General features: G+C 37.4%; 98 protein-coding genes, 25 tRNA genes, 3 rRNA genes and 1 riboswitch (2 of these 127 running past the window's edge). Of the genes, 104 read left to right on the forward strand and 22 right to left on the reverse strand.

Annotation, left to right across the window (positions count from 1 at the left end; genetic code table 11):
- Positions 1–981 carry the 3' portion of a PTS transporter subunit EIIC gene (locus tag A5866_RS12850; protein WP_086277085.1) on the forward strand. It extends 393 nt beyond the left edge of the window, so only the last 981 of its 1374 coding nucleotides appear in the window; the start codon falls outside the window, past its left edge; its stop codon occupies positions 979–981.
- Positions 982–1103: 122 nt separating this feature from the next.
- Positions 1104–1841, forward strand: a complete 738-nt coding sequence (locus A5866_RS12855) for a DeoR/GlpR family DNA-binding transcription regulator (RefSeq protein ID WP_086445178.1) — start codon at positions 1104–1106, stop codon at positions 1839–1841.
- A gap of 447 nt (positions 1842–2288) precedes the next feature.
- Here A5866_RS12855 and A5866_RS12860 read toward each other — a convergent pair whose 3' ends face one another.
- Genes A5866_RS12860 through A5866_RS12870 form a run of 3 tightly spaced genes read right to left on the reverse strand, consistent with a single transcriptional unit; the run spans position 2289 to position 4391 of the window.
- Positions 2289–3059 carry an ABC transporter permease gene (locus A5866_RS12860; RefSeq protein WP_086277080.1) on the reverse strand — a complete coding sequence of 257 codons (771 nt, stop codon included), beginning with the start codon at positions 3057–3059 and terminating at the stop codon, positions 2289–2291.
- 60 nt (positions 3060–3119) lie between these two features.
- A complete protein-coding gene (locus tag A5866_RS12865) occupies positions 3120–4064 on the reverse strand; it encodes an ABC transporter ATP-binding protein (RefSeq protein ID WP_086277077.1) in 945 nt (314 codons plus the stop codon).
- Positions 4065–4391: an ArsR/SmtB family transcription factor gene (locus A5866_RS12870; protein WP_086445177.1), complete on the reverse strand. Its 327-nt coding sequence runs from the start codon at positions 4389–4391 to the stop codon at positions 4065–4067.
- A 262-nt stretch (positions 4392–4653) separates the two neighbouring features.
- On the opposite strand from A5866_RS12870, the gene truA reads away from it, so the two are divergent.
- On the forward strand, positions 4654–5391 hold the full coding sequence (truA, locus tag A5866_RS12875) for a tRNA pseudouridine(38-40) synthase TruA (protein WP_086445176.1): 738 nt from the start codon (positions 4654–4656) through the stop codon (positions 5389–5391).
- A 164-nt stretch (positions 5392–5555) separates the two neighbouring features.
- Here the strand turns inward: truA and A5866_RS12880 are convergent, their stop codons facing one another.
- The 4 genes from A5866_RS12880 to A5866_RS12895 all read right to left on the reverse strand — a co-directional run bounded on the left by A5866_RS12880 (position 5556) and on the right by A5866_RS12895 (position 9561).
- Positions 5556–6485 (reverse strand): ROK family protein, encoded by a 930-nt coding sequence (locus tag A5866_RS12880; RefSeq protein WP_254907219.1) that lies wholly within the window; start codon positions 6483–6485, stop codon positions 5556–5558.
- A gap of 41 nt (positions 6486–6526) precedes the next feature.
- Positions 6527–7399, reverse strand: coding sequence for an alpha/beta hydrolase (locus tag A5866_RS12885; RefSeq protein ID WP_086445175.1), 873 nt, complete (start codon positions 7397–7399; stop codon positions 6527–6529).
- A 16-nt stretch (positions 7400–7415) separates the two neighbouring features.
- Entirely contained in the window at positions 7416–8603 is a 1188-nt protein-coding gene (locus tag A5866_RS12890) for an MFS transporter (protein ID WP_086445174.1), read from the reverse strand.
- Between the two features lie 73 nt (positions 8604–8676).
- Positions 8677–9561, reverse strand: a complete 885-nt coding sequence (locus A5866_RS12895; protein ID WP_086445173.1) for an AraC family transcriptional regulator — start codon at positions 9559–9561, stop codon at positions 8677–8679.
- A 519-nt stretch (positions 9562–10080) separates the two neighbouring features.
- Between A5866_RS12895 and A5866_RS12900 the strand changes: the two genes are divergently transcribed.
- From A5866_RS12900 to A5866_RS12945, 10 genes are all read left to right on the forward strand, one after another.
- Positions 10081–10734: a DUF998 domain-containing protein gene (locus A5866_RS12900; RefSeq protein ID WP_086445172.1), complete on the forward strand. Its 654-nt coding sequence runs from the start codon at positions 10081–10083 to the stop codon at positions 10732–10734.
- 370 nt (positions 10735–11104) lie between these two features.
- Positions 11105–11227, forward strand: coding sequence for a hypothetical protein (locus tag A5866_RS12905; protein WP_254907218.1), 123 nt, complete (start codon positions 11105–11107; stop codon positions 11225–11227).
- 54 nt (positions 11228–11281) lie between these two features.
- The gene (locus A5866_RS12910; RefSeq protein ID WP_254907615.1) at positions 11282–12013 is read left to right on the forward strand and encodes a phosphatase PAP2 family protein; all 732 of its coding nucleotides are present in this window, start codon (positions 11282–11284) and stop codon (positions 12011–12013) included.
- A 132-nt stretch (positions 12014–12145) separates the two neighbouring features.
- Entirely contained in the window at positions 12146–13066 is a 921-nt protein-coding gene (locus tag A5866_RS12915; RefSeq protein ID WP_176332596.1) for a DUF4767 domain-containing protein, read from the forward strand.
- A 617-nt stretch (positions 13067–13683) separates the two neighbouring features.
- A complete protein-coding gene (locus tag A5866_RS12920) occupies positions 13684–14604 on the forward strand; it encodes a phosphatase PAP2 family protein (protein ID WP_086445170.1) in 921 nt (306 codons plus the stop codon).
- A gap of 209 nt (positions 14605–14813) precedes the next feature.
- The gene (locus A5866_RS12925; protein WP_086277047.1) at positions 14814–16127 is read left to right on the forward strand and encodes an NCS2 family permease; all 1314 of its coding nucleotides are present in this window, start codon (positions 14814–14816) and stop codon (positions 16125–16127) included.
- Positions 16128–16265: 138 nt separating this feature from the next.
- A complete protein-coding gene (locus A5866_RS12930; protein WP_086445169.1) occupies positions 16266–16634 on the forward strand; it encodes a MarR family winged helix-turn-helix transcriptional regulator in 369 nt (122 codons plus the stop codon).
- A gap of 85 nt (positions 16635–16719) precedes the next feature.
- On the forward strand, positions 16720–17823 hold the full coding sequence (locus A5866_RS12935) for an NADH-dependent flavin oxidoreductase (RefSeq protein WP_086445168.1): 1104 nt from the start codon (positions 16720–16722) through the stop codon (positions 17821–17823).
- A gap of 309 nt (positions 17824–18132) precedes the next feature.
- Complete coding sequence (locus A5866_RS12940) at positions 18133–18408, forward strand: hypothetical protein (RefSeq protein ID WP_086277038.1); 276 nt, start codon at positions 18133–18135, stop codon at positions 18406–18408.
- A gap of 172 nt (positions 18409–18580) precedes the next feature.
- Positions 18581–19048 carry a GNAT family N-acetyltransferase gene (locus A5866_RS12945; protein ID WP_086445167.1) on the forward strand — a complete coding sequence of 156 codons (468 nt, stop codon included), beginning with the start codon at positions 18581–18583 and terminating at the stop codon, positions 19046–19048.
- Positions 19049–19235: 187 nt separating this feature from the next.
- Here the strand turns inward: A5866_RS12945 and A5866_RS12950 are convergent, their stop codons facing one another.
- Complete coding sequence (locus A5866_RS12950) at positions 19236–20261, reverse strand: YdcF family protein (RefSeq protein WP_086445553.1); 1026 nt, start codon at positions 20259–20261, stop codon at positions 19236–19238.
- Positions 20262–20848: 587 nt separating this feature from the next.
- Between A5866_RS12950 and A5866_RS12955 the strand changes: the two genes are divergently transcribed.
- On the forward strand, positions 20849–22045 hold the full coding sequence (locus A5866_RS12955; protein ID WP_086445166.1) for a DUF998 domain-containing protein: 1197 nt from the start codon (positions 20849–20851) through the stop codon (positions 22043–22045).
- 45 nt (positions 22046–22090) lie between these two features.
- Here the strand turns inward: A5866_RS12955 and A5866_RS12960 are convergent, their stop codons facing one another.
- Both A5866_RS12960 and A5866_RS12965 read right to left on the reverse strand, forming a co-directional pair.
- A complete protein-coding gene (locus A5866_RS12960; RefSeq protein WP_086277029.1) occupies positions 22091–22981 on the reverse strand; it encodes a sce7725 family protein in 891 nt (296 codons plus the stop codon).
- On the reverse strand, positions 22981–23652 hold the full coding sequence (locus tag A5866_RS12965) for a hypothetical protein (RefSeq protein WP_086277026.1): 672 nt from the start codon (positions 23650–23652) through the stop codon (positions 22981–22983). The genes A5866_RS12960 and A5866_RS12965 overlap by 1 nt, the downstream gene beginning before the upstream one ends.
- Positions 23653–24015: 363 nt before the next feature.
- On the opposite strand from A5866_RS12965, the gene A5866_RS12970 reads away from it, so the two are divergent.
- The 9 genes from A5866_RS12970 to A5866_RS13010 all read left to right on the forward strand — a co-directional run bounded on the left by A5866_RS12970 (position 24016) and on the right by A5866_RS13010 (position 35216).
- The gene (locus A5866_RS12970; protein WP_086445165.1) at positions 24016–28491 is read left to right on the forward strand and encodes a bacterial Ig-like domain-containing protein; all 4476 of its coding nucleotides are present in this window, start codon (positions 24016–24018) and stop codon (positions 28489–28491) included.
- A 102-nt stretch (positions 28492–28593) separates the two neighbouring features.
- On the forward strand, positions 28594–29199 hold the full coding sequence (locus A5866_RS12975; RefSeq protein ID WP_086277020.1) for a hypothetical protein: 606 nt from the start codon (positions 28594–28596) through the stop codon (positions 29197–29199).
- Positions 29200–30627 (forward strand): helix-turn-helix domain-containing protein, encoded by a 1428-nt coding sequence (locus A5866_RS12980; protein ID WP_086445164.1) that lies wholly within the window; start codon positions 29200–29202, stop codon positions 30625–30627.
- A 783-nt stretch (positions 30628–31410) separates the two neighbouring features.
- Positions 31411–32952 carry an ABC-F family ATP-binding cassette domain-containing protein gene (locus tag A5866_RS12985; protein ID WP_086445163.1) on the forward strand — a complete coding sequence of 514 codons (1542 nt, stop codon included), beginning with the start codon at positions 31411–31413 and terminating at the stop codon, positions 32950–32952.
- Positions 32953–32963: 11 nt separating this feature from the next.
- Positions 32964–33200 (forward strand): FAD-dependent oxidoreductase, encoded by a 237-nt coding sequence (locus tag A5866_RS12990; protein WP_086445162.1) that lies wholly within the window; start codon positions 32964–32966, stop codon positions 33198–33200.
- A gap of 200 nt (positions 33201–33400) precedes the next feature.
- On the forward strand, positions 33401–33547 hold the full coding sequence (locus A5866_RS12995) for a hypothetical protein (protein ID WP_254907614.1): 147 nt from the start codon (positions 33401–33403) through the stop codon (positions 33545–33547).
- A 75-nt stretch (positions 33548–33622) separates the two neighbouring features.
- A complete protein-coding gene (locus A5866_RS13000; RefSeq protein WP_254907613.1) occupies positions 33623–33751 on the forward strand; it encodes a GNAT family N-acetyltransferase in 129 nt (42 codons plus the stop codon).
- Between the two features lie 13 nt (positions 33752–33764).
- Positions 33765–34229 carry a hypothetical protein gene (locus A5866_RS13005; RefSeq protein ID WP_254907612.1) on the forward strand — a complete coding sequence of 155 codons (465 nt, stop codon included), beginning with the start codon at positions 33765–33767 and terminating at the stop codon, positions 34227–34229.
- 177 nt (positions 34230–34406) lie between these two features.
- Complete coding sequence (locus A5866_RS13010; protein ID WP_086445161.1) at positions 34407–35216, forward strand: helix-turn-helix transcriptional regulator; 810 nt, start codon at positions 34407–34409, stop codon at positions 35214–35216.
- Positions 35217–35399: 183 nt separating this feature from the next.
- On the opposite strand, the gene A5866_RS13015 is transcribed toward A5866_RS13010, so the two are convergent.
- Positions 35400–37220, reverse strand: coding sequence for a hypothetical protein (locus tag A5866_RS13015; RefSeq protein WP_254907611.1), 1821 nt, complete (start codon positions 37218–37220; stop codon positions 35400–35402).
- 173 nt (positions 37221–37393) lie between these two features.
- On the opposite strand from A5866_RS13015, the gene A5866_RS13020 reads away from it, so the two are divergent.
- The 4 genes from A5866_RS13020 to A5866_RS13035 all read left to right on the forward strand — a co-directional run bounded on the left by A5866_RS13020 (position 37394) and on the right by A5866_RS13035 (position 39725).
- On the forward strand, positions 37394–37711 hold the full coding sequence (locus tag A5866_RS13020) for a PadR family transcriptional regulator (RefSeq protein ID WP_086445159.1): 318 nt from the start codon (positions 37394–37396) through the stop codon (positions 37709–37711).
- A gap of 66 nt (positions 37712–37777) precedes the next feature.
- Complete coding sequence (locus A5866_RS13025) at positions 37778–38287, forward strand: DUF1700 domain-containing protein (RefSeq protein ID WP_422389675.1); 510 nt, start codon at positions 37778–37780, stop codon at positions 38285–38287.
- The gene (locus A5866_RS13030) at positions 38284–38439 is read left to right on the forward strand and encodes a hypothetical protein (protein ID WP_176271356.1); all 156 of its coding nucleotides are present in this window, start codon (positions 38284–38286) and stop codon (positions 38437–38439) included. The genes A5866_RS13025 and A5866_RS13030 overlap by 4 nt, the downstream gene beginning before the upstream one ends.
- A 206-nt stretch (positions 38440–38645) precedes the next feature.
- Complete coding sequence (locus tag A5866_RS13035; RefSeq protein WP_086445158.1) at positions 38646–39725, forward strand: acyltransferase family protein; 1080 nt, start codon at positions 38646–38648, stop codon at positions 39723–39725.
- Positions 39726–39794: 69 nt separating this feature from the next.
- Here the strand turns inward: A5866_RS13035 and fabI are convergent, their stop codons facing one another.
- Complete coding sequence (gene fabI, locus A5866_RS13040; protein ID WP_086276997.1) at positions 39795–40547, reverse strand: enoyl-ACP reductase FabI; 753 nt, start codon at positions 40545–40547, stop codon at positions 39795–39797.
- A 299-nt stretch (positions 40548–40846) separates the two neighbouring features.
- On the opposite strand from fabI, the gene fabF reads away from it, so the two are divergent.
- From fabF to A5866_RS13075, 7 genes are all read left to right on the forward strand, one after another.
- The gene (gene fabF / locus A5866_RS13045) at positions 40847–42085 is read left to right on the forward strand and encodes a beta-ketoacyl-ACP synthase II (protein ID WP_086445157.1); all 1239 of its coding nucleotides are present in this window, start codon (positions 40847–40849) and stop codon (positions 42083–42085) included.
- A 2-nt stretch (positions 42086–42087) separates the two neighbouring features.
- Positions 42088–42522, forward strand: coding sequence for a 3-hydroxyacyl-ACP dehydratase FabZ (fabZ, locus tag A5866_RS13050; RefSeq protein WP_086276992.1), 435 nt, complete (start codon positions 42088–42090; stop codon positions 42520–42522).
- A gap of 374 nt (positions 42523–42896) precedes the next feature.
- Complete coding sequence (locus A5866_RS13055; RefSeq protein WP_254907609.1) at positions 42897–43100, forward strand: hypothetical protein; 204 nt, start codon at positions 42897–42899, stop codon at positions 43098–43100.
- A gap of 7 nt (positions 43101–43107) precedes the next feature.
- Positions 43108–43287, forward strand: a complete 180-nt coding sequence (locus tag A5866_RS13060) for a cytosine permease (RefSeq protein WP_254907608.1) — start codon at positions 43108–43110, stop codon at positions 43285–43287.
- Positions 43288–43289: 2 nt separating this feature from the next.
- Positions 43290–43577: a hypothetical protein gene (locus A5866_RS13065; protein ID WP_254907607.1), complete on the forward strand. Its 288-nt coding sequence runs from the start codon at positions 43290–43292 to the stop codon at positions 43575–43577.
- Between the two features lie 257 nt (positions 43578–43834).
- On the forward strand, positions 43835–44398 hold the full coding sequence (gene efp / locus A5866_RS13070; protein WP_086276987.1) for an elongation factor P: 564 nt from the start codon (positions 43835–43837) through the stop codon (positions 44396–44398).
- 472 nt (positions 44399–44870) lie between these two features.
- Positions 44871–46034 carry a cation:proton antiporter gene (locus tag A5866_RS13075; protein WP_086445156.1) on the forward strand — a complete coding sequence of 388 codons (1164 nt, stop codon included), beginning with the start codon at positions 44871–44873 and terminating at the stop codon, positions 46032–46034.
- A gap of 58 nt (positions 46035–46092) precedes the next feature.
- Here A5866_RS13075 and A5866_RS13080 read toward each other — a convergent pair whose 3' ends face one another.
- On the reverse strand, positions 46093–47562 hold the full coding sequence (locus A5866_RS13080) for a peptide MFS transporter (RefSeq protein ID WP_086445155.1): 1470 nt from the start codon (positions 47560–47562) through the stop codon (positions 46093–46095).
- Positions 47563–47773: 211 nt separating this feature from the next.
- Here A5866_RS13080 and A5866_RS13085 point away from each other — a divergent pair, with 211 nt between their 5' ends.
- Positions 47774–48154: a YbgA family protein gene (locus A5866_RS13085; RefSeq protein WP_086445154.1), complete on the forward strand. Its 381-nt coding sequence runs from the start codon at positions 47774–47776 to the stop codon at positions 48152–48154.
- A gap of 48 nt (positions 48155–48202) precedes the next feature.
- Here the strand turns inward: A5866_RS13085 and A5866_RS13090 are convergent, their stop codons facing one another.
- Positions 48203–49303 (reverse strand): NAD(P)/FAD-dependent oxidoreductase, encoded by a 1101-nt coding sequence (locus A5866_RS13090; protein WP_086445153.1) that lies wholly within the window; start codon positions 49301–49303, stop codon positions 48203–48205.
- A gap of 234 nt (positions 49304–49537) precedes the next feature.
- Between A5866_RS13090 and A5866_RS13095 the strand changes: the two genes are divergently transcribed.
- The gene (locus A5866_RS13095) at positions 49538–51184 is read left to right on the forward strand and encodes a peptide ABC transporter substrate-binding protein (protein WP_086445152.1); all 1647 of its coding nucleotides are present in this window, start codon (positions 49538–49540) and stop codon (positions 51182–51184) included.
- Between the two features lie 29 nt (positions 51185–51213).
- Positions 51214–52275 (forward strand): C45 family autoproteolytic acyltransferase/hydolase, encoded by a 1062-nt coding sequence (locus tag A5866_RS13100; RefSeq protein ID WP_086445151.1) that lies wholly within the window; start codon positions 51214–51216, stop codon positions 52273–52275.
- Positions 52276–52563: 288 nt separating this feature from the next.
- Here the strand turns inward: A5866_RS13100 and A5866_RS13105 are convergent, their stop codons facing one another.
- The 4 genes from A5866_RS13105 to A5866_RS13120 form a co-directional block, all read right to left on the reverse strand.
- Complete coding sequence (locus A5866_RS13105; protein ID WP_086445150.1) at positions 52564–52710, reverse strand: putative holin-like toxin; 147 nt, start codon at positions 52708–52710, stop codon at positions 52564–52566.
- Positions 52711–52909: 199 nt separating this feature from the next.
- Complete coding sequence (locus tag A5866_RS13110) at positions 52910–55066, reverse strand: DUF4129 domain-containing transglutaminase family protein (protein ID WP_086445149.1); 2157 nt, start codon at positions 55064–55066, stop codon at positions 52910–52912.
- Positions 55056–56132 carry a DUF58 domain-containing protein gene (locus tag A5866_RS13115; protein WP_086445148.1) on the reverse strand — a complete coding sequence of 359 codons (1077 nt, stop codon included), beginning with the start codon at positions 56130–56132 and terminating at the stop codon, positions 55056–55058. Before A5866_RS13115 ends, A5866_RS13110 begins: the two co-directional genes overlap by 11 nt.
- A gap of 2 nt (positions 56133–56134) precedes the next feature.
- Complete coding sequence (locus A5866_RS13120; RefSeq protein WP_086276955.1) at positions 56135–57076, reverse strand: AAA family ATPase; 942 nt, start codon at positions 57074–57076, stop codon at positions 56135–56137.
- 225 nt (positions 57077–57301) lie between these two features.
- Between A5866_RS13120 and A5866_RS13125 the strand changes: the two genes are divergently transcribed.
- Positions 57302–58348: a zinc-binding alcohol dehydrogenase family protein gene (locus A5866_RS13125; protein WP_086276952.1), complete on the forward strand. Its 1047-nt coding sequence runs from the start codon at positions 57302–57304 to the stop codon at positions 58346–58348.
- A gap of 132 nt (positions 58349–58480) precedes the next feature.
- Here A5866_RS13125 and A5866_RS13130 read toward each other — a convergent pair whose 3' ends face one another.
- On the reverse strand, positions 58481–60448 hold the full coding sequence (locus A5866_RS13130; protein ID WP_086445147.1) for a MucBP domain-containing protein: 1968 nt from the start codon (positions 60446–60448) through the stop codon (positions 58481–58483).
- A 305-nt stretch (positions 60449–60753) separates the two neighbouring features.
- Here A5866_RS13130 and queG point away from each other — a divergent pair, with 305 nt between their 5' ends.
- Entirely contained in the window at positions 60754–61899 is a 1146-nt protein-coding gene (gene queG / locus A5866_RS13135; protein WP_086276946.1) for a tRNA epoxyqueuosine(34) reductase QueG, read from the forward strand.
- 84 nt (positions 61900–61983) lie between these two features.
- Here the strand turns inward: queG and A5866_RS13140 are convergent, their stop codons facing one another.
- Positions 61984–62283, reverse strand: coding sequence for a hypothetical protein (locus A5866_RS13140; RefSeq protein ID WP_086276943.1), 300 nt, complete (start codon positions 62281–62283; stop codon positions 61984–61986).
- Between the two features lie 192 nt (positions 62284–62475).
- Here A5866_RS13140 and A5866_RS13145 point away from each other — a divergent pair, with 192 nt between their 5' ends.
- From A5866_RS13145 to A5866_RS13160, 4 genes are all read left to right on the forward strand, one after another.
- Positions 62476–63192 carry an NAD-dependent protein deacylase gene (locus A5866_RS13145; RefSeq protein WP_086276939.1) on the forward strand — a complete coding sequence of 239 codons (717 nt, stop codon included), beginning with the start codon at positions 62476–62478 and terminating at the stop codon, positions 63190–63192.
- A gap of 1 nt (position 63193) precedes the next feature.
- On the forward strand, positions 63194–64036 hold the full coding sequence (locus tag A5866_RS13150; protein ID WP_086276936.1) for a chorismate mutase: 843 nt from the start codon (positions 63194–63196) through the stop codon (positions 64034–64036).
- 20 nt (positions 64037–64056) lie between these two features.
- Positions 64057–64575 (forward strand): transcription repressor NadR, encoded by a 519-nt coding sequence (locus A5866_RS13155; protein ID WP_086445146.1) that lies wholly within the window; start codon positions 64057–64059, stop codon positions 64573–64575.
- Between the two features lie 272 nt (positions 64576–64847).
- The gene (locus A5866_RS13160; RefSeq protein ID WP_176332595.1) at positions 64848–66344 is read left to right on the forward strand and encodes an aldehyde dehydrogenase family protein; all 1497 of its coding nucleotides are present in this window, start codon (positions 64848–64850) and stop codon (positions 66342–66344) included.
- Between the two features lie 43 nt (positions 66345–66387).
- Here the strand turns inward: A5866_RS13160 and A5866_RS13165 are convergent, their stop codons facing one another.
- Entirely contained in the window at positions 66388–67368 is a 981-nt protein-coding gene (locus tag A5866_RS13165; protein WP_025873392.1) for an L-lactate dehydrogenase, read from the reverse strand.
- Positions 67369–67706: 338 nt separating this feature from the next.
- On the opposite strand from A5866_RS13165, the gene pth reads away from it, so the two are divergent.
- The 52 genes from pth (at position 67707) to A5866_RS13425 (ending at position 104201) form a co-directional block, all read left to right on the forward strand.
- A complete protein-coding gene (gene pth, locus A5866_RS13170) occupies positions 67707–68273 on the forward strand; it encodes an aminoacyl-tRNA hydrolase (RefSeq protein ID WP_086276932.1) in 567 nt (188 codons plus the stop codon).
- A 707-nt stretch (positions 68274–68980) separates the two neighbouring features.
- Positions 68981–72514 carry a transcription-repair coupling factor gene (gene mfd, locus A5866_RS13175; RefSeq protein WP_086445145.1) on the forward strand — a complete coding sequence of 1178 codons (3534 nt, stop codon included), beginning with the start codon at positions 68981–68983 and terminating at the stop codon, positions 72512–72514.
- Positions 72515–72917: 403 nt separating this feature from the next.
- On the forward strand, positions 72918–74501 hold the full coding sequence (locus A5866_RS13180) for a putative polysaccharide biosynthesis protein (RefSeq protein ID WP_086276927.1): 1584 nt from the start codon (positions 72918–72920) through the stop codon (positions 74499–74501).
- A gap of 4 nt (positions 74502–74505) precedes the next feature.
- Positions 74506–74781, forward strand: coding sequence for an RNA-binding S4 domain-containing protein (locus A5866_RS13185; RefSeq protein ID WP_086276924.1), 276 nt, complete (start codon positions 74506–74508; stop codon positions 74779–74781).
- Between the two features lie 62 nt (positions 74782–74843).
- A complete protein-coding gene (locus A5866_RS13190) occupies positions 74844–75311 on the forward strand; it encodes an FtsB family cell division protein (RefSeq protein WP_086276921.1) in 468 nt (155 codons plus the stop codon).
- 43 nt (positions 75312–75354) lie between these two features.
- The gene (locus tag A5866_RS13195) at positions 75355–75831 is read left to right on the forward strand and encodes a S1 domain-containing RNA-binding protein (RefSeq protein WP_086445144.1); all 477 of its coding nucleotides are present in this window, start codon (positions 75355–75357) and stop codon (positions 75829–75831) included.
- Between the two features lie 87 nt (positions 75832–75918).
- Positions 75919–77301 (forward strand): tRNA lysidine(34) synthetase TilS, encoded by a 1383-nt coding sequence (gene tilS, locus A5866_RS13200; protein WP_086445143.1) that lies wholly within the window; start codon positions 75919–75921, stop codon positions 77299–77301.
- Between the two features lie 205 nt (positions 77302–77506).
- A complete protein-coding gene (gene hpt / locus A5866_RS13205) occupies positions 77507–78052 on the forward strand; it encodes a hypoxanthine phosphoribosyltransferase (RefSeq protein ID WP_086276915.1) in 546 nt (181 codons plus the stop codon).
- Between the two features lie 97 nt (positions 78053–78149).
- Positions 78150–80312, forward strand: coding sequence for an ATP-dependent zinc metalloprotease FtsH (gene ftsH / locus A5866_RS13210; protein WP_086445142.1), 2163 nt, complete (start codon positions 78150–78152; stop codon positions 80310–80312).
- A 127-nt stretch (positions 80313–80439) separates the two neighbouring features.
- The gene (locus tag A5866_RS13215) at positions 80440–80931 is read left to right on the forward strand and encodes a helix-turn-helix transcriptional regulator (RefSeq protein ID WP_254907606.1); all 492 of its coding nucleotides are present in this window, start codon (positions 80440–80442) and stop codon (positions 80929–80931) included.
- A gap of 178 nt (positions 80932–81109) precedes the next feature.
- Entirely contained in the window at positions 81110–82006 is an 897-nt protein-coding gene (gene hslO / locus A5866_RS13220) for an Hsp33 family molecular chaperone HslO (protein ID WP_086445141.1), read from the forward strand.
- A gap of 12 nt (positions 82007–82018) precedes the next feature.
- Positions 82019–83023 (forward strand): tRNA dihydrouridine synthase DusB, encoded by a 1005-nt coding sequence (dusB, locus tag A5866_RS13225; protein ID WP_086276908.1) that lies wholly within the window; start codon positions 82019–82021, stop codon positions 83021–83023.
- Positions 83024–83117: 94 nt separating this feature from the next.
- Positions 83118–84614: a lysine--tRNA ligase gene (gene lysS, locus A5866_RS13230; RefSeq protein WP_086445140.1), complete on the forward strand. Its 1497-nt coding sequence runs from the start codon at positions 83118–83120 to the stop codon at positions 84612–84614.
- A 717-nt stretch (positions 84615–85331) separates the two neighbouring features.
- Positions 85332–86892, forward strand: a 16S ribosomal RNA gene (locus A5866_RS13235).
- Positions 86893–87178: 286 nt separating this feature from the next.
- Positions 87179–90090 (forward strand): 23S ribosomal RNA (locus A5866_RS13240).
- A 96-nt stretch (positions 90091–90186) separates the two neighbouring features.
- Positions 90187–90302: ribosomal RNA gene (gene rrf, locus A5866_RS13245) — 5S ribosomal RNA — on the forward strand.
- Together the 16S, 23S and 5S rRNA genes with 25 tRNA genes alongside form the textbook arrangement of a ribosomal RNA operon.
- Positions 90303–90316: 14 nt before the next feature.
- Positions 90317–90389, forward strand: a tRNA-Val gene (locus A5866_RS13250).
- 6 nt (positions 90390–90395) lie between these two features.
- Positions 90396–90468, forward strand: a tRNA-Lys gene (locus tag A5866_RS13255).
- A 12-nt stretch (positions 90469–90480) separates the two neighbouring features.
- Positions 90481–90562, forward strand: a tRNA-Leu gene (locus A5866_RS13260).
- 31 nt (positions 90563–90593) lie between these two features.
- Positions 90594–90666, forward strand: a tRNA-Thr gene (locus A5866_RS13265).
- An 8-nt stretch (positions 90667–90674) separates the two neighbouring features.
- Positions 90675–90746 (forward strand) — tRNA-Gly (locus A5866_RS13270).
- 10 nt (positions 90747–90756) lie between these two features.
- Positions 90757–90842 (forward strand) — tRNA-Leu (locus A5866_RS13275).
- Between the two features lie 30 nt (positions 90843–90872).
- Positions 90873–90946, forward strand: a tRNA-Arg gene (locus tag A5866_RS13280).
- Between the two features lie 10 nt (positions 90947–90956).
- A tRNA-Pro gene (locus A5866_RS13285) sits at positions 90957–91030 on the forward strand.
- 10 nt (positions 91031–91040) lie between these two features.
- Positions 91041–91113, forward strand: a tRNA-Ala gene (locus A5866_RS13290).
- A 17-nt stretch (positions 91114–91130) separates the two neighbouring features.
- Positions 91131–91204: transfer RNA gene (locus tag A5866_RS13295), tRNA-Met, on the forward strand.
- A gap of 18 nt (positions 91205–91222) precedes the next feature.
- Positions 91223–91296, forward strand: a tRNA-Ile gene (locus A5866_RS13300).
- A 34-nt stretch (positions 91297–91330) separates the two neighbouring features.
- A tRNA-Ser gene (locus tag A5866_RS13305) sits at positions 91331–91420 on the forward strand.
- A 134-nt stretch (positions 91421–91554) separates the two neighbouring features.
- Positions 91555–91628, forward strand: a tRNA-Met gene (locus A5866_RS13310).
- A 59-nt stretch (positions 91629–91687) separates the two neighbouring features.
- Positions 91688–91761: transfer RNA gene (locus A5866_RS13315), tRNA-Asp, on the forward strand.
- Between the two features lie 12 nt (positions 91762–91773).
- A tRNA-Gly gene (locus A5866_RS13320) sits at positions 91774–91844 on the forward strand.
- 4 nt (positions 91845–91848) lie between these two features.
- Positions 91849–91922, forward strand: a tRNA-Ile gene (locus tag A5866_RS13325).
- A 20-nt stretch (positions 91923–91942) separates the two neighbouring features.
- Positions 91943–92030: transfer RNA gene (locus tag A5866_RS13330), tRNA-Ser, on the forward strand.
- Positions 92031–92039: 9 nt separating this feature from the next.
- Positions 92040–92111, forward strand: a tRNA-Glu gene (locus A5866_RS13335).
- Between the two features lie 21 nt (positions 92112–92132).
- Positions 92133–92222: transfer RNA gene (locus A5866_RS13340), tRNA-Ser, on the forward strand.
- 134 nt (positions 92223–92356) lie between these two features.
- Positions 92357–92430 (forward strand) — tRNA-Met (locus tag A5866_RS13345).
- Between the two features lie 59 nt (positions 92431–92489).
- Positions 92490–92563 (forward strand) — tRNA-Asp (locus A5866_RS13350).
- Between the two features lie 17 nt (positions 92564–92580).
- Positions 92581–92653: transfer RNA gene (locus tag A5866_RS13355), tRNA-Phe, on the forward strand.
- A gap of 17 nt (positions 92654–92670) precedes the next feature.
- A tRNA-Gly gene (locus A5866_RS13360) sits at positions 92671–92741 on the forward strand.
- Between the two features lie 11 nt (positions 92742–92752).
- Positions 92753–92826: transfer RNA gene (locus A5866_RS13365), tRNA-Ile, on the forward strand.
- Positions 92827–92837: 11 nt separating this feature from the next.
- Positions 92838–92909: transfer RNA gene (locus tag A5866_RS13370), tRNA-Glu, on the forward strand.
- 253 nt (positions 92910–93162) lie between these two features.
- The gene (gene licT, locus A5866_RS13375; RefSeq protein ID WP_086445551.1) at positions 93163–94002 is read left to right on the forward strand and encodes a BglG family transcription antiterminator LicT; all 840 of its coding nucleotides are present in this window, start codon (positions 93163–93165) and stop codon (positions 94000–94002) included.
- 154 nt (positions 94003–94156) lie between these two features.
- Positions 94157–96058 (forward strand): beta-glucoside-specific PTS transporter subunit IIABC, encoded by a 1902-nt coding sequence (locus tag A5866_RS13380; RefSeq protein WP_086281734.1) that lies wholly within the window; start codon positions 94157–94159, stop codon positions 96056–96058.
- Positions 96059–96133: 75 nt separating this feature from the next.
- Entirely contained in the window at positions 96134–97567 is a 1434-nt protein-coding gene (locus A5866_RS13385) for a 6-phospho-beta-glucosidase (protein ID WP_086445139.1), read from the forward strand.
- Between the two features lie 15 nt (positions 97568–97582).
- The gene (locus tag A5866_RS13390; protein ID WP_086281736.1) at positions 97583–98404 is read left to right on the forward strand and encodes a histidine phosphatase family protein; all 822 of its coding nucleotides are present in this window, start codon (positions 97583–97585) and stop codon (positions 98402–98404) included.
- A 128-nt stretch (positions 98405–98532) separates the two neighbouring features.
- Positions 98533–99294, forward strand: a complete 762-nt coding sequence (locus A5866_RS13395) for a tyrosine-protein phosphatase (protein ID WP_086281737.1) — start codon at positions 98533–98535, stop codon at positions 99292–99294.
- A gap of 24 nt (positions 99295–99318) precedes the next feature.
- The gene (locus tag A5866_RS13400) at positions 99319–99804 is read left to right on the forward strand and encodes a nucleoside deaminase (protein ID WP_086281738.1); all 486 of its coding nucleotides are present in this window, start codon (positions 99319–99321) and stop codon (positions 99802–99804) included.
- Between the two features lie 169 nt (positions 99805–99973).
- The gene (locus A5866_RS13405; protein ID WP_176271353.1) at positions 99974–100291 is read left to right on the forward strand and encodes a cupin domain-containing protein; all 318 of its coding nucleotides are present in this window, start codon (positions 99974–99976) and stop codon (positions 100289–100291) included.
- Between the two features lie 21 nt (positions 100292–100312).
- Positions 100313–101950, forward strand: a complete 1638-nt coding sequence (locus tag A5866_RS13410; protein ID WP_086445138.1) for a peptide ABC transporter substrate-binding protein — start codon at positions 100313–100315, stop codon at positions 101948–101950.
- A gap of 114 nt (positions 101951–102064) precedes the next feature.
- A complete protein-coding gene (locus A5866_RS13415) occupies positions 102065–102748 on the forward strand; it encodes a DUF1003 domain-containing protein (protein ID WP_086281740.1) in 684 nt (227 codons plus the stop codon).
- A gap of 10 nt (positions 102749–102758) precedes the next feature.
- Positions 102759–103289 carry a GrpB family protein gene (locus A5866_RS13420; protein ID WP_086445137.1) on the forward strand — a complete coding sequence of 177 codons (531 nt, stop codon included), beginning with the start codon at positions 102759–102761 and terminating at the stop codon, positions 103287–103289.
- A 480-nt stretch (positions 103290–103769) separates the two neighbouring features.
- Positions 103770–104201: a hypothetical protein gene (locus A5866_RS13425; protein ID WP_086445136.1), complete on the forward strand. Its 432-nt coding sequence runs from the start codon at positions 103770–103772 to the stop codon at positions 104199–104201.
- A 154-nt stretch (positions 104202–104355) separates the two neighbouring features.
- Here the strand turns inward: A5866_RS13425 and A5866_RS13430 are convergent, their stop codons facing one another.
- Positions 104356–104700, reverse strand: coding sequence for a hypothetical protein (locus A5866_RS13430; protein ID WP_086445135.1), 345 nt, complete (start codon positions 104698–104700; stop codon positions 104356–104358).
- A gap of 306 nt (positions 104701–105006) precedes the next feature.
- Here A5866_RS13430 and A5866_RS13435 point away from each other — a divergent pair, with 306 nt between their 5' ends.
- The 9 genes from A5866_RS13435 to metK form a co-directional block, all read left to right on the forward strand.
- Positions 105007–105735, forward strand: coding sequence for a winged helix-turn-helix domain-containing protein (locus tag A5866_RS13435; protein WP_254907605.1), 729 nt, complete (start codon positions 105007–105009; stop codon positions 105733–105735).
- Between the two features lie 329 nt (positions 105736–106064).
- Positions 106065–109496 carry an isopeptide-forming domain-containing fimbrial protein gene (locus A5866_RS13440; protein ID WP_086445134.1) on the forward strand — a complete coding sequence of 1144 codons (3432 nt, stop codon included), beginning with the start codon at positions 106065–106067 and terminating at the stop codon, positions 109494–109496.
- Between the two features lie 22 nt (positions 109497–109518).
- Positions 109519–109869 carry an LPXTG cell wall anchor domain-containing protein gene (locus A5866_RS13445; protein ID WP_086281746.1) on the forward strand — a complete coding sequence of 117 codons (351 nt, stop codon included), beginning with the start codon at positions 109519–109521 and terminating at the stop codon, positions 109867–109869.
- Positions 109866–110672: a WxL domain-containing protein gene (locus tag A5866_RS13450; RefSeq protein ID WP_086281747.1), complete on the forward strand. Its 807-nt coding sequence runs from the start codon at positions 109866–109868 to the stop codon at positions 110670–110672. Before A5866_RS13445 ends, A5866_RS13450 begins: the two co-directional genes overlap by 4 nt.
- 43 nt (positions 110673–110715) lie before the next feature.
- Positions 110716–111504 (forward strand): WxL domain-containing protein, encoded by a 789-nt coding sequence (locus A5866_RS13455; RefSeq protein ID WP_086281748.1) that lies wholly within the window; start codon positions 110716–110718, stop codon positions 111502–111504.
- 117 nt (positions 111505–111621) lie between these two features.
- Positions 111622–112692 (forward strand): DUF916 and DUF3324 domain-containing protein, encoded by a 1071-nt coding sequence (locus tag A5866_RS13460; protein ID WP_086281749.1) that lies wholly within the window; start codon positions 111622–111624, stop codon positions 112690–112692.
- A 29-nt stretch (positions 112693–112721) separates the two neighbouring features.
- The gene (locus A5866_RS13465; RefSeq protein WP_086281750.1) at positions 112722–113384 is read left to right on the forward strand and encodes a hypothetical protein; all 663 of its coding nucleotides are present in this window, start codon (positions 112722–112724) and stop codon (positions 113382–113384) included.
- 111 nt (positions 113385–113495) lie between these two features.
- Complete coding sequence (gene lepB / locus A5866_RS13470; RefSeq protein ID WP_254907644.1) at positions 113496–114116, forward strand: signal peptidase I; 621 nt, start codon at positions 113496–113498, stop codon at positions 114114–114116.
- 105 nt (positions 114117–114221) lie between these two features.
- A riboswitch (SMK box riboswitch) is annotated at positions 114222–114338 on the forward strand.
- Positions 114336–115343: the 5' portion of a methionine adenosyltransferase gene (metK, locus tag A5866_RS13475; RefSeq protein ID WP_086445133.1), read on the forward strand. The gene runs 180 nt beyond the window's last position; 1008 of the gene's 1188 nt are visible here — the first part of the coding sequence; it begins with the start codon at positions 114336–114338; the stop codon falls past the right edge of the window. (Overlaps the previous riboswitch by 3 nt.)

Genomic DNA, 115343 nt, shown 5'->3' on the forward strand with positions numbered 1-115343 from the left:
GTGCAAACGGGTATTTTATCCGAAGCTAGTGGAACGTATAGTATTTTAAATGTTGCGTCAATGAGTGTCTTTTATTTTTTACCAGTATTGTTAGCGTTTACTTCAGCTAGAAGGTTTGGCGCTAGTCCTTATTTATCTGCATTGATAGGTGCAGCATTACTAAATCCAGAATTTATTGCATTGATGGGAGATACTGGAAATGGTGCTACAACAAGCTTTTTAAAAATCCCTGTTGTTTTAATGAATTATAATTCTACAGTTGTTCCCATTATTCTCTCAATTTGGGCGTTTTCTTATCTGTATAAGTTTTTAGATAAGAAAGTTCCAGAAACACTAAAATTAGTTATTATTCCATTAATCTCTCTAGCAGTCATGATCCCATTGACGGTGATCGTTATTGGTCCAATTGGTGTTTATAGTGGTGAAGCTGTTGCACAAGTTGTTAATTGGTTGATTGAACGCAGCAGTATTTTAACGGGTATCTTGATTGGCGGTGGTTGGAGTGTTCTTGTGAGTTTAGGGATTCACTGGGCCGTTAATCCAATCATGATCAACAATGTTTCAACTTATGGTTTTGATTATATTGTCCCATTTACGTTTGCCTGTAACTTTGCGGTAATTGGGACGACGATCGGTGTCTATTTTAAAGCAAGAAATAACAAGCTCCGTAGTTTTGCTGTCACCGGTTTAGTTACAGTTGCTCTTTCAGCGATTATCGAGCCTACTTTATTCGGTTTATTAGTAAAAAATAAAAAGTTGTTTTTAGCGCAAATCATTGGTGGGGCTGTAGGCGGGGCTTATTTAGGCTTAACCAAAGTAGTAACAAACGCCTTTGTGTTTGGTAGTGTGACAACTTTTCCGGCTTTTGTGACCGATAATGCATCAAATTTTATTCAAGCGATGATTGGATTAGGGATCTCGTTAGCAGTATCAGCTATTTTAGCTTATATGTTTACGGAAAGGGAAGAAATGTTATCTTAAAAACGTCAAAGAACTTCTTTCAAATTCGTTTATTTCGTTACTATTTATCCATATTTATGGTATTTTAAGAATGTATATCCTTCTTGAACTAGTTCGTAATGAAAAAATGAAAGGAGTTTCTTATGATTCCCTATGTACGACAAGAGAAAATTATAGAAATACTAGAAAATAGAGAGCTGATCAAAATCGAAGAACTACAAACCTTAATTCCGGAAGTGTCTATGTCTACTCTTCGACGTGATTTAAAAGAGCTTGAAGGGTTAAATAAGGTCCAAACTTTGTCAGGAGGCGCTGTCAAGATTTGTTCAAGTGTTTCGGAGCTGCCTATGTCAACCAAATCTAGTTTGCAAACAAAAGAAAAACTGTATATAGCTGAATTGGCTGCTCGTGAGGTTGTCACTGGAGAAACGATTTATCTAGATTCTGGTTCCACGTGTACGACATTATTAAGAGAATTACTTAAAAAGAAAATCAAGATCATTACTACAAATACGGATGTTTTTCGATTGACGGGAGAATTTGAAGCAGAGATCACAGTTTTAGGTGGAACTTACGATCCTAAAATTTCGTCATTAAGTGGTCCGTTAGCTGAAGCAAACATTCAAAAATATATCTTTGATAAAGCGTTTCTAGGCGCAAACGGGATTGATTTAAAATTTGGTGTAACGACGCCAAATTTAGTTGAAGCAATCAAAAAAAAAACCGTCATCGATCATGCGAAAAAGTCATTTTTGTTATGTGATAGCTCTAAGTTTCATAAATCATCTGCAGTGAAATCCTTTGATTTGAATGAAGTTATTTTGATTTCGGATAAAGAGGATTCAGAGTTGTGTAAAGCAATGAAGATTATTGCGAAATAAGGGGCGGCACAATAAAGTGTTCGTTCTCTGGAAGAAAACAAGCGGTTGAGACAGAAGTTGCTTCTGTTCCAACCGCTTATTCAGACACTTATTTTTTCACATTTTTCCTACGCAAATTGAAATGCTAGAACGAAACAGGCTATGATATTGAAACCAGTTTCCTCATTATAATCATTTAAGCACGATTAGCGGTAGGGCTTTCGATGTATTTACTTTGAGGTTTTTGTGTTGTAAGGATAATGTAATAGATATTTCTATAAGAAAGTGTAATAATGTCAACGTTATCAGTCGTTTTTTTAGGTGCTGCAGTAGCAATAGTAGGCGGGGGGGTGCTAATAAAAAGCAATCTAAAAAATAAACATTGTATGGGACGCTAGTTAGAAAATTTCTTCTAACTAGCGTCCCATACTCAGGAATGTAATTCAAAACTGCTCATATAAATCATCATCAACTTCTCAATCCGCGCCCTCTATCAATCAAATACCAACAAACTGCATAAAGCACAGAGATAAAGAGAATCAAAATAACTAGAGACAAAATGATCGGGACATCGATCGTGCCGAGGAAACCATACCTAAAACCCGAAATCATATAGACAATCGGATTGACTTTAGAGATGGCTTGCCAAATCGGTGGCAACATTGAGATTGCGTAAAAGACACCACCAAGATAGGTTAATGGTTGCAAAACGAAGGTTGGAACGATAGAGACATCATCAAAGGATTGGGCAAAGATCCCATTTAATAAACCAGCTAATGAGAATAAAATAGCGGTCATAAGAAGGGTAATAATCACAATCGACCAAGAATAAACATGAAGTGGTACAAAGAATAAAGAAATTATGGTTACAAGTGTCCCAACTAGAACACTTCTGCCCAATCCGCCAAAGACAAATCCCCAAATAATAATGTGGGTTGGCACTGGTGCAACGAGTAATTCTTCAATATTTTTCTGGAACTTCTGTGAGAAAAATGAAGAAGAAACATTCGCATAAGAACTGGTGATAACAGACATCATGATTAGACCTGGAACAATAAATTCCATATAAGAAAATCCTTCCATCTGCCCGATCCGCCCACCGATCAGATTTCCGAAAATAACAAAATAGAGTGAAGTGGTAATGACTGGTGGTACTAAGGTTTGCACCCAAATCCGTAGATAACGATTCGTTTCTTTGACTGCAAGGCTTCTTAAAGCGGTGAAATATAACTTAAACATGTTCATTCTCCTTATTCGTATAAAAGTATTGATGCTTATGCCGTATACCATTCCACTAGCTTATACTTGGAAAGTGGAACTGGCATCCATTGGATGTTTTTCTTCTGTAATTTTTAGAAACAGTTCTTCTAATCGGTTGGATTTATTGCGCATGGAAAGCACCTGAATGCCTTGTTTTGTGAGTTGTTCAAACAAACCATTCAATCCTTGATTACGTTCAATCTCCACTTCAAGTGTTTGTTTATCTTCGAAGTTGGACGTATAACCAATAATTTCAGGTTCTTTGTCAAAAGGTGCTAAATCAAAGATAAATGTCTCAAACTGTAATTTTGACAGTAATGTTTTCATGCTCGTATTTTCAATCAGCTGCCCTGATTGAATAATGCCAATATTTCGGCAAAGCATCTCAGCTTCTTCTAAATAATGAGTTGTCAGAATGATCGTTGTGCCGTTTTCATTCAACTCTCTTAGAAAATCCCACATTTCCCGTCTTAGTTCAATATCAACTCCGGCTGTAGGTTCATCTAAAATAAGTAGACGAGGCTCATGCATCAAAGCACGTGCAATCATCAATCTACGCTTCATTCCGCCTGAAAGCATTCTGGCACGAACATTACGTTTTTCCCAGAGATCCGACTGTTTCAGATATTTCTCGCTGCGTTTCAAGGCTTCTTTTTTTGAAACACCATAGTAACCAGCTTGATTGACAACAATTTGCTCGACTGTTTCAAATGGGTTAAAGTTAAACTCTTGAGGAACCAGACCGATTTGTTGTTTAGCCATAACTAAATCAGTGTCCAAATCGTAACCAAAAACCTTTACTTTCCCAGAAGTTTTATTGACAAGGGAAGTGATGATCCCGATGGTTGTTGATTTACCCGCTCCATTTGGTCCTAAAAGAGCGTAAAAGTCACCTTCTTCTACGGCTAAGTCGATCCCTTTAAGAGCTTCAACCCCGCTGCCATAGACTTTTTTTAAATCCGTTATTTCAAGTGCATACGTCATTTAATCATGATCTCCTTTTGTTTCTTTATTGTTTTGGCAAAGACAATCTTCTCCACTATCAGAAAGCAATTGCACCATAGAACGCATAAATTCCTTTACAAAGTCTTCTTTTAAAGTGTAATGATGCCACTGACCTTGTTTGCTGACAGATACAATTCCGGCACTTTCTAAGACCTTCATATGATGAGAAAGTGTGGGTTGCGTAAAATCAAAATGCTTTAATACGTTACAAGCACACATACTACTGTAAGAAAGTAAATCAATTATTTTCATACGTTTTGGATCAGCCATCGCTTTTAGTACCAATGAAATTTTTTCGTAATCCATCTCTATTCCTCCTGAACATAGATAACTGTCTATGTTCAATATAGAGGAACATGAATAGAATGTCAAGCAGTGCTGGTGCTGCGAAATAGGTAGGAAAAGAGAAATAAATCCGAATAATTCTCTTGCTAAAATAAAGTCCGATTCGGTAGAATTTACATTTAAATCGACGCCACTTCATCACACGTAGTAATACTGTTATAATAGAAAAGCAAACGAGTATGGTCAACGAAAAAAATGTATTTAGAGGAGAAAATAAAACAATATGAGAAATATCAGATTAACGATCGAGTATGATGGAACTAGATATCTTGGCTGGCAAAGACTTGGTGACTCAGATAAAACGATTCAAGGGAAAATCGAAAATATCCTAACACAAATGACACGTTCAAAAATTGAAATCATTGGTTCTGGTCGAACGGATGCTGGAACCCATGCCCGAGGACAGATTGCTAATTTCAAAACAGATAGCAAAATGGAACGACCAGAGATGATTGAATTTCTAAATCGTTATCTGCCAAAGGATATTGTTGTCAAAAAGCTTGAAGAAGTGCCTGAACGATTCCATGCTCGGTACAATGCTGAAGGGAAAAAATATAGTTATTATGTCTGGAACGATGCGATTCCGTCTGCGTTTGAACGTAATTATAGTTTTCACTATTCTGAAGAACTTGATGTTGAATTAATGAATGAAGCTTGCCGTAAATTAATTGGAACTCATGACTTTATTGGCTTTTCTTCTCTTAAAAAGACGAAAAAGTCTACGACTCGAACAATCAAAGAACTAGCAATCCAAAAAGAAGGTAAGCTGATTCATTTTACCTTTATTGGGGATGGCTTCTTGCATAAAATGGTTAGAATCCTGATGGGGACAATTTTAGAAATCGGTACTGGAACATTGAAGTTAGAGGTAATTGACGAGGTATTTAAAAATAAAATCAGAAGTGAGGCTGGAATCACAGTACCTGCTCAAGGGCTATTTTTAGATGAGGTTTATTATTGAGCCTGATAGTGATAATTAGAAAGTGAGTTTCGCCAAACTGTTAAATAACCAGAGTTTGGGACAAAAGTTGGTTCACTTTTTGTTAAATACGTTAATCCTGAATAAATGGTGGGGGCAGAAGCAGCTTATTTCTCGGGTCTAAACGCTTCTGTCCCAACCTCTGGTTATTTAGATTTTATGGATTGATTGGTTTCGGAAGAATCAAGTTCAACAAACAACTGATACAAAGCCCCCAATAAATTCGAAGAATTTCGAAAAGCACAGGCTTCTATAACAAGAGGAGGAAATGTTTGTCCCAGCATTGTTTCTTCCTGTCTAACAATAGAATATTGCATCTGAATCATTTCAATCAGACTGTCTTGGGCACTGATGCCACCACCAATCACGATTTTTTCTAAATCTAATAAGACTTGCATATCGATCAGAAGAATGGCAATATCACGACAATAATGTTCAAATAAGGTGGTTAAAGCAAGCGATGAGTGTTCTGTTATTGCCAGAAAAACAGCGTCATGATCGTCTGTTGAAACATCTAGCAGTGCAGTAGCTTCTTTCATAAATTTTACGGCAGACCCATGAAAACCAAAGATTTGAGGTTGTTCAGGATTTGGTGATTGTCGAATCAGAAAGCTTAGTTCACCTGCTTGAAAATGTGGACCTTGGTGTAAATGATTATCTAAAATCAATCCACCGCCAATGCCAGTGCCTAAAACGACTGCTGCACCATTTTCAATTCCTTTTAGATTACCGATCCACCATTCCGCTAATGCTGCTGCCTTACCATCATTGATCACTGCAAAGGGTAAATCAGTAATACTGGCAATCCATTCTTTCATAGAAAAATCATAAAGAAATAGCAAGGCCCCTCCAGTATGGACATACCCTTTAGCTGAATCGATTCTACCCGGACAACTCATAGCGATTCCTTTTATTTGTTCTTTTTGAGCAGTTATTTCAGAAGTAATCACTTCTTTGAATAGCACCAAAGTTTTAGGAGTGGATCGTCGCCAAGTTTGAATAAAATTGCCAGCCCGATCGATCAGCCCAAATTTAATATAAGTTCCACCAACATCAATACTTAAATAATGCATCATTCAACCCTCCGAATTCCCAATAAATTACTTTTGTATCCATCTTAAAGAAAACGGATGAAAAAAGCAATTTCCTCATTATTACACTCTTTGGCAATATCACTTTTTTGATTTAAATGAAAGACATGTCCTAGCTCTGAGCCATCTGAATTTGTATAAAGTTTGTAGGTTGTTTCAACGCCAACGGAGGTTAAATGATCAGCCAATGGTTTGGCAATTTCTTTTAGAAAATCATGGGTAGATGTTGCAACAAAAGCTGGTGGGAAATCAGCTGTGATGTAGCTTTCTACCGGAAACTGACTTTCAAGTGTAGGTGTCATTGTTTCACCAAAGTAAAACGGAAAATCTTGATTAACGGCAGCGTTTTGTCCAATGAAATAGGCACCGCAATTCAAAGCAACTGCTTTAAATTGAACGGCTGCAATCTTAAATGAAAATTTTTGTGCATAAGTTGGATTGCTTGTTAACGTTGCATATTGTTCTGCTAGTTGCCCGCCTGCGCTATCGCCAACTAAGAAAAGGTTATTTAGATCAATATAGTAGTTTTTTCCATGTTCGATCAACCAATTCATTAAGGCGTTGGTATCTTCCAATGGCGCTGGATAGCGATGATCTGGCGCTAAACGATAATTAAAGTTTACGACAGTAAAGCCTTGTGTGGCTAAATACATGGTGTAAAAACGATAAAGTTCTTTGTCTCCATAGAAGAAACCACCACCGTGGATATTGATGATTGTTGGTAAGCAATGATCCGTCCCTTTTGGATAGTAAATATCAAATGTATTTTCAATGCCATATGGACCGTAGGATAAATCCTTGAATGTTTCTAAAGTGTCAGGTTCAGTTAAACCAAAATCACGCTTTTGGTCGGTTTCTTGCATTTGGATACGCATTGTTGGAATATCAATTGCTAGCATAGTTGTTGCCTCCTAATTAATTTTTTAGTAAAGATCGATTTTTTTCTTTTATCAGTAAGCTAGTCCCCATCACTACAGCAAGCGCTAAAAAACCGCCGGATGCTACTAACATACTGAATGCAGGTGAAGAATTTCCAAATAAATTTCCTAAAGTATTTAATAATATTGGTGAGAAAAAAACACCGATGTTGGTTGCGATAATCAAACAAGTATAAGAAATATTAATGGCATTTTTTGGTGCTACTTTTGCAGTCCAAGTATAGATGAAAGGCACCGAGGCACCAAAACCAATCCCGATCAAGAGAACGCCAATAATCAAAATTGGCAAATTACTGGATTTACTGATAATAAAAAACCCAATCGCAGCTAGAAGTAATCCTAGCGGTAAAAGCGTTTGCTTCAGTAGCTTGTGTATTTTCCCATAAAATAGACCAATGGGAATACCAACGAGTGTGCTAAGACCAGCGCTAATTGATACGCTGCTGGTACTGCCGATACCGCTAGAAACAATAAATTCCGGTAGTTTCACAACAGATGTCATAAAGAAGGCAAACAGGAAAAAAATTAGGACAGATAAACCAATCACAGCTAAATTAAAGGTTATTTTTTCTGGAGCTGCGGCTTTTGATGTAGTTGCTGCTTTCTTTTCATCGATCGTCACAAAAAAGCTAAATAATAGTAGTACTGGGATAATAATCAAATAAGCCCAAAATGTTTGGTGCCAGCCTAAAGTGACCAAGTAACTGATTAAAAAAGATAATGCGGCACTACCTAGCGAACCAGCTACAGATTGATAGCCCATCATCGTGGATAATTCGTCTCCTTGATAAAATTCAGCCAGTAAACTTACTGCTAAAGAATTGAATAACCCGATTCCAGCCCCAAACATAAAGCGAGAAGCAAGAATCATTGAATAGTTGTTAATGATTGCTGGTAAAATCCCGCTTACTAAAGCAATACATAAGCCGAGTATCACAGTATTTTTTTTCCAAAAAAAACGAATACAGAGTGGACTGATCAAGAGCGCTAAGATAATGCCAAAGTTTGGTACTGTTAACAGGGTCTCAATTGCTGACTTTGACTGATCAGGAAAATCTGTAAACATTAATGGTAAAGCAGCTGAAATAATGGGTGCTGACATTAACAGAACCGAAACTGAGAGCAGAGACAATTTAAAAAGCCAATGCTGTTTTTGTAACTTCATAGTCGATAACCTACCTTTCTTTTGTTACTTGTATTATAAATGCAAGCGTTTACTTACGAGGGTAGGAAACTGACTATTTTTTTTGATTTTTATGACTTACTTTCAAATTTTGCCGATAGTTCAAAGGGGTCATACCATAACTCTTTTTAAATTTACTGATCAACGATTTATGATTGGCAAAACCACAACTATCGGAAATGGCTTTGATAGAACGAGTTGTGTGGGCGATTTGTTGAAAAGCTGCTTGTAAACGAATCTCTGATACATATTCCATCACTGACATGTCCATATACTTTTTGAATTTCCGAGAAAAATAGCTAGGTGCTAAATGATTTGCTTCTGCTAATTCACTGACAGTAAGAGGACTAGCAAAATACTGCTGAATATAGACTAAAACACTATCGATCCAAGCAAACTCCTCTGTTGTACCAACCGAAAAATCATTTTTGATTTCACGAACACTAGAAAAAGCTTTCGTTAGATGATAAAGAATATCATAAACCAAACTCAAGATTTTTAAACTAGAAAATGCGTCAGGCTGTTCCATTACTTGAAATAAGTGGTAAAAGTATTGCTGCAATTCTTTATAGTGTTGTTGTTGTGATAACGTTCGTTGCTGTTCTGGCGGAATTTCATAAAAACGGTAGCTAAATTCAGGTATATATTCTGTCATAAAGGAATATGGAATCAAAATGGACAGAGCACTATTTTCTTCATCGTCTTTAGTGGAGCCAGAGATAGCATGAACCTCATTAGGATTGATCACCAAAATCGTTCCAGTTGTTGGGGCATAGTGTTGTCCATTGATAATAAACTCATCGATCTTTCCTTTTGCAGTGAAACTTAATTCAAAAGAACGGTGCCAATGCTTAGGGATAGTTGCGTTAGTATTTTTGTGAACGATCACTTTAAATGGCAGTTGGTCTTTAGTAACATCAACGATTTCATGCTGAAACATTTTTACCTCTCAATAAAAAGATTTTAAATGTATAGTAGCATGAATTACTCAATTTAAATAGTAGGATGTGATGGTTATAAAGGATAATGAATAGTTCAATTGCGTGAAAAATTTTCGTTGGTTGCTTATAATTAGAGTATGTAGTCATCTGATAAGATAATGTAATCTGTTATGATTTTACCATGTGTTATCTAGCTGCGTGGGCTAGTCTCTCGGAAAAAAGATAAAATCTGAGTGTGGCAAGGAACGCCGCAAACATAATTTCCTATTTTTCAGTCGAGACTGAATGAGCCCACTACGCCTTTGCTTTGAAACACGGTGAATAGAGTGAACTGATGTTGAAAAGTACAAGGTGAAACGAAGTGGAACGTTGTTACCATGTATTATCTAGCTGCGTGGTCTAGTCTCTCGGAAAAAAGATAAAATCTGAGTGTGGCAAGGAACGCCACAAACATAATTTCCTATTTTTCAGTCGAGACTGAATGAGCCCACTACGCTTTTAGTGTTAGGAGGAATAAAATGAATGTTCTTAAAAAGTATGGCTTCTACTTTCTATTATTAGGCGCAATAAGCGATTTTTTAACGCCTTATATTTTAGGTTTTTTTTACCCAGAAATAAACCAGCTGACCATGGTAATCAGTATTTTTGGTGATATAAATAGTCCTGTCAGGCAAGTTTTTTTAATTTGGTCTGTGGTATCGGGTCTATTGTTTGTTTTAGCATTACCAGCAATATATCATGCTTTTATTCGTACATCGCGAACGTTGGCAATCTTGCTAACGGCTTCGATTGGGGTGTATGGTGTTGGCGATTGTATTTTTACGGGACTTTTTAGTATTAATACTGAACAAGCAACTTGGACTCTTTCTACGTGGATTCATAATATTGGTTCTGGGTTAGGTTATGCAGGATTTTTACTTTTTCCGTTCTTTTTATCTTTACTGTATCGCAAGCAAAAGCAAGTAATGTATAGTAAATTATATTTTAGTTTACTGGGAACTAGCCTTTTTTTCGCAGGTATTTATGGATTAGCCCGAATCCCAACACTAGAACAATTGCCGCTTCTGAATCAAATTGGTTTTTGTCAGCGCATTAGTTTCTTTTTTAATTATTTACCGATTGTCATTTTTGCTATAGAACGAATTAAAAATAGTAAAGCTGTGGATAATTAAAATGAAGCGAGTGAAACAGAAGCGTTTAATCCCGATAAATAGAGGATGAAGCAAAAGTGTTTTTTTACTTTTGTTTTATCCTTTTCTTATTTTAATGAAGCCCTATAGATGAATTATTCTCTTTTTTAAGAAATAACATATAAAATGTATGAAGTTTTCTTTTGTGAAGGGATAAACTATTGCTTGTGGTAAAAAACATTAGGTGAAACGAAGTGGAACGTTGTTACCGTGTGTTATCTAGCTACGCGGGCTAGCCTCTCGGCAAAAAGACAAAAATGGAATGAGGCAAAAAGAACCTCAGTCAATTTTTCCTATTTTCCAGTCGAGGCTGGACGATCCCACTACGCTTTTAATTTTAGGAGGTTTTAAAATGTTAACGAAAATGTCAAAGAGTAGAAGGGTTGCAATGATTATCGCTATTTTTGTGATTTTACTTGGGATTGGTACGTTTGGGGACTTAGCTATCTCAAATGCGGTGATGAGTCAAAATTAATACATTGCAACTTTTTTACAAAATTATGCCTGTTTTCCAGTAGGTGTTGTTATTATGATGAGCGGAGAAATTATCATTCATCACGCGATTCGATCGAGTCAGCCAAGTATCGCAAAATTATTGATTGTTATTGCTGGTGTAGGTCTAGCATTTTATGGAATATGGTATTATCTAAAATTTGCTATCCAATATACATTATCATCCATCCAAAACGTGGAGCACAATAGACCGATTGGACAAGCAAATAATGATGAGGGAGCCAATCCAACATTATCGACTGCTATCAATATCATCATTTGTTTTGTGGTTTTTGCAATAGCGACAGTGATCATCCAAAACTGGTTAAGACGTAAAACGGCTGAAGAGCTGGATCGTTTGATGCGCGTGGCGATCTTAGGTATTGCCGTGGCATTTGTTTATTTAATGTGTGTAGAAGAAATCAAAATCTTGTGGGGACGAGTTCGACCTTATGAGCTGAATGCTGCTCAAGATAATTTTACTCCGTGGTATAAAATGAACGGCCCGACAGGCCACAAATCATTTCCATCAGGACATTCTTGTGAAAGTATGTTTGCCTTATTCTTTCCTTTATATGCTAGTCCTAAAAATATAAAGTTACGAAAAAATTTATTGATTTTTGGGATTACTTGGGGAGCCATTACAGCAATCAGTAGAGTATTATTAGGTTGTCATTTCTTTAGTGATGCAACAATGGGTGCTTTTATTATTATTTTCTTGATTTTTGTTGGAACAAGATGTGCACAGCTTAATTTAGTAAAAGAATAAGTCGTTTTATCAAATGTCACTCGCTCCGAGAAATACGCTCTCTTTTTATTATCAACTCTGCTTGTCATAAAGCAAATAGTAATGGATAATACAAGTAGGGAAAAGTGTAGGTCATAAAGGGAGTGTGCAATGATGAAAAAGTTATTGATTGGGGTATGTTCATGTGTGATTATTGGTTTAATGGCGAGTTGCTCAAATAATAAGAGCGTGACTTCAACGACCAGTGATGAAGCAACAGTAACCTCAACAAGTGACAAAAAACAAAAGGAATATGATTCAGCAATGGCTAAAGGGAAAGAAGCGATTGTCGATAAAGATATGTCTAAAGCTGTTGCGGCTTTTCAATTAGCATTGGAGTACAGAAAAGACAGTGATGAAGCCAAGAAATTAGCAGAACAAGTTACGTTATATCAAAACGTTCTCTCATTGAAAGATAAGAAAGAATATTCTAAGGCACTAAAAGAATTATCTGTATTAGTTGAAGCTAAAGATGGCTCAAAGGCGCTGAAACAATACGGTAAAGAATTGACAGAAGATATAAACAAAGAAATCGTTGAAGAGCGTGAAGATAGCAAAAAAGAAACAACTGAACCATCTAAACCAACAGCACCTTCAGCTCCGCCAACAGCGACAACAGATACAGTATGGAATCTTCAAAAAAGATCTGAGTTGCTTGCGTTTATGCAAAGTTGGGGCGATGTGATGGGGCAATCTTATATAGAGTATTCTCCTAGTTTTGAAGCAAACTGGTATGGTTATAGTTTCCCAAGTACATTAACTAGAAATAACATAGCTGTAGGAGGAAATCAAGTAATCCTTCAGTGGTCTGAAATGGGTACCGTTAGTGATATCTATAATGTTGTTGCTATCTATTCGGATATTGCTACAACGACTAAAATGGATAGACATTTATATCTTTTTACGATTCTAAACGGTCAGCCTGTAGTTTTGGTGACCATGCAAAATCAAGGGAATGCTGAAAATATGATTTACTTTGAACAGTCACAAAATGCCGACTTAAACAATGGCTTTGCTGAAATTGTTGGCAATTGATAAGGATAATTTGTTATTAAATCTGTCAAAAGAAAATTATATAAGTTCTGAGGTTGGGACAGGAGTATTTATCCCCGAGAAATAAGAAGGAATTCACGAAAATTGCCAAGAATCACAGTGAGTTTACGAACTGATGATGATTGGTACCTACTCGGTGCTCTTCAAATTTTTGTGACCAGGTAGGTACTGTGCAACATCAACTCGTTCCTCATTGTGTTTTACAGCAATTTCAGCTTATTTCCGAAGCCTTCAAATCTTAGTGCTTTAGCACTTAGAGTTTGATGTGATCGAAGCGGAGGCCTTTAACTCTAGCATGTTTCATGCGTAGAAGTTAATGAGATCGAAACGAAGTGTAGTGTAGTGGTTGCTTCTGCATCTACGGTTCTCGTTTCACTCCGATCCTCGAAGCATGGAGGACCGTTTGATCCCACCGTTTATTCGTATTTAGGGTGTGAAACAAAAGTGCTTTTGACTTTTGTCCCACACCCAGAACTTTTTTTTATTGTAAAAACAGTTAAGGTTGAAGTGTTTACTCAATCTTAACTGAATCTATACGAGGATAATACAAAAATGCAACAATTCTCTCTTACAATTTAGTATAGAGAGGAGGCTTATAAATGAACTTTGTAAAAGAAAAAAGAGAAATAGTTACACTTGTATGTTTAGGTCTTTTGTTACTAATTGGTGGGGTTTGGGATAAGCAAATCAGTCAAGGAATAATGGATCAGGGGTCATTGTTTGGAACATTTTTTCAAAATTACGGCTTGATTTTTCCAGGAATCATTATTTTTTTGTCGACTCAGATTTTTATTTATTACGCTAAACAAAGTAATTTGCCAAGTTTCGCTAAGGGAAGTATTTATTTTATTGCTATTATTGCTGGTTTCTATCAAATCTGGCAAATGATCAAAATCATGCTTTTTTATACCGTGACGTCATTGAATAATAAACAAAATAATCAGCCAATTGGAGCTGCTAATAATGACGGTTCTGCTACAATTAATTTTCCGCAATGGTTTTTCCCAGCACTTGTAATCCTATCTTTACTAGTCTTTATTATCGGTTGTGGACTATGCGGTTATTGGTTGAAAGAGAAAACGCATCAGGAAATGCGAGGACTGCTCATGGTAGGGTTAGGTGCAATTATTGTTGTTTATACTGCCAATACACTCGTAGATGTGATGAAAGGATTTTGGGGCAGATTCCGTCCTTATGAATTGCAAAGTAACTGGTCGGATTATACAAGTTGGTGGCAAATCAATGGAGCGAACGGTCATAAGTCGTTTCCTTCCGGACATTCAGAGCAAGCCTGGTTAGGGTTATATTTACCACTATTTGTTGAGCCTTTGAAGAAAAAGAAACGACAGAGAATCGTATTTTTAGCAAGTCTATTTGGTTGTTTGGTTGCATGGTCGAGAGTTCGGATTGGCGCACATTTTTTGAGCGATGTTGCGGTCGGTTCTATTATTGCAATAATGGTGATTTATGTGGTGAGTCGTCTTTTAAATCAACGCTTAGATGGAGAAATATTATCTTAATAAGGTCGTTGTTTAATAGTGAAATGGTGAGATTTCTTGGTACAGGGAATCTCACTATTTTTGTTTGCAGTAAAATAACGTAACGACGATGCAGATTGTATCCTTTGTATTTACTTATTTTGTTCTTTATTATATGATTGAACACGTTGTTTAAGTAGTATAACGCAATTTTACAAATTTTTATTATTCAGATTTTAGGAGGATATCATGTGAAAGAAAGAATTATTTCTTATTTTGAGATTGAGCAATTAAATACAACTGTTAAACGTGAATTTTTAGCGGGATTTACAACATTTATTTCAATGGCGTATATTCTATTTGTAAACCCAACTGTTTTGGGTGCTTCTGGAATGGACGAGGGAGCTGTTTTTACTGCGACAGCACTAGCTAGTGCATTAGGCTGTATTTTGATGGGAATTTTTGCGAAATATCCGATCGCAACAGCGCCTGCATTGGGAATCAATGCCTTTTTTGCTTATTCTGTTTGTGTCGGTATGGGTGTTCCGTGGGAAACAGCGTTAGCTGGCGTGTTTGTTGCTTCATTGATTTTTATTTTGATCACGATATTCAAATTACGTGAGTTGATCATTGATGCAATACCAGCGGATTTAAAGTATGCTATTTCTGGAGGAATTGGCTTATTTATCGCCTTTTTAGGATTGAGTGAAGGTGGGATCATCGTAGCGAATGAATCAACATTGGTTGCTTTAGGGCCTTTAAATGTTGGAACAACATGGCTGACTATTTTTGGTCTAGCGATTACAGCTATTATGATGGTGCGTCGTGTTCCAGGTGGGATTTTTATTGGGATGACAGCTACAACTATTTTAGGTTTAGTAACTGGTTTGATTCAAGCACCAACTCAGATTATTTCAGCAGCGCCAAGTCTTAAGCCAACTTTTTTAGTTGCACTAAAACATGTAGGAGACATCAATTCAATCCAGTTATGGGTTGTTGTTTTGACCTTTCTATTAGTAACATTCTTTGATACGGCGGGAACATTGGTAGGATTAGCCAATCAAGCAGGTTTTATGAAAGACAATAAAATGCCGCGTGTTGGAAAAGCATTAGCAGCAGATTCCACTGCGATGTTGGCAGGTTCACTGTTGGGTACTTCTCCTGTTGGTGCATATGTAGAATCATCTGCAGGGATTGCCGTTGGCGGACGTTCAGGACTGACCGCAGTGACAACAGGTCTTTTCTTCATTGTTGGTCTGTTTTTCTCACCATTACTTTCAGTGGTAACGTCTCAAGTAACGGCGCCAGCGCTAATTGTTGTGGGCGTTTTAATGGCACAATCACTTAGCCAAATAAAGTGGAAAGAAATGGAAATCGCCATTCCATCTTTCTTGATTTTGTTAGGTATGCCATTAACTTACAGTATTTCCGATGGAATCGCGCTTGGCTTTATCTTTTATCCAATCACAATGATTGCGGCTAAACGTGGGAAAGAAGTTTCGCCAATTATGTACGGTTTATTCTTTGTTTTTGTAGGATTTATGTGGATTTTAAATGTTAAGTAGTGAAGAGATTACTTTTTCACCTACCGTTTATCTGTATTTTGTCTGATCTCCTTTTTAATTTCTTAAAACTTTGACTTTTATGCTAAAAACAAGCAAACTATAACTAGTTGAAGAGAATAATCGACAAGGGATGATTAAATGGAAACACCACTTATGTCACAATGGCTGGATTATACAAAGAAACAGTCCATAGTTGAAAAAAAATTAGAAGAAATGTTGCAGAAAAATAGCCAACTTACTACGAGTGAGTATTATGCTTTATATCAACTTAGACAAAATGGTTGTCCTATGCGGCTGAACGATTTAGGCAACTATTTATGTTTGAGCCAAAGTGCGCTGTCGCGTTTAATCAAACGATTGGAAGACAGAAAGTCATCCGTTATTGAAAGAAGAATCTGTTCAGATGATAAACGTGGTGTCTATGTTGATTTGACGGATGAAGGTGCGCAACTGTTGACCTCAGTCGAGCAAGAAGTGGATGCTATTTTAAAAGAATATTTTGTTTAAAAGACTAATAAGTTGCTTTTTAGTCTTTTATTCTTTATTATGTAATTATTTGCATGCGCATGCATATTGATGGAGGGGAATTATAATGAGTAATTTAGCTGAAGGTTTAACGTTTAAAAGAGGCCTACGTTTAAAAAATAGACTGGTTGTTGCACCCATGACGACAAAAATGTCATTTTTTGATGGTATTGTAACAAATGATGAAATTGACTACTATGCCTTACGAACAGGTGAAGTGGGTGCGTTTATCACTGCGGCCGCCAATGTTCATAAAGGTGGTAAAGGTTGGGATGGTGAGTTAGGAGTCTATGATGATCGCTTTATTCCAGGGTTATCCAAACTAGCAGCGGCTATTAAAAAGAATCATACAAAAGCAATTTTACAGCTCTTTCATGGTGGACGAATGACAGATTCTAAAGTTTTACAAGGTGCTCAACCAGTTGCTCCTAGTGCTATAGCTGCTGAGCGACCAGCTGCTGAAACGCCAAGAGCTTTAGTAGAAGAAGAGATAATCGAAATCTTAGAAAGCTTTAAACAAGCAACTGAACGTGCCATTAAAGCAGGATTCGATGGTGTAGAGCTTCATGGTGCCAATACGTATTTGATCCAACAGTTTTTCTCGCCGCATTCTAATCGCCGGACGGATGATTGGGGCGGTTCCTTAGAAAAAAGAGTTAAATTTATTGATGATTTAGTTGATGGTGTAACAGCTGTTGTCGATCAATCGGGCGTAAAAGATTTTATTGTTGGTTATCGTTTTTCACCTGAAGAATATGAAAATCCAGGTATTCGCTTAAGCGATACTTTATTTCTAGTTGATCGGTTGGCTGACAAACCGTTAGACTATCTCCATTTATCAATGAGTAATTATAGAAATCATTCTGTCAGTGATGAGTTTAAAGCAAAGCCGATCATAGAATATATAAATGAAACAATCAACGGGCGCTTACCACTGATCGGCGTTGGAGATATTAGAAATGGCCAAGATGCCAAAGAAGTATTAGCAACAGCAGACTTAGCTGCTATTGGGCGAGCAATTTTGATCGATCCTCATTGGGCACAGAAAGTGTTAGATGATCAAGATCATCTTATCAGGACAGAACTTTCTCACTATGATCGAGATGAATTACACATCAGTAATGGTGTTTGGGGCTTTTTAGAAGGAATGATGCCTGAACGCCTTAAATAAAGAGTAGAGCCAAAAAACTGAAAGATTAGAGCGGTTGGGACAGAAAGAGTTGCTTCTGCATCTACAGTTCTCGTTTCACTTCGATCCTCGAAGCATCGAGGACCGTTTGCTCCCACCGTTTATTTGTATTTAAGGTGTGAACCAAAAGTATTTTTTACTTTTGGTTCACACCTTTTGTCTAGCCGATCAGGTTTTTATTTTAATTTAGAAAATCAAAAATTAGTTGTTTATTCTCGAAATGTTTAGTACAATTTCAGTATAAAGAAAAATATTTTTTTGGTCTTAAAAATTATTAGGAGGTCGAGCGTAATGAGTAAAAAATATCTAAATTATGTAGGCGAAATCATTACAGATGTGGAATACCATGGATTAGGAGAGCCAGAGGGATTTTTGGAAGTTCATATGGATGTTGAGTTACCTTTTCGCCTGTATTGTAGAATGGGCGAACAAGATTGGGCAGAAGTTGAAGAACCAGAGCGTTTAACACTGATCGATCAATTACAAGATAAAAAATCGAAGTATTCTAAAAGCGACTATCGTTTCTATACATTAGATTTTTATTTAGCAAGTTTAGGTGGATTATAACGATAGATGGAAATGAAAGCGTTTAATTACGTCTTTTTACAAATCACATAATAAAACAATAGAAAACTACTTGCGATAATGCCAAGTGGTTTTCTATTGTTCTTTACTTTGAAATACAAGAATAGGTAAAATAAAGCCAGAAGACAAAATAAAAAAGTGGAGGTGGCTCATAATGACAATCAAAATAGAAAAAGTATCCATGACCCATCCAGATTTATTGAATTTAATTCAGGAATTAAATGATTTTTTCAATGAAGAATGGGGGACAGAGGTCGCTCAAGGATATCAAAATCATCACAATCTAGCTGAAATGGTATGCGCGGTGGTGGCTTATGATGATCAAGTTGCAGTTGGCTGCGGCTGTTGGAAACTGTTGGATGAACAGACACCAGAAATTAAACGAATGTATGTACAACAAACGAGCCGCGGTAACGGGGCAGCAAGTGAAATCATCCAAGCATTAGAGGCAGATATACTAGAAAAAGGCTATCAGCAAGCTGTTTTAGAAACGGGTAAAGATATGTCAGGTGCTATTCGATTCTATGAACGACACGGCTATCACATCATTCCAAATTATGGTGAGTTTATTGGTGACGAGTTATGTATTTGTATGAAGAAAACAATAAAAACAGCTAAGTAAGAAGATGAGCAGAAAAAAAGTGACTGGGCTATCACTCTAGGAGCTATAACCCAGTCACTTAAAATTCGAATAGACGGTGGAAATAGAGGCAGCACTTTCTTATTTCTCAGGGCTTAACGCCTTTTTTACCCTCTTTTTAAATAGGCTAATTATATTGAATAGCCAATCTTGCTAGACGTTAGTAAGTTTAGTAAGGCAATGCACTAATGATAACGAAGGCTAAACAAACTAAGATCATAGAGACTGTAAACCACTTATATTGAGTTAATAAAGCAATATATTCGCGAATAAGAGCAGTAGGAAGAAAATATAGAGCAGTTGGGGCACCCACGCCTTCTGCTTTTAAATGAGCTTTTCTAACATATAAGGCTCCTCTTAAAACATGATAATTATTTGTTGAGAAGAGAATCGTCGGAATTTGGTCTTTGTTTTTCCAGTCTTCAAAAATAATTTCCTTTGAAAAAGTCATATTTTCAAAGGTTGTTGTCGATTGATCCTCCATTAAAATCTGAACATCTGGTATTTGCTGTGATAGCAAATACTTTTTTATGGCAAAGGCTTCCGAAACCGGTTCATCTGCTCCTTGGCCACCACTAACAACAATTTTAGCAGTTGGATTTTTATGATAATACTCAATTGCTTTATCCAATCTACTTTTAAGCAGTGGGGGAACTTCCTCACTTCTGATACCAGAACCTAAGGCGATGATGTAATCAGCTTTCTTTTTGATTGGAATCATTTGATACATCCATGAATAAAATAAATAACAAGTGAACAGAAAAGAAAAGAGCAAATCACTTAATAATAAAAAAATTAAAATTGAAAAAAGCCAGACCGGAATATTACTTGATCCCATAGACAATAAATAGAAAAAAGCTGGTACGGCAATGAGTAGATTGATACCCAACAACGCGGAAAGTTTTGCAGTAACACTGCGACCTTCTTTGGTTTGCATTGTATGTGTATTAAAAATAAAAAAGGCACAGACACCTAAAAATAGCAGTGGAAACAATGCATAGACAATCATGATAACCAATGTCGAACTGCTTGCAGAAATTTCCCCTATCTTTAATAACCCCATGATTAACAAGGTAAATGTAAGGAACAAACCGCCAAAGGCAAAACTCATTCCCCCTAAAAAACTGCGCCGTTCTTTTAGTAAAATAAGTACTCCGATCACAATAAAAACACACGATATAATAACTAGTGGCATGAAATAGAACTCTCCTTCTCCAAATAAATAGGATGGAAAAAAATCATTCATTTTTTCCATCTTCTATAGAATTTTTTTCGAGAAATGTATACTCATTTTTTTTACTAGTTACTTTTTGAAAGCCATTAAGTGTTGCTATTTTTTTTTAGCATCAGTTGTATTTAAAACAAGGGTGTTCGAATTTTTGACCCATTTACCATTTACAACGATGGACTTCTCAATATCTCCTTTTTGTGAATCGATTGCATCAGTTACTCTTTTTTCATCTTTATCTAACACAATGATTCCGTAAACAGGTTTATGTTTAACATGATCATAGAGTAAAATTCCCCCTACAGATAGAATAATTAGACCTAAAAAAGAAATTAAGATTTTTTTAACATAAAAAGCTCCTTTGAATACTATTTAACGTTAGTATATAAAAAAAAATTTCTATCATCGATTAATGTGAATAAAAATGAACAATACTGAAAGACAAGCAGAATTTTTTGCCATTAAATAGTCTAAAGAATGTCTATAGCTTGCTTTTAAACACAATAAATCTATAATATTTATGAGGTATTAACTTAAGAATAGGGGGAACGGGTGTGGGGAAAAATACATTTAGTATAACGATACCTGAAAAAATAGTAGAAGAATTTCATTTAGAAAACGAAGATGAAGTGACGGTAAGTATCAAGGATCAAAAAATAGTGATTGAACCAAAAAAGAAAGCACCAGGGAATCAAACCCTTTCATTAAGATGGTTTTTGATTCCGACAATGGTGATCAGCCTTTTATTTTTAGGGTACTTATTTTATACTGACAAAACCCAAATTGCGTTAGTAGGGGCATATTCAATTGCGAACTTTGTGCTGTCATTTGGGGTGTTAAGTGGCGTATTTAGCTTCTTACTCTTTTTTATTAAAGGAAAAAGAGCTCAAGTCACAACAAAATCAAAGGATATTTACTGGCGGAATTTTCCTACGATCTTACTGTCATTTATTGTTATTTTAGTTTTTGCATTACTCGTTTTTTTCAAAGTGATTGGACTTGTTTTTATCGGTGCAACATTTGACCGTTGTACAGCAACACTACTATTTTTTGTCTTTGTTGGTTTAGTCAATTATTTTATGATTTATTCAGCGTTGTCGATCACGCCGGCTAAACTGACAAATCTATTGATTTTCGTGATTATTGGTGGTGTTCTACTGGCGATGATTACAAATAAAGATTATCAATGGTGGCAATTTAATTTTAGTTTTTTAGGAACGATTGAAGCGAAAAGTAGTTGGCAATTTAATTTAACGCTGATGTTTTCTTCCTTACTGATGGTAGCTTTGATTGATGGATTATTTGTAGAGTTGCAAAAAGCGATTCCCCATAGTAAACAATTGACGATCTTAAGAGTTTTACTAACGTTAACAGCGCTAGATCTTGGGGCTGTCGGATTATTTCCTTATACTGAAACGGGTCCTTTTCAAGGCGTTCATAATCAAGTAGCTGGTTATTTAGTGTATTTGATCGTCATTTTGATTGTAGGGATCAAATGGCTATTACCAAATGTAACGAAAGAGTTTTTGTCGATTTCTTATATGATCGCAGCGACCTTAGTTGTGGTTGTTGTGCTATTTCAATGGACGAGTTATCTCTCATTGACAGCATTTGAGTTATTATCATTTATGTTGGCATTTAGCTGGATCGTTTTATTACTCCAAAATCTACAGAAAATGGCACAAAATATCAATAATACCTTTGAAGTGAAGGTGAAACTAGCTTCAGAAAAACAAGAAGAGCAAGAGTGAAAAAAGGGTCCAAGACAAAAGTAAATACTACTTTTGTCTTGGACCTTAAGTGCGAATAAACGCTTCTGTCTCATCGGTATGTTGATCCAGGTAACGAGACATCAGTTCCATATGGTGCATTACAGTCGCTTTTCTCATCACACCCATACCAGGGAATTTTTCTTTTGAAACTGATTCAAGTAATAATTCAATCCCAAATGTTACGTTCTCACCATATAAGGTATTCCCCCAGTCACTCACCTCAGCCATGAGTTCAAAGAACTGATCTTTTTGACTCGGAGCGTCTTCGCTTGAAAGAAAATGATGGATGCGCAATTGCTTTTGTTTAAAATAGACGAGATGGAGGCTTAAGATTTTTGAAGGATAACTATGTTCATAATAAATGCGACTATCAATAGAAAAATCACTAAATCCAATAAAACCACTTTTTTGAAAGGTCAAATGAGTATCAGAAAAAAGTTCATCTGGACATTCTTGATAAAAACTTGTTTTAGGTAGTCTAGTAAAAACATCTTGTGAGAGAATTTTATCACCTTTGATTTTTTGCAGTAAACGAAATTCTTTTGGTAGCAGAACCTTGATTTGATTTGATTGCCAATCACTTTGAAGTGCTGGAGTTGAATTGTTGATCACAAATAATTGGGATTCTGTGTGTAAGGTTTCGATAGGCTGTTCTACGATCATCGCTTTATCTAAGGACAAAGAATTTAGATAGAGCAGTCCGTCTTCGGTCAAGAAATCACCTGCTTGAGGATTTTGAATAAGATAAAAAGGGTGATTTTCTTTTTGAAACAAGTGAATAAATTTTTTTAACGCGTTAGAGTTTTTGACCGGTTCAATGATTGGTAAGATCTTAGTAGATAAACGATGTTGCTCTACCAAGGTTGTCAAAGCCAATAAATCAAATTGCTTACCGCGGAAATAAGGATAATACATTATTTTCCCTCCAAAAGACGCTGTTCTAGCTCAAAATAAGCCTCACGAGTTGCATCCAATTCATTTTTTAACGCTTCGACTGCTTGATCACAAATATCATCAACGAAGCGATCATAGAAATTTATCCCTCCGCCGAATAAGTCATAATCTGGTTGTCTTTTTTTCAGCTCTTTATAGAGTTTATCTGTTGAGAATACTCGTAAACCTCGAGCAGTTTGTTTGGCTTTGCCAACTTCACGAGCTTGGGCTGTAATCAAGCGGAAAAGTAGTTCTTGTTCCTTGACCAAAAGTTCTTGCCGTTGCGGTTTTTTTTCGATCGTAAAATAGCCAGGTAGCATTTGATCTTCTGTTGAAAGGTATTGATGATAAACCATCACGCCGACATGCTTAGGGATATCTTCTTTAATTTTTGCAAAAAGAGCTTCTGGTAAGACAAAATAGTTATAGTTGCCAATAAATGAAAGTTTGGCCTTTGAGCGGAAATCGGCTGTGCTAACTTTTAACTCGTAACAACGCCATTCAAATTGTTTTTCTGCAGTCAAACGGCAACTGAGCATATCAACAATTCCTTGATCGTCCGGCATAGTTACTTCTTCTACCACGATATCTCCATTTTCCCGACAATAATAATAAAGAACCTCTTCCATTTGGGTGGTTAATGATGTTTTCATTGTTAACTCCTTTATTCTTTTCTTATACTATAAAACGTATGTTCGTAAAAATAAAGTGTTTTTTCTTTTCGACTCTTTAAAAAGCAGAAAATCAAATCAGTAATATGGAAAGTTTATCCCAATTTCAATTTTTGATTTTATAGAAAATATTTTTTTATTATTTATTAAAGTAGCATTTCCAAAATAAAATATAGTTTTTTAAGTAGGGATATCGGCTGTTTTTAGTGAGTATAGATTGTTTTACTAATGATAACAGCACATATGTTTTTATTTTTTGTTAAAATATAAAAAAATAATCATAATAAAGTTTAAAAAAGTATATTATATAAATATACAAAAATAGTAAGAAAAAGGAGTTTGTTCATGAAGAAAAGAAAGTTACATATATTTATGCTTGCAGTGCTGCTTACACAAAGCTTTGGTTCAACCGTAAGTGCTTTTGCAACAACGACTACTAACATAGATCAAAATTCCCCGACCGGACAATCAACTGACACACCTGTAGAAGAACCCCCAAAAACTAATGTATCAAGTGAATCTGCAGAACCACCAATTGAAAATCTTGATAAAAACACTGAAGAAGCTACTAAAACAAATGAAAGTGATGGAGAGCAAGAGAATAGCTCGCCTGCTCCAACTGAACAGCCAACAACAGAGAGCGCAGCAATTCCCAAAACAAAAGCTACTACGGTTGCTGCAACGATTGAGGATGAAATCTTAGCAAATATGACCATTACCAATATGGAAGGTGTGGAATATAGTCAAAGTACCTTAAACCGAGTGTTGAATACAACGCCTGTAACGGCAAAATTGAATTTTGTGATAAAAGACAAGGACTATGCGCCTGGTTCAGTTTATACGATGACCTTACCTGATCACTTAGGGTATTCAAATGTTAGTGGAGAAGTAGCAAACGTTGGCGCAACTTGGGCAGTTGATGCCCAAAGTCAAACACTGACGATTACCTTTAATCAACGTGTTACGGATACTCAATTTAATTTAGAGTTGAAAAGCTATGTATTCACTGAGAAAAACCCCTTAGTGACGATCCAAACAGCTGGTCAAACGGCAAATAAATATAATTTTGACTTGTATGAAGAAGTCGCGCCAATCAAATATGAAGAAACAACGAATAATTTCGGAATCAAAGGGAACATCTATTACAATCTAGATAGAGCTTTATCTGGCAGTCAAAATTTAGAATTAGCGACATCAGATATACCTGGAGCAAAATTTTATAATACTTCTAAAGAGCAAATTGGTGTTTTCTCATATGATGTTGATATCAACGGAAATGTACTGCTAGAGTCAAAGCAGCTCTTAACGAAAGATGTAGACTACACGATCAATGAGGACGTCGCTAATCGAAGCTCAATCACCATTACAAATATGGACCAACAAAAAGCCTATGCTCTGTCTGTGGACCGCACGATGGCTTTAGAAAATGTCTCAAATTATTCGTATAGTTTTTACAATCAATATCCTACAACTAAATTAGGCTCTGTCAGTTTAAACCGCTCAACTGCGCCATATGGTGGTCTAGAGTTTACGGCAAAAACGAGTAAAGACCAAAAATCATTAAAAGAACTAAGTCTAGGATCGTTACAAGGAGCTAATTTCCAAGAAAAAGGAAATTATTATCTTTATATTTACAATATTCCTACACAAACTAAAGTGGGGGAACAAATTGTTTTAGAAAGTAAAAATGGCCAAACAATCAATGATTATACATTTTCAGCGTATACGGCTGATTACCAAACAGTTCAAATCACGGATTATTTTGACATCAAGAAAGAAAATAATAAATTAACATTAACTGCAACGAAAGATAGTGTTTTGAAAATCAGTGTAAATAAGCTAATGATTCCATTTGATCAAAAAGATATTGATATTGTGCTGAGTACACCTGTTGTCAATAGCGGTAAGGAGATAATGTTTATATCTGACCAATACTTGCAGCCAATTTCGATCATTAATCCGAATAATGCGGAAACGGCCTGGGGGAATTATGACGGTAATGGTGCTTATTTTGGCGATACAACGATCGCAATCGCTGGTAGCAGCAAAACACCTGTAAAAAATGCGACAATCAAAATCGAACATCCAAATTACTTACAGTTACGAGCACCTAAAGGTGAGTATTCTTATTACAAACTGGATAAAGATTACACGATAACAGCAGTTGAGGGCGGTAGCTTGATAAAATTTTCAACACCAGTCACTCATTCATTCAATCTGGATCTAGGGTTTAATTATGTGCCTGATAGTCTAGAAAAAAGTAAAAGTATTCCAATCGATACGCTTCCAGTTGTGTTAAGTGCCGATGACTATGAAACAGTTAATACAACTATTAGAACTGGTAGAAAAATGTATTCAGAACGAACGTTACAAGCAAGCAAAAATCAATTTTTAGTCAATGCAAGAAATGATTCGTTTGACTCCTTAAGTATCTCAACGAAGATTCCTGCTGGAGCAGATGTCGTGTTTGATATTTATGATGTTTCAAATGATCAAGTGGATTCTATTTATCCACAATATTGGGATCGTGGGTACTACTTTGATAAACCATTAGATCCTACCAGCGCAGCGTATCCAAAAATTACCTTTGACGAAGCTGCAAACAGTTATCAATTTGATTTCGGTAAAACATCGAAACGCTATATCATTGAATATAAATATGCCAATGGCTGGATCGATACCAAAACGATCAATGTGACTGGAAGCGCGGCAGAACCATTATATGGAAATCAAGAAATGACAGCCTCAGTTTCAGTAAACAATGAAGGCGCAGAAATTCTATCTGCCAATCAGACAAGCCATGAATCATTAAAAAATGTAACAAAAAATGAAGTGAAAACAAAAAATATTAATAATGGAACACGTAAAGTTAAAAATCCAACCTTTGATATTACAACCAAAGGGACGACCAATGCTGGTATCGATTTAAATTCAATCACGATAGCAGATGTTCCACAAGATGCCTATACTATCAAGCAAACAGCAACAGGCGCTCAAATTATTTTTGCGGATTATACGTTAACACAAGATATTACTATTACTTACAATACAGTTTCTAAAAATGCTGGACAAATTTATACGGAAACCATTATCAAAGCGGATAATCTAGATCAAATGACTGAAACTCGTAGAACAGCTACAACAACGCCACTTGTTTTGAGATTTTCTGATGGAGATGCAGAAGGAGTCGTATATTTAGCTCAAGCACAATTTCACACGTATAATGAAGGGAATCAAGCGATAAACATTCCTCATGTTTCATTTGAATTAATTGATAACGTGACGCAAAATCGCAGTGAATTTACCACAGATGAAGATGGCAAATATAATTTTGATGCGATCATGTCTGGAGAATATACCTTAAAGGTAGTGGATATTCCAGAAGGCTATACGATGGCACAGGAATATCTCGATGGGAAAAATATCAAAATAAACAAAGACGCGAATCAGATCGAAGTTCCTCTAGCGGAAAAGAAAGTCGATCAAACAAGTGTCAGCGCAAAAAATTCAACTATTTATGTTGGGACAAATTGGAATGCAGAAGATAACTTTATCGGAGCTAAAGATCAAGACGGAAATGCCGTTGCATTTGATCAAATTACGGTAAGTGGAACAGTCGATACCACAAAAATTGGTGATTATGAAGTAACCTATCATAATCAGGACAAAGAAGCCCAAGCCATCATTTCTGTTATTGCGAAAGATGAAACGCTAGCTGTCAAAGATTCTACCATATATGTGGGAGATACATGGCAAGCGATAGATAATTTTGTATCTGCGACAGATGAAAAGGGTCAAGACGTTCCGTTTGAAAAGCTAACTGTTTCTGGAACAGTCGATACGAAGACAGCAGGTACTTATGAAGTAACATACAGTTTCAATGAATTAAAGGAAACCGCTAAAATCACTGTACTAGCCAATCAAACAACTGTTCAAGGAAAAAATTCAACAATCTCTGTTGGAACAAACTGGACCCCAGCCGATAACTTCGTTGAAGCAACAGATAAAACAGGAAAACCTGTTGCATTTGACCAAATTACGGTCACTGGAAGTGTTGATACAGCTAAAATTGGCGATTATAACGTCACATATAAAAACCAAGGAAAAGAAGATACCATCGTAGTCCATGTTGTTGCGGAACAAGCAACACTTGCCGTGAAAGATTCAACCATATATGTGGGAGATACTTGGCAGGCAGCTGACAATTTTATAGCCGCAACAGATGAATCAGGCAAAACAATTTCAATTCAAAATATCACTGTCACAGGAAATGTAGATACAACAAAAGCAGGTATTTATGAAGTTGTTTATGGATCAGGAAGCTTAAAAGAAAGGGCAAAAATCACAGTAAAAGCTGACCAATCATCGCTAGTTGTAAAAGATTCGACGATTTATGTAGGGGATGATTGGAAGAGCGCGGATAACTTTGTATCAGCCACAGATCGTGACGGAAAAGCGATTGCCTTTGAAGAAGTAGAAGTAAGTGGAACCGTTGAAACTAAAGAAAAAGGCGAGCAACAAGTAGCTTACACTGTTCAAACCAATCAAGAAGTAAAACAAACTAAGACCAAACAAGCGAACCAAATGAACCAAACTGAAAAGAAATTAACGGCTACAGCAACGATTACAGTACTTGAAAAAAATACACCAAAAACCAATCAAACGACGAAGAATCAAACGCATATTTCTAAGCCAGATAAACAAGGAAATTACCCTAAAACTGGTGAGAAAATCAACCATTATCTAAGTTTGATCGGCCTCTTATCTGTATCGCTCACACTCGTTGGTGTGATGCGGTTAAGGAAACGAAGAACAGATTAATTGAACGCTAAGGTAAATTAAGGCTTGAACAGAAGCAGTACATTATATGCTTCTGTTTAGCCTTTATTCACTGGGATGAAACGGGTGGAGGCGTAAGCATAAGTGAAAAATAAACCATTGATATTAGGTACAGCACTACTATTTTCGTCAGCATTTTTTTTACAAGCAGAAACACTTTACGGAAAAGAAGCAACGACTCCTGGGAAATATAAAATGACCTATGAGGTAGATGGCAAAGTTGAGACGGTCATAGTTGAAGTCAAAGAAAATCAAACAGAGCTTCTCTTGAAAGACATTATCATCAAACAAAATGCAAAATGGTCTCCAATAGATAATGTGGTTTCGCTGAAAGGAAAAGACGGACAACCACTAAACTTGAATCAACTAATGATCAAAAATAATGTCAATACACAAGAAATAGGGACTTATTTTGTCAGATTTTCATATGAAGATGAGGTTGCAATAGCAAAAGTAACGGTCAATCCTTTTACTAGTTCAGACTCGAAAAAAAGAAGAGTGGATCAGACTTCCCCAAATGACTCTAAAACAAAAATCATGTTGAATGACGAACTATTAAAAGAACAACCAAGCAAAATAACGATGAACACAAACACATCTGGAGGAGCGGATCAGCAGGGTTCCACAGATTTTGGAAATATGTTGAGTTTCCTATCAGGTACGCTTCTGTATGGAACAAGGAGAGTATAAATGGATTTTCTGCTATTAGACGATCGAACGAATTTAAAACTATCCATCATCCGAAAGTTAGAGCAACAGTATTCATTTTCGGAGCGCAAAGATGTTTTATGTGAAGAACTAAATATCTCCCAATACTTATTAGAACGTAGCGTCACAGAAATAAATGAAGACTTGAAACAATTTGAATTGATCGATGATATGGAGTTGATCGAGCAAAGCAGTGAAATCATTCTTTTCCAAGATGCACAAGTATCATCCAGTGTTGTGGAGGAAAAATATTTAAAATACTCACTGGAGTTTACATTGTTGCAAACCCTATTTTTTAATCAGTTTACGTCAATTAAAAAATATGGAGAAAAACATGGGATGAGCCGAACTGTAGTTTATAAAATTGTTGATAGAATTCGAAAAGAGCTAGCACAATATGAGATAAAGTTATCGAAAAACTTTCAGCTAGTTGGGAATGAATGGAAGATTCGTCAGTATTTTAATATGCTCTATTATCGAATTTATAAAGACTCGGATGAACTATACAATCAATCAGATATCCTAGCGGTCCAAGAATTATTTTCTGAGATTAAATTATATTGTGAAAAAGTAAACACGTTATACCTGTTTAAACATTATCTACTGATCACGTTAGAAAGAATCAAAAGAAAACAGCACTATTTTTTACCTAATAGTTTTAAGTCGGTTGAATTTGATCAAAAGAATAAAATCTATCAAACCGTTGCTCAGTGGAGTGAATGTACTTTGAAGGGAACAAATCGAGAAATAGAAGTAGAAATAAGAGGTATTATCAGCCAGTTATCAGTGTACAGACTTGAATTTTGTGATCTTGAAAATGATGTGGTCACAAAATATACTGAGCGATTAAAGCAACAATTTCAGATGAACATGCAGTTAAGTGATGTAGGTCCTGAATTTTGTACAAGTGTGAAGATGACCATTTATCAGCACCAATTTATTACACCGCTGATAGATCTTACGCTACGAGCAATCGACTTGGAGTTTTTTCATGAGCGTTATCCAATCATATTCGAGATGTGCCATACATTTATTTATCAATTGAAAGAAGATGAATTCAAATTTAGCAAAAAATCATTGTTTTTCAATTTGTTACTGGTGTTATCTCAGCAATATGACGAAGAAACCGATAAAAATACAATCAACATTTATGTGAACTTTACCCAAGGCGAAAAATACAATCGATTCATTAAAAATCAGATTCAAATTTTTGACTCTTTTAGCATACATTTTCAGCCACTCATACGACCAGATACAGATTTGATTGTCTCTGATTATCTTCCCCAAGTAACTTTTTCAGCACGAAATCTGATTTGGCTGGCGCCGCCAAGAGCCAGTGATTGGCGTAACTTTGGTAATGAGATTGTCCGAATCAATAGAGAGCTACAATTGAATAAAAAAAGAAAGTAGTATCAATAATTATAAGAGGATGGAATAGTAGCGTCTGCTGCTGTTCCATCCTCTTATTTGGTGTCAGTGGATTGAGTAGAAAGGGGAGCTTTGTTCTACTCTTGGTTTCTATATGAATAAGGATCTAGAAGATAATACGATCCACGATTTCAGAGATTATCGTTGTTACCCAGGCATATACATTTCCGTGTTTTTTAAATTTTTAGCAGTTTTTTCTTGATTCATTGTAAGTCTCCTTTATTTATATCTTAATAATAGAGTAATCCCGAATAAAAGAACATCGATAAAGTGTGTTCTTTAATTACATTTTTGAAAAGGTAACTTTATCCAAGCAGCGAATTGCTTCAAGTATATTTATCGCAGGTCTGTCGATGTTTGGTAATTTAGTCATCGTTTTTCTTATTGACTTATAACTTACTTAAATGGGGAATAATAATGAGAATCTTTATTCGTTTTATCTGAATTTGACTATTTTTTTCCAAAATGGTAGAGTAACACCTGAGGAAGGTGTTTCAAATGTACGTATTATATATTTCAACTCTTAGCTCCCTACAACTTATTTTTGATGAAGTGTTGTATGGAGCTTAATCGAGAAGCTTAAGAGCTTTTCTTATTCATCAGTAAATTTAGTATACTAAGAAATAGCACATGCTTGCTATGCATTTAGTCTGCTTATTTACTGAAGGATATATAGATTAAAAGGCCCTAGACATTTTGTCTATGGGTCTTTTTTGTATGTTCTTTAGTAAAAATCTAGGAAACCACATGAAAGAGGAAATTAAAATGGAATTATTACAAGTCAAAGATTTAACTTATGCAATACCTGATAAACAGCTTTATGAAAACAGTTCATTTACGTTAAGAAGTCACGAACACATGGGCATCGTAGGTAAAAATGGTGCAGGAAAAAGTACATTGTTGAAGATGCTTTTAGGGAACGTTCTACCTGATGCAGGAGCAATCATATGGAATCCAGCCGCTACATTAGGGTATTTAGACCAATATGTGGATATGGATCAATCACTGACGATTAACGAATTTTTAAGATCAGCTTATCAAGAATTATTTGCCACAGAACAAGAAATGTTGAAACTTTATGAGACATATGGTGAAACGGGCGACGACCAATTGTTAACAAGAGCGGCAACCTATCAAGAAAATTTGGAAATGAAGGGCTTTTATGAAGTTGAAAATGATATCAGCAAAGCCATTACAGGTCTTGGCATCAGTGATGCTGATCAAACACTAGCTGCATTAAATCGCGGAGATCAAATCAAGGTCATATTGGCTAAATTACTATTGGAAAAACCAGCTGTTTTGATCTTAGATGAACCAACCAACTATTTAGACCAAGAACATATCGAATGGCTGACAGATTATCTAAATGCATTTGAGAATGCGTTTATCATCGTTTCCCATGATACAGAATTTTTAAGTAATATCGCAACCTGTATCTGTGATATTGATTTTGGCTCGATCAAAAAATACCATAGCAACTATACTGATTTCTTAAAACAAAAAGCGCACTTAGCTGAAGCGTATCAAAGTCAATTTGTAGCACAACAACGAAAAATCAAAGAAACAGAAGCCTTCATCCAGAAAAATATTGCAGGGGTCAAAACAAAAATGGCGCAAGGGAGACGAAAACATCTAGAAAAAATGGATCGTTTGAAAGAACCAGAGAAAAAGGTGAAATCTAATTTTTCCTTTAAACTAATGCCTCAAAGTTCACCCAATGTCATGACGATCGATGAGCTGACGGTAGGTTATAAAGAGCCGTTGCTTATGGTACGTGATGTGCAAGTAAAAAAAGGGGAAAAAGTCGTGATCACTGGCGCAGATGGTTTAGGCAAATTAACATTAGTAAAAACACTGCTGTCACTGGTACCAGCAATTTCTGGTAAAGCACAATTTTCACCACAAGTGGTCACTGGTTATCGCTCTCAAGAAATTGAGTGGGAAAATACTGAATGGACACCAATTGAAGCATTAGCAAATAAATATACAAGACTTACTTATGAAGATGTCCGTCGAGAATTGGCAAAATGCGGGTTGAAACGAGAAATTGCTTCAAAAAATATTTTCATGCTGAGTGGTGGTGAACAATCAAAAGTGAAATTATGTGATCTGACGATGCAACCAAGCAATTTCTTGATTTTAGATGAACCAACCAATCATTTAGATGTAGATTCAAGAAAAGAATTGCAAGATGCTATAAAAGCGTTTCGAGGAAGTGTGTTGTTGATTTCAAATGATGAACAGTTTTATTCAGGTGTAGCGGATCATGTGTATGCTGTTGCAGATAAACATCTTCTGAAACAATAAGGTGACCGATAATGGATTTTACTGGAGATGAAAACCGCCAAGTCTACAAATTTTCGTGGATGGAGCGAGAACTAAAAAGAGTATTAGAAGATAAGTTGGCTGATCGAATCTTGATTATTGGTAGCGGCGTTTTAGAATGCCAAACGGCGATTGAGTTAGCGAACAAAAGCAAAGAAGTTGTGATCATTGAACGCTCGGATGAGCTACTGTCAGATTGTCTAAATTCTCCAATTAGGCTCAACTTATGAGAAGCTTAGAAAAATTGCTGGTTACATTTTATTTAGAAACGGTTGTTATTGATAGTGAAAAAGAGCAGGTTTGCCTTTGTAATAAAGAAGGATTTCAGCTGTACCTGGCTATTGATAACATTATTGCTCCTAAAGGCTATGAATATTTTTAATTTCGTTTATAGTTAAAGGAATAAAGCTAAAATGAATGGAGCAAAAGAATGTTTACAACAATTGAGAAAGTAAATTTTCAACAGGCTGTAGAAACCTGGAATCAAGGCTTTAGCGATTATCTATTACCAATTACTGTCGATCAAAAAGCGTTAGAGCATAGAATCGAATCGTTAAAACTGTCAAAGAAACTCTAGGCTATTTATTCGATCAAGGGAGAATCTGCTGGCATTATCCTGTTAGGCGTGCAAACCTTTCAAGGAACGAAAGTGATGTGGGTCGGTGGTATGGCGGTCGTTCCGAAGTATCGTAGGGACAAAGTCGCTTCTAAATTGATGGATTACGCAGAACAATTGGCAAAAGAAAATCAATGTGAGTATCTAATTTTGGAAGTGAATTAAAGAGAATGAGCGGGTGAAGCGATTATATCAAGAAAAAGGGTTCCAACGTATCAATGAGTTGGCAGTTGGTTCGGTTGTTTTACCAACTATAACAAGTAAAAATGAGAGTACTGACTTCAAAGCTGTTTCATTAGAAGAGCGAGCTTTAAGCGAAACAAAATGGATACCTTGGCAAAATCGTAGTATTTTTTCTGATCAAAACTATGATATTTATCACGAAGAAATAAAAGTTGGGTCAATCAGTTTTAATCTAGTTGAGGAAGCTTCTGGAAAAAATTTGATTCTTAAACAATTACAGCTGGTTGAACAAAAAAATTACCCGTTAATAACAGCTATCTTGCTCACTTTAAAAGAACAAGAAAATCTTGATACCATCAAATTCACTAATTTTGATAAGGCAACACCAGAATATACTGAACTAGAAAAAATAGGTATTACGTTACAACTGACACAATTACAATTAGCTAAAAAAATTTAAATAGTAAATCTATTCAGCGGTACTTGTTTTAGCGAACGAATGCCGCTGGATTTTTCTATTAAAACACTGTTAAATCATTAAGCAACGCACCGTTGCAACTGCCTTTATTGTATAATAGATGAAAGCAACGTATTTATGCGGCGAAAATACTAGACGTTAGGAAATGGGTGAATTATAGTGACTGTAGAAATTGGTAAACAAATTAAAAAACTCCGTGAAGAACAAGAAATTTCACAACAGGAACTAGCTGACTATTTAACGATCTCTCGTCAAACAATTTCAAAATGGGAGTTAGGAAAAAGTCTTCCTGATATCGAAAATGTTGTAAGAATTGCCGACTATTTCAATATCAGTGTCGATGTTTTAATTGGGCGTAAGAAACCTAGTTTCCTTGAAAGTTTGTTTGGCGGAAAAGAAAGAAGGCAAAGTCTTATGGATCAAAATAGCAAGACAACTAATAACGCAGCATTTTATAGTGTTTATGCACCAGAAATTCAACCATTATTAGCAGCGAACAAACGGGTAAACACATTTATCAAAATCGAAGCAGCAATTTTTCCACAAGTAACTTTTTCAAAATTGATGGGATATGCTAATTGTTTGTGTAGTTTTAGTGGTGATGAAGTGTCTATTGATCAAATCGGGAAATTCAAGCTTGGTGTAAATATACCTGTGGAGCAACCGATAGCATCCTTTTCTCTACATGATATTTTGGAGATAAACTTACAATTTGGAAAATATTTTAGAAATGTGGGTGGTAATTTTGTAACATTGATTGATATCGTTACCCCAGATAAAACCTATTATTTTTGGGTAGAATCGCTAAAAATTGCCCATGCTATCTGGCATCATGAGAAATTTACATCAATCAAACTCAATCTTGACAAGCCATTTCAAAAAGCGTTAAACCTCTCAAACGAAGATGAAGCCGTTGTGGCAATTCGTAGCGAAGCTGATAATATTCAGTTGTTTTATGGGAAGGTGTAGTAGTTAATCACCGTAGAATTAAATGAGGGAAGTAGTGGCTGCTTCTGCTCTCACCATTTATTCGGGATTAACGTTAATATAGCAAACTAAAATTGGCTGGTAAAGATTTGGTTAACGACCAAATCTTTACCAGCCAAATCTAGAATTAAACGATACACAGATTTTGGAACGTAAAGCTTATTTCTATTTTTTTATACGATAGACGCCATTTTCTTCGTGTATCAATTGATGTTCTTCAATATATCGTGTAATGGCTTCATCCTTCTCTACAACAACTAAATAATCTGAGCTTTGTAATCGGGCAGAGAGAATTTCATTAGAGTCAAATGCTTTAATGATTTGTACGTTTTTAGAAAAAAGTTTGTATTGAGTGTAAAAATAAGAATAATCACTATCATTAGTAGCAGATGGGAAATAAAATGTATAAAAATGGTCTCTATCTTTTGATAATAATGTGTTTTCTATCGGTGCCATGGCTTGATCGATTTTCCATCTGCGACTATGTGGATACTCTTGTGCAGCAAAGATTTTTTGATAGTTTTGATGTCTATAAGCGATTATAGAGAGAAAAATCAAGATAAAGGCTAAACTTGAAAACGTGACAGTTCGTACTTTTTTTGCACTTATGAGTAGAAGGATTATTTGGATAACAATAAAAACGATGAGAAAATTGAAAATAGCACCTACATAGCGATCGAAACTTGCTAACATCATTGCTTCCCCAAGAGGCATCGATACGAGATACATCAACCATAAAATCCCCATGTAACCTAAAAACAGTATGTTTGCTCCTAAAATCATAAGTTTAGTATTTTTAATGTTAAACTGAGTATTTTTCTTAATGTAAAGTGCGATAAGTAATGCAACAATACTAAAGGCTAATAATTCATAAAATGCCGAAAAATTTCTGAAATCAAACATTCTTAAAATAAATGCCTTAGTGATTTTAAGAATATCCGAGTATGTTTTTTCAGAGAATATTTTTTTGTAATATTCGATACTCATATCGTGTTTTCCCGTTGCGCCTGCAGGATAGACATATTTCACATGAGTAAGCCATAGATAGAATAAAAACCATGGAATTAAAAAGATCGTACCGAAAAGGCTAATTTCTTTTTTAGCTAAAGTAAGTCGATTCATTTTATAATTATTCCAAGCGCTTGCTAGCAAGAATAAAGTGTTTATCCCAATGAAAATAACACCGCTATTTTTAATCAAAAGCATGGAAGCCATCAAAGGTAAGGATAATAACAAGGCTTTTTTAAAGTTATCAAAATAATAGAAAATGATATTCATAGCAGCCACTGAAAATAGTAACAATAAATTATCCACCAACAAATCTTTCATAAATGTTGGACCATTGAATAAATAAAAAGCAAGAACTGTAGTTAAGATCAATATAGCGTTCTGTTTTTTTGAACTTTTTAAATGTGGATCCTGAAACTTTCTAGTCCATGCAAATAAAGTAGTGATGCAGGCCAAAATAAGTAAAATTTGTGCAAAAATCGCATTGGCTTCTGTTAAACCAACTACTTTGGCAAAGAAGTAAACAAATAAAGCAGATCCTGGAGGATAGGAATTAAACATAATCACATCGATATTAAAATTAGGTAACTGCCCTGTGAGGCCTAGAGATTTTACTATCAAAGCCCAGTGAGAAAAATTATCATAGTGAAGAAAAAGGTTACCACGAGTGTTTATAGCAAATACAAGACAAAAAAAGAGGAAAAATAAGATTCCAGGAGACAATAAGTCTCTAAACTCTTTTTTGATATTTTTATTTTTCCAAAAGAATGAAAGAAGAAGGAATACTCCAACAGCCAAGATACTTAAAATTGTGAGTTTTAAGATATTAAGCAAGCCGCCGATAAAAAGTATTGGAATTACAGATGAGAAAATAATTACTGGTATGAATTCGACTACGATATTGCGTTTTTTTAAGTATAATGTGTACCCTAACGTACTTAGTATAAAGAGCAACAAACCAACTATGGATCTAAACAAAATTTTCATCCTCCGAAATCTATATTTTAATTATGCATGATATAAAAAACTATCGAGTTAGCGAAAATAATAATATACAACTCACAGTAATTTTACATGAAATCGGTAAAAAAAAATACTCCTTGACACATATTACTATGCAATGTATAGTAATATGTGTCAGGAGGTATATTATGGATTCACAATTAAAAAAAGGGTTGTTGGAATATTGTATTTTAGCCATTTTAAAGAAATCAGATTCCTATGGCTATCAAATCATCAAAGATTTGTCTAACGTGATAACAATTTCCGAATCAACATTATATCCAATCTTGAAACGTTTAGAAACGAAAGAAGAGTTGGAAACATATTCAATGGAACATAATAGCCGCTTAAGAAAATACTATCGAATTACTGATGTTGGTAGGGACAAAATAAAGTCCTTTATTCAAGAATGGGATGAAGTGATGCAAGTGTATCATTTTATTGAAAAGGGGGAGCAAAATGAATAAACAAGAATTTTTGTATCAATTAGAAGAAGGTTTGATTCGCTTGGAGGAATCAGAAAAAATCAATTTATTCTTTATTATGATGAATTGATTGAAGACTACCTAGAAGATGGAGCCAGTGAAGCAGAGGCGGTAAGCAAGTTGGGAAAACCTTCAAGAATCGCAAGTAAGATTTTAGAAGAAGCGTTTGAAGAGCGGAGTTTTCAAAAGAAAAAACTAAGTCCGTGGATGGTGGTTTTACTGATTATTGGTTTTCCTTTATGGGGCAGTATTTTGTTAACAGCTATTTTACTTATTTTATCCGCCTATATTATTATTTGGTGTCTACCTTTTACAACGGGAATGTTTGCGGTACTCGGCTTAGGAGCATCAATATTTAGTATCTGTGCTAGTTTTTTCGCTATACAAGATGGAGTCTACATTGCAGTTACACAAATGGGTATCAGTATTTTTGTTTTAGGCTTAGCGTTGCTTAGTGGTTTAGCAACCTTGAATCTAGCCAATCATTTTATCAAAGCATCGAAGCGATTCTCAGGAAAAATATTCGGTCTGTTTGAGGGAAGGGGATTATCGTTATGACGAATAAAAAATCATTATTTAAAATTGGGCTTAGTTTAACTATTTTAGGTTTTGCGATCGCTATGATCGGTTTTGCTCTATCTGGTGGGCAAGTTGATAAATATAAATTTGAAGAACATTCATGGTATCGTACATTCTATTTTGAACTATGATATTTTAATAAGAAGCTGAAACATTGGATGGAGAAATCTCTGACGAATGTTTCTTTTTTTTATCAATCAAAAAGTAGTCCTAATGCAGTGAGAAAAACTCAGACTTTAAGCCGATAAAATGAAGCGGTTGCTTTGTTATAATTAATATGAATAAGAGCAAGTTTGTTTAATGAATCTTTTTTCTATGGGGAGTAGAGGCGAGTGGTATGAATAAGCAAGTCAAAGAACAAGCCATAAGCAACAATGGAATCGATTTAATAAAGTACGCTGCGGCGATTTTAATTATTTGTTTTCACTGTGAACGAGTGATTCAAGATCCAATGGTGCATCATTTGTTTAAAAATGTATTATGTCGGATTGCTGTACCGTTTTTCTTTATTTCATCTAGTTACTTTGTTAGACGAGGACAAAATGGTTCGTCGGGTTATCTGAAACGTTATTTGCAATCATCTATTAAATCATATTTGTTTTGGAGCTTGATTTATCTGCCGATTGGTTTTATGTGGATTCAAGAAAATTATACGCTTGGACCTGAATTATATCCTGTAGCATTGCTAACAGGCTTGCTGTATACAGGGACTTACTATCATCTTTGGTGCATACCGGCTATGATCTTTGGTATGGTCATCGCTCACTGGCTAATCAAGAAAACAGGCTATTTTCCGTTATTCATATTAACGTTTATATTATATCTTTTTGGTTCATTAGAAACGTACTATGGCTATATCAATAATGAACAGTTGCAATTATTTTTTGATCAGTATCTGACTATTTTTATTACAACTCGCAATGGTTTGTTTTTTGCCTTAGTATTTGTGGCAGTGGGATATTTCCTATGGGATTATCGTGAAAAAATAGCTAGGTTTCACAAGCAGTTTAAATTTTTAGTGGTTTTTACTGGGCTAATATTAGTGTGGGAAGGGTTGATTGTTTACGCTAATATGGGGATCGACAAAAACTTTATGTGGTCACTAATACCATTTACAGCAGTCTTCTTTTGTTGGAGTTTAACGTGGCAAGTAAAACTTAAGACGGACTTTAAGCATTTGAGGGAATTAGGGAAATATTATTTTTTCATCCATCCATTATGTATTTTGTGGACAGCCAATTTAGTTAACAGCTATGATTTTTTTGCAAATGCTTGGCTGCAACTAATTGTCACAATTGTAGCTACTCATTTATTGAGCTCACTCGTGATTATATTTAACCAGCAACTTCCGTATTACTATTTCGATTTGCAATTGATGCTTAGAGTCAATCGAAGTTATATCCAAAAATTGGTTTAGAAGTGGATGTTTAGCACGAAAAGATAAGACTGAGACAAAACGAAATAAGTTTTGTCTCAGCTTTTCTATTTAAGTCAAGTGAACGCCTTTATCCACATAAATAATATCGCCTACGATACCAGCCGCTAATTCGCTGACTAAAAAGGCACAAGTATTCCCTACTTCTTCGATTGTAACACCTGCTTTATCCGGTGTACGATCCTCTGAGAGCTTGATCAATTGATCGTAATCTTTTACGCCAGTCACTGCAAGGGTTTTAATAGCACCTGCTGAAATACCATTTACACGAATCTTATCAACTGCAAATTCATAGGCTAAATATTTTACCGCAGTTTCTAAAGAAGCTTTGGCAATGCCCATCATATTGTAATTTGGAATTGCTCTTTCAGAGCCTAGGTAAGTCATTGTCACGATTCCAGATCCTGGGTTTAATAATGGTTTAGCATAATGAGCCACAGCTAATAGAGAGTAACTGCTGATGTCTTGCGCTAATAAGTAGCCTGAACGTGTGATGTCACTAACATTGCCATCTAGTTCTTCCTTATTTGCAAAGGCAATCGCATGAACTAAACCGTCGATTTTATCGAATTTTTCTTGAATAATCGTAAAGGCTTGTGCGATTGATTCATCTGATGAAACATCACATTCAACAAGTAAGTCTGTTGGTTCAGCTAATTTTAATAATTGTTTTTTCATGCGCTCGTTTTGGTACGTGTAGATAATGTCAGCACCTTGCTCTTTCAATGCTTTGGCACATCCCCAAGCGATACTTCTCTTGTTTGCTACGCCCATTACGACGACTTTTTTATTTTTTAGAAACATATTGATTTTCCCCTTTTAAAATTATTTTAGTCTGTGAAAAGGTCTCACTTCTTAATAAAATCTAAATATCTAATTTTATTTAAGTTGACGGATAAAATTGCAACTGGTATTATCTGTTTGAGAATGCTAATAAAATTCTCTAACGGATACGACCCCCATACAGACATTTTATCGGATGTCTGAATTATTAACCAAAATACTTTGAAAGTCAAACTATTTTACTTAAATTTAAACAAAAAAAGTGTTGGTTAAGCAAGTTTTTTTTAATTTGAGTGTCAAAACAATAGCGGAGGTGCACGATGAAACGAGTTGTAATAACCGGAATGGGAGCTGTGACTCCTTTAGGAAATACGGTAAAAGAGTATTGGCAAAATCTAGTCAATGGAAAATTAGGAATCGCTAAAATTACGAAATTTGATTCAGAAGATACAGGTGTTGCACTTGCAGGTGAGGTAAAGAACTTTGACCCAAGTGAGGTTCTTGATCGTAAAGAACAAAAACGGATGGATCTATTTTCACAATACGGTATTGTGGCAGCGATGGAAGCTTGGAATATGAGCGGCTTAACGAAGGAAGAGATTGATCCAAAGCGTTTTGGTGTGATCGTAGGTAGTGGAATCGGTGGTATGACTACTCTGCAAGATCAAGTAAGAGTAATGGATAAAAAAGGACCTAAACGGGTAACACCGTTCTTTGTACCGATGGTAATCGCAAATATGGCATCAGGAAATATTTCCATCAAATTAGGTGCAAAAGGTCCCTCTCAAACGATCGTTACAGCTTGTACCTCAGCAACCAATGCCATTGGTGAAGCCTTCAGAACAATCAAATATGGCTTGGCTGATATGATGATCACTGGTGGAACAGAAGCGACGATTTGTGAAATCGGGATTGCTGGTTTTGCTGCGTTGAGTGCGTTGAATACAACAGATGATCCAACTAGAGCCTCGATTCCTTTTGATAAAGAAAGACACGGATTTGTGATGGGTGAGGGAGCTGGCATGTTGATGCTAGAAGAACTTGAACATGCTCAAAAACGTGGAGCAACCATTCTAGGTGAAATCGTTGGTTACGGTAGTAATTGCGATGCTAGTCATATGACAGCACCATTAAAAGATGGTAGCGGCGCTGCTGACGCAATTGAATTAGCTTTGGCAGAAGCGGCAATCGCGGCTTCTGAAATTGGTTATGTTAATGCACACGGAACAGCAACGCCAGCCAATGACGCGGCTGAAACGGCTGCTTTAAAACGAGTGTTTGGCAAACGTGCGTATGATATTCCAATTTCCAGCACTAAAAGTATGACAGGACACCTTTTAGGCGCTGGTGGAGGAATTGAAGCAATCGCATGTGTGAAGACGCTGCAAGAAGGTGTTGCGCATCCGACTGTCGGTTACCAAGTGGCCGATCCAGATTGCGATTTAGATTATATAACAGATGGCTCACGCAAAGTAGCTGCGGAATATGCAATCAGCAATTCATTTGGCTTTGGTGGTCATAATGGCGTTATTTGTATGAAGAAATGGGAGGAAAATTAACAATGACAAGATTAATGAATGCAACAGAAATTATGGAAATGATTCCAAACCGTTACCCAATTTGTTTTATCGACTATGTGGATGAAATTATTCCGGAGAAAAAAATCATTGCAACAAAAAACGTTACGATCAATGAAGAATTTTTCCAAGGCCATTTCCCTGGAAATCCTACAATGCCAGGTGTTCTAATTATTGAAGCATTAGCGCAAGTGGGTTCGATCTTGATTTTAAAAATGGAACAATTTAACGGCGAAACAGCCTATATTGGCGGTATTAACAAAGCAAAATTCCGTCAAAAAGTAGTGCCAGGTGATGTATTGAAATTACATTTTGAAATCGTGAAAATCAGAGATTATGTAGGAATTGGGAAAGCAACTGCTTACGTTGAAGATAAAAAAGTTTGTGAATGTGAATTAACGTTTATCGTAGGTAGATAAATAAAAAAAGAGCTGAGCCAGAAGTGTGTAATCCCGAGAAATAAGAAGTAATTCACGAAAATTGCCAAGAATCACAGTGAGTTTACGAACTGATGATGATTGGTATCTACTTGGTGTTCTTCAAATTTTTATGACCAGGCAGGTACTGTGCAACATCAACTCGTTCCTCGTTGTATTTTACAGCAATTCCGACTTATTTCCGAATGGATTGCTTCTGTTACTCCGTTTATTCGTATTTAGAGTGTGAAACAAAAGTGTTTTTTTACTTTTGTCCTACACTCTTTTTTTTATTTTAAAGATACAACTCATATAATTTCAACGCCAATTGTAATGTAAAAATATTTTTCTCCTGTCCCAAATCCACTGGCAGGGAAATGACGATTTTAGTAATGCCTGCTCCAGCGATGCTTAGCTATTTGATCGTTTGGTGTGTTATAGTTGCTTTGTTTTTAGGTGGAACCAAAGTCTTGGACAAATTCAGTAATAGGTCATCACCAATTGTATATGTTTTCATCATTGGAGCGGCTGTTTGGACGATTCAAATTGCTAGCGGTTTTGACCCGATTTTAGCTTATTAACCAGCGAATGCTACAATCAGTCCACTTGTTTTTCATTACTTGTGTGAGTACCTTTGTTTCAAACTGGGCAGGACCAATCGCAAATATTGGTGACTTTACTCAAAAGGCGAAAACACCGAAAGCGATGATCATCGAGTTACCATTAGGGTTTATCCTTTCTTATATTTTGTTTGGGTTACATGCGTAGGCTTGATTGTCGGGACTCAAATTGCTTTTGGAGAACCGATTTTTAATATTGTTAATGCCTTTGATAAAATCGATAATACCTTTGCGGTTTTTGTATTGATTCTAGCCTTGAATATGGGGATGCTGGCTTTCGTTTTATTTGGGAATTTATTCCCAGCAGGGTTGCAAATGTCTTCATTGTACAAAAAGAATCAGTTGGTATTAATTGATTTTAAAGTGGGGACTGAACAGACGTTTAAAAAGTCAGGACCACAGTCCATCACACCGTTTATTTGGATTATAAGTGATTGACTGGGTTGTAACTCGCAGAGTTATGACCCAGTTATTTTCGCTTCAAAAATTAGATTTTACATTATTTTTCCTCAAAATATAAATCTAAACTGTGTATTCTCTAGAATATCCGCTAGTAATCTGCTACAATGATTGAGAAGATTTTTTTTAAGAAACGCCTCTATCCTAAGAAGCGAAGCAACCTAGATATAGCGGCATTATACTAACGTTTCGATCAGAGTTGCTGGTCGGATCTTAAAGAATAGGAGAATAATAACATGATAGCAGTAAGTGATCTTAAAGCAGGCATGACTTTTGAACAAGACGGCAAATTAATCCGTGTAATGGAAGCAAGCCACCATAAACCAGGTAAAGGGAATACCGTTATGCGTATGAAATTAAAAGATGTTCGTACTGGGGCTACAACGGACACAACTATGCGTCCTGATGATAAAGTCAAAAAAGCTTTTATCGAAAGTAAACCTGTTCAATATCTTTACAGCCAAGATGATACAGCGAACTTTATGGACCTTGAAACGTACGAACAATATGAAATCCCAACTTCTGTGATCGAATATGAATTGAAATATCTTTTAGAAAACATGGAAGTAAAAATCCAATTTTACGGATCAGAAGTAATCGGAATCACGCTGCCTACTACGGTTGTTTTAAAAGTTAAAGAAACACAACCATCGATCAAAGGCGCAACAGTTTCAGGATCAGGTAAACCAGCTGTGATGGAAACAGGCTTAGTTGTCAACGTTCCTGACTTTATTGAAGTAGATGAAGCGTTAGAAATCAACACGCAAGAAGGTACGTATTTAAAACGTGCATCAAAATAAATGAAATAAGACGAGGTTGGGACAGAAGCGTTTAGGCCCGAGAACCAAGTAGCTACTGTGTAACATCAGCTCGTACCTCGCTGTGTTTTACAGCAATAAGCCAGCATCCACGAAAATTGTTCTTCTAATTTTTGTGGATGCTGGCTTATTGTTTCCGAAGCCTTCAAATCTTAGTGCGTTAGCGCTTAGAAAATAAAGGAAGCAAGGTACCTTTCAGACACCTTGTATTGTGTATCATCGAATCACTTCGTTCTTCGTGATTTACAACAATGTGATCGGAGCGTAGAGTAGTGGCTGCTTCTGCGTCCACCGTTTATTCGGGATTAGTGTTTAACAAAAAGGCACCCCATTTTTGTCCCAAACTCTTCTTTTTATCCTATTTTAACTGGCTGAAAGAAACCTTTCATCACTACTAAAGTCAGTTGACATGTTACAATGGAATATATGTTTTAGAGTAGAAAGGGAGAGAAATATGGTTTTTTTATTAACATTATGTCTTGTCTTACTATTTACTAAACTTGCTGGACATTTTTGTAATCGGGTAGGGATCCCTTCTGTGATTGGCGAATTACTGGTAGGGATTTTAATTGGACCAGCGTTGTTAGGTTGGATTAAACCAGATGATTTTATGCATTATTTTTCTGAAATTGGTGTTATTATTTTGATGTTTATTGCAGGCTTAGAAAGTGATCTGGAATTATTGAAAAAATATTGGCGGCCAGCACTAGCAGTTGCGCTTTTAGGAATCGTCTTTCCAGCTGTGATGGGCTTTGGTGTGGGGGAGATGTTTCAGTTTTCTGTACAGAATTCAATTTTCCTAGGCGTTTTGTTTAGTGCAACTTCTGTTAGTATTTCTGTTCAAGTATTAAAAGACCTGAAAAAAATAGATACCGAAGAAGGTGCAACCATCCTAGGTGCAGCAGTTGTCGATGATATTGTGGTCGTTTTGATTTTAGGTGTTATGTTGAGCTTGATGAATCGCTCTGCACCAGGTGAAGGCTTACCAATGTGGGAAGTGTTACTCTTAAAAGGCTTCTTCTTTGTTGTGATTTTTGCTGCTAGTAAGTGGTTGGTTCCTTGGTTATTGAATTTAAGTAAAAAGCTGATTACAATTGAGGCTGTATCGGCGGTTTCTTTAGTTATATGTTTAGGGTTTGCTTATTTTGCAGAAATGTTGGATATGGGCGCGATCATTGGCGCGTTCTTTGCAGGTGTGGCCATCGCACAGACGGATTACCGTAAAGCAGTTGATGAGAAATTAGAGACGATAGGCTACACTGTATTTATTCCAATGTTTTTTGTTTCGATTGGGTTGAATATGACTTTTGCAGGTATGTCAAAGCATTTTCTTTTTATTATCGTCTTAACCGTTGTAGCAGTCTTGTCTAAATTGTTAGGTGGTGCTTTAGGTGCACGTGCGACTGGCTTCAAAGGGGTTTCAACCTTGATCATTGGTTCGGGAATGGTATCTAGAGGGGAAATGGCATTGATCATTGCACAAGTTGGTCTAACGTCAAGTTTCCTTTCAGAAGAGTATTATTCTTCTGTGATCATTGTTATTATTGCCACAACGATCATTGCGCCTTTGTTGTTGAAAGCCACGATCATGAAACAAGAAAAACAACTTAATTACTAGAAAAAAACAGTTTCTGCCGAAACGCATTAAAAGCGACTTTGGCAGAAACTGTTTTATTTTAATGAATAGAACCCATTAATTTTTTAATTGGATTTTTACAAAAGAGTAGCAAGATACCCGCCACTACAGCGATGATCCCTATGATACCGAAATACGCTGATTCTGTTTGGGGAGTATAAAAACGTGCGATCTGAGCATTGATTGCTTGTGAAGCGGCATCGGCTAATAGCCAAATAGCAACTGTTTGCGATTCAAAAGCCTTAGGAGCAAGTTTTGTTGTAATTGATAGACCAACAGGAGAAATACACATCTCAGCTATGATCATAATAAAGAAGCTAAAGAACAACCATAACGGACTAACTCTGGTATTCGTCCCATATAACAATCCCGGAAACATCAACAATACGAAAGACAGACCCGCAAAAACTAAGCCAAATGAAAATTTAACCACAGTAGATGGTTGTCTTTTCCCTAATCGCGTCCATAACGTTACAAAAACAGGTGTTAGGATCACAACGAAAATTGGATTTAAAGATTGAAACCAACTTGGGGCGATGGAAAAGCCGAATAGGGTGTCATTCGTCCGTTCACTCGCAAATAATGCTAAAATTGAAGAGCCTTGTTCTTCTAATGACCAAAAAACGATACCAGCTAAAAATAAAGGGATGTAGCCAAGTACTCTTGGTTTTTCTTCTGCAGTAACATTCTTAGAAGTCAACATCTTGGTGAAATAATAAACTGGCAACAAGATCCCTAAAATACTAACACTGTTGATGAAAAACCCGATGGTCAAATGACCTAGTAAAAAGGCTCCACCAAAAAGAACGATAATAAAGAGAAGCGCAATCACTAATGAGCGAATAAACTTTTTTCGTTCCTCTGTTCCAATTGGGTTGGTTGGTTTTAAGCCAATACCTGCTAATGATTTTTTCCCTTGCAAGTAATACTGTAGTAAACCGAAAAACATCCCAAATGCAGCAACAGAAAAGCCGACATGATAATTATATGTTTGGCCTAATGTTCCGACAACTAAGGGTGATAACAACGCACCAATATTGATGCCCATATAAAAAATAGAAAAACCAGCATCACGACGTGTATCTGTTTTTGAATAAAGATGTCCCACCATACCAGAAACATTCGGTTTCAACATTCCAGTTCCAATCACAATCAAAAGAATCGAAAGAAATAATGCGCCAATTCCAAACGGTGTTGCTAAAACAATATGTCCGACCATGATGAATACTCCGCCGAAGAAAACCGTTTTTCTAGCACCCAATACCCGGTCAGAGATCCAACCACCAACAATACTGGACATAAAAACTAATGAGCCGTAAATCGACATGATGGCTAAAGCTGTTTCTTTCGGTAAGCCCAATCCGCCGTTTGCGACCGTATCATAGATATAATACAGTAAAATTGCTCGCATACCATAGTAACTAAATCTTTCCCACATCTCAGTAAAGAAGAGTGTAGACAATCCTTTGGGTTGCCCCAAGAACGACTTGTCTAACTGCTGCTCATCCATAAAAAATAACCTCAATTCTTTTTAATATTCAGAAAATTCATTTAACCTAGAATTTCTGAAAAAATATATACGATATATTGTAAACCGTTACTCTTTTAAACTTCATAAAGTTTCATGAATAGACTATAAGAAAAATAGCTGGTTTATTCATTTAAATTTAATAGTAAGGAGTTGCTAAAGAAATGGACTAAAATAGAAAGGAAGAGTTTTTTTGAAAAAAATAGCCGAACGCCAAAAAGAATGGGCTTCATTGAAATATCTGGTTTTAGCAAAATCCCAACCTGACTACAAGGCAATCAGAAAACTATTTGCAGATAATAATTGGGATACTGAAAAAGAATGGGCATTTCGTAAATATCTTCAACATGCGTTAGCCCAACCAACTAAAAAAGAAGATCTGCTAAACGCCTATCAACATGTCTGGGGATACTTTAAAACGAAAGCAACAGATGAGGAACGTCAACATTATCAATCATTAATAGAAAACTTTTCTATCAATGAGGATGAAGTATTGCCTTTTCTAAAAAAATTAACAGTTAAGTATCAGGAGCCATATTTACTTCAATCCGTATTGCTTTTTCCGAAAGCGTGATAAAAAAACAGTTAGTTTGTCTTCGACGACTAACTGTTTTTTTAGATGTTATTTCAAATAATGATTGATTGTTTTTTGGTAGTTCAACCAATCTTGTTGTCCAGAATTAAAGTAATCAGCTAATAAATAGCCAATATAAGGACCAGTTGTCAAACCAGAAGAACCTAAACCACTTGCAACGACAGCTGTTGGATTATTTGGTAAGCAGTTGAAAAAAGGAGCAAAATCGGAGGTATAGGCACGGGTTCCCACACGATAGTTTGCTGGATATTTTTCAAAAAAAGATGATTCTGTCAGAAAAGGCACTGATTTTTCTCTCAGTTGAGAAAAAGCTTCCGTTGTTGGTGTTAGATCATAGCCACCGTCATTTTCATGTGTTGCACCGATTAAAATTTGTCCGTTTTCAAAAGGAATCAGATCGCTCTCGCCATCTAGCATGGCAACTGGCCAGCTGCCACTCTTTTTATAAGGTGTATCAAAGGCTAATAGTTGTCCTTTTTGAGGTCTAATATCTGTAGTAAATCCCAAGGGTTGTAATAAATGAGGCAATCCCGGTCCTGCACATAATGCAATAGCATCAAAAGCTTCTGTTTCATTTTGAGTATTAACGAGCCAGTGATCGTTTTGTTGATTGAGTTGGACGACAGCTGTTTTTAAAGTTATGCCCTGAGCAATTGCTCGTTGTCGTAATGTTTCTAAGTAACTGGCACCATCCAACTTTCCACCGCCTGTAATAAATAAGGCAGATGCTGTTTTTAATAACGGCAGCTTTTCTGTGACTTTTTCACCGGTCAATAATTGAATATCCCCAATTTCAGGTGCTGCCTGCTTCCGTTCTTTGGCCAAAGCCATTAACGGCTCAAGTTCTCCATCTTTTCTAAGGATCAATGTTCCAGTTTGTCGATAAACATTGGCGGCCAAATCAAAATCTTGTACTAGTTTAGGATAGAACGCTGCCCCATCTTTTGCTAGTTGATACCATTGTTTATTGCGTCGCTTAGACAACCAAGGGGAAATAATTCCTGCGCTTGCCTTGGTTGCTTGTCCAACAGGATTGTCGTAAATCGTTATACTATATTTTTTTAGATCGATATAGTTGGCTAAAGTCATCCCAATGATTCCGCCGCCGATAATCGCTAATTTTTTCATAAGTTGCTCCTTTTGTATACATCTAGAATTAAGTAATTTATTGTTACATAAGATCGACTTAGATGCAAGTCACTCTGAAGAGTAAGCGGCTGTTCTAATTGCGATAGTAAGCCTATGGAGAAAATTTGATAAAAGAATAACAGGAATTTAATGAGAAAAGCCTTTTTTATTATGGTATGATAATAAGTGTTATTGTTAGTTGCAATACAGCTTAAATATATAGGAGGTTACGGAATGAGAAAAACAACATTAGGGTATTTGCTAACGGCTGTAAGCTTGACCATTTTATTGAATGGATGCGGTTCTAGTGGAGCAAAGACTGGTGATTCTGGTCAAAAATCAGCAAACAATGAACAAACATTTTCTGTTGTTGCTAAACAAGAAATTCCGTCGATCGATGCATCGGTTACAAATGATGTCGTTGGGTGGGGTGTATTAAAAAATACCAGTGAGGGATTATTCCGTGCTGATAAGGATGGAAAATTAATTCCAGCAGGTGCCGCTGAATCACCTAAAATCAGTGAAGACGGTTTAACTTACACCATTAAATTACGAGAAGATGCAGTATGGTCAAATGGTGATCCAGTAGTCGCAGCAGATTATGTTTATGGATGGCAAAGGACGGTAGCACCCAAAACTGCTTCTGAGGTTGCTTATCTATTTGAATCAATCAAAAATTATCAAGCAATCATGGACGGCCAAGCACCAGCAGAAGATTTAGGCATAAAAGCGCTACACGATTATGAGCTAGAGGTGACACTAGAAGCGCCTGTTCCTTATATGGAATCGCTACTGTCACTACCGCCATTTTTCCCGCAAAATGAAAAAACAATCAATAAAAGTGGGAAAAAATATGCCAGCTCAAGTGAACATATGGTTTACAACGGCCCTTTTGTCTTAAGCGATTTTGAAGGGGCAGGAACGGATACCAAATGGAGCTATGTGAAAAATGAAAAATATTGGGATCAAGCCAATGTTAAGATGGAGAAAATCAATTTTGATGTAGTCAAAGAAGATGCGACTGCTTTAAATCTGTTTCAGGATGGTCAAACAGACGACATCGTTGTAACAGGCGAATTAGCTCAACAAATGGTTGATGATCCAGCATTCTTTTCACAAGAAATGTCGAATGCAACCTATGTTGAATATAACCAAACCAAAAAAGAATTTCAAAATGAAAATATCCGTAAAGCTATTTCATATGCTTTAGATCGTCAAACGTTAGTTGATCAAGTATTAGGTGATGGCTCGATTGCAGCAACAGGCTTAGTCCCTAAAAATATGTCCTTCAATCCTGAAACCGAAGCTGATTTTGTGAAAGATTCTGGTAATCATTTGAAATATGATCCAGAAAAAGCCAAAGCATCCTGGGAAAAAGCCCAAAAAGAGCTGGGGATCGACACGCTTAAAATCAATTTACTTTCATCCGATGCTGATTCAGCTAAAAAAGTGGTAGAATACATGCAAGGTGCAATTCAAGGAACCTTGAAAGGGGTCACGGTAGAAGTTTCTTCTGTACCGCTTTCCGTTCGACTAGAGCGTGGCAATCAAGGTGACTTTGATATGATCTTAGTCGGTTGGGGTGCAGAATATAATGATCCTAGTGTATTTTTAGAACTATTTGCATCTGATAATATCAATAATAGTGGTAAATATAATAACAAAGAATTCGATAAGTATTTGAAAGCATCTGCTATGACTGATGCTGGGAATCCAAAAGCACGGTGGACAGATTTACTTGAAGCAGAAAAGGTTTTAATGGATACAATGGGTGTTTGTCCAGTCTATCAAAAAGCTGAGGCCCATTTACGAAATCCTAAAGTCAAAGGTATTTTGCCTTCTGGACCAGAGTATGATTATAAATGGACATTTATTGAGTAGCAATTGAAAGTTGAGAAGGAGTGGATTAGATGATTCACCGATATATTCAAGTAACAGGTTCAGCCTTTGAACGCGGAGTTGAAATCGGTAAAATATTAAAAATGCAGATTCAAACGAATTTATCCAGTCAAAAATTATTTTATAAAGATCCAACTGAAATCGTGGATAAATGGTTGGCAAAAGCACAAACGTATCTTGATTACACAGAAAAATTCGCACCGAACGTAGTAACAGAAATGGAAGGCGTAGCCCAAGGAAGTGGCTTAGATTTTCAAGAGATTTTGTATCTGTACACTATTTATGAACGCTCATTTTTTGATGAATTGATTAGTGATAAATGTACCTCATTTGCTGCTAAAGGAAATGCGACTCTCGATGGCTCCGTGATTTGTGGGCAAACTAATGATGAAAGATTGGACGAATACCGATCAGAAGTTGATTGCGTCGTCCATCATATTGATAGCGAGACTGATTTTGAAGCGTTGATTTACAGTCATCCAGGCATTCCAGCCTATATGGGTATGAATAATTACGGCTTAGCGGTGATGTGGACCTATATCGATAATGGACAGCGACAGGCTGGTCTGCCGACCGCAGGTATCATCAGAGAGTTGCTCAACAAGAGAAGTTTAAAAGAAGCGCGTGAGTATCTGTACAGCATTCCTCATGCTGTGCCGAATCAGTTTAGCCTATCACATTCAACTGAAGGAATCGCAAGTTTTGAGTGTTTTCCAAACAAAATTTATGAGCATGCACCAGCGGATGTTATGATTCACGCCAATCATAATAGTATTGCCCTAGAAGAACCAGAAGAAGGCGGTTCTAAAACCTCTCATTCTCGTTTTGAAGCAATGGAAACGATCGTAAATGAAAATGTTGGAATTATTGATGTGGAGTTAGGGAAACAGTTCTTAGCCAATCATCGTAATTTTCCCAAAAGTGTCTGTAATCATCCGTCGCCAGAGCACCCGTTGTCCAAATCATTAGCTTCGATGGTTTTTGATTTAGGAAAAGGAAATATGCATTTAGCCTTTGGGAATGCATGTGAACAGCCATTTCATACGTATCAGTTTAAACAATGGTTTGGATAAGAAAACTCAGGTACTTTTTCTAGAGGGGACTAATGGCTATTTAAGACTGGATAATGCAAGTTATCTAGGTTAAAGAACTGACTTTGTGGACTAAGTGATTTTGAACATTGGTTAAATACCAAAAAATAAAATGTAAAATTATAATTCTATAGTAATGATAATTTAGTTTTACTGGTGATTTTTGGAAATTTCGATCTATTATAAAATAGTGATATAATAACAATGAAAAGAGGGATATGTTAGCCCACATCCCTCTTATGTAAAACCGTTTAAGACGGTAGCAGTTTTTTATAGGTTAAAAATAACCGTTATCCTACTAAAGATAAGACGGTTATTTTTTTTTGTCTTTTTTAGCATATCTACAATCAATTTAATCAAAGCCATGGTAAACATACCAAAGCTTAGAATCAATTGAATTGTTTCTAATGCAGACAAAAGGCTTTCTCCTTTCGTAGATTTTAGTACTTACTTTCATAAGCACCACCACCCATCGAAAGTAGCCACCGTCATAACTTTTCTGCAATGTTTAGTATATCATACTATAGGTTACTTAAGTTTTTTTACTTTGACTTAATACGAGTATTTTTTTTCATAATCCTGTTTGTATAGTAGCGTTATATGTTTAAATGCTATGTTACTTCAAACGAGTCAACAATTCAGCTGTATGCTTCAATAGCCCTGCATAATCCACTTTTTTAGCTTTTATATCGCCATATAAATCCTGCTCATATAACTCCGTCAATTGGATGAAACTACCGTGAAATTGTACATACGCATGCTCAAACCGTTGAGCATAACTAGTTAAGGGTTCATCGAGCTGTCGCGGTAAAATATGCTCTGCTTTGCGTAATAATAACGAGTAAGCTTTAGCAAACTGCTTTGGATAAAGCTTTAGAGTCAGGCTAAAACGTAGCAAGAAAAAGTACTTTTTCAAAAAGAAACTGCCGACTACTAATAAGATAATTAATAAGCCAATAGCTATATTACGTAAAACTTGAAGCCATGGGCTACTTACAGAATCTTGTGTGCTTTTTTTAGTGACAGGCTCTGAATTACTAGAAGTAGCTTCAGTTTGATTTTTTGTTTCAGAAGATACAGTGGTTTCTGCTAAGCTTTCAATTGTCTTTTCTGAGCTAGAAGTAGTTGTCGTTGTAGTTTGACTAACTTCGTTGGTAAAACTTGGTGTGGGTTCAAACGGGATCCAACCATATCCTTCAAAGTAAACTTCCGGCCAAGAATGAGCATCGCTATTTTTAATGGCATATTCTTGATATCCCGCATTTTCAGAGCGCGTGAGTTCCCCAGGTGAAAATCCCTTTGTCCAACGACTAGAAATACCGATTGATCGAAGTAAGATTATCATAGCACTGGAGAAATTATCACAATAACCAACTTTTGACTCAAAAAGAAAGTGATCAACATAATCCTCATTTTGTGGAGTAAAAGGTGTATCCGTTTTTGAATAGCGATAACCACCCTCTTGCTTTAGATAGTGTTCAACGGCTTTGACCTTATCGTAAAGAGTGACTTGATTTTCAGTAATTGAAATAGCTAACTCTTTGATACGACTGGGTGTAGTCACGGGAATTTGACTATTCTGTTCATCCAGAGAAATTTGATAAGGTACTTGCATCAACGATTCTTGTGTAAATGTAGGTTTTTGCCAAGTAAACTGAATCGATTTAGGCTTCGACATAAGATTGATCCGTTGTTTATCTTTGATTTGTTCTACCTTTCCAAGCTCGTTAAGTTGGAGTGAAATTGTTCCGTAAGGATAAGGCAAATAGTCTTTTGGTGCGTTAAAAGTCAATGTGATGCTTGTTTCAGCAGCTAAAGTCCCTTGATATTCAGGATTTGTAGCGAGAATCAAGGGTTGTTCTACAGCTGTTGTGACTATTTCAGAAGTATTCTTCCAACCTTTTCCAGTATAGTAATTTTTGGTTTCCACACGCCAATAATGCTCACTGGTCTGTTTGGCAGTGAAAAGTACCGATCGATCATCTGACAAAGGTCCGCCTAATTGAGCGTTATTTTCACTAAAACCAGCTGTAGCCAAAGAGTCACTGCCATAACCCTCAATTTTTTGATAGATTCCTTGTTGATTTACGTAATCACGAATGCTTGCAGTTTGCGTAATTAAAAAAATCTGTGATCGAGGAAATAGCACAGGAAAGAAATACGAGCCGACAGCAATCAGGAACAGCGCAGTACTACTTAATAAAAATAGCTTCAATTTGACTTGTTTAGCCAACCAATTCGGCGTGTGTTTCAATCCATAAAAAAGAATGGCAAAACTTGTGATCAAAATAACGTGAAGCCCTAAATTTAAACGATTAAACACCGACAACATAAGCAAATAACCAATCAACAACAAAGTGCCGAGTAGCCACCGCTCATAACGGATCAAGAGTACATTTAATAAAATAAGTAAAAACAAAATAATCGCCAAAGCAAAAAAATCAGGTAAGTAATTAATTTCCCCGCTAATCATTTTTGGATAGGTGACGAGCATTTTCTGAACAAAAACACCGAACCAAGAAAAGCCGAATGATCGAGAAAAAGGGAAATAATAGTAAAGTGTGAACGAATAACTAAGCATATAAAACGGTAAAATAACTAATTGGTTTTTGACAAGTAAAGTCATAGAACAAACCAATGCCAACATCCCAACGAAAAAGAATGTGTTTGCCTGGGCTAGATTATAGACTTTTAAAAAAGGCAGAGCAGTTGTTATTAAGATAAAAAAACTGAGCAGTGCAAAAGGCCATCTTTCTTTTAGACTATTTTTCAAAAATAGGACCTCCTTTATGGAGCGAGCTTACTTGATCTTTCCGAAGAAAAGCGAGAACCCCTTCCTCGAACGTCATTAAACAGAGCTCATTTGTCTTCGCTAAATGATTTAATTGTTCAGCTAACTGAGGTGTCTTACAAGGCGTAAAAATCACTAATTTTTTATTTGAATAAGAAGGTAGAGCACACTCCTGTGACAAAGGAGCTACGGTGGCCATGGTAAATTCTTTTAGTGCAGCATCAGGAATATCAGCTAGAATCGTTTGTTGAAACGATAGTTTATGCTCAACGAAGTGAATAAATGAATAATAGATAGAAACAAGTTCTTCAAATTTTTCATGAGCCAAACCATAAAATACAAAATAAGTTTCTGTTTCGGCTTCTTGTTCGTATTCTTTCACGATCAATTCATTTCTTTTTCCAGATAGTTTCCAATCAACTAAATTGAACGGATCTCCTACTTGATAGTTGCGGAAACTTCGAATCGAAAAAGTTTGATTCCCAAAAGGGGTAGTAAAATTTACCATTGAGCTCACTAGTTGGTGATAAAGTTGTTCTGCTACATCTATCTGCAACGTAGGCATGACCACAAATGGACCTGTCGCCTTGACCACATATTGTTTAGAGAATAGTCGAAATAAGTCAGTACTGACAAGGACAAATGAAAGCTCTTGAAAAATGCCTCTTTGGGAAGGGCGCCACTCAAAAGTCAGATCTTTTCGCTGTCCTGAATATAGACCTAAATAGTGGTTGTTTGTTGCGCTATCTTCGCTTAAAAAAATCATGAGTGTTGGAATTGGCAACAGTGTTGGACGATAGCGAAAGAGTTCTACTTGAATGTTACTTGATTGATCGACTCTGTAAATCGTTTTTTCTATTGATTCAACCTTAATTTTTTTTAGAGAAGGCAGCAAAGTCAAAATATCTAGCAACAATAAAAATAGCAAAAAGAAAAACAGTAACCAACCAGTTGGATTGTTAAAAATAATTGCATATAGAAAAACAGCAGTGTAAAAAAGAGCGATACCGATAGCTCGGATAAGATTATTGATCAAATATCGTTTCATAACTATTTCCTAACTGGAACGGGTACTTGTTTAAGTAACTGCTCAAAAATAGCTTCTAATTGTTTTGGTGTGGCTGGTTCTCCACTTTTTAATAGCAAGCGATGACCAAAAGTTGCAGGTAAAATTTGTTGTAAATCACTAGGCGTAACGTAATTTCTTCCTTCGGTTAACGCAAATGCCTTAGCTGCTTGTATAAATGAAACGGATCCGCGTGGACTGATTCCGAGAGCTATTCCGTCATGATTTCGAGTAACATGAACTAATTGCAAAGCATATCTAGCAACTACAGGATCTACATAGATATCGTCAACAATCCTTTTTAACTGACTGATTTCAGAAGCATTCAAGATTTGTCGTACTCGATTTAGCTCATGCCCAGTTTGATTCAAAATTAAATTAAGTTCATCTGTAAATTCAGGATAGCCAATCTGTAGTTTAAATAAAAAGCGATCTAGCTGAGCTTCTGGTAAAGGATAAGTTCCTTCATAATCTAACGGGTTTTGAGTTGCTAAGACAAAGAAGTGCTCATCTAATGGATACGTGTGATTATCGATCGTTACATGTTTTTCAGACATAGCTTCCAACAAAGCTGCTTGAGTTCTAGGCGTTGTTCGATTGATTTCATCCGCTAATAGAACGGTTGTAAAGACTGGCCCTTGATGAAATTCAAATCGGTGTTCAGCTGTATTGTAAATAGAAACACCTAAAATATCACTAGGCAGTAAATCAGGGGTAAATTGAATTCGATTAAATTTACCATGTGTAGCTTTTGCTAAAGTCTTGACCATCATCGTTTTACCAACACCGGGTATGTCCTCAAGTAAAACATGACCGCCAGCTAAGAAAGCGGTCACAGTTAATTGTAAGATCTCACGTTTTCCTAAAATAACTTTTTCCATTTCATCGATCAATGATGTGATTTGTGTGTGTGCGGATTCAAGCATATTGTGTAATCTCCTTATTGTAAAAGTTAAGCAAAATAGATCAGCCAAGCTTGATAATAGATGTATTTTATTTTATTGTATAGATAACATTCGTCTGTTGCAAGATGTCATAAGAGTTTCTTAATATAGTACATAAAAAGACAAAGGAATGAGACAAATCAATGTTCATCTTAAACGATTGAGTTCATACTAATGAATAAATAGTTAATTGGAGGAACGAAACGAATGGATAAAAAAACTCAAATGAAAGCAGTCGGTTTTTTTGAAGGATTCCCTATTACGAATGAGGCAAGCTTTATTGATAAAGACAAACCGATTCCGATCCCAGCAGGCCAAGACATTCTGGTCAATGTTAAGGCTATCTCTGTTAACCCTGTCGATATAAAGCTAAGACAAACAACAAAGAAACAAACGACTTTAAATGTTTTAGGTTTTGATGGGGTCGGCGAAGTTGTCGCTGTGGGTAAGGATGTCAAAAAATTCTCTATAGGTGATCGTGTGTATTATGCAGGGACAACGAAACGAGCTGGTAGTAATCAAGAATTTCAATTAGTACATGAAGCAATTGCGGCATTAGCTCCTAGCAATTTAAACGATGAAGAAGCGGCATCGCTCCCCCTTACTTCTTTGACAGCCTATGAATTATTAGTTGAAAAATTCGGCTTGATTCCAAAAAAACAGGCTAATCAGGGCAAAACGATTTTAGTCATCAACGGAGCAGGTGGTGTGGGTTCGATATTGACGCAATTGGCTGCTTGGGCTGGTCTGACGGTTTACGCTACGGCTAGTCCTAGAAATTTTGATAGGTTAAAGAGAAATGGCGTAACGTATCCTCTTGACTATCACGAAAATTTAAAACAGAGTTTAGCAGAATTGGCGGTTCAGCAGGTGGATTATGTAGCGGTTTTATTTGATATCAGTTCGTACTTTGCCACAGTAGCTGAAGTGATCAAACCTTTCGGGCATGTTGGAACGATCGTAGGTGTGGAAGAGCCTTTAGACATAAGTCTTTTGAAAAACAAGTCAGTTAGTTTTGATTGGGAATATATGTTTGCTAAAACAGATTATCAGGATCGAATTGAAACACAAGGTCAAATACTAGCCCTGATAGCGCAACTGATAGAAGCAGGGGAAATTATGGCGACTGTAGGTAAAGTCTATTCAAATGGGATCAATGCCGCCAATTTGAAAAAAGCTACTGCAGATGTGGAAACAGGGCATATGAATGGGAAGGTCGTAATCAGCGGACGGTTTAACGGGGAACCTAACTAATAATCGTAAGTGATGTTGTAAATCAAGAGACAAGCAAGGCCGTTAGTTTATCCGGGCAACAAAAAAACACAAGAGCTGGCAAAAGATTGGATTCACTTTTGTTCACTCTTGTATTTTTTATTTAATTAAGGGTTATTTTTTTTGTTTTACCTTTTTTAAAACATATTGATAGTTGACGAAGCCAATGACAAGTAAACCAAGGAATAACCAAGCGTAACTTGATTGTTCACCTGTAGCAGGTAAATTCTTTTTAGCCGCTGTATTCGCTTTTGCACTTGCTTTTGGTGAAGGCGTGTTTCCGTTAGCAGTATTTGGAACCTGGTTAGCGGAATCGTTTGTTTCACTATTGTCAGTATTTGACGTAGTTGTTTCAGTCGATTCACTTGATTCAGAAGAATCAGTCGATGTAGTTGGCTCTGTTGTATCTTTATCTTTCGTATAAACATACGTTACTGTCTGAGCTTCTTTCGTAAATAGACCTGTTTGGTTGCCTGTTACTTCTTTAAATGTGTAGCCATTGAAGGCTAGCTGTTCTGTTGTAAATGGAGTTCCAACTGCTTCGGTCTGCTCGATTTTTTTCAGCTCGGTACCCGTTGTGTCAACATAATAAGCAGTCACGGTTCCTTCAATGATTGGTTCAGAAGTTTTTTTGTAAACAAAGGTCACTGTTTGTTCTTGATCAGTGAAACTACCTGATGCATTGGCAGGTAATTCTGTTAACTCATAACCAGTAATTTCTGGAGCTGTGATCTCAAATGTTTGCCCAACTAAACCAGAACGCGTTTCGCTAGTTAACAACTCTTTTCCAGCTTCATCTTGATAATGAATGGTAACTGGTTGGCCGTCATCAAGAATAGTGAATTGGTGTAAATAAGTTCCTGATGAAATAGCATAGAAAGTGAAACCATCCGGTTGTGCATAAGTTCCAGCTGGATTATTTAGCCGTGCATTGTATTCAAAACTTGCAAGGTTTTTAAACTCATCTTCTGTCACCCCAGAAACTGTAATACCTAAATCAGTGATCTGGAGACGATTTGCAGGTAATTGTGTACCGTTGAAATCAAGGTACGTATTACTAGCAGAATTTGATGTTGTAAACGGTGGAACATAACCATCGAAGTTCGTCATTCGGTTTGGCATCATTGAAAATGGTAAAAATAAAGTTTCTTGATCAAAGTCATAGTCTAAAGCAGAACGGCCAAGTGTAGTTGGCAGATCGGTACGACCTGTATTTTGTCCGAATGCTGCCAAATTATTAAGCACAGGGAATTCATTGATTACAGTAAAATCCGTGATGCCACAAAACTGAACAGAAAGTGATGTCAGATTAGGCAGTGCTTTAAAAGGGGCAATAGACGTGATGTTCATATTTGTGTCCATGTAAATACGTGTTAGTGAGGTTAACTGAGCAATCTTAGGCAAGACATCATTGTCAATACTTGTAGCGGCTATACTAAGATTGGTCAACCCGGTATTTTTACTTAGATCAGGGAAATTAGCGCTAGTTAAACTTTTGGTTTGAAGCGTAACATAAGTTAACAAAGATAGCTGTTCTAATGGACTGAAGTCGGTTATGCTATTATTAACATTCATGTAAATAGAGCTTAAATTGGTTGCGTGTTCTAATCCAGAAAGACTAGTGATTAGAGTTGAACTAAGATTAAGGTTCGTTAAACGATCCATGTCTGCTTGTGTCAGTTCACTGCCAGCAGGAAGACCTACTGACGAAATGATTGCTTGTTTTAAAACAGGATCAGCGACTTCAATAGTATCTGCTCTAGGTGCGATCGATGTTGGTACAGCTTCGTTTTCTGTGGTAGATTCTGTCGTTGACATCGTTGTTTCATTTTCCACAGGAATTGTTGTTGCCGGGATTGCTTCTGTGCTAGAACTTTCAACAGTAGTAGCAGACTCAAGTGTTGCTTCTTTTGTTTCAGCGCTTTCTTGTGATACTGCAGGCGTGGTTTGCTCAGTTTCAGCGGGACTATCTTCAGCGAAAACATGAGAAGTGGTGAGCAAAGTCGGTGATAAAAGAGCTAGGACCATAACTGTGCGGACGGATCTTTTCTTATGTAGTGGTGTAATAGTTCTGTTTTTCATATGTAGTTCCTCCATAGTTCAGAATAAAGTGTGTGAAGATAATAAAAAATGTATTATCACAAATCATTTTATCATAAAAATACAAATAAAATTAAATTTTTTTATGAAAAATAACATAAAATTAATAAAAAGTTTGGGAAAACTGGAAATTAGGCGCTTCTAATCTTTTTTTAGATGAGAAAAAAATTTAATTACCCTTTTTTGTATTTTGAAATAAATAGAAAATTAAAGATAAAAGCAAAAGGGTGACAAGTTTTGAGGCGGTAGCTTATAATGAAGGTACTATCTTAAGTAGGGAGTATTTCATGTCATTAAAACAAAAAATCATAGCAGAAAGTAAGCGGCTAGGGATCGATAAGATTGGATTTGCCTCAGCGGAACCTTTCTATGAACTAGAAGAGTCATTAAAAGAACAAAGGGAACTTGGCTTTAATTCAGGCTTTGAACATCAAGTGATTGAAGAGCGAATTTATCCTGAAAAAACATTTGAGAAACCAAAAACAATTATTTCGATTGCGTTAGCTTATCCTACTAAAATAGAAGGAAAAGTACCAAGAGATGAAAAAAGAGGCATGTTTGCCCGAGCATCATGGGGGATTGATTATCATGATGTGTTGCGAGATCGGTTAGCGAAATTGATAGATTTTATTCAATCACAAGCCGAAAGTCTTGAAGAAACTAAGGCATGGCGGTTTGCACCTCAAGTTGATACTGGAGAATTAGTCGATGTAGCGGTTGCTCAACGTGCTGGGTTAGGGTTTATCGGAAGAAATGGTTTGTTGATCACAGAAGAGTTTGGCTCCTTTGTTTACTTAGGAGAGATCGTAACAAATATTGATTTTGAAGTAGATAAACCAGTTGCATTTGGCTGTGGCGATTGTACGCGGTGTGTAACAGCTTGTCCTACACAAGCACTTTTAGGGAATGGTAGTATGAACGCCAAAAAATGCTTGTCTTATCAAACCCAAACCAAAGAGATGATGCCGGAAGAATATCGAAAAAAAATGCATAATGTTATCTACGGTTGTGATATTTGTCAGCTTGTTTGTCCTTATAATCGCGGGAAGGATTTTCATTTTCATAAAGAAATGGAACCAGAGGTTGATACTGTTTATCCTAAACTAAAGCCGATGCTTAGCATTTCCAATAAAGAATTTAAAGAAACCTTTGGGCATCTTTCAGGATCCTGGCGGGGGAAAAAGCCATTGCAAAGAAATGCCTTGATTGCATTAGCCAATTTAGGTGACCGCAGTGCGTTGCCAGAGATTTACAGATGTGCAACAGAAGACGTGCGTCCTGTAATCAGAGGGACGGCTATCTGGGCAATTGGAAAACTAGGAAATAAAGAAGCGGAAAAATGGCTAGGTGTTTTGAATGAATTATTGGAAGTAGAACCAGAAGAAGAGGTACTTGTGGAAATCAGAAATGCTATTAAACGATTAGAGAGCTAAGCAACGTTTGTTATACAGTTCATTCCAACGAAAAAAGCACTGAAAAGAATTCCTTTTCAGTGCTTTTTAATCATCAAATAAGAATTAAGCTTTCGCAGCTTCTTTTGGTTCGCGGCCTAAAATTGCTTGTAAGACTGTTAAGACACCATATGAAGCTAAGATTGTGTAAATCAAGCTTGAATAAGTTGTAATATCGAAATCCCACGTTTTGTAAATAACTAAAACAATTGCTAAAACAATAGCTGCAAGAACGTTGAAGAATGCAAACGCCCATAGATTTCCGTTCTCTTTACGTGAAAGATAGTAGATCGAAAACCAGATGCTTAAAACACCCCAAGCGATACAGACTAAAATAGCTGCCCAATAAATAATAAATGCTACCACGAAGTTTCACCTCACTTTTATACATTATGTATTCTATCACGTTCTCTTTTGTTTGTCATGAAAAGACAGTGAAAAAGGGAACATTCTTAACGAGTTCAATTAGCAGGAAAGACAGCAATTTTATTTTTGTGCGAATATGTTTTCTCTCCACTCCATCTTTACGTTATAATAAACCTATTAGGAGATGAGACGATGCAAACAATCGATGAAACGAAAGCACGCACTTTAATCAAACAGGCGGAACAAATCACCTTTTTAACAGGTGCAGGTGTTTCAACAGCATCTGGCATACCCGATTATCGCTCGCTATCTGGTATTTATCACGGGATCGAACGCCCTGAATACTTATTAAGCCAGACCTGCATGCGTGAGGAGCCAGAAAAATTTTATTCATTTGTGCAAACGTTATATCATCCTAATGCGAAACCGAATAGTATCCACTTGAAAATAGCCAACATAGCAAAAATAAAAAATACATGGGTCATTTCTCAAAATATCGATGGCCTACATGCAAAAGCAAAAACACAGCAATTAGTTAATTTTCATGGGAACTTGTATGATTGTTATTGTAGGAAGTGTGGTCAAGCTGTTTCAGCAGAAGTATATTTAGTTTCTGATCACCATGAGCAATGCGGTGGACAAATTCGGCCGAATATCGTTTTATATGAAGAAGGCTTAGATGAACAAGCGATAACCGTGTCGATTGAAGCTGTAGCAAAGGCTGATTTGATCGTAATCATGGGTACTAGCTTTCAAGTGCATCCATTTTGTGATTTGATTCATTACGCGAAAGCTACGGCAACCGTTTTAGTGATTAATCAAACACCGATTCAGTTAAACAGAGAGGCTTATTTCTTAAAAGAAGATGCAGTGAAGGTCTTTGAAAATATAGTGACAGAGGAGCTTTAATATGGAAAAAATTAAATCAGAACGACAAAAAATGATCGATGGCGAGCTATACTTTGCTGCAGATCCAGAATTAGCGACAGCGCGCAAATTTGCCAGAGAACAAATGAAACTGATCAATCAAGAAGAAGATGCACAAATCAGACGTCAGCTAGTTGAAGAAACCTTTGGTACGACTGGAACAGGTAGTCATATTGAACCGACAATCAGCTTTGACTATGGGTTCAATATTCATGTTGGGAAAAATTTTTATGCCAATTTCAATAGCATTTTCTTAGATATTTGCCCGATTACAATTGGGGACAACTGTATGTTTGGACCTAATGCACAACTATACTCAGCAACGCATCCGCTACATCCAGTTAAAAGAAATAGTGGCTTAGAGTACGGTAAACCAATCACGATTGGTGATAATGTTTGGCTTGGTGGTGGTGTTGTGATTACTCCAGGGGTTACGTTGGGCGATAATGTAGTCGTTGCAGCGGGGTCTGTGGTAACGAAATCATTTCCAGATAATTGTGTGATTGGCGGCAATCCTGCGAAAATCATCAAGGAAATCGAATTAGATGATAACAAACAGTCCCCACTAATGAGCCAACGAGATAAAATCGATACTTTAGACAAAAAAATCGTCGCTTTATTAGAAGAACGCATGGAAGTTGTCGAAGCAATCGTAGCAATCAAAAAGATGTCCGCTACACAAATTTTAGACACAAATAGGGAACAAGAAGTTTTAACTAAAATCGCGACGTACGTCCAAAACGAAGACTATCAAGAAGTCATCAAAGAAACGTATCAAGGAATCATGGATGCATCCAAACACTTTCAACAAAAACAACTAGATTAAAGATGACAGGAGAGGTTTGAATGGATGGCATAAAAAGACGAGAAGCCATTTTACTACAATTAGAAACAACTGAAAAACCGATCAGTGCCAGTCGTTTTGCCAAAGAATTCAAGGTCAGCCGTCAAATCGTGGTAGGAGATGTTGCACTTTTAAGAGCGGCAGGGTATGAAATTATTGCAACAGCTAGAGGGTACTTACTTGAAAGGGCAGAAGATCAGCAAGGGATTATTCGGAAAATTGCGTGTCAACACTCACCCGCACAAACCGAAGATGAATTGTTGACGATTATCTCATTAGGTGGAGAAGTTATCGATGTTATTGTTGAGCATCCTATTTACGGTGAGTTGACTGGTGGTTTGCATATCAAGATCAAAAAAGCAATAACAGAGTTTGTCGAAAATTATGAAAAAAACAGCACGACTTTATTGTCTGAGCTGACAGACGGTGTTCATCTGCATACGATTCGCTGTAAAGATGAAGTGGCTTTTCAACAAATCAAAGCAGCACTTGAGCTAAAAGATATTTTATATAAAGGATAAAAAACAATGATTTGAGATCAGACTAGTCTAGTTTATCTCGGGTCATTGTTTTTTTTGTGAAATTCTTTGATCTCTTCTTAACTATTTAGTGAACATGTAGCTATCGTAATACGATAATCCAACACATCTTTTCTTTTTTTAGAATAATTTTTAAAGGATCGTTAATTAGACCATTATTTTTTGTAAAATAAAAATGACAAATTTCTATTTACTTTTTTACTTTATAGATATAAAATGTAAGCGTAACCAAAAATAAGAAGGGATGTTTTTTAGTGAGTAGACCAATCGATATTCGTAACACGGTGGAAGACACATATCAATTGTATATTGACGGAAAATGGACAAATGGTTCAGGGAATCAGAAAATTACCAGTTACAATCCAAGTAATGGAGAAAAATTGGCAGATTTTGTTGATGCGACACATGAAGATGTTGATCAGGCAATTGCGGCGGCACAAGCTTCATTCGAGCTGTGGAAAGAGGTAGATGTTGCGACACGGAGTAAATTATTGTTGGAAATTGCTGACTTGATCGATGAAAATACAGAACATTTGGCTTTAGTTGAAACATTGGATAATGGTAAACCTCTACGTGAAACAATGTCGATCGATATTCCGGCTACTGCGGATCATTTTCGTTACTTCGCAGGAGTGATCAGAGCAGAAGAAGGTTCTGTAAAGGACTTTGATCAAGATACATTATCAATCGTACTCAAAGAACCAATTGGTGTCGTAGGTCAAATCATTCCATGGAATTTCCCACTATTGATGGGTGCTTGGAAGTTAGCACCAGCTATTGCTGCGGGTAATACAGTTGTGATTCATCCATCTTCGACAACCTCTTTAAGTTTACTGGAGCTATTCAAGTTATTGGATCAAGTTTTACCAAAGGGTGTTGTTAATTTAATCACAGGTAGAGGGTCTGATTCTGGAAACTATATGTTGGAACACCAAGGCTTTGATAAATTAGCTTTTACAGGATCGACAGAAGTTGGCTACACAGTTGCCAAAGCAGCAGCAGATAAACTAATACCAGCAACCTTAGAATTAGGCGGAAAATCGGCCAATATTATTTTTGACGATGCGAATTGGGAGCGAGCGTTAGAAGGTGTTCAATTAGGGATTTTATTTAACCAAGGACAGGTTTGTTGTGCTGGTTCTCGTGTTTTTGTTCAAGAGGGGATCTACGATACATTTATAGAAGCTCTGAAAGAAAAATTTGAGAGTATCAAAGTCGGTCTCCCGTGGGAAACGGGTGTACAAATGGGTGCGCAAATCAATGAGAAACAATTAAAGGATATTTTAAAATATGTTGAGGTTGGCACAAAAGAAGGGGCTAAACTAGTTACAGGTGGACGTAAGATCACTGAGAATGACTTAGATAAAGGCGCATTTTTGGCACCTACGTTATTAGCAGAAGCTAACAATGCGATGTGTATTGCACAAGAAGAAATATTTGGTCCAGTAGCAACTGTGATCAAGTTTAAATCAGAAGAAGAAGTGATTGCTTTAGCGAATCAATCTGATTATGGGTTAGGTGGAGCCGTATTCTCACAAAATATCAACACAGCCCTGCGTGTTGCTCGTAAAGTTAGAACGGGGCGGATGTGGATTAATACGTACAATCAATTACCAGCAGGTGCACCGTTTGGTGGTTATAAGAAATCAGGTATTGGACGTGAAACGCATAAATCAATGCTGGATGCCTATACACAAATGAAGAATATTTATATTGTGACCAAAGAGGAGCCAGACGGATTATACAATTAATACAAAAAGCATCGCAACCAATTAGCTGCGATGCTTTTTACAATTAATTATTTTCAGCTTCAAATTTTTCAAAAGCAGATTTGATTACTTCTTTCAATGCATTAGCAGATGCATTCATTCGATCTTTTTCTGAATCTGTCAATGGAATTTCAATGACTTGTTTAATCCCTTGGCGGTTGATTACTGCTGGAGCACCGATGTAGATATCATTTTGTCCATACTCACCATCTAAATAAACAGAAAGTGGGAAAACAGAATCTTCATCATCTAAAATCGCTTTTGTGATACGTGCTAAGGCAGCAGCGATTCCATAGAATGTCGCACCTTTTTTCTCAATGATTGAATACGCTGCATCTCTTACGTTAAAGAATAAGTTGACCATCGCTTCTTCATCGACATCTGGATTGTTTTTAACCCATTCGTAAATTTGTAAGCCGGCAACGTTAGCGTGTGACCAAACTGGAAATTCAGTGTCGCCGTGTTCGCCTAAAATATAAGCATGTACGTTACGAGCATCTACATCTACTAATTCAGCGATTGCTTGACGGAAACGAGCTGAATCAAGTGAAGTTCCAGAACCAATAACGCGTTCCTTTGGAAATCCTGAGAACTTCCATGTAGAATAGGTTAAAATATCAACTGGATTAGCAGCGACTAAGAAAATTCCACTAAAACCAGAATCAACGATTGCTGTAACAATTTGTTTGTTGATTTTCAAGTTTTTATGGACTAAATCGATCCGTGTTTCACCAGGTTTTTGAGCGGCACCTGCTGTTAAAACAACAAGGTCAGCATCGTGACAGTCGTCATATGTTGCGGCATAAATCTTTTTAGGAGAAGTAAAAGCTAATGCATGAGATAAGTCAGCGGCATCTCCTTCAGTTTTCTTTGTATCTATATCAATAATACCAACTTCTTGAGCAATATTTTGAGTGACTAAGGCAAAAGCATAACTAGATCCGACAGCGCCATCTCCAACTAAAATTACCTTTTGGTGGTCTTTGTTCCCAACTGCTGCAGTCATGTGTATCATTCCTTTCAGATAATTGTTTTATCACAATGATAATACCACCGTTTGTGAGGTTTGTCACGTTTTTTGTTTTTTAAATTAATACAGTTTTTCAAGGTGTTTCATAAGAAAACTCTTTCATGTGCGTTATTTCACTATTTGTGATTTTGCCAGCGTTTCTTTCTGTAAAATGAAGCTTATAGCTTTTTTAAGAATTTAAAAGCATCGGCAAAGGTTTGTTTTATGGTATAATTGTAAAAAAACTGGGCAGAGGATTTTCCTGCTCGGGTATTTTGTGTTGGAGAATGAATAATGGTGGTAGAAGCACCGTTCGTTAAGGAGAATATAGATAGATGAAAATGATTGTTGGATTAGGCAATCCAGGAAGTAAGTATCAAGAAACAAAACATAATATTGGTTTTATCACGGTAGACGAGATTGCTCAGCGCTACAATGCCACATTTAATAAAAGCCAGTTTGAAGCAGATATTGCTGAGTTTTTTATAGGAACAGAAAAGGTCATGTTGGTCAAACCGCTGACCTTTATGAATGAATCGGGTCGTTCTGTTGGCCCTTTAATGACCTATTACGGTGTTGAAGAGGAAGAATTGATCGTGATTTATGATGACTTGGATTTGGAAATTGGGAAAATTCGGTTACGTGAAAAAGGTAGTGCTGGCGGACATAATGGCATTAAAAGTTTGATTGCACATCTGGGAACAAATGTGTTTCCAAGAATCAAGATTGGCATTGGTCGTCCTATCGGGAGTAACACAGTCGTTCATCACGTACTGACTGGGTTTCCTAAAGACAAGCATGAAGAGATTTTATTAGCCGTGAAAAATGCAGCTGATGCAGCGATTTATACGTGTGAAGGTCATACGTTTGTTGATACGATGAATCAATTTAATGGGAAATAAATAGAATGGTAACTGTTGTCTAGCTGCACGGGCTAACTCCTCGGGAAAAAGATAAAAATAGTTTGTGGTAAAGGACACCACAATCGATTTTTCCTATTTCCAGTCGGAGCTGAACGAGCCCGCTATGCTTTTAAACTATCTAGCTGCACAAATCAATCCTTATGAAAATAGATAATTGTCAGTGAAACAAAGAACGTTTCAATGTCAATTTCCTAATTTTCTACAGGATTAACCGATTTGTTCCGCTTTTGCTTTGAAACACAGTGAATAAAATGAACTGATGTTGAAAAGTACAAGGTGAAGCGAAGCGGAACGTTGTTACCATGTGTTATCTAGCTGCACGGGCTAACTCCTCGGGAAAAAGATAAAAATAGTTTGTGGTAAAGAACACCGCAATCGATTTTTCCTATTTTCCAGTCGGAGCTGAACGAGCCCGCTACGCTTTTAAACTATCTAGCTGCACAAATCAATCCTTATGAAAATAGATAAATTGTCAGTGAAACAAAGAACGTTTCAACGCCAATTTCCTAATTTTCTACAGGATTAACCGATTTGTTCCGCTTTTAAAATTATCTAGCTTCGCGAAACAGTTCCCTCAACAATTAGATAAATCATCTGAAAGACCAAAAGCGTCTTTAAGTTGATTTCCTAAAATTGTTCAGGAACTTAGCGTTTCGCTACGCTTTTAAAATAAGGAGGAGTCTAACGTGAACATCATTGAACGAATTGGTGCAAGTGAGTTGGTCCGAGATTGGCAAATGCAACTAGCTGGAAATACCCGCCAATTGATTACGGGTTTAGCAGGCTCAGCCAAGACATTGGTTATGACCAGTGGGTTTAAACAAAAAAATAAAAAAGTCGTTGTGGCTGTTCCAAATCTTTATTATGGGAATCAGCTAATCGAAGATTTTCGTAATATTTTATCAGATGAAGAAGTGTACCTATTTCCTGTAGATGAGGTTTTATCAGCTGAAATGGCTTTTTCTTCGCCGGAAGCTAGGGCAGAGAGGGTTGCAGCTCTAAACTTTCTTTTGACAGATCAAGCGGGAATCATCGTGGTGCCTGTAGCTGGGTTAAGAAAGTACTTGCCGAGTAAACAGACTTGGGAACAAGCTCAGCTTCACTGGGAACTTGGTGGTGAAATTGAGCTAGATACCTTAGCGCAGCAATTGGTCTTAATGGGCTATCAACGTGAATCCTTAGTGGGCAAACCTGGTGATTTCAGTATTCGAGGCAGTATTGTCGATGTCTATCCGTTGAATTCAGAATATCCAGTTCGAGCAGAGTTGTTTGATATTGAAATTGATTCACTGCGTTATTTTGAAGCAGATACACAACGCTCGGTTGGTACTATTGAATCTGTGACGCTTTCACCGATGACAGACTTAGTCTTTTCAAAAGCAGACTTGAGTCATGGGGAAAAACAATTAACGAATGCTTTAGAAAGACGAGTGGCAATTGCGAAAGACGCTGCTGAAAAAGACTTTCTCCAAGATTATTTTGGTCAGTTGGCAACATCCTGGAATCAAGGGATTCCTACCGATACAGCCCATTACTACACGGACCTTCTATATGAAACGAAAACAACCTTGCTTGATTATCTACCAGAAGATAGCTTGGTCTTTATTGATGACTATGCTCGTATCTTAGAGGCAGAACGTGAGATAATTCGTGAAGAAAATGAATGGCAAGTTCTTAAATTAGAAGAAATGCGCATTTTTCCTGAACAGACTTTTGGTTTAGAGTTTCATGGGCAGGTACGGAAATTGACTTTTGCAACAACCTTCTTTTCGTTATTTCAAAAAGGCATGGGCAATCTCCGTTTTCAAGCAATCCATAATGTTCAATATCGTTCAATGCAACAATTTTTTGGTCAAATGCCATTGTTAAAAACCGAAATGGATCGTTGGCAAAAACAAGATCAAACGGTTGTAGTATTCGTACCAACTAAAGAACGGAGCCAAAAAGTTGAAGAACTGTTTCGGGATTTTGACATTGCAAGTGTGACAGCTGCAGCCGATAGTTTAATAGAAGGGAAAATTCAAATTGTTGAAGGCTCATTGCAATCAGGGTTTGAATTGCCTGTTGAAAAAATCGTAGCAATCACAGAAAAAGAAATTTTCCATACAACGACTAAAAAAAGAGCCAGACGTCAAACTGTTTCTAATGCAGAGAGATTAAAAAGCTATAGTGATTTGAAGAACGGCGATTATGTTGTTCATGCGAATCATGGGATCGGTAAGTATATTGGGATGCAGACATTGGAAGTCGATGGCGTTCACCAAGATTACATCACGATTTTATATCAAAACGATGATAAGTTGTTTATTCCAGTTACTCAGCTAAACCTGATTCAGAAATTCGTTGCTTCGGAAGCGAAATCGCCGAAAGTCAATAAACTAGGCGGTAGTGAATGGAGTAAAACTAAGCGGAAAGTTACGTCTAAAATCGAAGATATTGCAGATGATTTGATTCAATTATATGCGTCCAGAGAATCGGAAAAAGGCTATGCTTTTCCACCAGATGATGCGTATCAAAAAGAATTTGAAGATGCATTTCCCTATAGTGAAACAGATGATCAGTTACGTAGTACGGCTGAAATTAAACATGATATGGAAAAAACGCGACCAATGGATCGTTTATTAGTTGGTGATGTGGGGTATGGGAAAACAGAAGTCGCTTTACGTGCGGCTTTTAAAGCTATCAATAACAATAAACAAGTTGCCTTTCTAGTTCCAACCACGATTTTAGCTCAGCAACATTATGAAACGATGTTGGATCGCTTTGAAGGGTTTCCGGTGGAAGTAGGCTTATTAAGCCGCTTTAGAACGAAAAAACAACAAAGTGAAACCATCGAAAAAATCAAACATGGTCAATTGGATATTGTTGTAGGAACACATCGTTTACTTTCTCAAGATGTGCAATTTAGCGATTTAGGTTTACTGGTGATCGATGAAGAACAACGCTTTGGTGTAAAACATAAAGAACGTTTAAAACAACTGCGGGCACAAGTGGATGTTTTAACCTTGACCGCAACACCGATTCCAAGGACTCTGCATATGTCGATGCTTGGCGTACGTGATTTATCTGTCATTGAAACGCCACCGGAAAATCGTTATCCGATCCAAACCTATGTAATGGAGCATAATTCAAGTGCGATTAGAGAAGCGATTGAAAGAGAAATGGCGCGAGATGGACAAGTTTTTTATCTCTATAATCGTGTAGATACGATTGAGCAAAAAGTGGAAGAAATCCAAGCCTTGGTTCCAGAGGCTAGAATTGCTTATGCACATGGGCAAATGACCGAGGTTCAACTTGAAAATACCTTGTTTGATTTTATTGAACGGCAATACGACGTGTTAGTGACGACCACAATTATTGAAACGGGTGTTGATATTCCAAATGCGAATACGTTATTTGTAGAAAATGCTGATTACATGGGCTTATCAACCTTGTATCAATTGCGTGGTAGAGTTGGTCGAAGCAATCGTGTAGCGTATGCCTATTTTATGTACGAACAGCAAAAGATTTTAAACGAAGTTAGTGAAAAACGATTAGAGGCGATCAAAGACTTCACTGAACTAGGATCAGGCTTTAAAATTGCGATGCGGGATTTATCGATTCGTGGAGCAGGAAATTTATTAGGTGCTCAACAACATGGCTTTATCGATTCAGTTGGGTTTGACATGTATTCACAAATGCTTTCAGAAGCAGTTGCCCGTAAACAAGGGAAAACTATTCAAGATCAAAAAACATCTGTTGAGATTGATCTAGGAATTGATGCTTATTTACCAACTAGTTATATTTCGGATGAACGTCAAAAAATTGAAATTTACAAACGAATTCGTCAACTTGAAAATAGAGATATGTATGATGAACTTGAAGCAGATCTTCTTGATCGTTTTGGCGAATATCCCGATGAAGTCGCTCATTTATTAACAACTGGACAAATTAAAATGGATGGTGATCGCGCCTTAGTGGAAACAATCCGTAAGAGACAACAAGAAATTACGTTTACCTTGAGTAAAATCGGGACGAAAACGTATAATGTAGAACAAATTTTTGAAGCATTATCACACACTCAGTTAAAAGCAGATCTTGCTGTTGATAATGAAAAAATGTCGATTCGTTTGAAATTGCCTAAAGACATGAAAGAAGCTACTTGGCTGCAAGAAGTTGCCTTGTTTACGACAGCTTTGAGACAAGAAAAGTATAAGACTGTAACTGTTGAGGCAGAATGAAAACGGGTCTGTTACGCTTTTAGACTTATCTAGCTTCATGAGCCAGTCTCTCGGGAAAAGATAAAAATAGAGTGAGGCAAAAAGCACCGCAATCGATTTTTCCTATTTTCCAGTCAAGACTAAACGGGCTCATTCAGCTTTTAAACTTATCCAGCTTCACAGGCTAGCTCTTCGGGGAAAAGATAAAAATCGCATGTGACCAAGAGCGTCACAGTCAATTTTTCCTATTTTCCAGTCAGAGCTAAACGAGCCTGTTCAGCTTTTAAACTTATCTAGCTTCATGAGCTAGTCTCTCGGGAAAAAGATAAAAATAGAGTGAGGCAAAAGCACCTCAATCGATTTTTTCTATTTTTCAGTCGAGACTAAACGGGCTCATTCAGCTTTTAGAATCGGAGGTAATGCAATGGCGCACAAAGAAATGCGGTCGATGATGCAAGGGGCGGCGATTTTAACGGTCGCATCGTTTATTGCCAAAGTGTTAAGTGCAGTTTATCGTGTGCCTTTTCAAAATCTAGTTGGTGATGAAGGTTTTTATGTCTACCAACAAGTGTATCCAATCTATGGTATTGCGATGACCTTAGCATTGTCAGGGATGCCACAGTTTATTTCAAAAGTAGTAGCGGAGCAATCAGATATTAGTGGGCAGAAAAAGGTTTTACAACAGCTGTTTCCCTTTGTTTTTATGATTGCCGGTTTGTGTTGGGCGTTTTTCTTTTTAGGAAGTCATGAAATTGCCTTTATGATGGGAGACTATCGCTTAGCTTCATTGATTCAAGTCGTTTCTTTTACATTCTTGTTGGTTCCTGTCCTATCTTTTTATAGAGGGAATTTTCAAGGACACTTATTGATGATCCCGAGTGCTGTTTCTCAAGTGATGGAACAAATTGTTCGAGTGGGTGTGATCTTGATTGCGGCTTACTCTTTTAGTCAGTTTGGTTGGTCGGTGTATCAGACAGGAACGATCGCGATGGGCGGTGCATTGTTAGGTGGGATTGTTGCAGCAGGGATTCTTTGGTATTATGATCGGAAAATCCGTGTGGGAAGTTCTGCGTATCTGACGCAATGGAAAGTTGAAAAAGGTTCTGGAGAACTATTTGGTCGTTTAGTCATAGAAGGCGGAATGGTATCGCTATACAGTGCTTTTTTGATTCTCTTTCAACTAATTGATTCATTTTTGATTAAAAATTCCTTAGTTGCAGCAGGAATCAGTGATTCAGCGGCGAAAATAGATAAAGGTGTTTATGATCGAGGACAGCCTTTAGTTCAATTAGGCTTGGTTGTTGCGCTAGCCTTAAGTTCAAGTTTTTTACCGGCGTTAACAAAGTATTTTATGAGTCGAGAAGAAGGTCGGTTTTTACAAGCCGCCAAAATATTTTTACGTTTAACAACAACGATTGCGGCTGCTGCATCGATCGGGTTAGCATTATTACTTCCTTATATGAACTTTGCTTTGTTCAAAGATTATCAGGGAAACGGTGTTTTAGGTGTATATGTATGTTCAATTGCTTTTATGGCAATTATCCAAGCATATCAAAGTATTTTACAAAGTCAAAATCGTTTTATCGTATCTATGGTATCAGCAGGAATCGGCTTGCTGACAAAGCTCTTTTTAACGAGCCCGTTGACGTTTGCTTGGGGAACACTTGGAGCGAGCGTTTCAACCATTGCGGGGTTAATCGCAACGCTATTTTTCTTGATCCTTTTTTCCAAAAAAGCAATCAATCACTTTGCTGTTGAAAATCATTTCACTAGAAAGTTGATTATCAGTTTAGGATCAATGGGATTTGTGTTACTCTGTTATCAAGGCGTGATTGCTCTATTTTTAGGAGTGGTTAGTCATCGTGGACAGGCGTTGCTGATCACCATCATCGGAGTTTTACTCGGTGGCGGAACATTTATTTATATCATTATTAAAATTAAACTATTTACAATTCGGGAATGGCTAACATTACCGTTTGGAGCAAAAATATTAAGAATGAAGAGGTAAGGGTATGCGTTTAGACAAATTTTTAAAAGTTTCACGAATTATTAAAAGAAGACCTGTAGCCAAAGAAGTAGCAGACAAAGGCCGGATCCAGATCAATGGTATCCTAGCGAAATCATCAAGCAATGTCAAAATTGGTGATCAAGTCAAAATCCAATTTGGTAATAAAATCTTAGAAATCGAAGTTCTTGAACTTCGTGATTCAACGAAAAAAGAAGATGCAGAAAAGATGTATCAGGTTATTTCAGAGAAAAGAGTCGAAAATAGTGATAATTTAGATTAGACAAGCTTCTTAGATGTTGGTATAATAAGACAGACAAACCAAAAACGAGTGGAGCGGAAAACATGAGTAAAAAGAAAAAAGACGTGGAAAAAGTTGCTGCCTTAGATAATGAGTATACTAAAGAACAGTATGCCGAATTTCAAAAACAGCAAAAGCAGCTGATTTTCAGACGCCGACGTCTGGCTGTTGTTTTTCTCGTGGCATTTGTGATCTTTATCGTTTCGGGTATCCAGCTAATGCAAGACTATCAACAGTTGAATGCCTTTAAAAAACAGCAGGCAGAAGCCGTAGCTGAGTCAGCAGAAGCGGATAAAAAGTTAAATCGATTGGAACAAGATGTTGCGCTTTTAAGAGATGACGATTATGTGGCGAAACTTGCTCGTAGCCGTTTTTATGTCTCAAAAGAAGGCGAACAGATTTACAACATTCCAGAGTTAGGCGGAACTACTAGCTCTAGTAATGAACAAAAACAATCAGGGCAAGAGAGTCAATCACAGTCTCATTCAACTGAGAAACAATCAGGCGAATAACTGCAGATATAATAGGGTAAATAATAGGAGGAACATTTTTTTTATGTCAATTGAAGTAGGAGCGAAGTTGCCAGGAAAAGTGTCTGGTATCACTAATTTTGGTGCCTTCATCGATCTTGGTGAAGGAAAAACAGGGTTGGTTCACATTAGTGAAGTGTCAAATGGATTCGTAAAAGATATCCATGATGTATTGACCGTAGGGGATGAAGTAACTGTAAAAGTTACCTCAGTCGGTGATGACGGTAAAGTAGGTTTATCGATTCGTAAAGCACAAGAACAAGCTGCAGAACCAAAGCGTGAATATCAACGTCGTGATAACAATGACTATCAAGCTAATCGTGACCGTGGATCACGTCCAGCACCTAAAAAACAATTTACAAGAACGCAACCAATGAACAGCTCAAAACAAGATTTTGACTCATTGATGAGCTCATTCTTAAAAGATAGTGACGACCGTTTGACTTCATTGAAGCGTAATACAGAAGGTAAACGTGGCGGACGCGGTGGACGCCGTAACTAATAAATATCGAAGCTGAGCGAAAGCTCGGCTTTTGTGTTTTGAGCATTTTTTTCGGGTCTATCAACTATGAAACCAAGAGGTGAGTAGATGTTTCAAGAATTTTACAATCATTGTAAAAGAAATGAATACTGGCTGCCAAAGCAAAAAATAGTACTGGCGGTTTCCGGCGGAGTAGATTCAATGGTTTTGTTGAGGTTTATGCAAATAGCTGCTGAAAAAGACCAGCTAGAATTAGCAGTCGCCCATGTCAATCATGAGTTACGGGGAGAATCAGAGGCAGAAGCGAAGTACCTGCGAAACTATTGTCAAGATCAAGCCATTTCTTACTATAGCAAAGTCTGGGAAGAACCTGAGAAGACAAAAAATATAGAAGCACGGGCTCGCAAATTTCGCTATGATTTTTTCAAAGAAATTATGGAGCGAGAAAACTATCCTACGCTTATGACTGCTCATCATAGTGATGATCAAGCTGAAACTGTATTAATGAAACTAACAAGAGGCAGTGCCTTACCTAACTTAGTGGGAATTAGAGACGTACAGCTGTTTGGAATTGGAGAATTGATTCGTCCTTTTTTATTATTTTCAAAAGAAGAATTGACGCAGTTCGCTAAAAAATCAGGAATCGTGTATTTTGAAGATGATTCAAATAGGAGTGATACCTATTTGCGTAATCGCTTCAGAAATCAAATCGTGCCACTTTTAAAAAAAGAAAACCCAAAATTTTTGCAGCATATCATGGATTTTAGTGAGCAAGTCTCGTTGGCTGATCAACTTATTCAGTCCGTGATAGAGCCAAAATATGAACGATGGGTAGAAGCAACCACAGAAGGTTGGCAGGTTAAACTATCTGATTTGAAACGGGAGCAAAAAAGTATCCAAACATTTTTCCTAATGACTTTATTTCAACGAACAATCGTACCTAAAGGTGTAAAGATAAACCAATTGCAGATTCAACAATTATTGACAATGCTAAATCGTTCCGCTCCCCAGTTATCATTAGATATGGAACAAGGTTGGCAGGTTGTAAAAGAATATGACATGCTATTACTGAAAAAAAAGCAACCTGTAAATTATGAGAGCGTATTTTATTTGAATGAAAACGAGCACTTTTTTCTATCTGAAAAAGAATGGGTCGGTTTGGAAGTAACAGGGAAAACACTTGAGGTGCCAGAGTCTACCAAGGATTGGGCAGAATTTTCTTTGCTCATAAGTGGGCAAACTGTTTTACCATTAACGATTCGTCGCCGAAAAAATGGAGATAAAATCGCTTTGACTCCAGAGCTGACAAAGCGCTTGAAGCGGATATTTATCGATCGTAAAATACCTAATTCGATCAGAGAGCAAGCATGGGTCGTTCTATCAGGGCAAGAGCAGATTATTTGGATTCCACAGTTTGTAAATTCCTATTTGAGTATTCCTAAAGAAACTGATAAAATACTCTACAGGCTCCTTTATAAAGTAAAACAGTAAAAACTAAAAAAATACTGTTATTCAAAGAAGCAAAAGGACATAAAAAATCAGAAACAACGACTTAAAAGTCAGAGAAAAAGTGATTGCTCGTACAAGCATATCTGTTTAGGGCAACGAAACACTACACTATCGTTTCGACTTTATCTACCTCTCAGGAGAACTGCAAGGAGTTAAAGGTCGAACTTATAAGGAAAGGGAGAGCAATATGTTAGAGAAAGATATTAAACAAGTCTTGATTACAAAAGAACAAATTCTTGAAAAATCAACTGAACTTGGCAAAAGACTAACAGAAGATTATCAAGGTAAAAATCCGTTAGTAATCGGTATTTTAAAAGGTGCGATACCTTTCATGGCTGATATCACACGTTGCATCGACACGCATTTAGAAATGGATTTTATGGCTGTATCTAGTTACGGCAACGCAACTGTATCTTCTGGTGAAGTAAAAATCATCAAAGATTTAGATACAAATGTTGAAGGACGTGATATCTTGATCGTAGAAGATATTATTGACAGCGGCCGTACGTTAGCATATCTCGTAGATTTATTTAAATATAGAAAAGCAGCATCTGTGAAAATCGTCACTCTATTGGATAAACCTGAAGGTCGTGTCGTTGATATCGTTGCAGATTACGTTGGTTTTGATGTGCCAAACGAATTTGTTGTGGGTTATGGATTGGATTATGCAGAAGCATACCGAAATCTCCCTTATGTAGGCGTATTGAAACCTGAAATCTATGAATCAAATTAATATCTCTCTTAGATTTAGTTATGTTACAATGTAAAGGTCAGAATTGATAAAATAAACCGTAAAATTAATTACGAGCAGCAGTCAAAGGAGGACAGGCATGAATAAAAAGAATGGCGGCATGAAAAATGGCCTATATTACGTATTGCTGATTTTGGCGATGGTTATGGTTGTATATTTCATTTTTGGAAATAACAATCCTCAATCACCAGATATCGAATACTCGACTTTTAGTACTCAATTAGAGGAAGGCAAAGTCAAAGAACTGACAATCCAACCAACAAATGGTGTGTTTAAAATCACAGGTCAGTACAAAGAAAAACAAGAAATCAAAAACACTGGCGGTCTTTCTTTATGGGGATCAACAGAAGTTTCGACAAAATCATTTACAACAATTGTCCTACCGAGTGATATCACATTGTCTGGGATCCAAGATATGGCTAAAGACAACAATGTAAAACTTACAGTAAAAGAACAATCAACAAGTGGTGCTTGGCTTTCTATCTTGTTTAGTTTCTTACCGATCGTATTGTTCATCTTCCTATTCTATATGATGATGGGACAACAAGGCGGCGGTGGCGGTGGTGGCGGCCGTGTCATGAACTTTGGTAAATCAAAAGCCAAAGAAGCAGATAAAAAAGCCAACCGCGTACGCTTCTCTGATGTAGCAGGAGCTGAAGAAGAAAAACAAGAATTAGTTGAAGTGGTTGAGTTCTTAAAAGATCCTCGCCGTTTCGTTGAATTAGGTGCCCGCATACCAGCAGGTGTTCTACTAGAAGGACCTCCAGGAACAGGTAAAACATTACTTGCTAAAGCCGTTGCCGGTGAAGCAGGCGTACCGTTTTATTCTATCTCGGGTTCAGACTTCGTTGAAATGTTTGTCGGTGTCGGGGCAAGCCGTGTCCGTGACTTATTTGAAACAGCGAAGAAAAACGCTCCAGCGATCATCTTTATCGATGAAATCGATGCAGTAGGTCGTCAACGTGGTGCTGGTATGGGCGGAGGGCACGATGAACGTGAACAAACCCTTAACCAATTACTTGTGGAAATGGATGGATTTGATGGTAACGAAGGTGTTATTGTTGTTGCCGCAACCAACCGTTCAGACGTATTAGATCCAGCATTATTACGTCCAGGTCGTTTTGACCGTCAAATTTTAGTAGGTCGTCCTGATGTGAAAGGTCGTGAAGCAATTCTTAAAGTTCATGCCCGTAACAAACCATTGGCTGACGATGTTGATTTAAAAGTAGTAGCACAACAAACACCAGGTTTTGCTGGTGCAGATTTAGAAAACGTCTTAAACGAAGCCGCTTTAGTTGCAGCTCGTCGTAATAAGAAGAAAATCGATGCATCCGATGTGGATGAAGCAGAAGATCGTGTCATTGCAGGACCTGCGAAAAAAGATCGTGTCATCAACAAAAAAGAACGCGAAATGGTTGCTTACCACGAAGCTGGACATACAATTGTCGGTTTAGTCTTAAGCCGTGCTCGCGTTGTTCATAAAGTAACGATCATTCCTCGTGGCCGCGCTGGTGGTTATATGATTGCTTTACCAAAAGAAGATCAATTCTTAATGACTAGAGAAGACATGTTTGAACAAATCGTTGGTTTACTTGGTGGTCGTACAGCTGAAGAAATTATCTTCAATGTTCAATCAACAGGTGCATCTAATGACTTTGAACAAGCGACTGGGATTGCCCGTAGTATGGTAACTGAATATGGAATGAGCGACAAATTAGGTCCAGTTCAATATGAAGGAAACCATCAAGTCTTTGTTGGTCGTGATTATGGTCAAACGAAAGCATACTCTGAACAAGTTGCCTTTGAAATCGATCAAGAAGTACGTCGTATCTTGATGGAAGCTCATGATAAAGCACGTGAAATCATTGAATCTCACCGTGCGCAACATAAGCTGATTGCTGAAAAACTGTTGGAATTCGAAACGTTAGATGCCCGCAGTATCAAATCATTGTTTGAAGAAGGGGTTATGCCTCAAGACGTTATTGATAGCCAATTCCCTAGCGAAAAAGCTCAAACGTTTGAAGAAGCAAAACGTGCATTAGAAGAAAAAGATGCTCAAAGACAAGCTGAAGAAAAACAAGATTTTGAAGAAGCGAAAAAAGAATTACATGACGAAGTAGAAGAAGTAAAAGCGGACAGCGAAAAAACAGAAGAACAAGTTCAATCAGAAACGAAAACTGATGATGAACGTAAGACAGATTCTGAATATGACCGTAATAACTTTGATGATCGTTACAAATAAGAAAATAGAATCTCTGTTGAGCTCACTAAACGAGTTTAACAGAGATTTTTTGATTTGTTGCGTGCGCAACGTGCGCCATTGCTGTATTTTGAGTAAAGTAAGTATTAGATTTAAAGGAGCGAGTGGAATGACTTTAGGCGAACTAATTCGTGAAAAAAGAATTGAATCAGGTATCACACAACAACAACTGGCAGACAAGATATATGTCACGCGTCAAACAATCTCGAAATGGGAACTAGGAAAAAGCCTGCCAGACCAAGTATCGTTGCATTTGTTAGAAACTATTTTACAGTTTAAGTGGCATTACAAAACAGAAGAAGAAAAAAGGAGGAAACAAATGATGTTCCGTATAAAAAGTGTTCTTACTCAATTTGTGGGGCTCGTCTTTTTTTGCATTTTATTTTTACCATTGCGTATGATGTGGATAATGGGAAAAAGAAAATGGCAGAATCCATTCGTGCAATATGTGGGGATTCCGCTAGTTATCGCTGGCTATTCCATCTACATGTATTCATTAAATACTAAAGCATTTTATATCGTATTAGTTTGTACGATTTTAATGTATATCATGTTAAGGAGTTATTTTCCCTTGAACCGTTCAAAGGATTACTCAAACTAGTTTGAGCGCCTAAGGTCTATTACTCTTCAAAAGAAGTCTGCAATCTCTATCAGTTTAGGCTGGCAGAGGTTGTTTGTTTTTCTTTGAATCAACATTATTTAGTTGAAAAAATAGTGAAACCCTAGTATTATCTGATAATGAGTCAGAAAAAGTCCCAAGTGAGAAGAGGAAAATAAAAATGGAAGATTACTTAGTTAAAGCATTATGTTATGAAGGATCGATTCGCGCTTATGCAGTTCGCGCAACAAATATAATTTCAGAAGCACAAAAACGTCATGACACATGGAGCTCGTCAACTGCAGCATTAGGCAGAACGATGGTAGGCGCTTTATTACTTGGAGCAACATTAAAAGGCGAAGATAAATTAACTGTAAAAGTTCAAGGAAATGGGCCAGCAGGAAGTATTGTTGTTGATAGCGACGGTAGTGGTAATACTAAAGGCTATATAAAAAATCCACATGTTAGTTTGACGCTAAACGAAAGTGGTAAAATTGACGTTCGCGGAGCAGTAGGAACAGAAGGGATTTTCACTGTAATCAAGGATTTAGGTTTAAAAGAAACATTTTCAGGGCAAACACCGATTGTTTCTGGTGAAATAGGTGAAGACTTCACCTATTTCATGGCTGTTTCCGAACAAATACCATCTGCAATCGGGCTAAGTGTCTTGGTTGATACAAATGAAAGTGTCAAAGCGGCAGGTGGCTTTATGATCCAAGTGATGCCAGGCGCAGATGAAAAAACAATTGATTTTATTGAACAACGATTACAAGAAGTACCGATGATTTCCCGCTTGATCGACGAAGGAGAGTCGCCCGAGGGAATCTTAGAACGCCTTCTTGGTAAAGATGAAATTGAAATCTTAGAAAAAATGCCCGTTCAATTCAAATGTAATTGCTCAAAAGAAAAATTTGGTACAGCAATCATCGCTGTAGGTTTAGACGAAATCAATGCTATGATCGATGAGGATCATGGGGCGGAAGCTGTTTGCCAATTCTGTGGTAATAAATATCACTATAGTGAAACGGATTTAATCGAGCTTCGCGATGAAGCAATCAAAAATACACGAGAGCAATAGGAGCGAATCACTATGTGGAAAATAGGAAACGTTGAAATCCCAAATCGTGTCGTTGTTGCACCGATGGCAGGAATCAGTAACGCAGCATTTCGTGTGACGGTTAAAGAATTTGGTGCAGGCTTAGTGGTCTGTGAAATGATCAGTGATAAAGGAATTCAACAAAGAAACAAAAAAACCTTAGACATGCTGTATATCGATGACCAAGAGTACCCATTAAGCGTACAAATTTTTGGTGGAGATAAAGAGAACCTAGTTGAAGCAGCGAAATTTGTAGAAGAAAACACTAAAGCTGCAATCATTGATATCAACATGGGGTGTCCCGTAAATAAAGTGATCAAAGCCGAAGCAGGTGCAAAATGGCTTTTAGATCCGAATAAAGTTTATGAAATGGTCGATGCCGTTTCTTCTGCAATAGACCTACCTGTTACAGTGAAAATGCGAACTGGTTGGGATGAAGAGCATCTATTTGCTGTTGAAAATGCCTTGGCAGCTGAAAAAGCAGGTGCTTCAGCTATCGCTATGCATGGTCGTACTAGAGTTCAAATGTATGAAGGTCAAGCAAACTGGGACGTTTTAAAAGAAGTAAAACAACATCTAACAATCCCTTTTATGGGGAACGGCGATGTTCGTACACCAGAAGATGCAAAACGAATGCTTGAATATGTGGGAGCGGACGGTGTTATGATCGGTCGAGCAGCGCTAGGCAACCCCTGGATGATTCAGCGGACTAAAGAATATCTTGAAACAGGAGAGCTGATGCCTGAGCCGACACCGCGTGAAAAAATTGAAACGGCTAAAGTACATCTGCAACGACTAGTTGATTTAAAAGGTGAAAAAATCGCTACGAGAGAATTTAGACAACATGCTTCATACTATCTAAAAGGGATTCCTCGTGCAGCTAAAGTAAAAGTTGCGATCAACCAAGCAGAGACTCAGCAAATGATGGTTGATTTACTTGATGCATTTGAAGAAAAAGCAGAAAAACATGCAGAAAAAGATACAATCGAAACAATCTAGTAAAAAAAGCAGGCCGAAACAAAAATTCGGCTTGCTTTTTTTTGTTTTAATGTGGCATTATAGGGGTATGTGATTTCAGAATGGAGGAAGTAAAGTGGCAGATGAACAACAAGCGCATGTAGAAGATCTAAATGATCAAATGCTTGTGCGTCGTGAGAAAATGGAAAATTTACGTGGAGAAGGGATTGATCCTTTCGGCAAGCGTTTTGATCGTACACATAACTCAAAAGAATTACATGAACAATTTGATCAACACTCAAAAGAAGAATTAAGCGAGATGGATTTATCAGCGAGCGTAGCTGGTCGAATGATGACCAAACGTGGCAAAGGAAAAGCTGGCTTTGCTCATTTACAAGACCGCGAAGGACAACTACAGATCTATGTACGAAAAGATCAGGTTGGTGATGAAGCCTATGAATTATTTAAACATGCGGACTTGGGGGACTTCTTTGGTGTTACAGGACAAATTATGAAAACAGATACAGGTGAAGTAACGGTTAAAGCGAAAACAATTGTGTTGTTAACAAAAGCCCTACGTCCATTACCGGATAAATACCATGGTTTAACAAATGTAGAACAACGTTACCGTCAACGCTATTTAGATTTGATTAGTAATAAAGACAGTTTCGATCGTTTCATGAAACGTAGTCAAATCATTAGCGAAATCCGTCGTTATCTTGATAGTAATGGCTATGTAGAAGTAGAAACACCTGTCCTGCACAATGATGCTGGCGGTGCTACGGCACGTCCGTTTATTACACATCACAACGCATTGGATATGGATTTATACTTACGAATTGCCTTAGAATTGCACTTAAAACGTTTGATTGTCGGCGGTATGGAGAAAGTCTATGAGATTGGTCGAGTATTCCGTAACGAAGGGATCGACACAACGCATAATCCTGAATTTACGATGTTAGAAGCCTATACAGCCTATACAGATTATAAAGATGTAATGGATTTAACAGAAGGAATTATCCGTAATGCTGCGGAAAAAGTGTTGGGAACAACAACGATCACATATGATGGTAAAGACGTCGATTTAGGCTCTGAATTTAAACGTGTCCATATGGTTGAAGCGATCAAAGAACAAACCGGTGTTGATTTCTGGCAAGAACTGACTATTGAAGAAGCACGTGCCTTTGCGAACGAGCACAATGTAGAAATTAATCAAAACATGACGGTTGGTCATATTATAAATGAGTTCTTTGAAACATTTGTTGAAGAAACGCTTGAGCAACCAACTTTTGTTTACGGACATCCAGTAGAAGTATCACCTTTAGCGAAGAAAAATCCAGAAGATGGTCGTTTTACTGATCGATTCGAACTATTTATAGTAGGAAAAGAATTTGCGAATGCATTTACTGAACTAAATGATCCAATTGATCAACGTGAACGTTTTGAAGGCCAAGAAAAAGAACGTGAACAAGGAAATGATGAAGCACATGGGGTGGATGAAGACTTTATTGAAGCATTAGAGTATGGTTTGCCACCAACCGGAGGATTAGGAATCGGGATTGACCGCTTAGTTATGCTATTAACTGATGCTCAATCAATTCGTGATGTCCTATTATTCCCAACAATGAGATAAAAAAATCAAAGGGCAGATTATATGGTAATAATCTGCCCTTTTTATTTTCTAAAAAATACTAAGAAAAACACAATGAATACCTATCCTGAAAGGTAAAAAACGAACATTGAAGAACAAAAATAGTAAAACAATCGGTAACGGAAAAAACTTTCAAAAAAGTGCAAGTTTTAGTTGACCTACGCCTAGAATCTTGGTATATTATATCTTGTCGCAAGGCACCGAGGAAACATGTCAAACGATGAAGATAATATAACAGCTTAAGTTTGAAAAAAACTTTTGCAATCAGTAAAATAGTTGTTGACAAGCAGCTGCGGACCTGATAAACTAGTGGAGTTGTCGCAAGAAACAAAGACAGCTGAACGAAAATAGAATAACAATTCGAGTTTGAAAAAACTTGAAAAATCGGCGAGAAAGTTGTTGACAAATAACAAGTAACCTGATAAACTAATGAAGTTGTCACGAAACAGTTGATAACATCAAGCAGAAAAAAACTTTGAAACTTTTTTTAAAAAAAGTGTTGACATCAAATCGAAGATTTGATATGATATAAAAGTTGCTGCGAGGTAACACAGTAGACCTTTGAAAACTGAACAAAGTAAGACGAACCAAATGTGTAGGTTGTTTTTACAACGGTAAAAACAAACAACAATTTATAACAAGCAAGCAATATGCTAGCAACCAAATGAGCTTATCGATCGCAAGATCGTGTTCAACTTTTATTATGAGAGTTTGATCCTGGCTCAGGACGAACGCTGGCGGCGTGCCTAATACATGCAAGTCGAACGCTTCTTTTCTACCGAGTGCTTGCACTCATTTGAAAAGAGGAGTGGCGGACGGGTGAGTAACACGTGGGTAACCTACCCATCAGAGGGGGATAACACTTGGAAACAGGTGCTAATACCGCATAACAGTCGACACCGCATGGTGTTGATTTGAAAGACGCTTTCGGGTGTCACTGATGGATGGACCCGCGGTGCATTAGCTAGTTGGTGAGGTAACGGCTCACCAAGGCCATGATGCATAGCCGACCTGAGAGGGTGATCGGCCACACTGGGACTGAGACACGGCCCAGACTCCTACGGGAGGCAGCAGTAGGGAATCTTCGGCAATGGACGAAAGTCTGACCGAGCAACGCCGCGTGAGTGAAGAAGGTTTTCGGATCGTAAAACTCTGTTGTTAGAGAAGAATAAGTAGGAGAGTAACTGCTCTTACCTTGACGGTATCTAACCAGAAAGCCACGGCTAACTACGTGCCAGCAGCCGCGGTAATACGTAGGTGGCAAGCGTTGTCCGGATTTATTGGGCGTAAAGCGAGCGCAGGCGGTTTCTTAAGTCTGATGTGAAAGCCCCCGGCTCAACCGGGGAGGGTCATTGGAAACTGGGAGACTTGAGTGCAGAAGAGGAGAGTGGAATTCCATGTGTAGCGGTGAAATGCGTAGATATATGGAGGAACACCAGTGGCGAAGGCGACTCTCTGGTCTGTAACTGACGCTGAGGCTCGAAAGCGTGGGGAGCAAACAGGATTAGATACCCTGGTAGTCCACGCCGTAAACGATGAGTGCTAAGTGTTGGAGGGTTTCCGCCCTTCAGTGCTGCAGCTAACGCATTAAGCACTCCGCCTGGGGAGTACGACCGCAAGGTTGAAACTCAAAGGAATTGACGGGGGCCCGCACAAGCGGTGGAGCATGTGGTTTAATTCGAAGCAACGCGAAGAACCTTACCAGGTCTTGACATCCTTTGACCGCTTGAGAGATCAAGTCTTCCCTTCGGGGACAAAGTGACAGGTGGTGCATGGTTGTCGTCAGCTCGTGTCGTGAGATGTTGGGTTAAGTCCCGCAACGAGCGCAACCCTTATTGTTAGTTGCCATCATTCAGTTGGGCACTCTAGCGAGACTGCCGGTGACAAACCGGAGGAAGGTGGGGATGACGTCAAATCATCATGCCCCTTATGACCTGGGCTACACACGTGCTACAATGGGAAGTACAACGAGTCGCTAGGCCGCGAGGTCATGCAAATCTCTTAAAGCTTCTCTCAGTTCGGATTGTAGGCTGCAACTCGCCTACATGAAGCCGGAATCGCTAGTAATCGCGGATCAGCACGCCGCGGTGAATACGTTCCCGGGCCTTGTACACACCGCCCGTCACACCACGAAAGTTTGTAACACCCGAAGTCGGTGAGGTAACCCTTGTGGAGCCAGCCGCCTAAGGTGGGATAGATGATTGGGGTGAAGTCGTAACAAGGTAGCCGTATCGGAAGGTGCGGCTGGATCACCTCCTTTCTAAGGAATATTACGGAAACTTACACATTCGTCGCTACTTTGTTCAGTTTTGAGAGGTTTACTCTTATAGAAGAAGTTAATCATTGGATTTTCTTTCTTATTATATGATTCTCTCAAACGAATTGTTCATTGAAAACTGGATATTGAAGTAAAAAAGTAATCAAAACAAACCGAGAACACCGCGTTGAATGAGTTTTTTAAGTAAAATAGTTCGAATGCTTATTTTATTGGTCACGCCTCTATCGCTAGAGAAACGAACCAAACAAAACCGATCGTAAGATCGTAAGGTTAAGTGAATAAGGGCGCACGGTGGATGCCTTGGCATTAGGAGCCGATGAAGGACGGGACTAACACCGATATGCTTTGGGGAGCTGTAAGTGAGCTATGATCCAGAGATTTCCGAATGGGGAAACCCAGCATCTTTTATAGGATGTTACTATTCAGTGAATACATAGCTGGATAGAGGTAGACGCAGAGAACTGAAACATCTAAGTACCTGCAGGAAGAGAAAGAAAATTCGATTCCCTGAGTAGCGGCGAGCGAAACGGGAAGAGCCCAAACCAACAAGCTTGCTTGTTGGGGTTGTAGGACTCCGTTGTGGTAGTCTGTCAAGATAGTCGAAGAACCTGGAAAGGTTCGCCAAAGTGGGTAATAGCCCCGTAGACGAAATGTTGGCAACACCTAGGAGGATCCTGAGTACGGCGGAACACGAGAAATTCCGTCGGAATCCGCGGGGACCATCCCGCAAGGCTAAATACTCCCTAATGACCGATAGTGAACCAGTACCGTGAGGGAAAGGTGAAAAGCACCCCGGAAGGGGAGTGAAATAGATCCTGAAACCGTGTGCCTACAACAAGTCAAAGCCCGTTAATGGGTGATGGCGTGCCTTTTGTAGAATGAACCGGCGAGTTACGATTGCATGCGAGGTTAAGGTGAAGAGCCGGAGCCGCAGCGAAAGCGAGTCTGAATAGGGCGAATGAGTATGTAGTCGTAGACCCGAAACCATGTGATCTACCCATGGCCAGGTTGAAGGTGTGGTAAAACGCACTGGAGGACCGAACCCACGTACGTTGAAAAGTGCGGGGATGAGCTGTGGGTAGCGGAGAAATTCCAAACGAACTTGGAGATAGCTGGTTCTCTCCGAAATAGCTTTAGGGCTAGCCTCGGAATTAAGAATGATGGAGGTAGAGCACTGTTTGGACTAGGGGCCCATCTCGGGTTACCGAATTCAGATAAACTCCGAATGCCATTCATTTATATCCGGGAGTCAGACTGCGAGTGATAAGATCCGTAGTCGAAAGGGAAACAGCCCAGACCACCAGCTAAGGTCCCAAAATAACTATTAAGTGGAAAAGGATGTGGGGTTGCACAGACAACTAGGATGTTGGCTCAGAAGCAGCCACCATTTAAAGAGTGCGTAATAGCTCACTAGTCGAGTGACCCTGCGCCGAAAATGTACCGGGGCTAAATAGTTTACCGAAGCTGTGGATTACACCTCTGGTGTAATGGTAGGAGAGCGTTCTAAGGGCGTTGAAGGTCGATCGTGAGGACGGCTGGAGCGCTTAGAAGTGAGAATGCCGGTATGAGTAGCGAAAGACGGGTGAGAATCCCGTCCACCGTATGACTAAGGTTTCCTGGGGAAGGCTCGTCCGCCCAGGGTTAGTCGGGACCTAAGCCGAGGCCGATAGGCGTAGGCGATGGACAACAGGTTGATATTCCTGTACCAGTTGTTTTTGTTTGAGCAATGGAGGGACGCAGGAGGCTAAGGAATGCATGCGACTGGAAGTGCATGTCCAAGCAGTAAGTCTTGAGTAGAGTCAAATGCTTTACTCTTTACGGACAAGCTGTGATGGGGAGGGAAATAATAGTACCGAAGTTCCTGATGTCACACTGTCAAGAAAAGCTTCTAGTGAGAAAACAACTGCCCGTACCGTAAACCGACACAGGTAGTCGAGGAGAGTATCCTAAGGTGAGCGAGCGAACTCTCGTTAAGGAACTCGGCAAAATGACCCCGTAACTTCGGGAGAAGGGGTGCTGACTTCGGTCAGCCGCAGTGAATAGGCCCAAGCGACTGTTTATCAAAAACACAGGTCTCTGCAAAATCGAAAGATGAAGTATAGGGGCTGACGCCTGCCCGGTGCTGGAAGGTTAAGAGGATGGGTTAGCTTCGGCGAAGCTCAGAATTGAAGCCCCAGTAAACGGCGGCCGTAACTATAACGGTCCTAAGGTAGCGAAATTCCTTGTCGGGTAAGTTCCGACCCGCACGAAAGGCGTAACGATTTGGGCACTGTCTCAACGAGAGACTCGGTGAAATTTTAGTACCTGTGAAGATGCAGGTTACCCGCGACAGGACGGAAAGACCCCATGGAGCTTTACTGTAGCTTGATATTGAGTGTTTGTACCACATGTACAGGATAGGTAGGAGCCGATGAATCCGGAACGCTAGTTTCGGAGGAGGCGCTGGTGGGATACTACCCTTGTGTTATGAACCCTCTAACCCGCACCACTTATCGTGGTGGGAGACAGTGTCAGGTGGGCAGTTTGACTGGGGCGGTCGCCTCCTAAAAGGTAACGGAGGCGCCCAAAGGTTCCCTCAGAATGGTTGGAAATCATTCGCAGAGTGTAAAGGCAGAAGGGAGCTTGACTGCGAGACTTACAAGTCGAGCAGGGACGAAAGTCGGGCTTAGTGATCCGGTGGTTCCGCATGGAAGGGCCATCGCTCAACGGATAAAAGCTACCCTGGGGATAACAGGCTTATCTCCCCCAAGAGTCCACATCGACGGGGAGGTTTGGCACCTCGATGTCGGCTCGTCGCATCCTGGGGCTGTAGTCGGTCCCAAGGGTTGGGCTGTTCGCCCATTAAAGCGGCACGCGAGCTGGGTTCAGAACGTCGTGAGACAGTTCGGTCCCTATCCGTCGCGGGCGTTGGAAATTTGAGAGGAGCTGTCCTTAGTACGAGAGGACCGGGATGGACTTACCGCTGGTGTACCAGTTGTTCTGCCAAGGGCATTGCTGGGTAGCTATGTAGGGAAGGGATAAACGCTGAAAGCATCTAAGTGTGAAGCCCACCTCAAGATGAGATTTCCCATTTCTTTAAGAAAGTAAGACCCCTGAGAGATGATCAGGTAGATAGGTTGGAAGTGGAAGTGCAGTGATGTACGGAGCGGACCAATACTAATCGGTCGAGGACTTAACCAAAGAAACGAAATAAAAAAGTATTTTCGGAATGTTTGATTACTACTTCAATCCAGTTTTGAGTGAATAATCACTCAACTTAATAGTAACAACACCCAGTGTGGTGGCGATAGCGAGAAGGATACACCTGTTCCCATGCCGAACACAGAAGTTAAGCTTCTTAGCGCCGATTGTAGTGAAGGGTTTCCCTTTGTGAGAGTAGGACGTCGCCACGCTAAAGTGTTGTCTTGGAGGTTTAGCTCAGCTGGGAGAGCACCTGCCTTACAAGCAGGGGGTCGGCGGTTCGATCCCGTCAACCTCCATTTTTTGAGCCGTTAGCTCAGTTGGTAGAGCATCTGACTTTTAATCAGAGGGTCGCAGGTTCGAGCCCTGCACGGCTCATAGGAATATTTTGCGGGTGTGGCGGAATTGGCAGACGCACTAGATTTAGGATCTAGCGCCTTACGGCGTGGGGGTTCAAGTCCCTTCACCCGCATTTTTAGTCTCGTTTAATACTTGGCGAATACGCCGGCTTAGCTCAGTTGGTAGAGCATCTGATTTGTAATCAGAGGGTCGAGGGTTCAAATCCTTTAGCCGGCATCCAAATTGCGGAAATAGCTCAGTGGTAGAGCACCACCTTGCCAAGGTGGGGGTCGCGGGTTCGAACCCCGTTTTCCGCTTAGCTTGTTCGCCGGGGTGGCGGAACTGGCAGACGCACAGGACTTAAAATCCTGCGGTGAGTGATCACCGTACCGGTTCGATTCCGGTCCTCGGCATTGCAGTGACATACAGATGTATGACATGTAGCACCCATAGCTCAACTGGATAGAGTGCTTGACTACGAATCAAGAGGTTAGGGGTTCGACTCCCTTTGGGTGCATTTGTAAATACGGGAAGTAGCTCAGCTTGGTAGAGCACTTGGTTTGGGACCAAGGGGTCGCAGGTTCGAATCCTGTCTTCCCGATTTATGTTGTGGGGCCTTAGCTCAGATGGGAGAGCGCCTGCTTTGCACGCAGGAGGTCAGCGGTTCGATCCCGCTAGGCTCCATTAGTAATTATTATTTTCGCGGTGTAGCTCAGCTGGCTAGAGCGTCCGGTTCATACCCGGGAGGTCGGGGGTTCGATCCCCTTCGCCGCGATTCCTTTTTAAGAGCCAAGGACCTTTAGCTCAGTTGGTTAGAGCAGACGGCTCATAACCGTCCGGTCGTAGGTTCGAGTCCTACAAGGTCCATTGTAGTGACGAATGATTTACTAATAATTATTTCGGAGGATTACCCAAGTCCGGCTGAAGGGAACGGTCTTGAAAACCGTCAGGCGGGTAAAACCGTGCAAGGGTTCGAATCCCTTATCCTCCTTTACTGAGAATCAATGTGATTGGCTTTGCCAGAACAGATGATGAATAGTACTTGGCGAACAAAGTGAGCGAGGTATCCTTACTAGAAATCACCAAGAATAACACCTTTCTATAGTCAATAAAGACTATAATTATCGCGGGGTGGAGCAGTCAGGTAGCTCGTCGGGCTCATAACCCGAAGGTCGTAGGTTCAAATCCTGCCCCCGCAATTGCTTTTGAATAATATTTAAGAGCAAGGCAATAAAGTAGTGACGCAATACTTACTATTGGTTTGGTAGTTCAGCTGGTTAGAATGCCTGCCTGTCACGCAGGAGGTCGCGGGTTCGAGTCCCGTCCAGACCGTTATAAAGTTTTGCGGGTGTAGTTTAGTGGTAAAACCACAGCCTTCCAAGCTGTCGTCGCGAGTTCGATTCTCGTCACCCGCTTTATGGGCCTATAGCTCAGCTGGTTAGAGCGCACGCCTGATAAGCGTGAGGTCGATGGTTCGAGTCCATTTAGGCCCATTTATTTTTAAATTTTTCTTGGGGAAGTACTCAAGTGGCTGAAGAGGCGCCCCTGCTAAGGGTGTAGGTCGGGAAACCGGCGCGAGGGTTCAAATCCCTCCTTCTCCGTTTCATAGCGGCCCGTTGGTCAAGCGGTTAAGACACCGCCCTTTCACGGCGGTATCACGGGTTCGATTCCCGTACGGGTCATTTTTAATAATTTTTTATTTCGGAGGATTACCCAAGTCCGGCTGAAGGGAACGGTCTTGAAAACCGTCAGGCGGGTAAAACCGTGCAAGGGTTCGAATCCCTTATCCTCCTTTACTGAGAATCAATGTGATTGGCTTTGCCAGAACAGATGATGAATAGTACTTGGCGAACAAAGTGAGCGAGGTATCCTTACTAGAAATCACCAAGAATAACACCTTTCTATAGTCAATAAAGACTATAATTATCGCGGGGTGGAGCAGTCAGGTAGCTCGTCGGGCTCATAACCCGAAGGTCGTAGGTTCAAATCCTGCCCCCGCAATTGCTTTTGAATAATATTTAAGAGCAAGGCAATAAAGTAGTGACGCAATACTTACTATTGGTTTGGTAGTTCAGCTGGTTAGAATGCCTGCCTGTCACGCAGGAGGTCGCGGGTTCGAGTCCCGTCCAGACCGTTATTATTATATTTTTTGGCGCAGTAGCTCAGTTGGTAGAGCAACGGATTGAAGCTCCGTGTGTCGGCAGTTCGATTCTGTCTTGCGCCATTTCAAAGAAGAAGCATGCGGGTGTAGTTTAGTGGTAAAACCACAGCCTTCCAAGCTGCCGTCGCGAGTTCGATTCTCGTCACCCGCTTTTTTCTTTAAGGGCCTATAGCTCAGCTGGTTAGAGCGCACGCCTGATAAGCGTGAGGTCGATGGTTCGAGTCCATTTAGGCCCATAATTTCAAAAGGCCCGTTGGTCAAGCGGTTAAGACACCGCCCTTTCACGGCGGTATCACGGGTTCGATTCCCGTACGGGTCATGTTTACAAAACATTTTGCGTATAGCTTGATGTTTTTTTTGTTTTTTAAAATATTTTTATGAAAACGTTGACATCGCACTTATAATGGGGTATTCTATGCTTGTACACAACAAGTGAATAAATGGATAGTGATTGTTTAAATACAAGCTAAACCTAATTTTTCCAATGAAGAGGAAATTCTTCTTTTTTGGAAAGGTTGGGTTTTTCTTTTTTTACAATTAAAGGAGTTAAGTGTGAAGAAGGGAGCGAAAAGATGATTATTCAAAAAATTTTGAATAATAATGTTGTGATTACGTTGGATGACCATAAACAAGAGCAAATTGTTATGGGACGTGGTATAGCGTTCAAAAAAAAAGTTGGAGATTTTGTTCCAGAGGCAATGGTAGATCAAGTATTTCGATTAGCCAATCAAGATACATCACTGAAGTTCCAAGAATTGCTAGGAGATCTTCCCATGGAGGTAATGCAGCTTTCAGATGAAATTATCAAGTATGCCAAAACTAAGCTTGGAAGGAAGTTAAATGATACAATCTTTATTTCTTTAACTGACCATCTTCATACAGCGCTAGAAAGAATGCGACAAGGAATTGAAGTGAAGAACTTTTTATTATGGGATATCAAACGTTTTTTTTCAGATGAATATTTTATTGGTACTAAAGCAATTGAAATGGTCAAAGAAAAATTTGACGTTCAATTACCAGAGGATGAAGCTGGCTTTATTGCATTACACTTAGTTAATGCAGAGATGGATGAAGAAGTAGGGAACGTTTATGAGCTGACAAAAATCATGCAAGAAATCACGAATATCGTGAAGTATCATTTCAAAACTACCTTCAATGAAGATTCTGTTTATTTTTATCGTTTTAGTACTCATTTAAAATTTTTTGCTTATCGTCTATTAAATCATAAAGAATTTCACGATGAAGATGATGGAGAATTATACGAAGTAATCAAAAAAAAGTATTGTAATGCTTACACTTGTGTAAATAAAATTGGTCATTTTTTGACGGAAAGTTATGCTTATACTATTTCTAAGGAAGAGAAAATGTATTTGATTATTCATATCTCGCGAGTAATACAGACAAATAGTTAGCAAGATTGTTAAATCTTAGCATAGATCAATCATAAGATGAAAGGTGGACAGATAAGTTGATAAACAGAGAAAGACCCCTTGGATAGTGACATTAAGTTGGCTAAACCTTCAAATGTAATGTATTTATAAAAACTAAACTTTGGAGGAACAAAAAATGGGAAAATATCATGATTTAGCACAGAAAATTGTTGATAACGTAGGTGGAAAAGAAAATATTAATAGTTTAACACATTGTATTACACGTCTGCGCTTTAAGTTGAAAGATGAATCAAAAGCAAATGATGATGTATTGAAAAACATGGATGGTGTTGTCACCGTAATGAAAAGTGGTGGACAATATCAAGTTGTCATTGGTAATCATGTACCAGCAGTTTATGAAGATGTTGTAAGCATTGCTGGGATTTCAGCTGATGCTGAACAAGAATCTTCTGGCGGTAATCTTTTCAATCGTTTAATTGATATTCTAAGTGGATGTTTCCAACCTTTCTTAGGAGCACTTGCTGCAGCTGGTATGGTAAAAGGTTTAAATGCTTTACTTGTTTTCTTGAAATTATATTCTGCTACTTCTGGAACTTATACAATGTTAAATGGCATTGGCGATGCGATCTTCTACTTCATGCCAGTGATTTTGGGGTATACAGCTGCTAGAAAATTCAATTTGAATCCGATGGTAGGGATTGTGATCGGTGCATCCCTTTGTTATCCAACAGTTCAAGGTGGCGCCTTACAAGCGGCTTTTGAAACGACTGCAGGAGCAGGAGCTGCTGCTCCTTATAGTTTATTGGGTTTACCTGCATATACTACGTTTTTAGGAATACCTTGGGTTGGTGCTGGATATACAAGTAGTGTAGTACCAATTATTTTCATTGTAGCGTTTGCAGCTCAAATCCAAAAGCTCTTCAAGAAACTTATTCCTGAAGTTGTTCAAACATTTTTGGTACCATTCTTTGTGCTATTGATTGCATTACCAATTGGCTTTTTAGTAATTGGTCCAATCATCAGTATGCTAACTGATTTACTAAGTGCTGGTTTCCAAGCGTTGATGGGCTTCTCACCTGCATTATATGGCGTTATTCTTGGCTTCTTCTGGCAAGTATTGGTTATTTTTGGTTTACATTGGAGTGTTGTGCCGCTTGCAATCATGCAAATCACTCAAGAAGGAGCAAGCCAAGTATTAGTGGGTTCTTTTGCTGCAAGTTTTGCACAGACTGCTGTAGTTATGGCGATGTTCTTTAAATTGAAAGACACAAAAATGAAAGCATTATGTCCACCAGCAATCATTTCAGGAATTTTTGGTGTAACTGAACCAGCAATCTATGGTATTACTTTACCTAAAAAGACACCATTCATTTTTTCAATGATCGGTGCTGCTGTAGGTGGATTATACTTGATGATCAAGGGTGTAACCTCTTATACAATGGGTGGTTTAGGTATTTTCGGAGTTCTAAACTTTATCAACGGTGACGATGCGAGTGGTGTTGTTCATTCATTTGTTGCTATTCTAATCGCAATGGTTATCGGTTTTGCATTAACATTCTTCTTCTGGAAAGATAGTACTGTCGTAGAAGACATAACAGAGAATAAAAAAGCACAAAAGGCAATCAAAGAAGCCGTTTTAAGTCCGGTTAAAGGTCGTGTATTACCATTAAGTAAAGCAAGTGATCAAGCCTTTGCTCAAGGTGCTTTAGGTAAAGGTATTTTGATTGAACCTACAGAAGGTGTGGTTAGAGCACCATTTGATGGAACTGTAATGACCTTGTTTCCAACGTTACATGCAATTGGTTTGATTTCAGATCAGGGGATGGAGCTATTGATTCATATCGGGATGGATACGGTTCAGCTAGATGGAAATGGTTTTGAAGCAAGAGTGGCTCAAGGAGACAAAGTTAAAAAAGGTCAAGTGTTAGTTACATTTGATATTGAAGCGATCAAAGCGGCTGGATATAGTGTGGAAACGCCAGTTATTGTGACAAATACAGCTGACTATTTAGATATTGTAGAAACGCAAGAGCGTGAAGTGACTTCAAGCGATACTTTAATTACTGGATTGATTTAAAAAAATAATGGAAAATGACTTGCAGTGGAATAAGTTAAACTCTGCTGTAAGCTTTGTATAGAAAGGGATTTTGACATGTCATTTAGAAAAGACTTTTTATGGGGCGGCGCAACCGCAGCGAATCAATGTGAAGGGGGCTATAACGAAGGTGGTCGCGGCTTAGCGAACGTAGATTTAGCACCAGTCGGACCAGATCGTTTTCCAGTGATCACTGGCGAGAAAAAAATGTTTCATTTTGATGAAGAACATTTTTATCCAGCACAAAATGCGATCGATATGTACCACCGTTATCAAGAAGATATTGCCTTGTTTGGCGAAATGGGCTTTAAAACCTATCGTTTATCGATTGCGTGGAGTCGTATTTTCCCATTAGGTGATGAAACAGAGCCAAATGAAGAAGGCTTGAAATTCTATGAAGATTTGTTCAAAGAATGCCGCAAACATAACATTGAGCCTCTTGTAACGATCACTCACTTTGATTGTCCAATGCATTTAGTGGAAAAATATGGCGCATGGCGCAGTCGTGAGTTGGTTGGCTTTTACGAGAACCTATGTAACGTGATTTTCAATCGTTATAAAGGCTTGGTTAAATATTGGTTGACATTCAATGAAATCAATATGATCTTACACGCACCTTTTATGGGCGCAGGTCTTTATTTTGAAGAAGGCGAGAACAAAGAACAAGTGAAATATCAAGCGGCACATCATGAATTATTAGCAAGTGCGATCGCAACGAAAATTGCGCATGAAGTTGATCCTGAAAACCAAGTCGGCTGTATGTTAGCGGCAGGAACCAACTATGCTTACACTTGTAAACCAGAAGACGTTTGGGCAGCTCGTAAAGCGGATCGCGAAAACTTCTTCTTTATCGATGTTCAGTCGCGTGGGGAATACCCTGCGTATGCGTTGAAAGAATTAGAACGTGAAGGCATCGAATTGCCAATTGAAGACGGTGATTTAGAATTATTGAAAGAACACACAGTAGACTTTATTTCATTCTCATACTACTCATCACGTGTTCAATCAACTGATCCAGCAGTTAACGAACAAACAGCCGGTAATATCTTTGCCTCAGTGAAGAATCCTTATTTAGAAGCAAGTGAATGGGGCTGGCAGATTGATCCGCTAGGCTTACGGACAACGATGAACGACTTGTATGACCGTTACCAAAAACCATTGTTTATCGTGGAAAACGGCTTAGGTGCGGTGGATACACCAGACGAAAATGGCAACGTGATTGATGATTACCGGATCGAATATCTAGCGGCGCACATCCAAGCAATGAAAGACGCAGTAGAACTTGATGGCGTCGATTTACTAGGCTATACAACGTGGGGCTGTATCGATTTAGTGTCAGCTGGAACAGGGGAAATGAAAAAACGTTATGGTTTTATCTATGTGGATCGTGACAACGAAGGCAATGGCACTTTGAAACGTTCGAAGAAAAAATCATTTGACTGGTATAAAAAAGTTATTGCGACTAATGGAGAAGATTTAACGAACGCATAAATAGGGGGAAATCAAATGAAAAAAGCAGTAAAACTGTTAGGTGTTTTAATGTTAGGTTTATTAGTAGTTGCAGGATGCGGTAATGGCAATGCTAAAAAAGAGGAAGCATCAGCTGCTAAAAAAGCACCAGAAGAATTAACCTTGTATATTGTCCGTCATGGGAAAACAATGCTTAATACAACTGATCGTGTTCAAGGTTGGTCAGATGCAGTCTTAACGAAAGCTGGTGAAGAAGTCGTCACAGCGGCAGGAGTTGGCCTAAAAGATATTGAGTTTCAAAATGCATACAGTAGTGATAGCGGTCGAGCGATTCAAACAGCCAATTTGATTGTAAAAGAAAGTGAAAAATCATCAGATTTAAAAGTTATTACGGATGAACGTTTAAGAGAATTTAACTTCGGCACCTATGAAGGTGATTTGAATCACACTATGTGGCAAGATATTGCAGACGATCAAGGCGTTACGCTAGAAGAATTCATGAAAAATATGACACCAGAATCATTTGCCAATAGTGTGGCAAAATTGGATGCTAAAAATGTAGAAGAAGCGAAAGTCAATTGGCCCGCTGAAGACTACAAAACGATCACTACACGATTGAAAGCTGGGCTAGATGATATTGTTGAAAAAGAAATGAAAAACGAAGGTTCAGGTAATGTACTGATTGCCTCTCATGGACTAAGTATTTCAGCACTGTTAGCAACATTATTTGACGATTATAAAATTCCAGAAGGTGGCTTGAAGAACGCCAGTGTTTGTACTGTAAAATATAAAGATGGAAAATATACGTTAGATAAAGTCAATGATTTAAGTTATGTGGAAGCAGGGAAAACTAAATAGTGAGAATGAACCGGAACCGATAAATCAAGCTTGGTTTCAATCTCATTTACATAAAATTCGATCAAAGAGCCATTTTTGATCGGATTTTGTGTATAATAAGAACAAAAAGAAGGAAAAGGGACTAAACTATGGTAACTATTACAAATTTTCGTGATATTGGCGGTATTAAAAACAAAGAAGGAAAACAAGTTAAAAAAGACGTTTTTCTAAGATCAGGTGAATTATCTAAACTTACAAAAGAAGATGAACAACGTTTAGAAACAACCTATCGTTTAGGCAAAATCATTGATTTAAGAAGTGAAGCAGAAGTAGAAGAAAGACCAGATATGTCTGTTCCAAAAACAGAGTACATCCATATCGACATTTTAGAAGATATCCAAGATGAAGGAGCTTCAATCAGTGACTTTGTCAAAATTGGTTCTCCAGAAAAATCAGCATCCTACATGGAAAAATTATACGCGGATATTGCATTGAACACGACTGCTCAAAAAGGATACAACAAATTTTTTGAAGAGATTTTAGCGTTACAGCAACAAGAAAGTATTTTATTTCACTGTTTTGCAGGGAAAGACCGCACTGGGATTGCTGCATTATTAGTATTGGAAACGTTAGGCGTACCGAGAGCGGCGATTTATCAAGATTATTTATTAACAAATGAGTTACGAAAAAAAGAAAATGCGGAAATTTTAGAACAAGCAAAAAAAGCTGACTTAGAAGCACAAAATTTAGAAGCTTTACATGTAGCTTTGAATGTGGATAGTCGTTATTTAGATAACTTTTATCAGACGGTGGAAGCGCAATATGGTGATATCTCAACCTATTTAAAACAAGCAATCAACATTGACAAAGTGACGAAAGATACATTGAATCAACGCTTTCTTTTAGATTAAACTAACTAGTAAGAAGAGGGACTTATGACGACAAAAAATCAGCACGTTGAATTATTGAACCGTTGTATTGAAATTTCGCAAAATGCTCGTGAACATGGAAATACGCCTTTTGGTGCATTATTGGCAGATAAAGAGGGGAATATTCTTTTAGAGCAGGAAAATATCGAAATCACAGAAAAAATCTGTACAGGTCATGCTGAGACAACGCTAGCAGCAAAAGCTTCTCAAAAGTACAGCAAAGAATTTCTATGGGAGTGTACTTTGTATACAACAGCAGAGCCTTGTGCAATGTGCACAGGAGCAATCTACTGGGGAAATATCGGTTCAATCGTGTACGCAATGACCGAAAAACGGTTATTAGAATTAACGGGTGATAATGAACAAAACCCAACCTTTGATTTACCATCAAAAGAAATACTAAGTCACGGGCAAAAAAATATTCAAATTATTGGGCCATTTCCAGAAGTTGAGCAAGCGGCAGCCGCTGTTCATCAAGGCTATTGGGATTGAAAAAAGGAGGAATCATTTGTTTTGCTGAATGATTCTCACTTTTTTTATTCGCAATACAATAAAAAAAATAAAATGTCAGAATTTTCAAAAATATCATTGACATATCTTGTAGATAAGGCAATAATAGATAAAATCACCTATAAAACCAACAAAGGAGTGACTTTAACAAATGCTTATCAAGCCCTCATTGCCTCAAGAAATGACGATTTTCTTTGATGCAGAAAATCAACCAAATGAAAATGTTCAGATGGGTGTGGTAATCTTACAGCCAGGGGAGAAAAGACCATTAGAAGGATTCGCTAGACACGATCAAGATGAATATTCTTATGTGGTCTCAGGCGAAGCACACACTATTTTAGAAGACGGTCAGGATCTGGTAGGTAAACCTGGAGATGCCCAACTGATAGAAGCAGGAGAAGGACATATCAACTATAATGACGGGGAACAAGCGGCAGTTGTCGTTTGGATGTTAGTTGAGCGCCTATAATAAAACATAAGGGAGAAGCGTATGAAAAAAGTAATTAAACCGTTCATTGGACTAACATTAGTCGTGATGTTCGTTTCGGGATGTTCAGGCAGTACAAAAACAAAAGAAACACAGGAAACAAAACCATTAAATTTAATGTCGCCTTCAGAGCTGACGACATTAGATACATCCGTAATGCTAGATTTTCCAGATGCGATCGTGCAAACAGCAGCGTTTGAAGGTTTGTACGCATTAGATGATAAAGATCAATTAATTCCAGCAGCCGCAAAAGCACTGCCAGAAATTTCTGAGGATGGTAAAACGTATACAATCAAATTAAGAGATGATGCCAAGTGGAGCAATGATGACCCTGTAACAGCTGCAGATTTTGAATATGCTTGGAAAAAAATGATCGATCCTAAAAATGGGTTCGTTTATAGCTTTTTAGTGGTTGATACGATCTTAAATGCGGAAGAGATCTCCGCTGGTAACAAGCCGGTAGCTGAGCTTGGTGTAAAAGCCCTTGACAATCACACGTTGGAAGTAAAATTAAAAGAAGCAAAACCATATTTCACTTCAGTTCTTGCTTTTCCAACTTTTTTCCCGCAAAATCAAAAATTTGTTGAGAAAATGGGTGCAGACTACGGAACAACTAGTGAGAACGTTGTTTATAATGGCCCATTTGTTGTAGAAAATTGGAAACAAACTGACTTGAACTGGGATCTAAAGAAAAACGAAAAATATTGGGATCAGTCAAATGTGAAATCTGATAAAATCCATTATGAGGTAGTCAAAGAAGCATCGACTGCGTTGAATTTATTTGAAGATGGACAGCTGGATGTGGCAACAGTTACAGGTGAACTTGCCAAACAAAATCAAAGCAATCCTGATTATCACTCCTATCCAACTGCAACGATGAACTATATTCGGTTAAATCAAAAACGCAAGGACAAAGATACGCCGCTAGAAAATGAAAACCTAAGAAAAGCTTTAGCTCTTGGAATCGATAAAGAAAACTTAGTCAATAATATTATCGCAGATGGTTCAAAGCCGCTATATGGTGCAGTTACTGAAGGGTTTGTCAGCAATCCTGAAACAGGTGTGGATTTCAGAAAAGAAGCTGGCGATTTGATGATGTACAATAAAGAGGAGGCCCTAAAATATTGGGAATTAGCCAAAAAAGAATTAGGAGATAACATTACTTTAGATTTAATGATCACAGATGATGGCTCGTATAAAAAAATGGGTGAAAGTCTTCAAGGAAGTCTAGAAAAACTATTTTCAGGATTAACGATCAATGTTACAGCGTTACCTACGGAGACAGCATTGAATCTTAGCCGAGAAAGTGACTACGATATGTTCTTGATTTATTGGACACCAGATTATCAAGACCCAATTTCAACATTGAATATGCTGCGGACAGGAAACGATCGTAATTATTCAAATGCGAAATATGACGAGTTATTAGATGATGCTTCACAAAAATACGCTACTGATTTAGAAAAACGTTGGGAAACACTGATTGCAGCTGAAAAAGAAGGCATTGAAAATACGGCAGGAATGATAATTATCAGCCAAAATCAGCAATCTGTTTTACAGGGTGAACAAGTCAAAGGGTTGAATTATCATACTTTTGCAGCACCGTTGACACTAAAAAACGTTTATAAAGAAACAAAATAATCTAACCAAAAAAAGTCTTTCAAAAAGAAAGGCTTTTTTTGGTCAAATTAATGTATGGAACCGGCAGAACAAGGTATGATAGGTTTATAAGTAAATATAAAGGAGTAGAGACAGATGACAAAGCAAAATCATAACAACACAATACTGCTAAAAAATGTAGAAGAAGAAATTCGTTTTTTTATTCTTAAGATACGTCCAGATCTAACTGTCGATTCAAAAATTACTTTTCCTGAGCTACTAAACTATCGATTAGATTACATAAAACAGATGATATCAACTGATTCAGGAAAAATGGAAGAACTAAATGAAACAATCGTTAAAAGTATTAAAGAAAACACTACGATTACCGATAAACTAAATCCTCCAGCAGAAAAAAAGCTGACAACTGGGCAAAAAATGGCAGATGGGATTGCGAAGTTTGGTGGAAGTTGGCCGTTTATTTTCATTTTTATCATAGTATTAGCTACCTGGATCATCATTAATTCTACAATGATTTTTTTTAAACCATTTGATCCATATCCCTATATTTTACTTAATTTAGCGTTATCTTGCTTAGCTGCAATCCAAGCACCGATTATCATGATGAGTCAAAATAGGCAAGAGCAAAGGGATCGGGCCGAAGCAAATAACGATTATCAAATCAATTTGAAATCAGAAATAGAAGTCAATTTACTACATGAAAAAATGGATTATTTGATCGATAGCCAATGGCAACACTTAGTACAAATGCAGAACATGCAGATTGAGCTGTTAGGAGAACTACAGGAACAAATCAATGAATTAAATGATAAGAAATGAGGTGATAGGAATGAGTAGAAAAATTGAGGTGATACCACCTCAGAAAATTTGGTTAAAGCAATTTGAACAAGAAAAAAGCCTCTTAGAAGAAATTTTTACGAAGCAAATAATCGCTATCCATCATATTGGCAGTACAGCAATCAAAAATATCCAAGCAAAACCTGTTATCGACATCTTATTAGTTGTGAAAAAGATTCAAAACATCGACAATTACAATCAGGTGATGACTAAAAACGGATATGAGTGTCTAGGTGAAAATGGTCTTTTAGGTCGACGTTTTTTCAGTAAAGGTGGAGATAATAGAAGTCACCATCTCCATATTTTTCAAGATGGAAATCCAGAAATTTTACGGCATTTGTTATTTAGAGACTTTATGAATAGCCATGTGGAGGCTGCAAAAACCTACAGTCAACTAAAAATAGAATTAGCCAATAAATTTCCAGAGGATATTGAATCATATAGTGCTGGTAAAGATGAATTTATTAAGAATATCGATCAACAAGCAGAAAAATGGAATGCTGCCCGGAGTGAACAGCTTTAGATGCCATGGGAATAGAATGATCAGCAAAAGAATTTTCAAGTCATAATATTTGAGAAATAAAGATCAGCCATCTTTTAGTAACACTATAAACAAAAATAAACGATAATGATTATTTTTTGAGCATTATTGTTTTATCTAAATGGATTAATGTGTATAATTCTCCTAGTAAGACACTTCGTGTAAAAAAATATGAACTAACTATTTTTAGGCAATAATAATAGATCAAGTTTATAAAATAATATAAAAAATAATCTTGTACAAATGATGAAAAAAAAATAAAAACAGCGCAAATCCCTTGTAAACACTGGGGGATGGGCTGTTTTTTTTGTTTAAAGTCGAAAAAAAATTGACATAGGAATGAAAAAAATGACAAAAAAACTTCGTTTTAATAGCATATTACTTGATATAAGAGATTGAGAGATACTATAATGAACATAAGTCAGCGGTTTTAGCTGCTTAGTTATGGGAGGAGAGAGCATTATGTTCAGTTATACAGATATGATTTTGTCAGTAATGCAACGAGTTGAAGTCTACAATGAGATTTTTAATGCCATTTCTAAGGAAGTCCAAGAGAACAGCTGTAGTCAAGCTATTAATAGAAGAGGGAAAGATACTTATATATTTTGCCGAAATAATGTTAATCGGTTCTTTATAGAAGAAGCAAGTTTCAGAAAAAACTTAGTATTTTATGGCGAAAAAGAAGCAACAAAAATTTTGTTAGAAGGTTTAGATACCTATAAAGAAGGAATCTACTTTTGGCTAGAAGCTTTAAATGACAAATGTGAAGTGATCGATGAATTTAAATACACACACGGATTGAACCGTACGGAGAGTTCATTTAGATTGATCAATCAAGCATGTAAAGAGGCTTGCGGTGGTATTCAAAGTGCACATAGTGTACATAAAATGTAGATAGAAACGGTTATTGAATAAGTATTATTTTTTTGAAATAAAATAGTGTAGTTGACAGAATCGGCATAGAAATAATTAATAATTAATTTTTATTTTTTTATATTGTAATTTTAAATTTTTTATTTGATAGTATATTAAATACCAAGATGATCATTTAGTTCATCTTGGTATTTTTTTGTTTACAAAGTGAGGACTCGAATTTTTGAATTAGAGTATCTAAAGCTCGGTCTATTTCAGCGGTATTATCATCATTTCTTGTTAACAATAGTGGTGGAGAAGAATGCATATCAATCAATTTTGTTCCAATTGGCGCCGATTTTATGAGAGATACTATAATTTTAGGATGAGCAATTGAGTCACCACAAGGGCCAGCTACCAAATAGGCTAACTCTATTGTATCGTCATCAATCGTTCTAAGGCGATAATAACCATCTATAATAAATTTTTTTTCATCACCAAAAAGGGTCATAAGGTTATCAAGCTTCTTTTTTCTATTCATTATCTCGCTCCTTTGTAATTATTATAACACATCCATTTAAATAGGAAGTAATCATTAAACGATATTATAAATAGCTATTTTACTTAATAGATAATATAAAACAAACAGCAAGCTAAAATTGATTCACATGATTCTCAAATATTTGTGTTATTTATCAAAAATATGATAAATAAAAGATGTTAATTGTATAGACTTAGCAAATGAAATAGATTAAACTTATTTTAGTTTCTTAAATATATCGTATTTATATGTATTTTATATCGAATTTAAAACTTTTTACATGAAAATTATAAAGGATAGTAAGGAATGCTGATTAGACAACAAAAAAATAAAGGGGAACAACATATGTACAACGTAGGATTTGTGATACTAGACAATGCAGATGAACAAAATTACATAGATTCGTTGAAATGTACTCAGCTAAATGTGCATCCAATCAACAAAGAAGAAGTAGCTGAAACAATAGCAAATTACGATGGAATTATTATTAATGAAAAATATATGCACAATATTGGTGTAATTTGTGAATCAATCATTCTATTAAAGAAACAATCTAATCCGTTTGTTTGGGTGATTTCAGAACGTATGAATAAAATGAATCATATTGTTTATTTGCAACTTGGTGTTGATGGAATACTAGATAACAAATCGGACTCAGAAGAACATAAACTCTTAATGATAAATGCATTTAATAGATATAATCAGACATTTTCAACTATGGAAAAGACAGTAAAAAGTGAATGTGATACTACGGAACTCCAATTACGTCCATGTAATTTTAGTGTCTTATTGAATGGGAAAGAAATCAACTTAACAAAATTAGAGTTCAAAACAATTGAGTTTTTACAAACACAGCAAGGCATTGCAGTTTCGTATGAAGATATTTATAGAAATGTTTGGGAAAACGAAGGGGCTGACAAACAGTATCGCGTGTCTAATTTGATTTTTCACTTAAGACAAAAAATCGAAACCGATGCGGCACATCCTAAATTTATTAAAACAGTACGTTCCAAAGGTTACAAGTTAGCACTATAAGAAAAATTCATAGAATGAATTTTAAGTAAGATCTGTCATGGCGGTTGTCCTTAAGGCAATGACGGTGACAAAAACAAATGAATAAAGTTTTCTCTTTTTCAAGCCAACTGTTTAGCATAAACAAAAAAGAGAAAATCAGTGTTCTGTTGAAAGGTCCAGTTAGAGAACAGTCATTCTCAATGGAACAATAAACAAAAGTTGAACACTAATTTTCCTACGTATTGTGAATGTATCAAAAAAGTAAACAATTGGCAAGGAAAATAGAAATAGATTGTACGTTCTCTTAAGACAAACGTGCAAAAAATGCTTTGGGGAGGAGATGAGAATATATGAAAATCGGAAAAAAGTCTTATATCATTTTAGGGCTTGTTTTATTCGCAAGTATTTTTTCTGTCATAGTGCTGAATAACATTACCTTGATGAAAGCAGCAGAAGAAAAATATGCTATTAAAATGGAAACAATCAATGAATCAGGAAAAGTTCCTGTAACAATAACGATTTCTGAGCCTGCTGATGAACGATTAAAGCTTACTTTTGAAGGTGTCAATGAAGTAACCGTTGAGGAACTTTTAAATGGTATTTCTGATGATCAAAAGTCGAATATATCAATAGATAATACTGAAGATGCTATGGTAAAACTCATTACTACGAAAGCTAGTACTACTCCTTTAAAAATAAACTTTTCAGTTAGTCGGCTAAATCAGTCTAAAGAGGGAAAGGTAACACTATCTGATACCGAAAATACGAAATTAGTATCAAGTAGTACCACGTTTGATGATGGATTAGGCTCTTTAGAAGATACTTCTCTTCAAGAAAGATTATTACCAATCCAAACTTCAAGACTTGCTCAAACAAGAGCCAAAACTACTGGACCTGTTTCAGCAACACCAGAAGAAATTGCAGCTGCAAATGATGCGGCAAATACTAGATTTGGGTTCAATCCCCTAACTAATGTTAAAACAGTAGGCACTTGGGCTGAATTTAAAGCAGCGTATGATGACCAAACGGTTACTAAAATCATCATGACTGCTGATATTAGTAGAACTACTAATTTAGCCCTTCGTCAAACATCCATCGAAATCGATGGTGGAGGCTTCATATTGGATATGAACAGTGATACGCTGAGAATGGCAGCGCGACCTACAGATGGGATTGGCTTCTTTCATTTTCATGATATGACTGCTAAAAATTCTGCAAATGAAGGAAACGGTCTTGGAGGAAATATGTGGGCTTTTGTCAATGCCACAAACGGAACACCTTACTCCCAAAATTGGTATTATCGAACCGGAAATATTAATACAGTTCGTGAAAATGGCCAACGCGTTATTCGTTTGATTCGAGGAACACGTGGAGAGATAACTGTTTATGGGAAGCTGAATTTGATTACTACCTCAGAAAACTTTTATGCAGGAAGCATGATCATTGAGGATGGAACAAATTGGTATGGTGAAGATACCGGATCAAACTATTCAGTGATTTGGTTTGAACAAAATTCAAGCGGTACTGACACAGGAGCTGCGCAGAAATTTCAGATAGGGAAACATGCTCAGGTAGTTTTGAAGAATTCTACGAATGGAACAGCCTATCCAGCAGTTTATTCTTATTATTCTGATTTAACTGTGGGAGAAAATTCTATTTACAATTCTAATATGAATGGAAATTCAGTTCGTTTTGATAACACAGGTTCCTCTATGACTGTAAAAAAGGATGCAACAGTAAACTTACTCAGTCGTGGTAGTGGTTCAGTTATGCAGTTTAGCACAAATAATTCTTCCTTTAATTTAGAACCAGGTGGTAGTATCTATATTGTTGGTTCAACAACAAGCCCTGTTGTTGATATCACAGGAGGTTCTAATAAAACATTTACGATGAATTCACCAAAAGGTTTTGATATTCGAAACAAAAATACAGGGACTGCAAGTAATAGTCCAGCTCTTTCGACCACCAATATCGCAACTAATATTTTGACAATTAATGATTCGGATATTGATTTATGGACATTAAGGTCTGAATTAATGGGGCCATCTCAGCAAACATATGCTAAAGTTGAAGGATTTTCAGCAAAAGCCAATGGTGGTGCGTCTAATGTTACAACTACAGAACCTGGATTAGCTACTTTTGTAGCAACCCAATATCGTCGAATTGCTGGTATGAATGCAAATCCTGAAATCGAATGGGTTCCTGTAACTGATGCAGACAAAACCTACAAGGCAAGAGTAAAAATTGGAATGACACCAACAGATAGTTTTGATGAAAATGGTAATGTTATTTTACAACCTGTTTATGCCGCAGCTGGTCAAGCACAGGTAACGTATACAGATACTTATGGGGAAACTCATACTGTGTCCACGGACGCACAAGGCTATGCAATAATGACAGATACAAAATTTAATATTACCAACAAAGAAATCAAGGCACATGCTGTCAGAGGTCCATGGATCGCTGAAACTGATCCAACTACACCAGTTTTGGATGTTACACCACCAGACCCTGCTATTGTGGAAGGCGGAAAAGTTACTAACGGAATGAAGCAATTAAGTGGTAAAGATGCTGAGGCAAATGCCAAAATCTATGTTGATATCAATGGTACACGTCAAACAAATGTTGGAAAAGTAAATGCTGATGGTACTTGGACTTATAACTTACCTAGATACTTAAATACAGGTGAGACCATCCAGATTTTCTTAGAAGATAATGCTGGTAAAATAACAGAGACTCTTGATCCGGCAGCCCCATCAACAAATAGTGACAATGGAAATATCAATCCAGCGACGGAGTTAAAATATCGTGATGCAACATTTAAAGCTGCAACAAAGTATACAGTGGAAGATGTCCTTCCTGATAAACCTTTAATGGAAAAAACAGTTATTTCTTCTGGGGGCGCTACTACACAAGTGGGTGACACATTGACGTATACATTAACAGCTAAAAACAACAAAGAAGCGTCATATACAACGCTTTGGTCAAATACTGTAGTAACCGATACAATTCCAGCGGGATTAGATTTTGATCCAGCAACAGCTGAAGTTAAGATTGATGGCGTTGTTGCCGAAACACCAAAGGATTACACTTATGATGCAGATTCAAGAGTGTTAACAGTGAAACTAGGAGATTTAGCAACAGGTGCTTCGTCTGTGGTCACTTTTAAAGCTCAAGTTTCTTCTTCGGCTGTGGGAACAGTTATTAGCAATACAGCTTCTGTGATAGGGGACTCACCAAGAGAAGAGACATTTGTTGAAGGCCCAAATGATCCTGATGCTAAACATGAAACGTATAGTGCAACTTCCAAAAAGGCTGACAATCCTGGTGGAACAGTCTTTGGTGTTTTGGAGTTAGCTTCAGCACCGACAGAGATAGATTTTGGAAGTGTAAAGTATCAAGGTAAGACTACCCGTATTAATACAGCGCAGCATCATGGTGCGGACTTAGTTGTAAAAGATAGTCGAGCGAATAAAAAAGGTTGGTCTTTGACTGCAAAAATGACAACACCGATGACTAGTACAAACCCTGATATTCCAGCATATACATTGGATGGTGCACTCAAATATGTTTATAAAAACAATGAGATTACCTTGAATGGTGGTGCACAGGATATCATGACTCAAGCGGCTAATGCTTCAACAGCTGAAACAACGTATAACATTAGTGATACATGGTCTGAATCTGGTGACGGCTTTAAATTTGAAACTTCAGCTCAAGATGTAAAAACATTAGGCACTTACCAAGGTGAAATATTATGGGAACTGGGCGATACTCCGTAAGCGTAAAGGAGATTTTGTATTAATGAAAAAAATAATCAGATCTATGATCATCTCCTTTGCCTTTGCATTGGCAATCGTTTATCCATTAAATGCGGCGGCTAAGGCAAATGGAGGAGAAGTTCAAACTAATGGTGTGATCAGCTTTTATGAGGAAAGCTCATCAACAGAACCTTCAAGCTCAGTAGAACCTTCATCTGGTCCCGAACCGTCAACTAGTGAACCTAAAGTGGTAAAACCAGTTGGACGTTATCCAAGTACAGGTGAGATGGTTAAGAAAAGCTTTGTAGTTACTGGTATTGCTTTAATCGTAATTGGCTTAGTTCTGTTTTTCTGGAAACGTAAGAAAGAACATGAAGGGCGGGATGATCAATGAGAAAATGTAACGTAGTTTCAGCGCTCATTATACCGCTTGCAGTACTTTCCTCAATGGTAGGTACATGTAGTTCTGCTTATGCGGAAGCAGGATCAATAAGTGGTCCTGGAACGATTAAATTTGAAGGAGAATATCCTCAAAATATCGTAGATCCTGAAAATCCGGAAGTAACTGTTGATCCTGGAGAATCACCTAAATTAGAAGGCGATTTAAGAATTGATTTTGTACCGAAGTTAGACTTTTACCAGAATAAAATTTCTGATAAAGATGAAGTTTATTATGCTAATGCTCAAAACTTTTTTGGTGCAACTAAGGCTAGAGGGAACTTTATTCAGATTACTGACTTGAGACAAAAGCCAACTGGTTGGACTTTACAACTTCGACAAGAAATGCAATTTACAAACAATGGTACAAAAAACAAAGAAATCAAAGGCGCAATGCTTTCATTAGATAATTCTTGGGTGAATTCTACCAAAGATCTTAGTGAAGCGCCGCAACTGTCAAAAGAAATCATCAACATAGACAATATAGGAGCGTCATATAATTTAGCTCAAGCTAGTTCTGGACATGGCAGCGGAACTTGGTCAATTTCGTTTGGTGCATCAGGTGAAAACAAAAGCAATCAAAAGAATACTTTGGAGCCAAGATTGAATAAAGATGGTCAATCAGTGCTTGATCCAATCTTTGATCAAAAACCTGTCTATCAAAACAAAGCAGTGTCATTGTCTATCCCTGGAACAACTATGGTTGACCCAGTACCTTATACTACGGTGTTAACTTGGATATTAGCCGAGTTGCCATAAATAAAGCACACAAAAGCACACACAATATTAGGAGGAATTACACATGAAAACAAAAACATTATGTTCAGTAGCATTATTAGCAGTAATCGGAGCAAGCTTAGCCTTACCAGCAGGTGCAAACGCCGAAGCAAAATCACAAGCAGCAAAAGGAACAATGACTTTTACTGAAGACAATGATCCTAAAGATGTTGTTGATCCAGAAGATCCAACAAAACCAATCGTAGATCCAAAAGAACCAATCATCGTTAACCCAGATCGTGGTTCATTTAGTATCGATGCTGTAACTGAACTAAACTTTGGTACAGATAAAGTAAAAGCTTTTGCATCAAACCCTGAATACTTTGCAGCAGCTATCCCAGCAAAAAATGCTGATGGAGACATCACTCGTGGTAACTTCGTACAGTTCACTGATGTTCGTGGTACTGCTAACCATAAATATACAGTAAGTGCACAATTAACAAAACAATTTACAGCTGGTACAAGCGCAAGTACTTTCTTGAAAGGGGCAACAATTGACTACTCAAATGCAGTAATTACGTCTAAAGACCCAGCAGCTCAATGGCCAGCAACTACAGTTGCAGGATTTAAATTAGCAGCTGATGCAGCTGGAACAGGCGCTGGAGATTCAGTAAAAGTTTTAGAAAATAAAGATGCTTCTAAAGGTATCGGAACTTACACAATCGAATTTGGTCAATACGGTGACGGAACTGCAGATACAACTGCTGAATCTGTCAAATTAACTGTGCCGAACACAAATATATTATTAGCTGATACGTATACAGCTGAAATCACTTGGTCAATTGCTGAAGTGCCAGACACTCCTGCACAATAAGTCACACGAAACTAAATTGGATTATTACGAATATTTTAATTAGTAATGATTCAAACTGAATGGCGAAACAGAAGCAAACAATTCTTCTGTTTCTGCTTTTTTAAGAGAGGGATATTAATGAAGAAAAAAAATCTATTATTTTTGTTAGTAGCAGCTATCATAGCAGTACTTCTGCCATTTACGGTCCATGCAGAAGATAACAGTAGCGGTAACGCAACTGGATTTACATATGAAACAATCAAGCCGGATAATCAAAGGGACACAGGTGCAGGTTATTTTGATTTAAGAATGACACCTGCTCAAAAGCAAACTGTTAAGATTAAAATCAAGAATTTAGCTTCAGAAGAAATTGAAGTTTCTGTGAAGCTCAATAGTACAAAAACAAATGCTAACGGAGTTGTCGAGTATGGCCCGACGACGATAAAAAAAGATAAGTCACTGAAGTACGATTTTGAAAAAATCGTTACAGCACCAGAGACAGTAAAAGTACCGGCAAATGGTGAACAAGATATCGACATAGAAATCAATATGCCAGAAGCTTCATTCGATGGGATGATTGCTGGCGGAATTCAGCTTCAAAAAGTGGAAAAAGAAAAGAAAAATGATCCAAAGAAAACAGGGGTTATCAATAAATACGCATATGTGATTGGGATGATCCTTACTGAATCAGATAAAGAAGTACAGCCAAATTTGGAATTAAATAAAGTTTCTGCTGATTTAAATAATTTTAGGAATACTTTTTTTGTCAATTTTTCGAACGTTGAAGCAGCCTATTTAGAAAACATGACAACACAGGTACAAATCATGAAAGAAGATAGTGATGAAGTCTTATATGAAACAAAACGTTCTGGCATGAGAATGGCGCCAAATTCATTGATCAATTTTCCTGTAAGTATGGAAGGGGATCGCATGGTTGCTGGAAATTATCGCGCGAAAATCCTTGTGACAGCTGGAGATAGAAAATGGAACTGGGATGAGAAATTTAAAATTACAGATGAAGAAGCAGATAAATTCAATAATCAAGATGCTGGTTTAGAAGACGTTCAAACATTTAACTGGAAATTAATTGCAGGGATCGTCGGTGGAATTGTGGGATTAGCCGTGATCATTTTCTTAGTAATTAGAGCAATCAGTAAAAAGAAACAGGCAAAGAAAAAACAAGTAAGAAAAAAGAAACCAAGAAAATAACTAAAGATAGATAGTGAGGAGGTAAAGAAATGACGATATTAGATTGGTTTTTTATTATTTCTTTGTCTCTAGCCAGTATCGGATTAGTATTCTCAGGTATTTCTTTTTATCTGATGGCTCAAACGAAAAAGGCTTTAAAGATAGTGAAAAGAGCAAAAGTCAGTAAGAAAAAACGTAAGCAGAAGAAGCGTAAAGTTAGAGACCTTATGAAGAAGATCAAAAAGCAGCGTAACTGGGGAATTACATTAGTTATAGTCTTTTTATTCTCTGGATTTGGTGCAGGTTATTCTTTGTATTATCAAGCGATGCATTTGAGTCAGAAAGATTCCAAAGCAGTGGTTCAAGGGTTTTACTTGATGGATAACTTAGAAAAAGAACTAAAAACAGCAAAAACTACAGAAAACGATGTTAAATCAGGGAAAAATATTAAATTATTAGCAGGACAATTTTCTAGTTATGGTATTTATAAAGCGACAATCAGAAATAGTGAAGCCGGCCAAAAAAAATTAAATAAATATTATAAATCAATGAAAGAATTAGGCATTAATTTGTCTTCTCAATCAAATGATTTCTTTAAAAATGAGACGCTTTTAAATGAATTTGAAACAGATTTAGCAGCTGCTAAGAAAAACCATGAGGAAGTTGTTCGTTACTTTAATATCAATAAAAATGCGTTGGTAAATAAAAAATAGTTTGGTGATTTCATGAAAAAGACCACTCATAAACAAAAGAATCGAGCAGTCAAAAGGAAGTCAGAACAAAGAAAGCCAGCAGCAGGCAAAAAGACGCAACCAGTTAAAAAGATGAAGTCTCAAAAAAAGAATGTACGACCTGCTAAACGAAAACATAAGAAAGTAAATAAACAAAAAAAAAAACTTAGAAAAACGAAAATACTTTTTTTTGAAATCGTATTGACTCTCTTGGTAACGATAGGAATTTTATCCGTACTTTCTCTTTTTACCTTTTCCTTTGCTAAAGTAGAAGGATATTCTATGAGTGATACGCTGGATGATGGAGAAGTTGTTGTTGTAAACAAATTATCTAAAATTAAACGTTTTGATCTTGTCTATCTTAAAGTACCAAAGTCGAAAGATAAATCAATTCGTAGAATTATTGGCCAACCTGGCGAAAGTTTATATTATAAGAATGGCCAATTATTTATTGACGAGCAAGAAAAAGATGAATCCTTTATCGATGATTACAAAAATCAGTTTGAACAAGATGGAATGCTCTATACGGAAGATTTTACGCTAAAATCACTGTCGGGAAGGCCAACGATCCCTAAAGGTAAGTATCTTGTTCTAGGCGACAATCGCCCTTATGCAACAGATAGTAGGTACTATCAGCTGGTAGATGAAAAAGAAATCATCGGAAAAGTTGAAATGAGAGTATTGCCGCTTCATAAACTACAGCGAGTGAAATGATGATAGAAAAAGCATCTGATATTCTAGTGAATGTTAGATGTTTTTTTGTTACAAAATAAAGTCAGTTAAAAAGCAAGTTTTTTCTTTCAATATCTGTTATACTGGGAATGTTACAAGTTCCCGAAAGGATTTGTTTCGCATTATTTGAGAGCATATGTGATGCTTCAATAAACGAAATAAAGATGCCTTGTAACCGAATATAACTAGGGGGAATATATTATGACAGAGAGACATTTATTTACATCAGAATCCGTTTCTGAAGGACATCCAGACAAAGTTGCCGATCAAGTGAGTGACGCAATACTAGATGCGATTTTGGAACAAGATCCAAAAGCCCGTGTGGCATGTGAAACAAGCGTTACAACTGGTTTAGTTTTAGTTTTTGGAGAAATTTCTACTACAGCCTATGTAGATATCCAAAAAGTCGTTCGTCAAACACTGAAAGATATTGGCTATACTCGTGCTAAATATGGTTTTGATGGTGATACTGTTGCAGTTCTTGTAGCAATCGATGAGCAATCACCAGATATTGCACAAGGTGTAGATGATGCGCTGGAAACACGTGGTGACAAAGATGCTAAAGATGATATTGGCGCTGGAGATCAAGGCTTGATGTTTGGTTTTGCGGTGGATGAGACACCAGAACTAATACCTTTACCGATTTCGTTGAGTCATAAACTTGTGCGCCGTTTAGCACAATTACGTAAAGAAGAAAAACTTCCTTATTTACGTCCAGATGCAAAATCTCAAGTAACGGTAGAATATGATGAAAATGGCAAACCACAACGTGTGGATACAGTCGTGATCAGTACACAACATGATGAAGAAGCTACGCTGGAGCAGATTCAAGCAGACGTAAAAAAATTCGTTATTGAAGAAGTGATCCCAGCAGATTTACTAGATGAAGAAACAAAATATTTTATTAACCCTACTGGCCGTTTTGTTATTGGTGGACCTCAAGGTGATGCCGGGTTAACTGGACGTAAGATCATTGTAGATACTTACGGCGGTTATGCGCGTCATGGTGGTGGTGCTTTTTCAGGAAAAGATGCGACGAAAGTCGATCGTTCTGCAAGCTATGCCGCTCGATACATTGCTAAAAATATCGTTGCAGCTGGTTTAGCTGAAAAAGTTGAAGTTCAATTGGCTTATGCGATTGGTGTAGCACAACCCGTATCCATTTCAATCAATACTTTCGGGACAAGCAATGTGCCAGAAAGCAAATTG

Source organism: Enterococcus sp. 12C11_DIV0727 (assembly GCF_002148425.2).
GTDB classification, from domain to species: Bacteria; Bacillota; Bacilli; order Lactobacillales; family Enterococcaceae; genus Enterococcus_L; species Enterococcus_L lemimoniae.

What these genes read in the sequence shown, in the direction of transcription:
- A5866_RS12855 (WP_086445178.1), top strand. Translation starts at nt 1,104, where the DNA reads ATGATTCCCTATGTACGACAAGAGAAAATTATAGAAATACTAGAAAAT.
- A5866_RS12860 (WP_086277080.1), bottom strand. Translation starts at nt 3,059, where the DNA reads ATGTTTAAGTTATATTTCACCGCTTTAAGAAGCCTTGCAGTCAAAGAA.
- A5866_RS12865 (WP_086277077.1), bottom strand. Translation starts at nt 4,064, where the DNA reads ATGACGTATGCACTTGAAATAACGGATTTAAAAAAAGTCTATGGCAGC.
- A5866_RS12870 (WP_086445177.1), bottom strand. Translation starts at nt 4,391, where the DNA reads ATGGATTACGAAAAAATTTCATTGGTACTAAAAGCGATGGCTGATCCA.
- truA (WP_086445176.1), top strand. Translation starts at nt 4,654, where the DNA reads ATGAGAAATATCAGATTAACGATCGAGTATGATGGAACTAGATATCTT.
- A5866_RS12880 (WP_254907219.1), bottom strand. Translation starts at nt 6,485, where the DNA reads ATGATGCATTATTTAAGTATTGATGTTGGTGGAACTTATATTAAATTT.
- A5866_RS12885 (WP_086445175.1), bottom strand. Translation starts at nt 7,399, where the DNA reads ATGCTAGCAATTGATATTCCAACAATGCGTATCCAAATGCAAGAAACC.
- A5866_RS12890 (WP_086445174.1), bottom strand. Translation starts at nt 8,603, where the DNA reads ATGAAGTTACAAAAACAGCATTGGCTTTTTAAATTGTCTCTGCTCTCA.
- A5866_RS12895 (WP_086445173.1), bottom strand. Translation starts at nt 9,561, where the DNA reads ATGTTTCAGCATGAAATCGTTGATGTTACTAAAGACCAACTGCCATTT.
- A5866_RS12900 (WP_086445172.1), top strand. Translation starts at nt 10,081, where the DNA reads ATGAATGTTCTTAAAAAGTATGGCTTCTACTTTCTATTATTAGGCGCA.
- A5866_RS12905 (WP_254907218.1), top strand. Translation starts at nt 11,105, where the DNA reads ATGTTAACGAAAATGTCAAAGAGTAGAAGGGTTGCAATGATTATCGCT.
- A5866_RS12910 (WP_254907615.1), top strand. Translation starts at nt 11,282, where the DNA reads ATGATGAGCGGAGAAATTATCATTCATCACGCGATTCGATCGAGTCAG.
- A5866_RS12915 (WP_176332596.1), top strand. Translation starts at nt 12,146, where the DNA reads ATGAAAAAGTTATTGATTGGGGTATGTTCATGTGTGATTATTGGTTTA.
- A5866_RS12920 (WP_086445170.1), top strand. Translation starts at nt 13,684, where the DNA reads ATGAACTTTGTAAAAGAAAAAAGAGAAATAGTTACACTTGTATGTTTA.
- A5866_RS12930 (WP_086445169.1), top strand. Translation starts at nt 16,266, where the DNA reads ATGGAAACACCACTTATGTCACAATGGCTGGATTATACAAAGAAACAG.
- A5866_RS12935 (WP_086445168.1), top strand. Translation starts at nt 16,720, where the DNA reads ATGAGTAATTTAGCTGAAGGTTTAACGTTTAAAAGAGGCCTACGTTTA.
- A5866_RS12940 (WP_086277038.1), top strand. Translation starts at nt 18,133, where the DNA reads ATGAGTAAAAAATATCTAAATTATGTAGGCGAAATCATTACAGATGTG.
- A5866_RS12945 (WP_086445167.1), top strand. Translation starts at nt 18,581, where the DNA reads ATGACAATCAAAATAGAAAAAGTATCCATGACCCATCCAGATTTATTG.
- A5866_RS12950 (WP_086445553.1), bottom strand. Translation starts at nt 20,261, where the DNA reads ATGCCACTAGTTATTATATCGTGTGTTTTTATTGTGATCGGAGTACTT.
- A5866_RS12960 (WP_086277029.1), bottom strand. Translation starts at nt 22,981, where the DNA reads ATGTATTATCCTTATTTCCGCGGTAAGCAATTTGATTTATTGGCTTTG.
- A5866_RS12965 (WP_086277026.1), bottom strand. Translation starts at nt 23,652, where the DNA reads ATGAAAACATCATTAACCACCCAAATGGAAGAGGTTCTTTATTATTAT.
- A5866_RS12970 (WP_086445165.1), top strand. Translation starts at nt 24,016, where the DNA reads ATGAAGAAAAGAAAGTTACATATATTTATGCTTGCAGTGCTGCTTACA.
- A5866_RS12980 (WP_086445164.1), top strand. Translation starts at nt 29,200, where the DNA reads ATGGATTTTCTGCTATTAGACGATCGAACGAATTTAAAACTATCCATC.
- A5866_RS12985 (WP_086445163.1), top strand. Translation starts at nt 31,411, where the DNA reads ATGGAATTATTACAAGTCAAAGATTTAACTTATGCAATACCTGATAAA.
- A5866_RS12990 (WP_086445162.1), top strand. Translation starts at nt 32,964, where the DNA reads ATGGATTTTACTGGAGATGAAAACCGCCAAGTCTACAAATTTTCGTGG.
- A5866_RS12995 (WP_254907614.1), top strand. Translation starts at nt 33,401, where the DNA reads ATGTTTACAACAATTGAGAAAGTAAATTTTCAACAGGCTGTAGAAACC.
- A5866_RS13000 (WP_254907613.1), top strand. Translation starts at nt 33,623, where the DNA reads ATGTGGGTCGGTGGTATGGCGGTCGTTCCGAAGTATCGTAGGGACAAA.
- A5866_RS13020 (WP_086445159.1), top strand. Translation starts at nt 37,394, where the DNA reads ATGGATTCACAATTAAAAAAAGGGTTGTTGGAATATTGTATTTTAGCC.
- A5866_RS13030 (WP_176271356.1), top strand. Translation starts at nt 38,284, where the DNA reads ATGACGAATAAAAAATCATTATTTAAAATTGGGCTTAGTTTAACTATT.
- A5866_RS13035 (WP_086445158.1), top strand. Translation starts at nt 38,646, where the DNA reads ATGAATAAGCAAGTCAAAGAACAAGCCATAAGCAACAATGGAATCGAT.
- fabI (WP_086276997.1), bottom strand. Translation starts at nt 40,547, where the DNA reads ATGTTTCTAAAAAATAAAAAAGTCGTCGTAATGGGCGTAGCAAACAAG.
- fabF (WP_086445157.1), top strand. Translation starts at nt 40,847, where the DNA reads ATGAAACGAGTTGTAATAACCGGAATGGGAGCTGTGACTCCTTTAGGA.
- fabZ (WP_086276992.1), top strand. Translation starts at nt 42,088, where the DNA reads ATGACAAGATTAATGAATGCAACAGAAATTATGGAAATGATTCCAAAC.
- A5866_RS13055 (WP_254907609.1), top strand. Translation starts at nt 42,897, where the DNA reads ATGACGATTTTAGTAATGCCTGCTCCAGCGATGCTTAGCTATTTGATC.
- A5866_RS13060 (WP_254907608.1), top strand. Translation starts at nt 43,108, where the DNA reads ATGCTACAATCAGTCCACTTGTTTTTCATTACTTGTGTGAGTACCTTT.
- efp (WP_086276987.1), top strand. Translation starts at nt 43,835, where the DNA reads ATGATAGCAGTAAGTGATCTTAAAGCAGGCATGACTTTTGAACAAGAC.
- A5866_RS13075 (WP_086445156.1), top strand. Translation starts at nt 44,871, where the DNA reads ATGGTTTTTTTATTAACATTATGTCTTGTCTTACTATTTACTAAACTT.
- A5866_RS13080 (WP_086445155.1), bottom strand. Translation starts at nt 47,562, where the DNA reads ATGGATGAGCAGCAGTTAGACAAGTCGTTCTTGGGGCAACCCAAAGGA.
- A5866_RS13090 (WP_086445153.1), bottom strand. Translation starts at nt 49,303, where the DNA reads ATGAAAAAATTAGCGATTATCGGCGGCGGAATCATTGGGATGACTTTA.
- A5866_RS13095 (WP_086445152.1), top strand. Translation starts at nt 49,538, where the DNA reads ATGAGAAAAACAACATTAGGGTATTTGCTAACGGCTGTAAGCTTGACC.
- A5866_RS13100 (WP_086445151.1), top strand. Translation starts at nt 51,214, where the DNA reads ATGATTCACCGATATATTCAAGTAACAGGTTCAGCCTTTGAACGCGGA.
- A5866_RS13115 (WP_086445148.1), bottom strand. Translation starts at nt 56,132, where the DNA reads ATGAAACGATATTTGATCAATAATCTTATCCGAGCTATCGGTATCGCT.
- A5866_RS13120 (WP_086276955.1), bottom strand. Translation starts at nt 57,076, where the DNA reads ATGCTTGAATCCGCACACACACAAATCACATCATTGATCGATGAAATG.
- A5866_RS13125 (WP_086276952.1), top strand. Translation starts at nt 57,302, where the DNA reads ATGGATAAAAAAACTCAAATGAAAGCAGTCGGTTTTTTTGAAGGATTC.
- A5866_RS13130 (WP_086445147.1), bottom strand. Translation starts at nt 60,448, where the DNA reads ATGAAAAACAGAACTATTACACCACTACATAAGAAAAGATCCGTCCGC.
- queG (WP_086276946.1), top strand. Translation starts at nt 60,754, where the DNA reads ATGTCATTAAAACAAAAAATCATAGCAGAAAGTAAGCGGCTAGGGATC.
- A5866_RS13145 (WP_086276939.1), top strand. Translation starts at nt 62,476, where the DNA reads ATGCAAACAATCGATGAAACGAAAGCACGCACTTTAATCAAACAGGCG.
- A5866_RS13150 (WP_086276936.1), top strand. Translation starts at nt 63,194, where the DNA reads ATGGAAAAAATTAAATCAGAACGACAAAAAATGATCGATGGCGAGCTA.
- A5866_RS13155 (WP_086445146.1), top strand. Translation starts at nt 64,057, where the DNA reads ATGGATGGCATAAAAAGACGAGAAGCCATTTTACTACAATTAGAAACA.
- A5866_RS13165 (WP_025873392.1), bottom strand. Translation starts at nt 67,368, where the DNA reads ATGACTGCAGCAGTTGGGAACAAAGACCACCAAAAGGTAATTTTAGTT.
- pth (WP_086276932.1), top strand. Translation starts at nt 67,707, where the DNA reads ATGAAAATGATTGTTGGATTAGGCAATCCAGGAAGTAAGTATCAAGAA.
- A5866_RS13180 (WP_086276927.1), top strand. Translation starts at nt 72,918, where the DNA reads ATGGCGCACAAAGAAATGCGGTCGATGATGCAAGGGGCGGCGATTTTA.
- A5866_RS13185 (WP_086276924.1), top strand. Translation starts at nt 74,506, where the DNA reads ATGCGTTTAGACAAATTTTTAAAAGTTTCACGAATTATTAAAAGAAGA.
- A5866_RS13190 (WP_086276921.1), top strand. Translation starts at nt 74,844, where the DNA reads ATGAGTAAAAAGAAAAAAGACGTGGAAAAAGTTGCTGCCTTAGATAAT.
- A5866_RS13195 (WP_086445144.1), top strand. Translation starts at nt 75,355, where the DNA reads ATGTCAATTGAAGTAGGAGCGAAGTTGCCAGGAAAAGTGTCTGGTATC.
- tilS (WP_086445143.1), top strand. Translation starts at nt 75,919, where the DNA reads ATGTTTCAAGAATTTTACAATCATTGTAAAAGAAATGAATACTGGCTG.
- hpt (WP_086276915.1), top strand. Translation starts at nt 77,507, where the DNA reads ATGTTAGAGAAAGATATTAAACAAGTCTTGATTACAAAAGAACAAATT.
- ftsH (WP_086445142.1), top strand. Translation starts at nt 78,150, where the DNA reads ATGAATAAAAAGAATGGCGGCATGAAAAATGGCCTATATTACGTATTG.
- A5866_RS13215 (WP_254907606.1), top strand. Translation starts at nt 80,440, where the DNA reads ATGACTTTAGGCGAACTAATTCGTGAAAAAAGAATTGAATCAGGTATC.
- hslO (WP_086445141.1), top strand. Translation starts at nt 81,110, where the DNA reads ATGGAAGATTACTTAGTTAAAGCATTATGTTATGAAGGATCGATTCGC.
- dusB (WP_086276908.1), top strand. Translation starts at nt 82,019, where the DNA reads ATGTGGAAAATAGGAAACGTTGAAATCCCAAATCGTGTCGTTGTTGCA.
- licT (WP_086445551.1), top strand. Translation starts at nt 93,163, where the DNA reads ATGATTATTCAAAAAATTTTGAATAATAATGTTGTGATTACGTTGGAT.
- A5866_RS13380 (WP_086281734.1), top strand. Translation starts at nt 94,157, where the DNA reads ATGGGAAAATATCATGATTTAGCACAGAAAATTGTTGATAACGTAGGT.
- A5866_RS13385 (WP_086445139.1), top strand. Translation starts at nt 96,134, where the DNA reads ATGTCATTTAGAAAAGACTTTTTATGGGGCGGCGCAACCGCAGCGAAT.
- A5866_RS13390 (WP_086281736.1), top strand. Translation starts at nt 97,583, where the DNA reads ATGAAAAAAGCAGTAAAACTGTTAGGTGTTTTAATGTTAGGTTTATTA.
- A5866_RS13395 (WP_086281737.1), top strand. Translation starts at nt 98,533, where the DNA reads ATGGTAACTATTACAAATTTTCGTGATATTGGCGGTATTAAAAACAAA.
- A5866_RS13400 (WP_086281738.1), top strand. Translation starts at nt 99,319, where the DNA reads ATGACGACAAAAAATCAGCACGTTGAATTATTGAACCGTTGTATTGAA.
- A5866_RS13405 (WP_176271353.1), top strand. Translation starts at nt 99,974, where the DNA reads ATGCTTATCAAGCCCTCATTGCCTCAAGAAATGACGATTTTCTTTGAT.
- A5866_RS13410 (WP_086445138.1), top strand. Translation starts at nt 100,313, where the DNA reads ATGAAAAAAGTAATTAAACCGTTCATTGGACTAACATTAGTCGTGATG.
- A5866_RS13415 (WP_086281740.1), top strand. Translation starts at nt 102,065, where the DNA reads ATGACAAAGCAAAATCATAACAACACAATACTGCTAAAAAATGTAGAA.
- A5866_RS13420 (WP_086445137.1), top strand. Translation starts at nt 102,759, where the DNA reads ATGAGTAGAAAAATTGAGGTGATACCACCTCAGAAAATTTGGTTAAAG.
- A5866_RS13425 (WP_086445136.1), top strand. Translation starts at nt 103,770, where the DNA reads ATGTTCAGTTATACAGATATGATTTTGTCAGTAATGCAACGAGTTGAA.
- A5866_RS13430 (WP_086445135.1), bottom strand. Translation starts at nt 104,700, where the DNA reads ATGAATAGAAAAAAGAAGCTTGATAACCTTATGACCCTTTTTGGTGAT.
- A5866_RS13435 (WP_254907605.1), top strand. Translation starts at nt 105,007, where the DNA reads ATGCTGATTAGACAACAAAAAAATAAAGGGGAACAACATATGTACAAC.
- A5866_RS13440 (WP_086445134.1), top strand. Translation starts at nt 106,065, where the DNA reads ATGAAAATCGGAAAAAAGTCTTATATCATTTTAGGGCTTGTTTTATTC.
- A5866_RS13445 (WP_086281746.1), top strand. Translation starts at nt 109,519, where the DNA reads ATGAAAAAAATAATCAGATCTATGATCATCTCCTTTGCCTTTGCATTG.
- A5866_RS13450 (WP_086281747.1), top strand. Translation starts at nt 109,866, where the DNA reads ATGAGAAAATGTAACGTAGTTTCAGCGCTCATTATACCGCTTGCAGTA.
- A5866_RS13455 (WP_086281748.1), top strand. Translation starts at nt 110,716, where the DNA reads ATGAAAACAAAAACATTATGTTCAGTAGCATTATTAGCAGTAATCGGA.
- A5866_RS13460 (WP_086281749.1), top strand. Translation starts at nt 111,622, where the DNA reads ATGAAGAAAAAAAATCTATTATTTTTGTTAGTAGCAGCTATCATAGCA.
- A5866_RS13465 (WP_086281750.1), top strand. Translation starts at nt 112,722, where the DNA reads ATGACGATATTAGATTGGTTTTTTATTATTTCTTTGTCTCTAGCCAGT.
- lepB (WP_254907644.1), top strand. Translation starts at nt 113,496, where the DNA reads ATGAAGTCTCAAAAAAAGAATGTACGACCTGCTAAACGAAAACATAAG.